Annotated in this window: 108 protein-coding genes and 1 riboswitch (1 of these 109 cut by a window edge); of the genes, 74 read left to right on the top strand and 34 right to left on the bottom strand. The window is 35.7% G+C overall.

Annotated elements, in window-relative coordinates; all coding sequences use genetic code 11:
* The first annotated feature begins 172 nt into the window (after nt 1-172).
* The 28 genes from AC58NB_RS03160 to AC58NB_RS03025 all read left to right on the top strand — a co-directional run bounded on the left by AC58NB_RS03160 (nt 173) and on the right by AC58NB_RS03025 (nt 32,185).
* On the top strand, nt 173-1,252 hold the full coding sequence (locus AC58NB_RS03160) for a BMP family lipoprotein (RefSeq protein ID WP_497425367.1): 1,080 nt from the start codon (nt 173-175) through the stop codon (nt 1,250-1,252).
* Nucleotides 1,253-1,722: 470 nt separating this feature from the next.
* Nucleotides 1,723-2,448, top strand: a complete 726-nt coding sequence (locus tag AC58NB_RS03155) for a GntR family transcriptional regulator (protein WP_497425366.1) — start codon at nt 1,723-1,725, stop codon at nt 2,446-2,448.
* A 52-nt stretch (nt 2,449-2,500) separates the two neighbouring features.
* Nucleotides 2,501-3,589, top strand: coding sequence for a BMP family lipoprotein (locus tag AC58NB_RS03150; protein ID WP_497425365.1), 1,089 nt, complete (start codon nt 2,501-2,503; stop codon nt 3,587-3,589).
* Between the two features lie 180 nt (nt 3,590-3,769).
* Nucleotides 3,770-5,305: an ABC transporter ATP-binding protein gene (locus tag AC58NB_RS03145; protein ID WP_497425364.1), complete on the top strand. Its 1,536-nt coding sequence runs from the start codon at nt 3,770-3,772 to the stop codon at nt 5,303-5,305.
* Nucleotides 5,298-6,350: an ABC transporter permease gene (locus AC58NB_RS03140; RefSeq protein ID WP_497425363.1), complete on the top strand. Its 1,053-nt coding sequence runs from the start codon at nt 5,298-5,300 to the stop codon at nt 6,348-6,350. The genes AC58NB_RS03145 and AC58NB_RS03140 overlap by 8 nt, the downstream gene beginning before the upstream one ends.
* Nucleotides 6,351-7,310: an ABC transporter permease gene (locus tag AC58NB_RS03135; RefSeq protein WP_497425362.1), complete on the top strand. Its 960-nt coding sequence runs from the start codon at nt 6,351-6,353 to the stop codon at nt 7,308-7,310. It abuts the gene before it with no gap.
* Between the two features lie 266 nt (nt 7,311-7,576).
* Complete coding sequence (yfmF, locus tag AC58NB_RS03130) at nt 7,577-8,854, top strand: EF-P 5-aminopentanol modification-associated protein YfmF (protein ID WP_497425361.1); 1,278 nt, start codon at nt 7,577-7,579, stop codon at nt 8,852-8,854.
* Nucleotides 8,854-10,140: an EF-P 5-aminopentanol modification-associated protein YfmH gene (yfmH, locus tag AC58NB_RS03125; protein WP_497425360.1), complete on the top strand. Its 1,287-nt coding sequence runs from the start codon at nt 8,854-8,856 to the stop codon at nt 10,138-10,140. Before yfmF ends, yfmH begins: the two co-directional genes overlap by 1 nt.
* A 257-nt stretch (nt 10,141-10,397) precedes the next feature.
* Complete coding sequence (gene ymfI, locus AC58NB_RS03120) at nt 10,398-11,123, top strand: elongation factor P 5-aminopentanone reductase (protein ID WP_497425359.1); 726 nt, start codon at nt 10,398-10,400, stop codon at nt 11,121-11,123.
* 115 nt (nt 11,124-11,238) lie between these two features.
* Nucleotides 11,239-12,033, top strand: coding sequence for a DUF3388 domain-containing protein (locus AC58NB_RS03115; RefSeq protein ID WP_497425358.1), 795 nt, complete (start codon nt 11,239-11,241; stop codon nt 12,031-12,033).
* Between the two features lie 18 nt (nt 12,034-12,051).
* Nucleotides 12,052-12,936 (top strand): helix-turn-helix domain-containing protein, encoded by an 885-nt coding sequence (locus tag AC58NB_RS03110; RefSeq protein ID WP_497425357.1) that lies wholly within the window; start codon nt 12,052-12,054, stop codon nt 12,934-12,936.
* 81 nt (nt 12,937-13,017) lie between these two features.
* Nucleotides 13,018-13,596: a CDP-diacylglycerol--glycerol-3-phosphate 3-phosphatidyltransferase gene (pgsA, locus tag AC58NB_RS03105; RefSeq protein WP_497425356.1), complete on the top strand. Its 579-nt coding sequence runs from the start codon at nt 13,018-13,020 to the stop codon at nt 13,594-13,596.
* A 43-nt stretch (nt 13,597-13,639) separates the two neighbouring features.
* Nucleotides 13,640-14,887, top strand: a complete 1,248-nt coding sequence (locus tag AC58NB_RS03100; RefSeq protein WP_497425355.1) for a competence/damage-inducible protein A — start codon at nt 13,640-13,642, stop codon at nt 14,885-14,887.
* Between the two features lie 264 nt (nt 14,888-15,151).
* Nucleotides 15,152-16,195, top strand: a complete 1,044-nt coding sequence (gene recA, locus AC58NB_RS03095) for a recombinase RecA (RefSeq protein ID WP_497425354.1) — start codon at nt 15,152-15,154, stop codon at nt 16,193-16,195.
* Nucleotides 16,196-16,512: 317 nt separating this feature from the next.
* Nucleotides 16,513-18,072: a ribonuclease Y gene (rny, locus tag AC58NB_RS03090; RefSeq protein WP_497425353.1), complete on the top strand. Its 1,560-nt coding sequence runs from the start codon at nt 16,513-16,515 to the stop codon at nt 18,070-18,072.
* 118 nt (nt 18,073-18,190) lie between these two features.
* Nucleotides 18,191-18,988 carry a 2',3'-cyclic-nucleotide 2'-phosphodiesterase gene (ymdB, locus tag AC58NB_RS03085; protein ID WP_497425352.1) on the top strand — a complete coding sequence of 266 codons (798 nt, stop codon included), beginning with the start codon at nt 18,191-18,193 and terminating at the stop codon, nt 18,986-18,988.
* A 135-nt stretch (nt 18,989-19,123) separates the two neighbouring features.
* Nucleotides 19,124-19,384 carry a stage V sporulation protein SpoVS gene (spoVS, locus tag AC58NB_RS03080; protein ID WP_029281188.1) on the top strand — a complete coding sequence of 87 codons (261 nt, stop codon included), beginning with the start codon at nt 19,124-19,126 and terminating at the stop codon, nt 19,382-19,384.
* A gap of 900 nt (nt 19,385-20,284) precedes the next feature.
* The gene (locus tag AC58NB_RS03075) at nt 20,285-22,021 is read left to right on the top strand and encodes a 2-oxoacid:acceptor oxidoreductase subunit alpha (protein ID WP_497425351.1); all 1,737 of its coding nucleotides are present in this window, start codon (nt 20,285-20,287) and stop codon (nt 22,019-22,021) included.
* Nucleotides 22,022-22,888: a 2-oxoacid:ferredoxin oxidoreductase subunit beta gene (locus AC58NB_RS03070; RefSeq protein ID WP_497425350.1), complete on the top strand. Its 867-nt coding sequence runs from the start codon at nt 22,022-22,024 to the stop codon at nt 22,886-22,888. It abuts the gene before it with no gap.
* A 127-nt stretch (nt 22,889-23,015) separates the two neighbouring features.
* Nucleotides 23,016-23,303: a hypothetical protein gene (locus AC58NB_RS03065; protein ID WP_497425349.1), complete on the top strand. Its 288-nt coding sequence runs from the start codon at nt 23,016-23,018 to the stop codon at nt 23,301-23,303.
* A 5-nt stretch (nt 23,304-23,308) separates the two neighbouring features.
* Complete coding sequence (locus AC58NB_RS03060) at nt 23,309-23,881, top strand: sortase domain-containing protein (protein WP_497425348.1); 573 nt, start codon at nt 23,309-23,311, stop codon at nt 23,879-23,881.
* A gap of 263 nt (nt 23,882-24,144) precedes the next feature.
* On the top strand, nt 24,145-25,185 hold the full coding sequence (tdh, locus tag AC58NB_RS03055) for an L-threonine 3-dehydrogenase (RefSeq protein WP_497425347.1): 1,041 nt from the start codon (nt 24,145-24,147) through the stop codon (nt 25,183-25,185).
* Nucleotides 25,186-25,297: 112 nt separating this feature from the next.
* Nucleotides 25,298-26,476: a glycine C-acetyltransferase gene (locus tag AC58NB_RS03050; protein ID WP_497425346.1), complete on the top strand. Its 1,179-nt coding sequence runs from the start codon at nt 25,298-25,300 to the stop codon at nt 26,474-26,476.
* A 231-nt stretch (nt 26,477-26,707) separates the two neighbouring features.
* Nucleotides 26,708-27,262 carry a signal peptidase I gene (gene lepB / locus AC58NB_RS03045; RefSeq protein ID WP_497425345.1) on the top strand — a complete coding sequence of 185 codons (555 nt, stop codon included), beginning with the start codon at nt 26,708-26,710 and terminating at the stop codon, nt 27,260-27,262.
* A 443-nt stretch (nt 27,263-27,705) separates the two neighbouring features.
* Nucleotides 27,706-29,244: a tRNA (N6-isopentenyl adenosine(37)-C2)-methylthiotransferase MiaB gene (miaB, locus tag AC58NB_RS03040; RefSeq protein ID WP_497425344.1), complete on the top strand. Its 1,539-nt coding sequence runs from the start codon at nt 27,706-27,708 to the stop codon at nt 29,242-29,244.
* A gap of 2 nt (nt 29,245-29,246) precedes the next feature.
* Nucleotides 29,247-29,678 (top strand): YlbF/YmcA family competence regulator, encoded by a 432-nt coding sequence (locus AC58NB_RS03035; protein ID WP_497425343.1) that lies wholly within the window; start codon nt 29,247-29,249, stop codon nt 29,676-29,678.
* A 231-nt stretch (nt 29,679-29,909) separates the two neighbouring features.
* Nucleotides 29,910-31,121, top strand: coding sequence for a phospholipase D-like domain-containing protein (locus tag AC58NB_RS03030; protein WP_497425342.1), 1,212 nt, complete (start codon nt 29,910-29,912; stop codon nt 31,119-31,121).
* Nucleotides 31,122-31,195: 74 nt separating this feature from the next.
* Entirely contained in the window at nt 31,196-32,185 is a 990-nt protein-coding gene (locus AC58NB_RS03025; protein ID WP_497425341.1) for a Gfo/Idh/MocA family protein, read from the top strand.
* Between the two features lie 42 nt (nt 32,186-32,227).
* Here the strand turns inward: AC58NB_RS03025 and AC58NB_RS03020 are convergent, their stop codons facing one another.
* The gene (locus AC58NB_RS03020; RefSeq protein WP_497425340.1) at nt 32,228-32,992 is read right to left on the bottom strand and encodes a TPM domain-containing protein; all 765 of its coding nucleotides are present in this window, start codon (nt 32,990-32,992) and stop codon (nt 32,228-32,230) included.
* Nucleotides 32,989-33,564, bottom strand: coding sequence for a LemA family protein (locus AC58NB_RS03015; protein WP_497425339.1), 576 nt, complete (start codon nt 33,562-33,564; stop codon nt 32,989-32,991). Before AC58NB_RS03015 ends, AC58NB_RS03020 begins: the two co-directional genes overlap by 4 nt.
* Nucleotides 33,565-34,251: 687 nt before the next feature.
* Between AC58NB_RS03015 and AC58NB_RS03010 the strand changes: the two genes are divergently transcribed.
* Entirely contained in the window at nt 34,252-34,638 is a 387-nt protein-coding gene (locus AC58NB_RS03010; RefSeq protein WP_497425338.1) for a hypothetical protein, read from the top strand.
* A 240-nt stretch (nt 34,639-34,878) separates the two neighbouring features.
* Here the strand turns inward: AC58NB_RS03010 and AC58NB_RS03005 are convergent, their stop codons facing one another.
* Complete coding sequence (locus tag AC58NB_RS03005; RefSeq protein WP_497425337.1) at nt 34,879-35,592, bottom strand: DsbA family oxidoreductase; 714 nt, start codon at nt 35,590-35,592, stop codon at nt 34,879-34,881.
* Between the two features lie 140 nt (nt 35,593-35,732).
* On the opposite strand from AC58NB_RS03005, the gene AC58NB_RS03000 reads away from it, so the two are divergent.
* From AC58NB_RS03000 to AC58NB_RS02970, 7 genes are all read left to right on the top strand, one after another.
* The gene (locus AC58NB_RS03000) at nt 35,733-35,876 is read left to right on the top strand and encodes a VanZ family protein (protein WP_497425336.1); all 144 of its coding nucleotides are present in this window, start codon (nt 35,733-35,735) and stop codon (nt 35,874-35,876) included.
* Nucleotides 35,877-36,282: 406 nt separating this feature from the next.
* On the top strand, nt 36,283-39,033 hold the full coding sequence (gene ppc / locus AC58NB_RS02995) for a phosphoenolpyruvate carboxylase (protein ID WP_497425335.1): 2,751 nt from the start codon (nt 36,283-36,285) through the stop codon (nt 39,031-39,033).
* Nucleotides 39,034-39,536: 503 nt separating this feature from the next.
* Nucleotides 39,537-40,010: a competence protein ComK gene (locus AC58NB_RS02990; RefSeq protein ID WP_497425334.1), complete on the top strand. Its 474-nt coding sequence runs from the start codon at nt 39,537-39,539 to the stop codon at nt 40,008-40,010.
* A 372-nt stretch (nt 40,011-40,382) separates the two neighbouring features.
* A complete protein-coding gene (locus AC58NB_RS02985) occupies nt 40,383-40,628 on the top strand; it encodes a DUF2187 family protein (protein ID WP_497425333.1) in 246 nt (81 codons plus the stop codon).
* A 650-nt stretch (nt 40,629-41,278) separates the two neighbouring features.
* Nucleotides 41,279-42,043: a 3-oxoacyl-ACP reductase FabG gene (fabG, locus tag AC58NB_RS02980; RefSeq protein WP_497425332.1), complete on the top strand. Its 765-nt coding sequence runs from the start codon at nt 41,279-41,281 to the stop codon at nt 42,041-42,043.
* 14 nt (nt 42,044-42,057) lie between these two features.
* A complete protein-coding gene (locus AC58NB_RS02975) occupies nt 42,058-42,507 on the top strand; it encodes an FAS1-like dehydratase domain-containing protein (protein ID WP_497425331.1) in 450 nt (149 codons plus the stop codon).
* A complete protein-coding gene (locus tag AC58NB_RS02970) occupies nt 42,504-42,905 on the top strand; it encodes a MaoC/PaaZ C-terminal domain-containing protein (RefSeq protein WP_497425330.1) in 402 nt (133 codons plus the stop codon). The genes AC58NB_RS02975 and AC58NB_RS02970 overlap by 4 nt, the downstream gene beginning before the upstream one ends.
* Before the next feature lie 49 nt (nt 42,906-42,954).
* Here AC58NB_RS02970 and AC58NB_RS02965 read toward each other — a convergent pair whose 3' ends face one another.
* The gene (locus AC58NB_RS02965; protein ID WP_497425329.1) at nt 42,955-43,311 is read right to left on the bottom strand and encodes a helix-turn-helix domain-containing protein; all 357 of its coding nucleotides are present in this window, start codon (nt 43,309-43,311) and stop codon (nt 42,955-42,957) included.
* Between the two features lie 198 nt (nt 43,312-43,509).
* Nucleotides 43,510-44,007 (bottom strand): hypothetical protein, encoded by a 498-nt coding sequence (locus AC58NB_RS02960; protein WP_497425328.1) that lies wholly within the window; start codon nt 44,005-44,007, stop codon nt 43,510-43,512.
* Between the two features lie 282 nt (nt 44,008-44,289).
* Here AC58NB_RS02960 and AC58NB_RS02955 point away from each other — a divergent pair, with 282 nt between their 5' ends.
* Nucleotides 44,290-44,814, top strand: coding sequence for a type 1 glutamine amidotransferase domain-containing protein (locus AC58NB_RS02955; protein WP_497425327.1), 525 nt, complete (start codon nt 44,290-44,292; stop codon nt 44,812-44,814).
* 73 nt (nt 44,815-44,887) lie between these two features.
* Here the strand turns inward: AC58NB_RS02955 and AC58NB_RS02950 are convergent, their stop codons facing one another.
* From AC58NB_RS02950 to AC58NB_RS02935, 4 genes are all read right to left on the bottom strand, one after another.
* Entirely contained in the window at nt 44,888-45,190 is a 303-nt protein-coding gene (locus AC58NB_RS02950; protein WP_497425326.1) for a hypothetical protein, read from the bottom strand.
* 699 nt (nt 45,191-45,889) lie between these two features.
* Entirely contained in the window at nt 45,890-46,396 is a 507-nt protein-coding gene (locus tag AC58NB_RS02945; protein ID WP_497425325.1) for a DUF2628 domain-containing protein, read from the bottom strand.
* A gap of 86 nt (nt 46,397-46,482) precedes the next feature.
* Entirely contained in the window at nt 46,483-46,677 is a 195-nt protein-coding gene (locus tag AC58NB_RS02940) for a hypothetical protein (RefSeq protein WP_497425324.1), read from the bottom strand.
* A 1,616-nt stretch (nt 46,678-48,293) separates the two neighbouring features.
* A complete protein-coding gene (locus tag AC58NB_RS02935; RefSeq protein WP_497425323.1) occupies nt 48,294-49,097 on the bottom strand; it encodes a 3D domain-containing protein in 804 nt (267 codons plus the stop codon).
* Between the two features lie 952 nt (nt 49,098-50,049).
* On the opposite strand from AC58NB_RS02935, the gene AC58NB_RS02930 reads away from it, so the two are divergent.
* The 3 genes from AC58NB_RS02930 (at nt 50,050) to AC58NB_RS02920 (ending at nt 52,336) form a co-directional block, all read left to right on the top strand.
* A complete protein-coding gene (locus AC58NB_RS02930; protein WP_497425322.1) occupies nt 50,050-50,343 on the top strand; it encodes a hypothetical protein in 294 nt (97 codons plus the stop codon).
* 253 nt (nt 50,344-50,596) lie between these two features.
* The gene (locus AC58NB_RS02925) at nt 50,597-51,076 is read left to right on the top strand and encodes a DinB family protein (protein WP_497425321.1); all 480 of its coding nucleotides are present in this window, start codon (nt 50,597-50,599) and stop codon (nt 51,074-51,076) included.
* A 699-nt stretch (nt 51,077-51,775) separates the two neighbouring features.
* Nucleotides 51,776-52,336, top strand: a complete 561-nt coding sequence (locus AC58NB_RS02920; protein ID WP_497425320.1) for a transglycosylase SLT domain-containing protein — start codon at nt 51,776-51,778, stop codon at nt 52,334-52,336.
* 299 nt (nt 52,337-52,635) lie between these two features.
* Here the strand turns inward: AC58NB_RS02920 and yfkAB are convergent, their stop codons facing one another.
* A complete protein-coding gene (gene yfkAB, locus AC58NB_RS02915) occupies nt 52,636-53,763 on the bottom strand; it encodes a radical SAM/CxCxxxxC motif protein YfkAB (protein ID WP_497425319.1) in 1,128 nt (375 codons plus the stop codon).
* A gap of 299 nt (nt 53,764-54,062) precedes the next feature.
* Between yfkAB and AC58NB_RS02910 the strand changes: the two genes are divergently transcribed.
* Complete coding sequence (locus AC58NB_RS02910; RefSeq protein ID WP_497425318.1) at nt 54,063-54,263, top strand: hypothetical protein; 201 nt, start codon at nt 54,063-54,065, stop codon at nt 54,261-54,263.
* 48 nt (nt 54,264-54,311) lie between these two features.
* On the opposite strand, the gene AC58NB_RS02905 is transcribed toward AC58NB_RS02910, so the two are convergent.
* Complete coding sequence (locus AC58NB_RS02905) at nt 54,312-54,497, bottom strand: hypothetical protein (protein ID WP_497425317.1); 186 nt, start codon at nt 54,495-54,497, stop codon at nt 54,312-54,314.
* Nucleotides 54,498-54,673: 176 nt separating this feature from the next.
* On the opposite strand from AC58NB_RS02905, the gene AC58NB_RS02900 reads away from it, so the two are divergent.
* Nucleotides 54,674-54,988, top strand: coding sequence for a thioredoxin family protein (locus tag AC58NB_RS02900; protein ID WP_497425316.1), 315 nt, complete (start codon nt 54,674-54,676; stop codon nt 54,986-54,988).
* 53 nt (nt 54,989-55,041) lie between these two features.
* On the opposite strand, the gene AC58NB_RS02895 is transcribed toward AC58NB_RS02900, so the two are convergent.
* On the bottom strand, nt 55,042-56,835 hold the full coding sequence (locus AC58NB_RS02895; protein ID WP_497425315.1) for a M3 family metallopeptidase: 1,794 nt from the start codon (nt 56,833-56,835) through the stop codon (nt 55,042-55,044).
* A 257-nt stretch (nt 56,836-57,092) separates the two neighbouring features.
* Here AC58NB_RS02895 and AC58NB_RS02890 point away from each other — a divergent pair, with 257 nt between their 5' ends.
* Nucleotides 57,093-57,848 carry a threonine/serine exporter family protein gene (locus tag AC58NB_RS02890; RefSeq protein ID WP_497425314.1) on the top strand — a complete coding sequence of 252 codons (756 nt, stop codon included), beginning with the start codon at nt 57,093-57,095 and terminating at the stop codon, nt 57,846-57,848.
* A gap of 12 nt (nt 57,849-57,860) precedes the next feature.
* Nucleotides 57,861-58,316: a threonine/serine exporter family protein gene (locus AC58NB_RS02885; RefSeq protein ID WP_497425313.1), complete on the top strand. Its 456-nt coding sequence runs from the start codon at nt 57,861-57,863 to the stop codon at nt 58,314-58,316.
* A 377-nt stretch (nt 58,317-58,693) separates the two neighbouring features.
* Here the strand turns inward: AC58NB_RS02885 and hemH are convergent, their stop codons facing one another.
* Complete coding sequence (hemH, locus tag AC58NB_RS02880; RefSeq protein WP_497425312.1) at nt 58,694-59,656, bottom strand: ferrochelatase; 963 nt, start codon at nt 59,654-59,656, stop codon at nt 58,694-58,696.
* Between the two features lie 185 nt (nt 59,657-59,841).
* On the opposite strand from hemH, the gene AC58NB_RS02875 reads away from it, so the two are divergent.
* The 3 genes from AC58NB_RS02875 (at nt 59,842) to AC58NB_RS02865 (ending at nt 62,208) form a co-directional block, all read left to right on the top strand.
* The gene (locus AC58NB_RS02875) at nt 59,842-60,693 is read left to right on the top strand and encodes an alpha/beta hydrolase (RefSeq protein ID WP_497425311.1); all 852 of its coding nucleotides are present in this window, start codon (nt 59,842-59,844) and stop codon (nt 60,691-60,693) included.
* Between the two features lie 508 nt (nt 60,694-61,201).
* Nucleotides 61,202-61,480 (top strand): GNAT family N-acetyltransferase, encoded by a 279-nt coding sequence (locus AC58NB_RS02870; protein WP_497425310.1) that lies wholly within the window; start codon nt 61,202-61,204, stop codon nt 61,478-61,480.
* A 197-nt stretch (nt 61,481-61,677) separates the two neighbouring features.
* The gene (locus AC58NB_RS02865; RefSeq protein ID WP_497425309.1) at nt 61,678-62,208 is read left to right on the top strand and encodes an NADPH-dependent FMN reductase; all 531 of its coding nucleotides are present in this window, start codon (nt 61,678-61,680) and stop codon (nt 62,206-62,208) included.
* A 1,026-nt stretch (nt 62,209-63,234) separates the two neighbouring features.
* On the opposite strand, the gene AC58NB_RS02860 is transcribed toward AC58NB_RS02865, so the two are convergent.
* Complete coding sequence (locus AC58NB_RS02860) at nt 63,235-63,429, bottom strand: hypothetical protein (RefSeq protein WP_497425308.1); 195 nt, start codon at nt 63,427-63,429, stop codon at nt 63,235-63,237.
* A gap of 644 nt (nt 63,430-64,073) precedes the next feature.
* On the opposite strand from AC58NB_RS02860, the gene AC58NB_RS02855 reads away from it, so the two are divergent.
* On the top strand, nt 64,074-64,664 hold the full coding sequence (locus tag AC58NB_RS02855; protein WP_497425307.1) for a DUF2441 domain-containing protein: 591 nt from the start codon (nt 64,074-64,076) through the stop codon (nt 64,662-64,664).
* A 91-nt stretch (nt 64,665-64,755) separates the two neighbouring features.
* On the opposite strand, the gene AC58NB_RS02850 is transcribed toward AC58NB_RS02855, so the two are convergent.
* Genes AC58NB_RS02850 through AC58NB_RS02840 form a run of 3 tightly spaced genes read right to left on the bottom strand, consistent with a single transcriptional unit; the run spans nt 64,756 to nt 68,799 of the window.
* Nucleotides 64,756-66,609 (bottom strand): ABC transporter ATP-binding protein, encoded by a 1,854-nt coding sequence (locus AC58NB_RS02850; RefSeq protein WP_497425306.1) that lies wholly within the window; start codon nt 66,607-66,609, stop codon nt 64,756-64,758.
* Nucleotides 66,606-68,336, bottom strand: a complete 1,731-nt coding sequence (locus AC58NB_RS02845) for an ABC transporter ATP-binding protein (protein ID WP_497425305.1) — start codon at nt 68,334-68,336, stop codon at nt 66,606-66,608. Before AC58NB_RS02845 ends, AC58NB_RS02850 begins: the two co-directional genes overlap by 4 nt.
* Nucleotides 68,337-68,352: 16 nt before the next feature.
* Nucleotides 68,353-68,799 (bottom strand): MarR family winged helix-turn-helix transcriptional regulator, encoded by a 447-nt coding sequence (locus AC58NB_RS02840; protein WP_497425304.1) that lies wholly within the window; start codon nt 68,797-68,799, stop codon nt 68,353-68,355.
* 317 nt (nt 68,800-69,116) lie between these two features.
* Here AC58NB_RS02840 and AC58NB_RS02835 point away from each other — a divergent pair, with 317 nt between their 5' ends.
* Nucleotides 69,117-70,877 (top strand): ABC transporter ATP-binding protein, encoded by a 1,761-nt coding sequence (locus AC58NB_RS02835; protein WP_497425303.1) that lies wholly within the window; start codon nt 69,117-69,119, stop codon nt 70,875-70,877.
* 154 nt (nt 70,878-71,031) lie between these two features.
* Here the strand turns inward: AC58NB_RS02835 and AC58NB_RS02830 are convergent, their stop codons facing one another.
* Complete coding sequence (locus AC58NB_RS02830) at nt 71,032-72,258, bottom strand: aminopeptidase (RefSeq protein ID WP_497425302.1); 1,227 nt, start codon at nt 72,256-72,258, stop codon at nt 71,032-71,034.
* Between the two features lie 130 nt (nt 72,259-72,388).
* Nucleotides 72,389-73,690: an NCS2 family permease gene (locus tag AC58NB_RS02825; RefSeq protein ID WP_497425301.1), complete on the bottom strand. Its 1,302-nt coding sequence runs from the start codon at nt 73,688-73,690 to the stop codon at nt 72,389-72,391.
* 355 nt (nt 73,691-74,045) lie between these two features.
* Nucleotides 74,046-74,172, top strand: a riboswitch (cyclic di-AMP (ydaO/yuaA leader).
* Nucleotides 74,173-74,308: 136 nt separating this feature from the next.
* Between AC58NB_RS02825 and AC58NB_RS02820 the strand changes: the two genes are divergently transcribed.
* The 3 genes from AC58NB_RS02820 (at nt 74,309) to AC58NB_RS02810 (ending at nt 78,492) form a co-directional block, all read left to right on the top strand.
* A complete protein-coding gene (locus AC58NB_RS02820; protein WP_497425300.1) occupies nt 74,309-76,135 on the top strand; it encodes an APC family permease in 1,827 nt (608 codons plus the stop codon).
* Between the two features lie 232 nt (nt 76,136-76,367).
* A complete protein-coding gene (locus AC58NB_RS02815) occupies nt 76,368-77,024 on the top strand; it encodes a response regulator transcription factor (protein ID WP_497425299.1) in 657 nt (218 codons plus the stop codon).
* Nucleotides 77,017-78,492, top strand: a complete 1,476-nt coding sequence (locus AC58NB_RS02810) for a sensor histidine kinase (RefSeq protein WP_497425298.1) — start codon at nt 77,017-77,019, stop codon at nt 78,490-78,492. The genes AC58NB_RS02815 and AC58NB_RS02810 overlap by 8 nt, the downstream gene beginning before the upstream one ends.
* A 349-nt stretch (nt 78,493-78,841) precedes the next feature.
* On the opposite strand, the gene AC58NB_RS02805 is transcribed toward AC58NB_RS02810, so the two are convergent.
* Entirely contained in the window at nt 78,842-80,071 is a 1,230-nt protein-coding gene (locus AC58NB_RS02805) for an MFS transporter (protein ID WP_497425297.1), read from the bottom strand.
* Nucleotides 80,072-80,081: 10 nt separating this feature from the next.
* Nucleotides 80,082-80,501 carry a MarR family winged helix-turn-helix transcriptional regulator gene (locus AC58NB_RS02800; RefSeq protein WP_497425296.1) on the bottom strand — a complete coding sequence of 140 codons (420 nt, stop codon included), beginning with the start codon at nt 80,499-80,501 and terminating at the stop codon, nt 80,082-80,084.
* Nucleotides 80,502-80,673: 172 nt separating this feature from the next.
* Between AC58NB_RS02800 and AC58NB_RS02795 the strand changes: the two genes are divergently transcribed.
* Nucleotides 80,674-81,294, top strand: coding sequence for an FMN-dependent NADH-azoreductase (locus AC58NB_RS02795; protein WP_497425295.1), 621 nt, complete (start codon nt 80,674-80,676; stop codon nt 81,292-81,294).
* Between the two features lie 198 nt (nt 81,295-81,492).
* Here the strand turns inward: AC58NB_RS02795 and AC58NB_RS02790 are convergent, their stop codons facing one another.
* The gene (locus AC58NB_RS02790; protein WP_497425294.1) at nt 81,493-82,353 is read right to left on the bottom strand and encodes an EamA family transporter; all 861 of its coding nucleotides are present in this window, start codon (nt 82,351-82,353) and stop codon (nt 81,493-81,495) included.
* 353 nt (nt 82,354-82,706) lie between these two features.
* A complete protein-coding gene (locus AC58NB_RS02785; RefSeq protein WP_497425293.1) occupies nt 82,707-84,239 on the bottom strand; it encodes an FAD-dependent oxidoreductase in 1,533 nt (510 codons plus the stop codon).
* Between the two features lie 143 nt (nt 84,240-84,382).
* On the opposite strand from AC58NB_RS02785, the gene AC58NB_RS02780 reads away from it, so the two are divergent.
* From AC58NB_RS02780 to AC58NB_RS02760, 5 genes are all read left to right on the top strand, one after another.
* Nucleotides 84,383-84,856 carry a DUF2243 domain-containing protein gene (locus tag AC58NB_RS02780; RefSeq protein ID WP_497425292.1) on the top strand — a complete coding sequence of 158 codons (474 nt, stop codon included), beginning with the start codon at nt 84,383-84,385 and terminating at the stop codon, nt 84,854-84,856.
* Entirely contained in the window at nt 84,849-85,304 is a 456-nt protein-coding gene (locus AC58NB_RS02775) for a hypothetical protein (protein ID WP_497425291.1), read from the top strand. The genes AC58NB_RS02780 and AC58NB_RS02775 overlap by 8 nt, the downstream gene beginning before the upstream one ends.
* 98 nt (nt 85,305-85,402) lie before the next feature.
* On the top strand, nt 85,403-86,200 hold the full coding sequence (locus AC58NB_RS02770) for a type II toxin-antitoxin system SpoIISA family toxin (RefSeq protein ID WP_497425290.1): 798 nt from the start codon (nt 85,403-85,405) through the stop codon (nt 86,198-86,200).
* A 49-nt stretch (nt 86,201-86,249) separates the two neighbouring features.
* Nucleotides 86,250-86,429, top strand: a complete 180-nt coding sequence (locus tag AC58NB_RS02765) for a hypothetical protein (protein WP_497425289.1) — start codon at nt 86,250-86,252, stop codon at nt 86,427-86,429.
* Between the two features lie 90 nt (nt 86,430-86,519).
* Nucleotides 86,520-86,657, top strand: coding sequence for a hypothetical protein (locus tag AC58NB_RS02760; RefSeq protein ID WP_497425288.1), 138 nt, complete (start codon nt 86,520-86,522; stop codon nt 86,655-86,657).
* A gap of 865 nt (nt 86,658-87,522) precedes the next feature.
* Here the strand turns inward: AC58NB_RS02760 and trhA are convergent.
* Entirely contained in the window at nt 87,523-88,176 is a 654-nt protein-coding gene (gene trhA / locus AC58NB_RS02755) for a PAQR family membrane homeostasis protein TrhA (RefSeq protein ID WP_497425287.1), read from the bottom strand.
* Nucleotides 88,177-88,504: 328 nt separating this feature from the next.
* Between trhA and AC58NB_RS02750 the strand changes: the two genes are divergently transcribed.
* The 3 genes from AC58NB_RS02750 (at nt 88,505) to AC58NB_RS02740 (ending at nt 90,994) form a co-directional block, all read left to right on the top strand.
* Nucleotides 88,505-89,062: a histidine phosphatase family protein gene (locus AC58NB_RS02750; RefSeq protein WP_497425286.1), complete on the top strand. Its 558-nt coding sequence runs from the start codon at nt 88,505-88,507 to the stop codon at nt 89,060-89,062.
* A 311-nt stretch (nt 89,063-89,373) separates the two neighbouring features.
* Nucleotides 89,374-90,246 (top strand): Cof-type HAD-IIB family hydrolase, encoded by an 873-nt coding sequence (locus tag AC58NB_RS02745; RefSeq protein WP_497425285.1) that lies wholly within the window; start codon nt 89,374-89,376, stop codon nt 90,244-90,246.
* A gap of 310 nt (nt 90,247-90,556) precedes the next feature.
* On the top strand, nt 90,557-90,994 hold the full coding sequence (locus tag AC58NB_RS02740; RefSeq protein WP_497425284.1) for a GNAT family N-acetyltransferase: 438 nt from the start codon (nt 90,557-90,559) through the stop codon (nt 90,992-90,994).
* Between the two features lie 315 nt (nt 90,995-91,309).
* Here AC58NB_RS02740 and AC58NB_RS02735 read toward each other — a convergent pair whose 3' ends face one another.
* On the bottom strand, nt 91,310-91,684 hold the full coding sequence (locus AC58NB_RS02735) for a YuzC family spore coat inner layer protein (RefSeq protein ID WP_497425283.1): 375 nt from the start codon (nt 91,682-91,684) through the stop codon (nt 91,310-91,312).
* A gap of 550 nt (nt 91,685-92,234) precedes the next feature.
* Here AC58NB_RS02735 and AC58NB_RS02730 point away from each other — a divergent pair.
* The 3 genes from AC58NB_RS02730 (at nt 92,235) to AC58NB_RS02720 (ending at nt 96,397) form a co-directional block, all read left to right on the top strand.
* Nucleotides 92,235-93,617, top strand: a complete 1,383-nt coding sequence (locus tag AC58NB_RS02730; protein ID WP_497425542.1) for a DHA2 family efflux MFS transporter permease subunit — start codon at nt 92,235-92,237, stop codon at nt 93,615-93,617.
* Between the two features lie 294 nt (nt 93,618-93,911).
* Complete coding sequence (locus AC58NB_RS02725) at nt 93,912-95,360, top strand: UDP-N-acetylmuramoyl-L-alanyl-D-glutamate--2,6-diaminopimelate ligase (RefSeq protein WP_497425282.1); 1,449 nt, start codon at nt 93,912-93,914, stop codon at nt 95,358-95,360.
* Nucleotides 95,361-95,542: 182 nt separating this feature from the next.
* Nucleotides 95,543-96,397: a DegV family protein gene (locus tag AC58NB_RS02720; protein ID WP_497425281.1), complete on the top strand. Its 855-nt coding sequence runs from the start codon at nt 95,543-95,545 to the stop codon at nt 96,395-96,397.
* Nucleotides 96,398-96,792: 395 nt separating this feature from the next.
* Here AC58NB_RS02720 and AC58NB_RS02715 read toward each other — a convergent pair whose 3' ends face one another.
* The 4 genes from AC58NB_RS02715 to AC58NB_RS02700 form a co-directional block, all read right to left on the bottom strand.
* Nucleotides 96,793-97,680, bottom strand: a complete 888-nt coding sequence (locus AC58NB_RS02715) for a DUF6612 family protein (protein ID WP_497425280.1) — start codon at nt 97,678-97,680, stop codon at nt 96,793-96,795.
* A gap of 425 nt (nt 97,681-98,105) precedes the next feature.
* Entirely contained in the window at nt 98,106-99,176 is a 1,071-nt protein-coding gene (locus AC58NB_RS02710) for a DUF3900 domain-containing protein (RefSeq protein ID WP_497425279.1), read from the bottom strand.
* Nucleotides 99,177-99,364: 188 nt separating this feature from the next.
* On the bottom strand, nt 99,365-99,826 hold the full coding sequence (locus tag AC58NB_RS02705; protein ID WP_497425278.1) for a hypothetical protein: 462 nt from the start codon (nt 99,824-99,826) through the stop codon (nt 99,365-99,367).
* Nucleotides 99,827-100,019: 193 nt separating this feature from the next.
* Nucleotides 100,020-100,463 (bottom strand): hypothetical protein, encoded by a 444-nt coding sequence (locus tag AC58NB_RS02700; protein WP_497425277.1) that lies wholly within the window; start codon nt 100,461-100,463, stop codon nt 100,020-100,022.
* 313 nt (nt 100,464-100,776) lie between these two features.
* Here AC58NB_RS02700 and AC58NB_RS02695 point away from each other — a divergent pair, with 313 nt between their 5' ends.
* A complete protein-coding gene (locus AC58NB_RS02695; protein WP_497425276.1) occupies nt 100,777-100,941 on the top strand; it encodes a hypothetical protein in 165 nt (54 codons plus the stop codon).
* A gap of 758 nt (nt 100,942-101,699) precedes the next feature.
* Entirely contained in the window at nt 101,700-103,172 is a 1,473-nt protein-coding gene (gene dacB / locus AC58NB_RS02690) for a D-alanyl-D-alanine carboxypeptidase/D-alanyl-D-alanine endopeptidase (RefSeq protein ID WP_497425275.1), read from the top strand.
* Between the two features lie 123 nt (nt 103,173-103,295).
* Here dacB and AC58NB_RS02685 read toward each other — a convergent pair whose 3' ends face one another.
* Nucleotides 103,296-103,523, bottom strand: a complete 228-nt coding sequence (locus tag AC58NB_RS02685; protein ID WP_497425274.1) for a hypothetical protein — start codon at nt 103,521-103,523, stop codon at nt 103,296-103,298.
* Nucleotides 103,524-103,789: 266 nt separating this feature from the next.
* On the opposite strand from AC58NB_RS02685, the gene AC58NB_RS02680 reads away from it, so the two are divergent.
* Nucleotides 103,790-104,149, top strand: coding sequence for a hypothetical protein (locus AC58NB_RS02680; RefSeq protein ID WP_497425273.1), 360 nt, complete (start codon nt 103,790-103,792; stop codon nt 104,147-104,149).
* A gap of 190 nt (nt 104,150-104,339) precedes the next feature.
* Here the strand turns inward: AC58NB_RS02680 and AC58NB_RS02675 are convergent, their stop codons facing one another.
* Nucleotides 104,340-105,380: an endonuclease I family protein gene (locus AC58NB_RS02675; RefSeq protein ID WP_497425272.1), complete on the bottom strand. Its 1,041-nt coding sequence runs from the start codon at nt 105,378-105,380 to the stop codon at nt 104,340-104,342.
* Between the two features lie 396 nt (nt 105,381-105,776).
* Between AC58NB_RS02675 and AC58NB_RS02670 the strand changes: the two genes are divergently transcribed.
* The 4 genes from AC58NB_RS02670 to AC58NB_RS02655 all read left to right on the top strand — a co-directional run bounded on the left by AC58NB_RS02670 (nt 105,777) and on the right by AC58NB_RS02655 (nt 109,646).
* On the top strand, nt 105,777-106,172 hold the full coding sequence (locus tag AC58NB_RS02670; RefSeq protein ID WP_497425271.1) for a hypothetical protein: 396 nt from the start codon (nt 105,777-105,779) through the stop codon (nt 106,170-106,172).
* A gap of 447 nt (nt 106,173-106,619) precedes the next feature.
* Nucleotides 106,620-107,387, top strand: coding sequence for an alpha/beta fold hydrolase (locus AC58NB_RS02665; protein WP_497425270.1), 768 nt, complete (start codon nt 106,620-106,622; stop codon nt 107,385-107,387).
* Nucleotides 107,388-107,683: 296 nt separating this feature from the next.
* Nucleotides 107,684-109,105, top strand: a complete 1,422-nt coding sequence (locus tag AC58NB_RS02660; RefSeq protein ID WP_497425269.1) for a hypothetical protein — start codon at nt 107,684-107,686, stop codon at nt 109,103-109,105.
* 64 nt (nt 109,106-109,169) lie between these two features.
* Nucleotides 109,170-109,646 carry a BsuPI-related putative proteinase inhibitor gene (locus AC58NB_RS02655; RefSeq protein WP_497425268.1) on the top strand — a complete coding sequence of 159 codons (477 nt, stop codon included), beginning with the start codon at nt 109,170-109,172 and terminating at the stop codon, nt 109,644-109,646.
* A gap of 52 nt (nt 109,647-109,698) precedes the next feature.
* Here the strand turns inward: AC58NB_RS02655 and pepT are convergent, their stop codons facing one another.
* Nucleotides 109,699-110,931 (bottom strand): peptidase T, encoded by a 1,233-nt coding sequence (gene pepT, locus AC58NB_RS02650; protein ID WP_497425267.1) that lies wholly within the window; start codon nt 110,929-110,931, stop codon nt 109,699-109,701.
* A 162-nt stretch (nt 110,932-111,093) separates the two neighbouring features.
* On the opposite strand from pepT, the gene AC58NB_RS02645 reads away from it, so the two are divergent.
* The gene (locus AC58NB_RS02645) at nt 111,094-112,017 is read left to right on the top strand and encodes an aromatic acid exporter family protein (RefSeq protein ID WP_497425266.1); all 924 of its coding nucleotides are present in this window, start codon (nt 111,094-111,096) and stop codon (nt 112,015-112,017) included.
* Between the two features lie 48 nt (nt 112,018-112,065).
* Here the strand turns inward: AC58NB_RS02645 and AC58NB_RS02640 are convergent, their stop codons facing one another.
* Nucleotides 112,066-112,479: a hypothetical protein gene (locus AC58NB_RS02640; protein ID WP_497425265.1), complete on the bottom strand. Its 414-nt coding sequence runs from the start codon at nt 112,477-112,479 to the stop codon at nt 112,066-112,068.
* Nucleotides 112,480-112,928: 449 nt separating this feature from the next.
* Between AC58NB_RS02640 and AC58NB_RS02635 the strand changes: the two genes are divergently transcribed.
* The gene (locus tag AC58NB_RS02635; protein ID WP_497425264.1) at nt 112,929-113,084 is read left to right on the top strand and encodes a hypothetical protein; all 156 of its coding nucleotides are present in this window, start codon (nt 112,929-112,931) and stop codon (nt 113,082-113,084) included.
* A 123-nt stretch (nt 113,085-113,207) separates the two neighbouring features.
* Here the strand turns inward: AC58NB_RS02635 and AC58NB_RS02630 are convergent, their stop codons facing one another.
* Nucleotides 113,208-113,972 carry an alpha/beta fold hydrolase gene (locus AC58NB_RS02630; RefSeq protein WP_497425263.1) on the bottom strand — a complete coding sequence of 255 codons (765 nt, stop codon included), beginning with the start codon at nt 113,970-113,972 and terminating at the stop codon, nt 113,208-113,210.
* 648 nt (nt 113,973-114,620) lie between these two features.
* Here AC58NB_RS02630 and AC58NB_RS02625 point away from each other — a divergent pair.
* Nucleotides 114,621-115,343 carry the 5' portion of an aldehyde dehydrogenase family protein gene (locus AC58NB_RS02625; RefSeq protein ID WP_497425262.1) on the top strand. 765 nt of this gene lie beyond the right edge of the window, so 723 of the gene's 1,488 nt are visible here — the first part of the coding sequence; its start codon is at nt 114,621-114,623; its stop codon lies off the right edge, out of view.

Here is a 115,343-nt window from a genome sequence, read left to right as displayed (position 1 = left end):
ACATATACAACAGCTGAAGGTTTTACAATCCGCTTTTTCTAATGCATACCTTGATGAAGATAGCTTGATAGCTCCATGTGATCTTATTCAGACAGATATTTCTGCGTAAAAGGAAGTAAAGAAGCTCATACTATATGGAGCACTGACTAAATACTTTTTGGGGGTTTTTATGTTGAAAAAAGGTAAATTTGGACTGGCGTTGTCTCTTCTTTTAGCTGCAGGAACTATACTTGGTGCCTGTGGAAATAAAGAAGAAACAAATGATGGTGGTTCGAACAAAAATAATTTCACCGTAGCTATGGTTAGTGACACGGGTGGGATTGATGACAAATCATTCAACCAATCTGCATGGGAAGGTATACAGGAATTTGGGAAAGAGAATGGTTTGGAGAAAGGTAAAGATGGCTATAACTACTTGCAATCTGAATCTGACGCAGATTACACAACAAACTTGAACCAATTAGTACGCCAAAACTTTAATTTAATATATGGTATTGGTTTTACAATGGAAGAAGCAATTAAAGAGGCGGCCGAGCAAAATCCTGATTCACAATTTGCTATCGTTGACGCAGTAGTAGAGGCTGATAACGTAGCCAGCATCACATTTAAGGAGCATGAAGGATCATTTTTGGTAGGTGTGATTGCTGGGTTGCAAACAAAATCTAATAAAATTGGTTTTGTTGGTGGAGTTGAGAATCCGCTAATTCAAAAATTTGAAAAAGGTTTTATTGCCGGAGTAAAAACAGTTAACCCAAATGCTGAGGTACAAGTAAAGTACACAGGAAGTTTCAGTGATGCATCTCTAGGTAAAGCAACGGCGTCAGCTATGTATAAATCTGGTATTGATGTCATTTACCATGCAGCAGGAAATGGCGGCAAGGGGATTTTCACAGAGGCAAAAAATATAAAGAAAAATAATCCTGAAAAAGAAGTATGGGTAATTGGTGTTGACAAAGACCAAGCATCTGAAGGCGAAATTGGTGGAACAGATATGAATGTTACGCTAACTTCCATGGTTAAACGTGTTGACTTGGCTGTTCAGGAAATCTCTAAACGAGCAATGGACGGTGACTTCCCTGGAGGAGAAAACGTTGAGTTTGGCCTTGAAGATAATGGTGTTGATATCGCACCGACAACAGATAACTTATCTGAAGAAATGATTAAGACAGTCAACGATTACAAAGAAAAAATCAAGAATGGTGACATTAAAGTACCATCTACTCAAAAAGAACTTGATGCATTCGTAAAATAAGGCAAAGGGATAAGGACTTTAGTCCTTATCCCTTTGTATCTACAGACATGATTAAGAAGTCGATTTCTCCTATGTAGGAACTTGATGATAGAGGAAGGGCAAGTACTTGAACGGAGAAAGCTATAAAAAATCATGGGACGAAAATAGCAGAGATCAATCAAAAAGTTTTGAAGAAAAAGTAGATTTGGCTATATGCACATACTAGTGAATTTTGCTAGGAAATTCTTTTTAACAGAATATTGATAATATATAAACATTTCGTGTAGGAAAAAAGACATATATGTTGAAATAACCAGATATAGCACGGTTTTTAAACGATAATATTGGTAAAAAACGGATAAGGCAACGCTTACAAAAAATGATAATTTTGTGAATACCTATTTATTTCTTTGGAAATACATGATAAATTATGAGTGGTTAGTAGATTACATCAATAGAATGAGAAATGGAGTTTCTTGGGGGAAAAGAGTATGCCGATCAGACAAGACAACCGACAATTATATCTGCAAGTAATCGACAAGATTAGACAGGACATAAGAACCGGTGTCTATAAAGAGCATGAAAAATTGCCATCTGAGTCTGTATGGGCCAAATTACTCGGTGTGAGCAGAGCGACATTAAGGGAAGCACTCAGAATTTTGGAAGAAGATAATTTAATTACACGCAGGCATGGGGTAGGTACTTTTGTGAATTCCACTCCTGTATTCTCTTCGGGAATTGAACAATTAAAGAGTGTGACAGATATGATCCGCGAAGCCAACATGAAACCAGGTACGATTTTTTTAAACTCATTCATAGAGCGTGCAACGGAAGAAGATATGCGAAGGTTTGACTGTCAAATTGAGGATCAGTTTTTAGTAATCGAGCGAGTCAGAACCGCTAATGGAGAACCTGTCGTTTATTGTTTGGACAAGATACCCGTACGTGTGTTACCAGATCCGTCTCTTTACCAAGAGGAATCATTACTTCATGTCTTGGAAAAAAATGCGGGTATACAAATTACATACGCTGTGGCTGATATTGAACCACATGGTTATCACGAGAAGATTTCTCCTATTTTAAATTGCAAATCGGACACTGCTCTGCTTTTACTTAAACAAACTCACTATGATAGTAAGGACAAACCATATCTTTACTCGGCCAACTTCTTTAAAGCGGATACATTTCGCTTTCATATTTTGCGCAAAAGAATATAATTCATGCGCAAAAAAGAGACCTACTGCCAAAAAACTATAGGGGGTTAAGACCTTGAAGAAGCGCAAATTAGGTTTGGCATTGTCACTTGTTCTGGCTGCGGGCACAATCATGGGGGCTTGCGGAAATAAAGAAGAGACGAAAAGCGGCGGTGAAAGTAACAGCAAGGATAATTTCACAATTGCTATGGTAACGGATACAGGCGGAGTTGATGATAAATCTTTTAACCAATCTGCTTGGGTAGGTATACAACAATTCGGGAAAGATAACAATCTTGAAAAAGGCAAAAATGGTTACGATTACCTTCAGTCCAAATCTGATGCTGATTACACTACTAACTTGAATCAGCTAGTTCGCCAAAAATTTGACCTTATTTATGGGGTAGGTTTCTTACTATCTGACTCTATTACAGAAGTTGCCGAGCAAAATCCTAAGAGCCAATTCGCGTTAATTGACGCTGTTGTAGAAGGTGATAACGTGGCAAGTATCACATTCAAAGAGCATGAAGGCTCCTTCTTGGTGGGTGTAGTTGCCGCGATGCAAACAAAAACCAATAAAATAGGTTTTATTGGTGGAGTCGAAAGTGAACTTATAAAAAAATTCGAAACCGGATTTATTGCCGGTGTTAAATCAGTAAAACCTGATGCAGATGTCCAGGTTAAATATGCTGGTGATTTTAATAAAGCGGATATTGGCAAAGCAACTGCACAAGCAATGTATAAATCCGGTACTGATATTATCTATCATGCTGCCGGCGGTACAGGTAAAGGTGTATTTACAGAAGCAGTTAACATTACGAAAAATGATCCAAGCAAAGAAATCTGGGTTATAGGGGTTGACTCTGATCAAGCTGCCTTAGGTGATGTTCCAGGTACAGATAAAAACATTACATTAACATCCATGATTAAACGAGTTGATTTAGCTGTTCAGGAAGTATCCACTCTTGCAAAAGACGGAAAATTCCCTGGTGGAGAAAATGTTGAATTTGGTCTGGAAAATGACGCAGTAGATATTGCACCTTCACAAGAAAACTTGTCAGAAGAAATTCTAACAAAAGTTGCTGAATATAAAGAAAAAATCAAGAGTGGAGAGATTAAAGTACCATCCACTCGTGAAGATTTAAAAACATTCTTGAAAAAATAAGCCATTCTTAAGTAAGGGATGAGGATTACATTTCTTATCCCTTACAATTTACCCGGGCCTATGTCAGTCTGACATCAGACCTCTGAGCAATATGGTAAAGGAAAGGTTGCACAATAAGATTGGCAACTTTTCTTTTGTCATCTTACTTATGAATTTTCTCTGGAAAAGGAGTGAAAAACTGTGGACTATGTTATTGAGATGTTGCACATCCGTAAAGAGTTCCCAGGCATCGTAGCAAATGATGATATTACCTTACAATTAAAAAAAGGTGAGATTCATGCGTTGTTGGGGGAAAATGGTGCAGGGAAATCCACGTTAATGAATGTTTTGTTCGGTCTTTACCAGCCAGAACAAGGAGAAATCCGTGTAAATGGTAAGGAAGTAAAAATTACAAGCCCAAATATTGCAAATGACTTGGGCATAGGAATGGTGCATCAGCATTTCATGCTTGTTGATACGTTCACAGTAACCGAAAATATTATTCTTGGTAAGGAGCCTACCAAAGGTGGATCAATTGATTTAAAAGAGGCTGCGCAAGAAGTTAGACAGCTATCTGAGCGATATGGTTTGAAAATTGACCCCGATGCCAAGATATCTGATATTTCAGTAGGTATGCAGCAGAGGGTTGAAATACTTAAAACGCTGTACCGTGGAGCCGATATTCTTATTTTTGATGAACCTACAGCCGTATTAACACCACAGGAAATCAAGGAGTTAATACAAATTATGCAAAATCTGATAGCTGAAGGTAAATCAATTATCCTGATTACCCACAAACTGAAAGAGATTATGGAAGTTTGTGACCGTTGTACTGTTATACGCAAAGGTAAAGGAATTGGCACCGTAAATGTCAGCGAAACAAACCCAAATGAATTGGCTAGTTTAATGGTAGGCCGTGAAGTCGTTTTTACAACTGAAAAACAGGATGCAAACCCAGGTAAAGATGTATTAAATATACATGATCTGGTTGTAAAGGATTCCCGTGGAGTTGAAGCTATTCGTAAGCTTAATCTGTCTGTTCGTGCAGGTGAAATCTTAGGGATTGCAGGTGTAGATGGAAACGGGCAAACGGAGTTAATTGAAGCAATCACAGGCCTAAAAAAATCGGAATCCGGTACAATCTTGATAAATGGGGCTGAAATACAAAGAAAAAAACCAAGGAAAATCACGGAAACCGGAATTGGGCATATCCCTCAGGATCGACATAAATACGGTCTTGTACTTGATTATTCAATTGGTGAAAATATGGTTTTGCAAACCTATTATCAGCAACCGTTTTCAAAATGGGGAGTCTTAAATAATAAAAATATCTTTAATAAGGCTCGTAAGCTAATTGAAGAGTTTGATGTACGTACTCCAAGTGAGTATACTCCTGCCAGAGCTTTATCTGGAGGAAACCAGCAGAAAGCTATAATTGCCCGTGAAATAGATCGTAATCCCGATCTACTAATTGCGGCCCAGCCAACAAGGGGCCTTGATGTAGGGGCTATTGAGTTCATTCACAGACGTTTGATTGAGCAACGTGATCAAGGGAAAGCTGTATTGCTTATATCATTTGAGCTTGATGAAATTTTAAATGTAAGTGACCGTATTGCTGTTATATATGAAGGTTCTATTGTTGCAATTGTTGATCCTAAGAAAACGACTGAACAGGAACTGGGATTATTAATGGCAGGAAGTAAGGTTAAGGAAGCGGGGAATGAGGCTAATGTATAAAAAATTATCGAATTTATTAATCCCTGTTATAGCTGTCTTGCTTGGTTTAATCGCGGGTGCTATCGTGATGTGGGCCAGTGGCTATGATCCGATAGCCGGTTATGGAGCCTTATGGAATGGAATTTTTATGGATTCCTATGCAATAGGTGAGACGATTCGTCAGGTCAGCCCTTATATATTGGCAGGTTTAGCGGTTGCCTTTGCGTTCAGGACAGGACTTTTTAATATTGGTGTTGAAGGCCAGTTTTTAATGGGATGGTTAGGTGCTGTATGGATTGGTACACTTTTCACTGACTTACCTAAAATCATCCATTTACCGCTTGCTGTAATTGTTGCTGCAATAGCCGGTGCTTTATGGGCATTCATTCCTGGTCTATTAAAAGCTAAATTCCGAGTCCATGAAGTTATTACAACGATAATGATGAACTATATTTCACTACATGTTGTTAATTATATTATCTCTTATGGTCTAACAGATAACATGGATAAAACAGAAAAGATTGCACCATCAGCATCTTTCCGTTCAGACTTTTTAGCAGAGATGACGATGAACTCGAGATTGCACTGGGGGATCGCGGTTGCCATTGCCGGAGCAATCATCATGTGGTTTTTATTAGAGAAAACAACAAGAGGCTACGAATTAAAAGCTGTTGGGTTCAATCAGCATGCTTCTAAATATGCAGGTATCAGTGTTGATCGAAATATTGTATATGCCATGCTGATTTCCGGTGCTTTTGCTGGTCTTGCTGGAGCTATGGAAGGCTTGGGGACATTTGAATATATTGGTGTAAAAGGAGCACATACTGGAGTTGGTTTTGATGGAATCGCAGTAGCGCTGCTTGGTGCTAATACAGCGATTGGTGTTGTGCTTGCTGCTTTCTTATTTGGTGGATTGAAATATGGTTCATTGAATATGCCAATGGAAACTGGAATACCAACTGAAATTATTGATGTAGTTATCGCTTTAATTATTTTCTTTGTTGCATCCAGCTATATTATTCGTCTCGTACTGAGAAAGTTTAGCAAGAAAAAGGGGGTGGAATAAGTGAGTTTTATAGAGATACTAGCGATACTTGTTCCATCTACACTTGTATACGCCTCACCACTAATTTTAACTGCCCTCGGTGGAGTGTTTTCTGAGCGTTCTGGTGTAGTAAATATTGGGTTGGAAGGTTTAATGGTAGTTGGTGCTTTTACGAGTATTATATTCAACTTATCATTCGCGGATACATTTGGTGGATGGACTCCTTGGATTTCATTAGTTGTTGCCATGGTAGTAGGCGGAATCTTTTCACTATTGCATGCAGTAGCATCCATATCCTTCCGGGCTGACCAAACAGTCAGTGGTGTAGCCATTAACATGTTGGCACTCGGAGCTTGTATGTTCCTTGTAAAATTAGTATACGGTAAAGGACAAACAGAAAAAATTTCCGAACCATTTTACAGCGTTGAAATACCGGTACTGAGTGATATCCCTGTATTGGGTAAAATTCTATTCTCAGATTTGCACTATACCTCAATCCTAGCTATCATCGTTGCGGTGATTTGCTGGTACGTAATCTATAAAACACCATTTGGTCTGCGTCTTCGTTCAGTTGGTGAGCATCCAATGGCCGCTGACACAATGGGGATTAACGTCAATAGAATGCGCTATATTGGAGTAATTTTAAGTGGGATTTTAGGAGCATTGGGTGGAGCGATCTATGCTTCAACGATTGCTTTAGATTTTACACATGCGACAATCTCCGGACAAGGGTTCATGGCGATAGCCGCTATGATCTTTGGAAAATGGCATCCAATCGGAGCCATGGGGGCAGCATTATTCTTTGGATTTGCACAATGTTTAAGTATTGTAAGCTCAATGCTTCCATTCTTTAGTGACATTCCAAATGTTTATATGTTGATCTTGCCGTATGTATTAACAATATTGGCTTTAACAGGATTTATTGGACGTGCCGATGCACCAAAAGCATCCGGAACACCATATATCAAAGGAAAACGATAAAAAAATAAATTTATCAGGTTTTTCATAAGAGACAAGTGCTGGTTCACGCAGCACTTGTCTTTTTTTATCAAATAGAATACCGCACAAGTGAATCTGCATCTATCTCTGCATTACAATTTGAAAAGATCAGAATAGGGACAGGGTCAGTTCCTTGATTTACCTTCCATTTAACCTGTATATTCAAACTAAAGGTTTAAAAAAAATCCTTGAGACGAACAATATGGATAAGAACCCGCATAATATTGAGTAAAGGGAGGTCTACTTTTATGGCAGTTATTGATGAGATTAAAATAAAACAAGCAGGCGTTACCGTTCATTTTGTACCAACAAAGAAATTTAAAACTACAACACTTGTTTGGAAGATGAAAGCACCTTTAAAGGAAGAAACCGTTACATATAGGGCATTGTTACCCAATGTTCTGCAAAGTAATACAGCTGCTTATCCAACATCCACAGCGTTTCGGGCCCATCTTGATCAATTATATGGAGCAAGTCTTTTTACGGATGTTAGTAAAAAAGGCGAATATCATATTATGAGTTTTCAAATGGAAATGGTAAATGAACGCTTTTTATCTAAGCCGGAGCCCCTATTGGAACAAGCATTTAAGCTCTTACATGATGTTTTGATTAATCCGAACATACAGGGGGATGCTTTTGATGCGGACACAGTTACAAAGGAAAAGCGTGCATTGAAACAAAGGCTTCAGGCTGTATATGACGATAAGATGCGTTATTCTTCTTTACGGTTAACTCAGGAAATGTGCCTGGAAGAAAATTATCGCCTGGAAGCGAACGGGATATTAAATGTAGTGGATGAAATCAGCCCTGAAAGCTTGTACCAATATTACAAAAAAGCATTCGAGGAAGATGAACTTGACCTTTATGTGATTGGTGATTTGGATGAAGATCGTGTTGCCCAACTATCTGCGCATTATTTTCAGTTTGCAGAGAGAAGGCCAGAACGTGTTGTGCATAGTAAATATGAAATCCATGAAGTGAAAGAACTAAAAGAAATACAGGACATCAAACAGGGCAAGCTGAATATTGGTTATCGAACAAATATTACGTATGGTGACCCCGATTATTTTGCTCTGCAAATGTTTAATGGGATTTTTGGTGCTTTTTCACACTCCAAGCTTTTCATAAACGTTCGTGAAAAAGCAAGCTTGGCCTATTATGCAGCATCGCGTCTTGAAAGCCATAAGGGTCTTTTGATGGTTATGTCAGGCATAGATAATAAAAACTATGACCAGGCGGTAACGATTATAAAAGAACAAATGGAAGCTATGAAAAAAGGCGATTTTACGGATCAGGAAATGGAGCAAACAAAAGCTATCATTAAAAATCAATTGCTTGAAACAATTGATACGTCCCGTGGTTTAACAGAAGTTTTATATCATAATGTGGTTGCCGATTTCCAAAAATCTTTGGATGATTGGTTGTCAGCGATTGATGAGGTAACAAAAGAAGAAATCATAGCTTGTGGAGAAAAAATTCAGATGGATACAATCTATTTCTTAAGCGGAGAAGAGGTGGCAGAGTAATGGAGAAGCAACTATTTGATCAACTTCAGGAAGAGCTATATTTTGAAAAAATGGATAATGGTTTATCTGTATATATTCTTCCGAAAAAAGGCTTCAATAAGACGTATGCCACATTTACAACGAAATATGGATCAATTGATAATCATTTTAAAGAACCTGGAGCAGAAGACTATTCGAGAGTACCAGATGGCATTGCCCATTTCCTTGAACATAAACTGTTTGAAAAAGAAGATGGCGATGTATTTCAACAGTTCAGCAAGCAAGGAGCGGCAGCTAATGCCTTTACATCTTTTACACGCACAGCGTATCTTTTTTCCAGCACAACTGATGTACAGAAAAATTTAGAGACACTGATTGATTTTGTTCAGGAACCATATTTCTCGGATAAGAGTGTAGAGAAGGAAAAAGGAATCATTGGCCAAGAAATTACCATGTACGATGATAATGCTGATTGGAGATTGTATTTCGGGATTATAGAAAATTTATATCACAATCACCCTGTGAAAATTGATATTGCAGGTACAGTGGAGTCGATCGCAGGGATTACAAAAGAATTACTTTACCAATGCTATAATGCATTTTATCACCCAAGCAATATGCTTTTATTTATTACAGGACCTGAGGATCCAGAAGTCATTATGAAACAGGTACGTGATAACCAGGCTAAAAAAGACTTCGGTAATCGTGGAGACATCAGCCGGAAATTTGAGGAAGAACCTGTTGGGGTAGCAACAAAAAAACGTACAATAAATATGCATGTCCAATCACCTAAGTGTGTGGTTGGATTAAAAGCTAATAATCCAACTCTCCAAGGTATTGATTTATTAAAACAAGAGTTATCTATCAACCTTTTCCTTGATATGACTTTTGGGAAAAGCTCCGAATATTACGAGAAACTTTATACTGAGGGTTTCATTGACCATTCATTCTTCTATGATTATACGCAGGAATTTGGGTTTGGATTTGGAATGGTTGGCAGTGATACTGATAAACCCGATCAATTAGAGAGTGAATTAAAAAATATACTCATTAAAGCTCGTAATGGAGAGATTCTAACTGAGGAAAAGCTGAATTCTGTTCGTAAGAAAAAGATTGGTGCATTTCTGAGATCTTTAAATTCACCAGAATCAATCGCCAATCAATTTACTCGCTATGCATTTAATGATATGAAGTTATTTGATGTCGTAACTGTTTTGGAATCTCTAACATTTGATGAAGTGAATAAGGCGGTACAAGAGTTAATAGATGAAGATCGAATGTCAGTGTTTCAAATTTTGCCATCTTGAATGAATAGAGCCGGACCGTAATGGTTTTGGCTCTTTTTCTTTGCTTTCTAAATGTTTACTGAATCGGGAAAGCATAAACAGATGAAATGGGGTAATGTGTCGATCTTTAAAGAGTAAGTTGTTAAGCAGCGATTTTTATAATGAAAAAAGCTTCCTTAGAAACAATTGACTATTTTCATTTGATGGTTTTCCTTTTGAAGAACAACCTTTATAATGAAAAGTATTGTAGGTGTTAATTTGAGCAAGGGGTTTTTATCATGAATGGAAAATATGCACTAATTACGGGAGCAAGTGGAGGAATCGGCCGTGCTATTGCATTACGGATGGCATCAGAGGGTTGGAACTTATATCTTCATTATCACCGTAATGTTAAGGGAATTACGTCATTACTGGAAGAATTAAAGCTATTTCCCATCCAGACAAAAGTAATTCAGGCTGATTTAAGTAAAGACAGCGGCCATCAAGATATTTTAGACGAAATTGACGAAATTGATACGATCATTTTAAACAGCGGAGACAGTCATTTTGGCTTAATTACAGATATAAGTGATGAACGTGCCAAACAAATGGTAGCATTACATATTACATCTCCCTTTTTATTAACAAAGGGTCTAATTCAGAAGCTTATAAACAAAAAAGAAGGCAATATCATTGCCATAACATCTATTTGGGGAGAAGTAGGAGCTTCATGCGAAGTTTTGTATTCAATGGTAAAGGGTGGACAAAATTCCTTCGTCAAGGCTCTTGCTAAAGAACTTGCGCCATCGGGAATTCGAGTGAATGCCGTATCACCAGGGGCAATAGCCACACCCATGCTTGAAAGGTTTGAATCTGAAGAGCTAAGAGAATTGGAAGAAGAAATTCCAATGGGACGCTTGGGATTGCCGAGTGAAATCTCAGGAGTGGTCTCCTTTATTCTCTCAGAAGACTCCAGTTATATAACAGGACAGATTATCAGCGTGAATGGCGGTTGGAATACCTAAGTATTTACTAATACATTATGTATTTTGCTTTTCACTCGTATGGAAATCATATATGATAAGACATAGGGAAAATATTGAAGGAATTTGTCAAATGTTTTTCTTGGGAGGGTAAGGAATGGACAAGAAGGAATGGTATTTTGAATATGAAATTAAAAGTAACCGTCCCGGTTTATTGGGTGATATTTCTTCTTTGTTAGGAATGCTCTCCATCAATATCGTAACCATAAATGGTGTAGATGAAGGAAGAAGAGGCCTGCTTCTTTTGGCAAAGGATAATCGCCAAATTGAACGTCTCGAATCAATTCTTCAAACAATGGATACGATAAAAGTAACAAAACTTAGAGAGCCAAAATTAAGAGATCGGTTAGCAGTCAGACATGGGCGTTATATACAAAGAGACGCAGATGATCGAAAGACCTTTCGATTTGTAAGGGAAGATCTTGGGCTTCTCGTTGATTTTATGGCTGAGCTCTTTAAGCAGGAAGGTCATAAATTAATAGGAATCAGGGGCATGCCCAGGGTAGGTAAAACGGAATCGATCGTAGCAGCAAGTGTATGTGCGAATAAGCGTTGGTTATTTGTTTCCTCGACTCTTTTAAAACAGACTGTTCGAAACCAACTAATTGAAGACGAATACAATGAAAACAATTTGTTTATTCTCGATGGAATTGTATCAACACGAAGAGCCAGCGAAAAACACTGGCAGTTGGTCCGGGAGATTATGAGGCTTGATTCCATTAAGGTGGTAGAGCATCCCGATGTGTTTGTGGAAAACTCAGAGTATACAATGGACGACTTTGATTATATTATTGAACTACGAAATGACCCGAACGAAGAGATCACATATGAAGCAGTAGACCAGCAATCCTCTTTATTTGGAGGATCCGAATTTGGATCGTTTGATTTTTAGTGATTAGAAGGTGTTTAAATGACGGAATTAGGAAAAGTACTAAAGGAAGCCAGAGAGTCCAAAGGATTAACACTGGATGACCTTCAACAATTAACAAAAATACAAAAACGTTATCTTGTGGGTATAGAAGAGGGCAATTATGAAATGATGCCTGGTAAATTCTATGTCAGAGCATTCATTAAACAATATGCTGAAGCGGTTGGACTGGATGCAGAAGAGCTTTTTGCACAGCACCAGCCTGATATCCCTACAGTTGTACAGCAGGATGAGATGCCCCAAAATTTATCCAGGGTGCAAACCAAAAAAACATTGCCTGTGCAGAATTCCAAGTGGTTGGATTTACTTCCTAAAATTTTGATTGGTGTATTTCTTGTCGCGGTTGCCGCTATTATCTATTATTATGTAGCAAAAGCAATAGGTAATAATGATGATCCGGGTACTGCTAATCAAGGTAGCGACCCTGTACAATTAGAACAGGGCGAACCTACAACTCCAAAAGAAGAGGAAGCCACTCAAGAGAAAGAAGATACAGAGCCAGAAAAAGAAAGTGCAGCTGACAAATCTGAGGAAGAAACAGAAGAAAAAGCTTCTGCTGGTTTGGAAGTTACCTCTGCTAATGGAAAAAACACTACATTCCAATTGAATAATGCAGATGAATTCAAGGTTTCTGTAAAATCGACGGGCGAAACTTGGATCTCCGTTAAAAATTCCAAAGGAGAAAATCTCTTTAATGGAATGCTTAAAGAAGGGGAAAGCCAAGACTTTGACCTAACTAATGATAATCAAATCGTACTGAATATCGGCAGAACAACAGACACAGAAGTGATTGTTAATGATGAAAAACTGGAATATGAAAGTGATTCCATTGTCCAAAACATAACGATTGATTACACGAAGGAGTAAGGGTGGAAGGTCATCAGTGGATGGCCTTCTCTCCTATTTCTTTCTACATAATAAAATTTATAGTAAAGTGAGGAACATCTTGTGAATTTACCGAATAAAATAACAATTTCCAGAATATGCATGATACCTTTATTTGTGATTATCATGCTGCCATCCATTGATTGGGGAACATGGGTAATAAATGGTGAGGAACTGCCAATTTCTCATTTTGTTGGAGCCATTCTATTTATCATTGCATCCACGACGGATTGGATTGATGGTTATTATGCAAGAAAGCATAATTTGGTTACAACCTTAGGGAAATTTCTTGATCCGCTGGCAGATAAATTGCTTGTTTCTGCGGCATTAATTGTTCTTGTAGAATTAAATCTTGCTTCTGCCTGGATCGTTATTTTAATAATCAGCCGTGAATTTGCGGTAACAGGTCTGCGTCTTGTTTTGGCCGGTGAGGGTGAAGTTGTAGCCGCAAACCAATTGGGGAAAATTAAAACCTGGACTCAGATTATTGCTATATCCGCGTTATTATTACATAACCTGCCATTCGCATGGATTAATTTCCCGTTTGCTGATCTAGCATTATATGTAGCGCTATTCTTTACTCTTTGGTCTGGTTGGGATTACTTTGTTAAAAATAAACACGCGTTTTTAAACTCGAAATAAGGGTATCATTCGTATATAACTTTTTAAATTGGCGGGTGACAGAATGAATGCGGAACTAATAGCAGTTGGCTCTGAATTATTGCTTGGGCAGATTGCCAATACAAATGCTCAATTTATTTCGAAAAGCTTGGCAGAGATAGGTGTTAACGTATATTACCATACTGTGGTAGGTGATAATCCTTCCCGATTGGAAAAAGCAATTGAAATTGCAGAATCCCGGGCAGATCTTATTATTTATACCGGTGGTTTGGGACCAACGAAGGATGATATAACAAAAGAAGTTGTGGCCTCTCATATCGGTAAAACGTTAATAACAGATCAAAAAGCAATGGAAAACATTGAAGATTATTTTAAAAAAATAAATCGGGTTATGACAGAAAACAATCGAAAGCAGGCACTGGTTATTGAAGGATCAGAAGTTTTCCATAATCATAATGGGATGGCTCCTGGAATGGCTGTGTCTCATGGAGATATTCTTCATATTCTTTTGCCTGGGCCCCCGAGTGAGATGAAGCCAATGCATCAAGATTATACCATTCCCTATCTATTACGATTAATGGACCGGGTTGAACGCATTGATTCAAGAGTACTACGTTTCTTTGGTATAGGAGAATCACAGCTCGAAACAGAGATTGAGGATTTGCTGGATCAACAAAGTAATCCGACTATAGCACCGCTGGCATCAGATGGAGAAGTGACTCTTCGAATTACTGCTAAGCATGAATCAACTGCTGAGGCTGACAAACTATTAAAAGAGGCGGAAGAGAAAATTCTCTCACGTGTGGGCGAATATTTTTATGGATATGATGATACAACCATCATGAATGAACTTATTAATCTTTTAAAAGAAAATGAACTTACAATCTCGGCAGCTGAAAGCTTAACTGGTGGAATGTTTCAAGAAAAAATGACGGATATTCAGGGAGCAGGGTTAATTCTTAAAGGCGGTATTGTTGTTTATACGAATGAAGCTAAGAAAAAGCTGCTAAAAGTAGAACAATCGACCATAGATCAATATGGAGTTGTCAGTGAGCAATGTGCTATTGAGATGGCTGACAATATTAAAGCCCAACTGCAATCTGATATCGGGATAAGCTTTACCGGTGTAGCTGGACCAGACGAATTAGAAGGTCATCCGGTAGGGACTGTTTATATTGGTATAGCTATAGCTGGTCAGAAAACATACGCTAAGAGATTAGATTTAGGCGGAATGCGTGAAGTGAATCGAGTTAGAAGTATGAAGTATGGCTGCCATTTTCTTATACACAAGCTGAGAGATTTGTATGCATAACAAATTCCCTCCCCAACTAGAAAAATAGTTGGGGTGTTTTATTGTTTATAAAATAGCAATAATTTCAGTTTTATACGATTTATTGTTTGAAGTAATCGGTTTACTTAAGGTATTCATTTAAATTGACGAATAAATGATAAAAAAACAAGGCGAATAAATGTTCGCTTTTTTGCTTGGCAAATCCGACTGAATGAGGTATAGTATAGATAAGTTCTTAATTGTACAAGTTATGTTTTTTATATAGATATGGGGAGGAAATAAACTGTGAGTGAACGTCAGGCTGCGCTGGATATGGCGCTAAAACAAATTGAAAAACAATTTGGTAAAGGTTCAGTAATGAAGCTCGGTGAAAGAGCAGACAGAAAGGTTTCCACAATTCCAAGTGGTTCTCTTATGCTAGATTCAGCCCTAGGTGTAGGTGGATATCCAAGAGGAAGAATAATTGAGATTTATGGACCGGAGAGTTCCGGTAAAACGACAGTCGCTTTACATGCGATTGCAGAAGTACAAGCAAAGGGTGGACAAGCAGCCTTTATTGATGCAGAACATGCTTTAGATCCGGCATATGCACAAAAGCTTGGCGTAAATATAGATGAATTACTACTTTCCCAGCCCGATACTGGTGAACAGGGATTAGAGATTGCTGAAGCGCTTGTACGAAGCGGTGCAGTTGATATTATTGTTGTCGATTCAGTGGCGGCATTAGTGCCAAAAGCTGAGATTGAAGGTGAAATGGGAGATTCTCATATGGGCTTACAGGCTCGTTTAATGTCCCAGGCTCTTCGTAAACTTTCTGGATCCATTAATAAATCTAACACAATTGCAATCTTTATTAACCAAATCCGTGAGAAGATTGGTGTTATGTTTGGTAATCCAGAAACAACTCCAGGTGGTCGTGCGCTTAAGTTCTATTCTACCATTCGTCTTGAAGTAAGACGCGCGGAACAATTGAAACAAGGAAATGATATTGTAGGTAATAGAACTAAAATAAAAGTTGTTAAAAATAAAGTGGCTCCGCCATTCAAAGTGGCTGAAGTGGATATTATGTACGGTGAAGGTATTTCTAAAGAAGGTGAAATCATCGACATTGGTTCTGAATTAGACGTGATCGAAAAGAGTGGTTCCTGGTATTCTTATAATGGAGAGCGCTTGGGCCAAGGCCGAGAGAATGCCAAACTGTTCTTAAGAGAAAATCCGGATGTCCGTGATGAGATTTCTATGAAAATTCGTTCGGCATATGGATTAAATGGGGAAGTTCAAGCTGTAAATCCAGTAGAAGACATGGATGAATTGGATTTACCTGAATAAGTATAATTCTACCGGGCAAACCTGCATTTATAGGTTTGCTTTTTTTCTTAAATCACGTTGAACTGCTCAGGAATCTTTTCATTATTTTTTATGATACGTATATATTTGTCTGTATTTTTGAAAACGAGGAAAAGAGCGTCAGGACTAGCTCTTGACAACAAATTTTCATAACTTTACAATAGATATGTATTAATATCTTTTTTTATGACATGCCCAAAAGCGATTGTGCTGTATATTTTTAGATGATGTACATGCCAGAATTGAAAACAATGTAGTAAAAGAGATTAAAAAATTTAATAGCAAGAGGAGGTGTAATGATGGATCCAATCACTATCATCTCCATTTTGCTTGGCCTAATTGTTGGTGCAGTTGTTGGCTATTTGTTAAGAAGATCTATAGCGGAATCTAAGATATCCGGCGCAACGAATGCGGCTGAAAAAATCATTGAAGACGCAAAGCGGGAAGCGGACGCCTTGAAAAAGGAATCCCTTTTAGAAGCAAAGGATGAGATTCATAAGCTTCGGACTGATGCTGAAAAGGAGGTTCGTGATCGACGAACTGAATTGCAGAGACAGGAAAATCGAATTTTACAAAAAGAAGAGAATCTTGACCGTAAAGCAGACTCACAGGATAAACGTGAGACTTTATTGGAAAAGAAAGAAGATTCTCTAAACCAAAGACAACAGCATATTGAACAGATGGAAAGCAAAGTGGACGAGATAATTCAAGCTCAAAGTTCTGAACTTGAACGTATTTCTAGCCTAACTAGAGAAGAGGCAAAAGCCATTATCCTTGATCGTGTTGAGAACGAGCTTTCACATGATATTGCAATCATGATGAAAGAGAGCGATAACCGAGCGAAGGAAGAAGCGGACAAAAAGGCACGTGAAATCTTGTCACTTGCGATTCAACGTTGTGCAGCAGATCATGTGGCCGAAACGACTGTTTCTGTCGTCAATCTTCCTAATGATGAGATGAAAGGTCGAATTATCGGTCGTGAAGGACGTAATATTCGAACACTTGAGACGTTGACAGGAATTGATCTAATCATCGATGATACTCCGGAAGCCGTCATTTTATCTGGATTTGATCCAATTAGACGTGAAACTGCGAGACTTGCCCTGGAAAAACTTGTACAAGATGGACGTATTCATCCAGCTCGTATTGAAGAAATGGTTGACAAGGCAAGAAGGGAAGTTGATGAGCATATCCGGGAAATCGGTGAGCAAACAACATTTGAAGTTGGGGTTCATGGCTTACACCCAGATTTGATAAAAATCCTTGGTCGCTTAAGATACAGAACAAGCTATGGACAAAATGTGCTTAAGCATTCTATGGAGGTAGCCTATTTATCAGGATTGATGGCAGCAGAGCTTGGCCAAGATATTACGTTGGCGAAGCGAGCTGGACTATTGCATGATATCGGTAAAGCTATCGATCATGAAGTTGAAGGAAGCCATGTGGAAATAGGGGTGGAACTTGCTACTAAGTACAAGGAACATCCAGTTGTTATTAATAGTATTGCTTCCCATCATGGAGACACTGAGCCAAAATCCATAATTGCCATTCTGGTAGCTGCGGCAGATGCTCTTTCAGCGGCTCGACCTGGTGCCAGAAGTGAAACGCTTGAAAACTATATACGTCGCCTAGAAAAACTTGAAGATATTTCTGAATCCTATGAGGGTGTTGAAAAATCCTTTGCAATCCAGGCTGGACGCGAAGTCCGTATCATTGTTAAGCCTGAAAGTATTGATGATTTAGAGGCACACCGACTGGCTAGAGATATCAGAAAACGTATTGAAGATGAACTGGATTATCCGGGACATATTAAAGTAACGGTTATTCGTGAGACCAGAGCAGTTGAATATGCAAAATAAAGCGGTGTTTCTTCACCGCTTTATTTTTTTTTAGAACTCCCATTTTCATATTCATATGATAAATGGGTAAAATGGACAAAATTAATCTTGGATTGTTTGTATAGAAAGGAACACGAAAATGAGATTATTATTTATCGGGGATATTGTAGGTTCACCCGGAAGAGCTATGGTGAAAGAATATTTAGGCAAACTAAAAGAAAAATATAGACCACAGTTTGTCATCATTAATGGAGAAAATGCAGCAGCTGGGAGAGGGATTACTCAAAAAATTTATAAAGAATTACTTGAGTATGGAGCTAATATTATTACGCTTGGTAATCATTCCTGGGACAATCGTGATATTTTTGAATTTATAGAGGATGCTAAATACTTAGTGCGTCCTGGAAATTTCCCAGACAGTACACCAGGTAAGGGTCTTTCATTTGTTAAGATGAATCAATTTGAACTGGCTGTCATTAACTTACAGGGCAGAACCTTTATGCCTGCACTTGATGATCCATTTTTATGTGCGGATAAATTGGTAGAAGAGGCAAGCAAGCGAACACCATTCATATTTGTTGATATGCATGCAGAAGCAACTAGTGAAAAACAAGCGATGGGCTGGTATTTAGATGGAAGAGTATCTGCTGTAGTAGGAACTCATACACATGTTCAAACAGCTGATAATCGGATTCTACCTAAAGGAACTGCCTATATGTCCGATGTAGGAATGACAGGGCCATATGATGGTATTCTTGGAATGGAAAGAGATGCAGTTATAAAAAAATTCTTAACGAGCCTGCCTGTACGATTTGAAGTTCCAAAAGAAGGGCGAGCAGTTCTTAGCGGTTTAATCATTGATTTAGATCCTAAAACCGGTAAAGCGTTAAAAACCGAAAGAATATTAATAAATGAGGACCATCCATTTTTCAATTAAATAGGACCAAAAGAGCCAACCTGTTAGGGGTTGGCTTTTTTGTATGGTATATCTTTTCTTCATAATGAATATAGTTAACAGAAAAAGCATACTCACTAGGGGACATGTCTTGGAATAAGATGAGGAGGACCAGAAATGGAAATATTAAAGGTTTCAGCAAAATCTAATCCCAACTCTGTGGCTGGAGCGCTGGCGGGTGTATTAAGAGAAAGAGGAGCTGCAGAAATTCAGGCAATTGGTGCTGGCGCATTAAACCAAGCGGTAAAAGCTGTAGCGATTGCCAGAGGGTTCGTAGCGCCGAGTGGGGTAGATCTTATTTGCATTCCGGCTTTTACAGATATCTTAATTGATGGTGAGGAACGTACCGCCATAAAACTAATTATAGAACCACGGTAGTATGAAATTGGAGCTGACTCTCAGGGAATGATCGGAAGATACTGTCCGATTAGGAGGATGCTCCATTTTGTTCAATTTAAGAGCCAGTTTAGTTTGGGGAATTTAAGGAAACGGAGGTGACAGAACGGGTTTGAATGCAATCAATATATGAGGAGCACAATATCTTCCTTTTTATACTGGCAAGTGTACATCCATTTATCCGCTTTGACGCAGCATATGCCATCGTGGATATTTTTTTATGACCAAATTACATGCCAAAGGTAACCTAATAGACATGCTTGTAAACAAACCTTTAAAGCGAGGGAAACAGAAAAGAGTTTAAATATGGTTCTGTGACGTCATAGACGGCGATTTGCTGAAGTTAAAAATGTAATAGAGATAAAGAGGGATGAAGTGATTAAATAACCTGAGATTGGTGCGGGTTGGATGCTGGCAGTGCTCTCGGCACGGGTTTACTCACTTTCAATTAAACGGATTAAATATAAGAAATACGAATAATAGCTGGTTTGATGTATCTCAATTGATGAGAGGTGCTATCCAGATTATATAAACATATGACCATAGGCTTCCATAGAGGTGAGGGACATAATAGTCGCATCAGACTTAGATGGAATTACATCCGTTATTTAGGATTATCTTTTACAATTCTAATTGCCGTTGAAGGAAGCATTAAGGGAAGTGAAGTTAATGGGTTTCATTTTGCTAGTTTAAGGCTATTTAAAAATTAATTTTTTGAATTTTTACAAAATAACACCAGGATTGGTTGCTTTTTTTTGTTCTTAAGCTTAATATGATAGATATTTAGGGATAATTTAGCAAATATTAACATTATTCTAAGCTGATTTATAACATTAAGGGAAATAAATATTTCATTTGAGGAATCGAAGGGGTGTAAAGGAAATGATTAAACAACTTTCATGGAAAGTTGGAGGGCAGCAAGGTGAAGGCATAGAAAGTACTGGAGAAATTTTCTCCATTGCGTTAAATCGTCTCGGGTATTACTTGTATGGCTATCGTCATTTTTCCTCCAGAATTAAAGGAGGTCATACGAATAATAAAATTCGAGTCAGTACAACGAAGGTTCGATCTATTTCAGACGATTTGGATGTATTAGTGGCCTTTGACCAAGAAACCATTGATGTAAATTATAAAGAATTACATAAAGATGGAATCATTATGGCTGACACCAAGTTTACCCCACAATCTCCTTTAGATTCCGAAGCCAAACTTTATTCCGTACCTTTTACAGAAATAGCCTCTCAACTTGGGACATCACTGATGAAAAATATGGTGGCCATTGGAGCTTCCAGTGCTGTGCTTGGCTTAAATATTCAGGTGTTTTCAGAAGTAGTAGACGAAATATTCGGTAAGAAAGGGACCTCGGTTGTTGAAAAGAATTTGGAGGCCATTCAGGCTGGCTATGATTTTATGATGGAAAAGCTGGACGATAAGCAGGGAGTATTGAGGCTTGTTGAAGCGGATGGAAAAAAACGTTTATTCATGATTGGAAATGATGCGATTGCAATGGGGGCGCTGGCTGGCGGTACACGTTTTATGGCAGCCTATCCAATTACCCCTGCTTCTGAAATTATGGAGTATTTAATTAAGCATCTACCCAAATATGGTGGAACGGTGATTCAAACAGAGGATGAAATCGCTGCTTGTACGATGGCCATTGGTGCAAATTATGCTGGTGTACGAAGCCTGACAGCCTCAGCGGGCCCAGGGTTATCGTTGATGATGGAGGCCATCGGATTATCTGGGATTACCGAAACTCCTCTTGTAATAGTGGATACGCAGCGTGGAGGGCCTTCTACAGGTATGCCTACAAAGCAAGAACAATCAGATTTAATGGCCATGATTTATGGAACACATGGTGAAATACCTAAAATCGTCATGGCTCCAAGTACGGTTGAAGAAGCTTTCTATGATACGGTTGAAGCATTTAATTTAGCTGAAGAATATCAGGTTCCTGTTATTATCCTATCAGATTTACAATTATCTCTTGGTAAACAAACGGTTGAGCCTTTAGATTTTAGTAAGGTTGAGATTCGTAGAGGCAAACTCATAACAGATGAATTACCTGAAATCACGGATAAAAGTTATTTTAAACGCTATATGGTAACCGAGGATGGAATATCTAAAAGAACCATTCCTGGAATGAAAAATGGGATTCATCATGTTACCGGTGTTGAACATGATGAGACAGGTAAACCATCAGAAGTGGCTTCCAATCGTGTAGCTCAAATGGATAAACGAATGCGAAAGATTGATTCTATTGCCTTTAAATCCCCCCTTCATATAAATGCGAAATATGAGAGTCCAGATTTGCTAATGGTTGGGTTTAACTCTACAAGAGGTGTCATCGAAGAGACAATGGATAGACTTGAGAGTGATGGGATTAAAGTAAATCATGTCCATATCAGACTGTTGCATCCATTTCCGGCTCAGGAGATACTGTCTTATGTACAGAAAGCAAAGAAGATAGTGGTCATAGAGAATAACGCAACAGGACAATTGGCTAATATCCTAAAAATGAATATTGGCCATGGTGATAAGATTATGAAGCTTTTAAAATACGACGGTAATCCATTTTTGCCGCACGAAGTCTATTCAAATTGCAGGGAGTTGGTTTAAATGGCTACATTTAAAGATTTCAGGAATAATGTAAAACCAAACTGGTGTCCCGGTTGTGGAGACTTCTCTGTTCAGGCAGCGATCCAAAGGGCAGCAGCTAACGTTGGACTGGAACCGGACCAACTCGCTGTTATTTCTGGTATCGGTTGTTCGGGCCGTATTTCAGGTTATATCCAATCCTATGGGTTTCACAGTATACATGGCCGTTCTTTACCAATAGCACAGGGTGTAAAAATGGCTAATCGTGATTTAACCGTTCTTGCCTCAGGTGGAGACGGGGATGGATTTGCAATAGGTATGGGGCACACTGTACATGCGATTAGGAGAAATATAGATATCACCTATATTGTGATGGACAATCAAATTTATGGTTTAACAAAAGGGCAGACATCTCCGCGTTCTTCTGTTGGTTTTAAGACTAAATCAACACCTGGAGGTTCGATCGAACAGGCAATATCACCAATGGAAATGGCCTTGTCGGTTGGAGCTACATTTGTAGCGCAAAGCTTTTCTACTGATTTAAAAGATTTGACAGCCCTGATTGAGGCAGGCATTCGCCATAAAGGATTCTCCCTAATTAATGTTTTCAGCCCTTGTGTGACCTACAATAAAGTGAATACGTATGATTGGTTCAAGGAAAATCTGACAAAGCTTTCAACAATAGAAGAGTACGATTCATCCAATAAGGAAGCAGCAATGCAGACACTAATGGAGCATCAAGGTTTAGTGACTGGCTTAATCTATCAAAATACTGAACAGCCTTCCTATCAGGAATTAATTCAGGGATATGCTGAAAAACCATTATCGACTGCTAATTTAGATTTGACTCAGGAGCATTTTGATCAATTAACAGCTGAATTTATATGAGTTTATAAACACCGGCCGTATTAATGGCCGGTGTTTACTTTTTATTCCACGCGAGGAAAGTATTTTATAGTTTATAGAGAATAAATACGGATAAATAGTACTTAAACAAGATAAGGGAGAATACCTGATGAAAAGTGTAACAGCTGTACTTGCTTGTTTAATGCTGCTATTTATCTGTTTCAAAGAAACAGATGCCGTAAAATTAAGTAATGCCGAATATATAGGCCGCGATGGTGTCGGCTGCTATGAAGGAGAGTATGCGACTCAGATTCATCAGGATGATTCTCATAGAAATGAAATCAGCTATCAAAGTTTAAATGCGGCTAAAGAAAGCTGGCTCCCATATATTAAGCAGATTACCGGAGCCATTTGTTTATTATTTGCCTGGTATCTGATGGATTCGAATAAGGACTGAATCAAATGTCTCGAAAAAAAATTAGTATCATATTAACCCTAATAGGTTTATATTTATTAATCTCGCCAATCTTTGATTTAGTGAGCGAATTCTCTAAAGCAGAGGTAATCGTAGAACAACCGGGCATAGAGATAAGCAGTAAAGAAATAATGAGCCATACTAAGGAAGAGGAAGTAACGATTGTTCCGCCCCCCTATAGTGAAGGAGATACAATTGGTTATTTAAAAATGAACAATTTAAAAATAGAATGGCCATTGATAGAGGGAATAAACCAAAAATATTTAAACAAAGGAATCGGCCATTTAGAGCAAACTGCATACCCAAATGAGTTAGGGACGGTTGGCCTTGTTGCATTTCAAGATAATAAACCTATACGTGAATTATATTCAGTTGATACGGGCGAATTGATTCATATAACGGATTATGAAAGTACATATGTTTATGAAGTTTATCGAAAAGATACAATTGCTTATAAGGATTGTGTATTTATAAAGAACATTAATAAAGAAGAAATCATGCTCGTTACTGCAACGAAGGATAAAGAAAAACTTTTTGTTATTTATGCAAAACGTATCTAGCCTTTGTATGAAGTCTCTGGGATTCCAGAGACTTTTTTTGTTTTGGGATGGCAGGCTATCAAAGTAACAAATTTTAGAACATTCCATTCTGTATGTAAATATAGTAAAAGAAATTTGGTTTTAACAAAAAAGTAAAACGTTTTCAAAAAAATATCCTGGTAATATTCAACTGTCCGTCACACGTGGAATAGTCTATTTACATGAATATGATAAAATTTTACAATTTTGGTATAAGGGGAGTTTTAGTAAGGAGAGTGTAAACCGTGGATGGGAAAATGAGAGCGATTGTAAAACACAAAAGGGGTTATGGAGCTGAGCTTCAACTCATCGATATTCCTTCAATTAAAGAGAATGAAGTGTTGATTAAGGTGAAGGCGACATCAATATGCGGCACTGATGTCCATATATATACATGGGATGAATGGTCTCAAAACCGTGTTAAACCGCCTTATGCATTTGGGCATGAATTTTCGGGGGAGATTGTTAAAGTAGGAGATAAAGTTCAGAATTACGAGGTAGGCGATTATGTTTCTGCTGAGACTCATTTAGTTTGTGGGAGTTGCCCTCAATGTATGACTGGACATTATCATATATGTAAAAACACAAAAATAATTGGCGTGGATACTCAAGGGTGTTTTGCTGAATATGTAGCTTTGCCGGCATCCAATCTGTGGAAAAATCCTGATGATATGCCTATTGATGTAGCATCCATTCAGGAACCGATGGGAAATGCGGTCCATACCGTATTATCTGGTGATGTTGTAGGAAAAACGGTTGCGGTTATCGGTTGTGGTCCAATTGGAATCATGGCAGTTGGAGTGGCAAAAGCAGCAGGTGCCTCGCAGGTGATTGCGCTCGATATTAATGATTACCGTTTAGGCTTGGCCGATAAGCTCGGAGCAACTGTAACAATCAATTCATCCAAGACTGATCCTGTTCAGGCGGTTTATGATTTAACGAATGGGAATGGGGTTGATATCGTTTGTGAAATGAGCGGTCATCCTGTTGCCATTGATCAGGGGTTTAAAATGATTACAAATGGCGGCAGATTTTCTATTTTAAGTTTGCCGTCTAAGCCGGTATCACTCAATATCACCGATGATATCGTTTTTAAAGGAGTAACCGTGCAAGGAATCACAGGGAGACAAATGTTCAAAACATGGCAGCAGGTCTCCAGGCTACTGGATTCAGGGCAGGTTGACGTTAAACCTTTGATCACCCACCACTTCCCTTTAGAGGAGTTTGAGAAGGGGTTTGAACTTATGATTAAAGGTGAATGTGGAAAAGTGGTATTACTCCCTTAGTAGAGAATTTAATAGGTAGAGGGGAAATTTAATCCACTATTATTGATATAATGAAAGAATATAGGGAATAGAAGTGACATTAGAGAAATTATTGGATAAAGGAGGAAGCAATTTGAAGGGGTTTGAATATTTGCAAGCAGAATTGGATGAAATGAAAGGAGAAGGTACGTTCCGTTCCTTAATTCCTTTGGAATCAGAACAAGGTTCCAAGGTTGTGATCAATGGAAACAAAGTGATTCAATTGTCGTCTAATAATTATCTTGGGTTAACTTCGCATCCACGCTTAAAGGATGCTGCGCTTGATGCGACTGAACAATATGGAGTAGGGACTGGATCGGTTCGTACAATAGCCGGTACCCTGGATATGCATATGGAGCTAGAAGGAAAATTAGCAAAATTTAAACATACGGAAGCAGCATTAGTATTTCAATCCGGATTTACTACAAACCAAGGAGTTCTATCTGCAATCCTTACGCAGGACGATGTGGTCATATCAGATGAATTAAACCATGCTTCCATAATCGATGGAATCCGATTAACAAAAGCTGCTCGTCGCGTATACAAGCATGTCGATATGACGAGCCTTGAAGACGCTCTAAAAGAGACACAATCCTATCGTAAACGCTTGATTGTTACAGATGGTGTCTTTTCAATGGATGGTAATATAGCTCCGTTACCAGAAATTGTGGAGTTAGCAGAGAAATATGATGCACTTATTATGGTGGATGATGCTCATGCCTCAGGAGTCCTTGGTCAAAATGGTCGCGGTACTGTCAATCACTTTGGTCTAGATGGACGTGTTCATATTCAAGTTGGTACGTTAAGCAAGGCTATAGGGGTTCTGGGAGGATATGTAGCAAGCAGTCGTACACTGATCGATTATTTAATCCATAAAGGCAGGCCTTTCTTATTTAGTACGTCACACCCGCCAGCAGTGACAATGGCTAATATAGAAGCGATTAATGTTCTATTAGAGGAGCCTGAGTTAATTGATCGGTTATGGGAGAATACGAAGTTCTTTAAAGAAGGACTGGAATTTATGGGTTTTAACACGGGGAAAAGCAAAACACCGATTACGCCGATTATTGTCGGAGATGAGGTTCTCGCACATCAACTGTCAGACAAATTATTGGAGCATGGTGTATTTGCTCAAGGGATTGCATTCCCAACTGTCGCAAAAGGACTTGCGCGGGTCAGAACCATCGTGACTGCCGAACACTCCAAAGAGGAGCTGGCCCTAGCATTGAACGCATTTGATAAGGCGGGTAAAGAACTGGGGATTATTAAATAGAGAAAGTCATTTATTAAGAGAGTAAAAGTGAGTAGATAATAGTTTAAATGAATATACAAATTTAGAGAAAAAGCATGGATTCAAGTTTAATCTTGAATCCATGCTTTTAGTTAGTTGGTTAACCAATCTTTTTACTTAATCATCCATACGTTTGTATTTTTCTTCCTGAGGGAATAAATAAAGAAGAGTATAGAGCGTGTATACAATGAATTAGGTAAAAGGAGTACGTTCATGAATGATAAAATGAATATTCGAAAAGAAGCACTGTCGGTGTTTAAATCTGTCCTATTAGCGATCATTATTGTAACTTTATTGCGTCAGTTTGTTTTTACACCGACTACAGTGAGGGGAGAATCTATGCTTCCTACTCTTGAGGATGGCAATCGGGTTATATTAAGTAAAATGACGACAATCGATCGTTTTGATGAGGTTGTATTTCATGCAACGGATTCATCTGATAATTATGTAAAGCGTGTCATTGGCCTTCCTGGAGATACGGTTGAAATGAAGAATGATGTTCTTTATATCAACGGAAAAGCCTATGATGAGCCTTATTTAGAGGAATTTAAGATGGATTTGCAGGAAGAGGAAAGATTGACAGAAGATTTTACATTGAAGAATTTGACTAGTGAATATAAAGTGCCAAAAGGACAGATGTTTGTCCTTGGAGATAATCGTTTATACAGCAAGGACAGTAGAATATTCGGATTTGTGCCAATGAATAACATAATTGGAGAAGTGAAACTGCGCATATGGCCGATCAGGGATATTGGATTCGCAAAGTAAATGAATAGAATATGTCATTTAGGGATGGTTTGTCTGCTTTATATCGAGGGTGCCTTTGGTATAACACAGACGAACTTTTTTTATGAATTTTTTAAGATAAAAAGCTAGTGCGAAATAATCACTTTAAAAGTTGTGAAATAATTTCCGCTATCCAAAAATTTGCTAATAAATAGTATTAACTAAAATAGGTCTTCTTTTTCAACTGTTTATTTATCCCTTAATAGGCTATTTTACACTTCATATTGAGAAATTTGCCCAAAACCTTTATACTAAATGAATGTGACAATATTCATTTTGAAAATGATTTACTACATTTTGTGATTGTTATTTTTGATTATAGTTCTTTGATGAGTGTGTTTATGAATGTTTATGAATGTGTTTATTTTATTTAATAAAATAGTCAGATTTAATGAATAAGTGCAGATACATGGAAGGGGATTTATATGAACGAGCAGCAACGATTGGATACAACGACCGCTGTTAAAACTGACAAAAAGCAAGAAAAGGATTATAGTAAGTATTTTGAAACGGTTTATATGCCACCATCCTTAAAAGATGCTAAGAGACGCGGTAAAGAGGCGGTTAATTATCATAAGGATTTTAATATTAATGAACAATTCCGTGGTATGGGTGAAGGACGTAAGTTTTATATCCGTACATACGGTTGCCAAATGAATGAGCATGATACAGAAGTTATGTCTGGTATCTTTTTAGCTCTTGGCTATGAACCAACTGACAGTGTAGACGATGCCAATGTCATTTTATTAAATACATGCGCGATCCGTGAAAATGCGGAAAATAAAGTATTCGGAGAGCTTGGCCATTTAAAAGCATTGAGAAAAAATAGACCTGATTTATTATTGGGTGTATGCGGGTGTATGTCTCAGGAAGAATCCGTAGTTAATAAAATTTTGCAAAAGCATGCATTTGTAGATATGATCTTTGGTACACATAATATTCACCGTTTGCCGGAAATTTTGATGGAAGCTTATATGTCCAAAGAAATGGTCATAGAAGTTTGGTCCAAGGAAGGGGATATTATTGAGAACCTTCCAAAAGTAAGAAAAGGAAACATCAAGGCTTGGGTTAATATTATGTATGGTTGTGATAAGTTCTGTACGTACTGTATTGTTCCATTTACACGTGGAAAAGAACGCAGCCGCAGACCGGAAGATATTATTCAGGAAGTCCGCCAGCTTGCGGCGCAAGGGTATCAGGAAATTACATTGCTTGGGCAAAACGTAAATGCATATGGTAAGGACTTTGACGATATGAACTATCGCCTCGGTGATTTAATGGATGAAATCCGTAAAATTGATATTCCGCGTGTGCGCTTTACGACAAGTCATCCTCGTGATTTTGACGATCAATTGATTGAAGTTCTGGCTAAGGGTGGTAACTTGATGGATCATATCCATTTGCCTGTTCAATCCGGTAATAATGATGTCTTGAAAATCATGGCTCGTAAATATACACGTGAGCAATACCTGGAATTGGTTCGAAAAATCAAGGAAGCGATTCCTAATGTGACACTTACAACTGATATTATAGTTGGTTATCCGAATGAAACGGACGAACAGTTTGAAGAAACGATGTCCCTTTATAAAGAAGTAGGATACGACTTAGCTTATACATTTATTTATTCTCCGCGTGAAGGTACACCAGCAGCAAAAATGAAAGATAATGTTCCAATGGAAGTGAAAAAGGAACGTCTTCAACGTCTGAATGCGCTGGTTAATGAAACAGCCAATAAAAAGAATCAAATTTACAAAGGTCAGATACTCGATGTATTGGTTGAAGGGGAAAGTAAGAATAATCCTGAGGTACTGGCAGGATATACAACTAAAAATAAGTTGGTTAACTTTAGAGCTCCAAAATCTGTTATCGGTAAAATTGTAAAAGTAAAAATTACAAATGCTAAAACATGGTCACTTGATGGTGAATATGTGGAAGAAACAAAAGAGGTAGAGGTGGGAGTTTAAAAATGGGGAACTACACGAAAGAACAAATTATTGACAAAGCAAAAGACTTGGCTAAAATGATCTCAACCACAAATGAAGTTGATTTCTTTAAACGTGCGGAAGCACAAATTAACGAAAATGAAAAAATTGCTGAGTTAATGTCAGTAATCAAGGGGTTACAAAAACAGGCGGTCAACTTCCAACATTATGGAAAAGCAGAAGCATTGAGGAAAACTGAGGACAAATTAGCTAAAGTTGAACGTGAACTGGATGAAATTCCAATCGTTCAGGAATTTAAACAGTCACAATTAGAAGTGAATGATCTTCTGCAAATGGTAGCTACAGTCATATCCAATACAGTAACAGATGAAATCATTAAAGCAACTGAAGGTGATTTGTTGCGTGGGGAAACTGGTTCCAAAGTAAAAAATAATTCTCACAGCCATAGCTGCTAATCTAATAAAGCCTCCTATTAGCTCTTTAAAGGGCAATAGGAGGCTCTTCTTTTTTCAAAGAGTCATTCGAAATGGAGATAATCATGATTTTAGTCCATAACCTATTTAACCGGATGATTATCAGGATATCCAAACGAATTCTTTCTACCTACTAAAATAATCTGGAGGCTTTTGATACATACTAAGCAAAAAGGGGATAGAAACTGATCTCCTAATCAAAGGATAGTCAGTATGTTAAAAAAGATAATTGTATACATAGTAAATGGTCTGTTGCTTTTTATCACCTTTATAGGGTTGCTTTTGGTGTGGGTTCATTTTGATATTAAAGCTGGTAGAAAACAAGTAGAGGCAGAAAGCCAACCGTATACCTATCCAAACCGAAATAGTAACTTTGGACTTTACACAGATTGGGATACCTTTTATCCGCAGTTTTCCAAAGATATTGAAGAAGCTAAGGAATATGTATACATTCACTATTTTTCAATTGGTAACGGTGAAGCGAGTAAAAAGTTCTTTGATTTATTGAAGAAAAAGGCGGATGCAGGTGTAGATGTTTATTATTCTGTTGATCGTGCCGGATCGCTAAAGGGAAAAAATGAGTGGTTTGACGAGCTAAAGAAAGCAGGAGTTCACCTAACCTATAGTAATGATCCGCATTTCCCCCATATTTGGTATAGCATCCAGCATCGAAACCATCGTCGTATAGCTGTGATAGATGGGAAAATAGGGTACACAGGCGGACTAAACGTTGCACAAAAATATACAAAAGATACATGGCATGATTATCAGATTCGTATGACAGGTGAGGGAGTTCAGGATTTTGAACAACAATTTTGTAAGGATTGGCAGGTAAATACTGGTGACTTACCACCCGTTCATAAGGTTACCTTGGAAAAAGGAGATACAAATCATTATTTAAAGGTTTATTCAAGTGGATATGGATTGGTTGAAGATTTTATCAAAGAATTTGATAGTGCCAAGCAGCAAATCATAATTGCAACACCTTATTTTATCCCGGATAATCGAGATTTTATGGATGCGTTGAAACGGGCGAGAAAAAGGGGGGTAAAGGTGACCATTATGTGGCCGAAACATTCAGATGGTTTAATGTTAACCCAGGCTGCTTATCCTTTTGTGAGGGAAGCACTTGAAAACGGAATGAGAGTATACCAATATGAAAAAGGAATCTTCCATGGGAAAGTCGTTTTGATTGATCAAACAAGATTAATGATCGGTACAGTGAATATTGATTCACGTTCTTTTAGATTAAATGATGAAATGACCCTATTTATGAAATCGTCCCCATTTAGTCAAACGGTTCAAAAACAATTAGATGTAGATTTGGGGGATTCAAAAGAAATTAAATTGGATTATTTTGATAACCTGAAAATAAAAGATAAACTGTTGATGAGAATTGCCAAATATGTCCATTATTATCTATAATAGAAGTACTTCTAAGAAACGGATCATCCTGAATGATCCGTTTTTTTTTAGGACTTTGGAAAGGAGAAATTAAAATGCCAAAAATAAAATGGGGTATTTTAAGTACGGCAGATATTGGACAAACTCAAGTCATTCCCGCTATTAAACGTTCTTCCTATGGAGAGGTTACAGCCATTGCCAGCCAAAGTCAAAGGGCTAAAGATGTGGCTGCAAGCTTGGAGATTCCAAAGGCCTATGATTCATACGAAGAATTATTAGCTGATCCTGAAATAGACGCCGTATATATTCCATTACCAAACCATTTACATGCAAAATGGACAATGGAAGCAGCAAAAGCTGGTAAACATGTGTTGGTTGAGAAGCCAGCTGCTTTGACAGAGGCGGAAACAATCGAAATGATGAATGCATGTGAGCGTTACGATGTGAAAATGATGGAAGCGTTTATGTATCAATTTCATGCCCAGCATAAACGTGTTAAAGATATTATTAAAACCGGCGAAATTGGCGAAGTAAAGTATATGTATGCCAGTCATTCGTTTTTATTGAGAGATGATGAGGGAAATATTCGTTTATCTTCCGAAAAAGGGGGAGGGGCTTTATATGATGTTGGGTGTTATAATATCCATGCCATTAGACATATTCTTGGAGCGGAACCTGTAGAAATAATGGGTTTTGCAGATCTGAATAATCCATATGGTGTTGATTTAACCACAACAGCAAATATGAAGATGGATAATGGGGTGAACGCAATGTTTGATTGTAGTTTTGAAATGACCAATCGCAATGAATACCGTGTAGTTGGCACTTTAGGAGAGATTATAAGCAGAAACGCTTATCGACCAGATCTTGTTGGACATCAAGGAGAATTATTGGTTAAAAGTGGAGGAGAGACCCGCAAAGAAGTGATTATGTGTGATCAATATATGATGCAAGTAGATCATTTTGCAGAAAGTATACTTAACAATCAAACGCCAGCCTATACGCCATTAAATACCGTGCAAAACATGAAAGTAATTGAAGCTTGTTACCAATCGATCGAAACGCAGAGTATAATCAAACTATAATGATAACTAGAGCCATATGGACATATGGCTCTAGTTTATGGACTACCAACCTCTCGATGCTCCTCCGCCGCCAGATGAACCACCACCACCACCGCGGTTTCCACCTCCACGTCCTCCGCCATTCCTTGAAAATGCAGAGAGAATGTGAAGAAGCATATAAGTGAACGTGCCACCAAAGAAAGTCATATCAATAATGATGAAAACAATAATTGCCGCTCCAATTAATAGTTTTTTCCAGGTCGCCATGCCGCCTTCATTATTTTCTTCAGAGACAAAGGCTTTTGAATCGGTTGATTCATTTAATTGATATTCCTGAGAGACGACGTTAAATAATTCCTTATATGTATTAACGACAGCTTGGTCAGGTTGGTTAGATTTCATATAAGGAATGGTATAGGTATCCAATATTCTGCCAACCTTCCCATCAGGCAATGCTCCTTCAAGGCCATATCCAACTTCAATGCGTGCTTTACGATCTTCGGTGGATATTAGTAAAAGAACCCCATTATTAAGCTCTTGATCACCAAGCCCATATGTGCGGAAGGCTTCTAACGCGTATTCTTCAGGTGTTTGATTTTCCAAAGAAGGTACGGTTAATACGGCAATTTGAGCTTTTGTTTGGTCCTCTAGCGTTCGGCCTAAGCGGATTAATTCTTGTTTCTCTTGTTCATCCAAGAGATTGGCAAAATCCTGAACGTAAATATCTCCCTGGGGAGTGGGAACAGCTGCAGAAACTGGGCCTCCAATCAGGCTGACTACCAAGCATATAAATATCGCCACTGAAAGGAGAATCTTTTTATACATCATTCTGTACCATTAAAATCTACTGTAGGCGCCTGTTCTGCACCATCAGCAGCTTTAAAATATTCCTTGCTATCAAAATTAAACATGCCTGCAATCAAGGCTCCAGGGAATTGCTTTACCTTTTTATTGTAAGCTGAAACCTCTGTATTATAGTCCTGTCTTGCTACGGCAATCCGATTCTCTGTACCGGCAAGCTCATCCATTAATTGCTGGAAATTTTGATTGGCTTTCAGATCCGGATAGTTTTCGACAACTACCAAGAGACGATTCAGGGCACCTGTCAATTCATCGTTCGCTGTTGCTTGTTCCTGTGGTGTATCAGCACCGGCAAGTTTGGAGCGGGCAGTTGAGACATCATTGATAACAGATTCTTCATGCTCGGCATACCCCTTAACGGTATTAACTAAATTAGGTATTAAGTCCATTCTTCTTTGTAATTGATTATCGATCTGCGAATAAGCTTGATCAACATTTTCCTCTGCGTTAACAAACCCATTATAGCTCGAAGCAAACATAGCGATAATGATGCCAACGAACGCAACTCCTGCTATTAATATAATTGTTCCTTTTTTCAAAATCCTCGACTCCTTTCTTAAATTGTATAACGTATGATGGATGAAAAAAGTTTCATTAAACATCATACCCGTAAAAATAAAAATGCAATCTCCCAGAGATGGAGACTGGCAAATATCAGCATAGAGCGAACAAAATTATGGTAGTGAGTCAGAATTAGAAATCAAAATGGAGTGAAAATCAAGCCATATTGTCAGGGTATGAATAGGAAGACCTAAATATTCAAGGATTGTACAGATATTAGTTAGCGGCTAATTAAAAGAAAGATGATGACCAAATGGCAGTCGATTCATTCAGTAGATTGATTGAATGAGTAAAATAGGAAAAGAGATCTCATTTTTATCAAAAATCAGGGAGAGTCAGAAGGGGTGCCTACCCAGCATTCAGATTGGCTGCAATTATCTTTATAGCTGTCTGTATCCCAGCAAACAAGAAGAAACAACACTATTAGAAGATCTCAAAAATGATGGTAAAAGCCAACTTAAGTTGGCTTTTTTTATGTTATGTGATAGGTGAAGATTCATATAATATGGAATCGGACGTATGAGTAAAAGGACTTATAAGTTAATGATATGAACATAACATGACTTTAGACATCTTTTCAGATATAGAGGTGACAATTTATACTAAAAATACAAACTAATCAGAATATTTATGTAGGTAGGAAATAGAACTCTAAAACAGAGAGGATGAAAAATTTGTTGATTCATTCACATGAAAAGAGTTTTCGAAACAACCAAAGTGGGGTAAACATGCAGATACACTATGCGGATAATTTAGATGATAAGCTTGATTTTTTACTGAATGTAGCTGGTAATGTTCTATTCGTTCAAAATTTAATAGCAGAATTTAAGAAAATGATTCAATTTTCACAAGAGGCTAAAAAGATCAAAAAACAGTACATAAGAATTATGAATTATATAAATGCTGAGTTACACATAGATTACCGAAAGTATTATTCACAGCAGGCTCAAACTATGTATGCTGAGTATATGAGATCTTCAGAAAACGGAAACTTTGGAGGGATTCATATTTTACATAGATACATACCGCAACGTAAACCAATACATTATTAAAATCATATACAAGTGCTTTGAATAGCGTTTAAAACCTCTTTCTTTTTATTTCGAATGGAACGTAAGGTTTAAGCGGTTTTATGATATGGTGGATTTATGGTTATAAATTGTCCGTTGATTAAGCAAGTACTTCCTTCTACCTCTTATATATGCAATAAGAGGGTATTTAGCAGAGGAATAGTATACTATAAAATAAGAAGCGAGAAGGCTATTATAGTCTCCTCGCTTCTTTAGATTGGATTATGCGGTGTAGCACTCATCATCCGTGCAATATTCACTTATGTTTTGTTTTTTCGAGAAAGTAATTGAAGTTGGATCCTGTTCTTCTTCCCATACATCTCGCAGTATTTCTTTAAGCGTGGTTATGCTTTGCGCTCCTGAGATTGCATATTTATTATTAAATACGAAAAAAGGGACTCCCTGAATTCCAATTTCTACTCCAGTTTGGATATCCGTATTCATTTGCTCCGTAAAATATCCTTTTTCAAGTACGTCCAAAGCCTCTTTTTCGGGAAGTCCTATTTCCTTTGCCACTTTCAGCAAGGTAGAGTGGTCTCCAATGTGCAGAGAATCTGAAAAATAAGCTTTAAATAAACGTTCAGTCATCTCAGCACCTTTTCCATTGCTTTCAGCATAATGGGTAAGACGATGAGCATCAGCTGTATTTGTGGGAATCATTGTGTCAAAGCGGAAGATAAGTCCAGCTTCACGAGCCTGTTCAGTTATATGTTCATTCATTTTTTTTGCGTAATCGACTGTAGTACCGTATTTAGCGGCGATATGTTCATGAATAGTTGAATTCCGCTCCCTAGGTGCATCAGGTTCAAGCTGATAGCTGTGATAATGTACTTCAATTTGATCTGTATGCGTAAATTCAGCTATGGCCGCTTCTAATCGTCGCTTTCCTTTATAACAGAAAGGACAAGCATAATCAAACCATATATCAACTTTCATAATCAAGCCTCCTGGTTATTCTGGTTGTATGCTCAAAGTATACATATCCATTTCCTGCTTTACAATATACCTGCTTACAAGCAGATTTTGCTATTCATATATTCTGATGGTGTTCTGCTCTTAAGCATCTTTCAATAGCTTTGAGACAGTTTGGCGGTACTATTTTGTTATTTGTTCCACTGGGTTTTGGTATATCTATTTTGTTTTCAAAATGGAAATCTCAAACTATTATAGTACTTGGATTTTTAGTTAGTTTAAGTATTGAGATAGTACAGGCTATATGAGGGTTTTTCATAGGATTTAACTATCGCGCGTTCGATGTTAATGATCTTATTCTGAACACTTTAGATACTTATTATAGGCTTAATCCTATTCAAAACACTCTTTAGGTTTTTAATTTTTAGAAAGAGAGAGATAAACTGAGGTGTAAATGTTATACCACCGGAAAAAATAGACCTAAAATCAAATTGATGATATTTTAGGTCTATTTTTATTCTACTATTTTAGATGTAGTCTATCAGATGAGAATCTTGTCGAAAATGGAATTGAAAATATCACTTTATCCACCTTTTCCTAGATTTGAATAAAATTGAGTGAAATTATGTCATTTATTTAGATAGTTATATATAATTAATAGAAATACTCAAAATATTTTAAGTATTTACTAGGAAGAGAGTGGGAGGGATTTAAATGGTCACAAAACAGGATACGAACCAGCCATTACGCAAGGAAGTAAAAATGCTGGGCAATATACTTGGGGAGATTCTTATTTATCAAGGCGGTCAAGAGCTTTTTGATACGGTTGAAAAGATTCGTACAATGTGTAAATCTCTTCGTTTACATGTGGAAGATGAGACATACTATACATTAAAAAAGGAAATAGAACTGCTTAATCCAGAGATGAGGATGCAAGTAATCAAGGCATTTTCTGTTTATTTCCATTTAATTAATGCTGCCGAACAAAATCATCGGATTCGAAGAAAACGGGATTATCAATTAAACACGACTGATGAACAGCCCGGTTCGATAGAAAAAGCTATCCAATCAATGAAAGAAAATAATATTAGTGGAGAAATTATTCAGGATGTCTTGGGGCGCATTTCTCTTGAATTAATCATCACAGCCCATCCAACTGAAGCGGCTAAACGATCCATTTTGGAGATTCAAAAGAGACTATTAATTCTTCTGAAAAAACTAAATAATCCAACGTTAACAAATAATGAATATAAGGAAATTGAAGAAGACCTTTATAATGAAATCACCATCTTGTGGCATTCTGATGAATTAAGGGACAGAAAACCAACAGTTATTGATGAGGTTAGAAATGGTTTGTATTATTTTGATAAAATTTTCTTTGATGTTTTACCAGACATACATCAAGAAGTTGAAGATAAATTGACTGAACATTATAACAATGAAACTTGGGAAGTACCTAATTTTCTACGATTCGGTTCATGGATTGGAGGAGATCGAGATGGGAATCCATTCGTGACGCCTGCCGTTACGTGGGAAACGCTTACCCGACATAGAGCACTGGTTCTAAGAAAATATGAAAAAGCTCTAATAGATTTAATGAAACAGTTATCTCATTCAACGGCCCGAATTAAAGTCAGTGATGAAATAATGGAAACAATAGAACTTGGAGAATCAGAATATATTACAGATGATCAAAAATGGCAGGTTAAAAATGAAGCCTACCGCCGGGTATTGGCCATTATGATAGAGCGTGTACGCATGGTGGCCAATGATCCGCGAGGATACCAATCATCAGAAGAATTGCTGGAGGATTTACTGATGATTAAGAGAAGTATAGATACACATCATCCGGAAGGACACCAGTTTAAACTTTTATCAAAGTTAATCAGGCAGGTACAGCTGTTTGGATTCCATCTTGGAACATTAGATATTCGAAATCATAGTGATGAACATGCTGGGGCTATTAACGAGATTCTAAAGAAAATAAAGATAACGGACTGTTATACAGATTTGCTTGAGTCAGAAAAAGTAAGGCTACTAGAGAAGCTGCTGATGGATCCTAGACCTTTGTTGCTTGAGAATGAGGAGTATACAAAGGAAACACAGGAAATCATTAAAGTATTTAGATTAATTAAACAAGCTCATATGGAATTTGGAAAAGCATCCATCCGCGTCTATATAGTCAGTATGACACGATCGCCGAGTGATTTACTGGAAGTTTTACTGTTGGCTAAAGAAGCTGGATTATATAAACTTCATGTAGATGGTACAGTTGAAAGTGATTTAAATGTAGCTCCATTACTTGAAACAATTGAAGATTTATCAAATGGTCCTGATATTTTAAAATCTTTATTTGATTTACCGGTTTATCGAGAACATCTCAGAAAACTAAATAATCAGCAAGAAATTATGCTAGGCTATTCAGATGGTAGTAAGGACGGCGGAACTCTGACAGCCAATTGGAAACTGTATAAAGCGCAAATTGAACTTCATGAGCTTGCAAAAGAATATAATATTTCCACAAAATTCTTTCACGGACGTGGTGGTTCTCTTGGTCGCGGCGGAGGGCCTTTAAGCAGAAGTCTTCTCTCTCAACCACTTGAAACACTTGGCGATGGAGTAAAAATAACAGAGCAAGGTGAAGTATTATCGTCGCGTTATTTAATTGAGGACATTGCTTACCGCTCATTGGAGCAAGCAACCTCTACTCTACTCGAGACAGCTGCAGATGTGTCAAAATTGTCAGAGCAGGGTCATTTACGAGATGAAAGATGGGTTAACGCCATGGAAGAAATCTCAGATATTTCGTATGATAAATATCAATCTTTGGTATTTAGGGATGAAGGGTTTTTAACGTATTTTAATCAAGCCACCCCATTAACCGAAATTGGGAAGCTAAATATCGGATCGAGACCAATGGCTCGAAAAAATAGTGATAAATTTGAAAATTTACGGGCTATTCCCTGGGTATTTGCTTGGACGCAAAGCAGGCAGCTATTTCCTGCGTGGTATGCATCTGGAACAGCCCTTCTTGCATTTTCAACTAAAGAAGAGGGCAATATAGAGCTGTTGAGAGATATGTATCAGGATTGGCCGTTTTTTAGGTCTACAGTCGATAATTTGCAAATGGCACTTATGAAAGCAGACCTTAAAACAGCGAAAGAATATGCTGATTTGGTAGATAATCCATTAATAGGGGAAAGAATATTTGAGAACATCGTCGAAGAATATAACAAAACCAAAGACATTTTATTGGAGATAACCGGTGACGAAGAATTATTGGAACAAACCCCCAATATTAAAGATTCTGTTCGTTTAAGAAATCCTTATGTTGATCCGTTGAACTTTATTCAAGTCCATTTAATAAAAGAGCTGAGAACATTGAAGGAACCAGATAGTCAGTTGATTATTCAGGTATTGCATACGATAAATGGGATTTCAGCCGGCTTACGTAATACAGGTTGATAGATAAAAAAAGGAGGGTGGCAGTTTATTATGTCATCCTCCTCTTTTATCGATATTGGGCTGTACAAAAATAATTGTTTGAATTTATTGTGAATAATGTAAAATTTAATTTTACAGGCTGAATTTAGTTGAATTCAACAATTTAACCAAGTGAAACTTGATATAAATGCAATAAAAATAAGCGTTTTCATATAATTGTCGTTTCGAAATATATTATTATAATATAAATCCAAAAAGATGTAAATAAACGGAAAATTTAGGTGTGAGAAAGTTAAGGAAATTGATAAAGGAAAGATTTGGAGATGGATGTTCGTTATCATATAATTATTTAAGGATAGGAAATATCCCATCCCTATCCCGGAAAGGAGATTACCAGGATATCAGATAATGGGCCGACAGTCTGGGGGGACCGGGCCCATTAGTCTGCTGCTGGGTATACCAACATATTAGTAGTATACCCATTATTGAATAGAAAGCAAATATATTTAAAAAGGGTGGATTACATGATAGTGAAAAACAGACCATTTATAGGGATGGATACAAAAATGCTATACCCATTTTTTAGTGGTGGATATTTGTATACTAAAATATACTATCAAAACACGTGTTATATAGTGGAGAAATCACCATTGAATATTCTAAAAGACAGTATTATTGGCTATGGTGCTGATTATCAGGGAGCAAAAAAAAGCTCTAAATCCTATTTAGGCGGTAGTTATACTTTACCCTTGCAGATTAGTGGCCAGCATAGCATATATATGTTTCCAACCCATTCCTATCGTGACCATGAATGTGCCTGGATCGCACTTGACCATTACAAGGGGTGTGATCCTCTTGATCATAACCAATGTCAAGTCTATCTTTCCAATCAACCAACTATTATTATCAATTGCAGAGCAACTTTATTAATGAAACGTTATAATAACGCATTAAAATTAAAAGATAAAATAGAAAAATTCAGTTTGAATAATCAATAAGCAATTATGTCTAACAAGAATTAATGGACCATTTTGAATAAGTGGTTTAACGATTACACTCATCTGAATTTAGTGCAAGAGATATCCATTATAAATCTGAAAAATGAGTTCGGTGAAGCGCCGAACTCATTTTTTATTATTTTCATCCATGTTTCAAGAACTAAATGTTTATTAAGATAGGAATTGTTGGATTGCTAAATATTGAGTTCTAAAAGAATAATATAATTCATTTGTCACTTTTTTTTGAAAACTCAATTGATTCTTAATACTATTTGTGTTAAATTCTATGTAAATGGTCACAAATTACACCGAATTATCGAAATACATACTAATTTACTATTACATCTATAAGTCTCTTAAGGAGGAAAAGAAATGAATACTATACTACCAAATGAAGTTACTATAGAGGAAAAGGGAAAAGTAGGAGATATCGTTAAATTCGAACGACGCGGCCTTTCTATTTTAGGTAAAGTGTCAATTGTGCGAGAATTATCATGTATTGTAGATATTGACGAAGAAGTGGCAGAACAATTTTGTTACGAAACACCTAGAACAGTTGTCCGTCATGAAAATTATGAAGTAGTTCAATCGTCCCCCAATACTTTAGCATCCAATTAATCCAATTAAGACATATTTTTCTATATTACTTTAGAAAATTACTTATGAATAAACCGATAAGCACTCAGCTTCAAATTGTAGACAAAAGGAATTCAGAAAGGCTCGAAAGGGGGCTGATTTCTGAATTCCTTCTTTATTTTTGGCTTATTCAAGAGAGATAGACCGATTCTTATCTATAGACTTTCTCAACCCCAAATGGCTTGCCATCATATGTTAAAACACAAGATTGTAGCCAATGATTGTATATGGTTTTTAGAAATATTATTCTTTCAGGTAGGAATTTAAAGGGTATGTAAAGAACATATTTAAAGAGTCTGTAAGAAAGTAATTAGAATGTAGTTATAGAATTGTGAAACTACCATCTTTTCGTCCTTCTAAGAGGAGAATCTTATCCACCAAAAAATGAAAACGCATTCAAATTAAGAAATACAGGAAAATAAATACCAAAACAGTCTGCTGAAATGTAAAAACATAAACTTGTTTTTACAGAGATTCAATCCTTTCATACAGAAAGTAGATTCTAGTAGAGATTAAAGCGGTAAGATAGCTCGCATAAACGATCCATATATATTTGATGAAGGAGAAGATAACAGTCACGTTTCTTATGGTTGTGCGAATTATTGGAAATATCAAAGGGTGGAGGAGTTAAGATGACTGGAAGATTAGAAAATAGAGTGGCTATTATTACTGGAGGAAGCAGGGGGATTGGGAAAGAGATAGCCAAAAACTTTGCTTCTGAGGGAGCAAAGGTAGCGATCTTAGATGTGAATAAAGAGGTCTTGCAAACAACTAAGGATGAATTTAAACAAAAGGAATATGATGTTTTGACTTGCATTACAGATGTAACTTCACCAGGAGAGGTGGAACGGGCAGTCAATGAGGTGTTTAACCATTACGGTACAATTGATATTTTAGTCAATAATGCAGGAGTCATTAGAGATAACCTGATTTTTAAGATGACAGACTTAGACTGGCAAATGGTGATGGATGTCCACCTAAAAGGCTCCTTTAATATGACAAGAGCTGTACAAAAGTATATGGTTCAAAAAAAGTATGGACGTATCATCAATATCTCATCTACTTCGGCTCTTGGAAATCGAGGGCAAGCTAATTACGCAGCGGCAAAGGCTGGTTTGCAGGGTTTCACTAAAACTTTGGCTATTGAGCTGGGCCGCTATGGAATTACAGCTAATTCAGTTGCCCCTGGGTTCATAGAAACGGATATGACAAGGGAAACAGCAGCAAGGATTGGAATCTCATTTGAACAATTAATTGAAGCGAACGTCTCTATGATACCTGTGGGCCGAAGTGGAAAGCCTGAAGATATAGCTAATGCTGTAGCATTTTTTGCAGAAGAAAAGTCCTCGTTTATAAACGGTCAGGTTTTATATGTAGCTGGAGGGCCAAAAAATTAAGTGAGATGAAAGTTATGTTCACACAAGCGATTGGAAAAACCTCTAATCGAGTTTTAAATCGTATTGACCGAGAACATGTTATACAGTTTGCTAATGCAATTGGCGATAATCACCCTATTTATGTAGATCGTGAAACAGGTAAGAAATCCAGGTATGGAGAGAATATAGCACCACCGACATTTCCAAGAGTTTTCGATTATGGAAAAGTAGAAGGGTTGGAACTACCGTCGAGAGGATTAATTCATGGGGAACAAACCTATCATTATGAGCGACCTTTATTAATTGATGAGGAAGTTTATTGTTATGCAAAAGTAAAAAACTACAAGGAAAAAATAGGTAGTAAGGGTCAACTGGGTATCTTGTGTATAGAAAATAATGGTGAGGACATTAAAGGTAACACGATATTTTCGTCTACAATGATCATCATTATGAACGAAGCTGTAAAAAAGGAGTTGAAGGGATGACCTGTTTGCTTGATTTCCAGGTTGGTGATGAATTGAATGAAGTAAGATTGGAAGCAGTATCAGAGGAAATGCTGCTTGCTTATGCAAATGCTTCTGGTGATCATAACCCTATTCATCTGGATGAGGAGCAGGCAAAAAAACTTGGGTTTCCTGGTATTATAGCGCATGGAATGTGGACCATGGGGAATTTATCCAAACTATTTACACCCTTTTATGAAGAAGGGTATTTAAAAAACTTTACGATTCGTTTTCATGGCATGGTATTCTTAGGAGATTTAATAAGGTTAACGGCAAAGTTAGATGCTAAGATAGAGAATGAACTATGTTTTGACGTGAACGCTAGTAATCAACATAATCAGGAGGTACTAATGGGAAAAGTTGTGTATTCTTTATATTAAACTATTTAAATACAGGCAGCTTATTCAGCTGCCTGTATTTGAAATAAGACTAACGATAGAAGAGTCCTAATGAGATATCGAGTAGACGTTGTTTTTCATCCTCAGTTAAGGTTCTACCGTATAAGATGATCTCATTTTCATGCATAAATTGATGCAAGTCATAGGATCCATTTAAATGTGTTAATTCAGCTATTTTTCGTTCATCAGAATTACCCAATAAATAATCGACAGAAACATCAAAATAATGGGCAAGTTCCAATATTCCGTCAATGCTTGGTTCACGTGTTTCACGTTCATATGATCCCAAAGTTGATTGTGCTACCCCTATAATAGCTCCTAGTTCTTCCTGTGATAAACGCTTCTCTTTACGCAACTCTTTTAACCTGCTTCCAAAAGAAGATTTCATGGTTGCTCCCACCTTTACGAAACGTATTGTATATATATATTATAGGACAAAAGTTACAAACGAGCGAGCGATAAGGTGTAAAATAACTCTTTATAACACATTTTATATTAAATGTACTTGCTTATAATTTTAATAAAAAATCAGCCATAATCCCTTTATTTTATAGTGACTTTTAGTTATGAATATTAACACAAGAATTTATTGATTTATTTCATATACCTTACCTGTTTTTACATTAACTCCATACCATCCCCAGGTTGCAGAATGCTGGCTTTCTCCCTCATCAACGACTACTTCATATACCTGTAAAGATAAATCCTCGCTACCTGATACAGTACCAATAACATCGAAGTGAACGTTTGCTTCATTGGAATAACCAATATAGCTTTTTACAAGATTAATAGCCTGATCATGAGAGCTTTTGGTAGAGGAAGCATCTTGTTGTTTTTTATTTTCTTCATTAGACGATAGCTGGGTTGGATCATTATCAGTGGTCTCCATTGTATCAGAAGTACTTGATTTTTCCGCCGATACCGAAGATTCTTTATCTTCTTCATATTGGGCAATTTCTTTATGTAAATTTACAATTTCTCTTTCCAACTGTTTATTATCCTCTTTGGCCAATTTAATTTCATTAGTTAACTGTTCAAGCTCTCCAGTAACTTTGGAATCAATGGATATATATTGATAAAACATCCCTAAGTAAAACATACATAGTAAAATAAAGACATACCTTATTTTCTTTTTATTTACTTTCCGCATACTATCACCCTTCATTAATATTTTAATATAATTTTATAAATAAATGGGTAGTAAGTATAGAGAAAATGATGAATTGTGAATTTAGTTAGGCAATTATTTTAGAATGCGTCGGAAAAGATATATAATAAAAAGATTCGAGTAAAAGAGTTTTAGTTTAAAGAATAGTTTTAATAGAATAGGGAATAAGTAAATGAGAAGAAGAGAAGGAGTGACATAATGAGATTAAAAAATAAGAAGATACTTAGTTTTGTACATCATGAATTTGAGGACCTCGAATTGTGGTACCCTATTCATCGGCTGCGTGAAGAAGGTGCAGTTGTTCATCTAGCAGGTGAACAGGCAGGAGTCAGCTATAAAGGAAAATATGGAGTACCCGCAGAAAGTGATTTTAGTTTTGAAGAAGTTAGCGCGGAGGATTATGATGCTGTTTTAGTACCTGGTGGTTGGGCTCCAGATAAACTTCGTCGATTTCCGGAGGTCTTAGCGTTTATTCAAAAGATGGATGAACAGCAAAAACCAATTGGACAAATCTGCCATGCAGGCTGGGTATTAATATCAGCCAATATCTTAAAGGGCCGTAAGGTAACAAGCACACCAGGAATACGAGATGATATGGTAAACGCAGGGGCCACCTGGTATGATGAACCGGCCATCGTTGATGGACATATCATTTCAAGTCGTCGCCCACCTGATTTACCGGATTACATGCGTGAATTTATTAAGGTGCTTGAGAACAAATAAAGAAGCCGGCGTTTCGGCTTCTTTATTTTATGTAATTGACTGACATGTAAGATTTGAATCAGCAAATGATCGATTAAGACGGTACAGATACCTTCAACTGCCTAATCACGTTATTAATATATTTTCTATTTTTATAGATAAATAATTTCAGTTGTTCATCCGAAAACGATAACTCATCTATATCGCTATAAAATTCGCCTTTCCCATGAGCAGTCCATCTTTTCTCATTATCATAAAACATTAAGGTCCAGTGGCCACCTCTAGTATGATCTTCAAAGATAAAGTAATATTTATTACCAACTTCATCATAAGAAGAGATAGATTTAAAATCAGCCAGGAATTGATCGATATCTTTTTTATACACAATGACCTTCAAACTAGTTCCCTCCTAATTTATTCTTCTACTCTTAGCATGAGCTTTTTAAGAAACATTTTGTTAACGTCCCCTATAAGATTTAATTATATAATTTTATCTAAATTTTCACCATAGGCAGGTTTGTTTATTATATCAAGTTATTTGACTTTGCAGTAGGATTGCTCTGTAAAGGCATTCATGAAAATGTAGGAAATATGGTATTATTCTAATAAAGGTTTTAATGATAGCTAGCAAAAGTATAGAAGGAGAATATATGAAAGTTATTAAATTTATCAGTTCTTCGTTTGTGATCGTTTTTGCCTATTTTATTGTTATAAAAGACAGTGTTTGGTTATATCCATATTTACATATCTCTATCGGAGCCATGTTTTTAATTACATGTATAAATCAAGCGCTGGTAAAAAATAAGAGTATGGCTATATTAAACGCCCTTATATCAGTGATTTTTTTTCTTATGGCTTCTTCAAGGTTCTTCCTTAATTAAAAAATATGGATTCTCTTTAATCCAGTTTCATGAAACTCTTCTTATAGACAGCATAATAAGAAGGTAACAGTTGGGGAAAGAAATTTTTATTGTAGTAAGTATGCCCTAAATTTTGAAATGAAAGAGTGAATCAATTGGTATTTAAATCTTCATGCTAGCCTTTGTCAACATGAAAGAGGATAGAAATAGAGGATATCAGATAAGGATCCATAGGCTTATCTGATAACCTTTTCTTTGTTTAAAATGTATTCAAAGATAAAGTTTAGATCATCGATAAAAATATAGGTATGAATAAGTGCAAAATAGATGAGTAATGGGATGATGAACTTCCAACTGGTTCTACCTTTTCTGATTAGTAGGTGTTCAAACTCCTTTTCATCCAAATATAAAAATTTTAGTCGTATTTGTTTAATATGTTTTTTCGTACCTGCTATGTATAAAAGATTGCCGCTTCTGCCTATAAACAGATGCATGAATATAGCAAATACCAGCCAATAAAACAAATGATTGCGAAATAGGATGGACACAAAAATATCGATAACAATAAAAATACTGACAAGGAGATATCTCTTACGATAGGCCAGCCAAAACATCCCAAAGATTAAACCGGAAAAATTCCATGGTTTAATTCTATGATCTTTAGTTATAAATGATTGATTATTCTTACCGATATATAGTTTTAGACCATGATTGTCTTGGTGAAAATCCTTTGAATTACCCATAAATTACCTCGTTTTTTATTAGAAGAATAAGAAGAGATTCTTTATCTACTCATTATTTACTAGAATAGTAATCTAACGTATCGTGCTTATACTTCTCCAGTACCATTGCAATCAGGACAGCTTTTTATAGCTGGATATAATCTAATTGCCCGCTTAAAGGCATCCCTATAGGAAAAATGGCTTACTTCAATAAGACGAACCAATTCTCGGTCTAAATGTTCATATTGCTCATGTTCTTCATCCATTATCTTTCCATTAAAACATTCTGTACATATTGCCACTTAGATCTCTCCCTCGACTTGATTTGTATATTGAAAATTTTAACCAATTTCTGTCGATAAGGCAAAGAATTGGATGATATTGCTTAGTACCTATTAACCTTTATTGAAGTCACATCACTATATGTTTAAACAAGAAGTAATAGAATGTATGTTTATTACTTCCTTAGAACGGTGTGTAAAAAAAATAGAAACTGGGTAAGGACAGGATTTAATGAATATACAAATAATGGTCTTGGCAAAATAAAGTAAATACAAAAATAAAATTAGTTATAATGGAATCCGGCATGATGGCAGCAATCAGAGCAGGTTTTGAGATCCTTTAAAAAGAAAGGTGAGTTTAGCTTTAATATGAACAGAGCAGAGAGCGAGAGTAGGAAACAATTGATGGTAAGCTTCTGGTTAATAGAATTAATAACGAAACAAGCCTTGCTAAATAGACAAGATTGGATACAAGTGTGGGAGTTATAGAATAGTCTTTAGAGAAGGAATATAGGCTTTAAGAAGCGGTGCTGCTTTTGCAAGCCGCTACATCTATTATGGCTGTCGCTAGTAATGTATTAATATATAAACTATTTAATAGTAAAGTTGTGGGTCAGTACAAATAAATGAATTTGGCGGTCATAGAGTTGGTGATTTTAGAAAACCATTACGTATGGTCATGTCTAAATTCAGACTTGTCTTTTTTATGGTAATCAGTACAGAAGTACTTCGTGTAATAAATGAGAAATGTGACTTAAGTTGGCTGTCGTTGGAGATCTAAAATATAGTTTAAAACTATCTAACAATAGTTACTGATTGGCTTGAGGAAGAGATAGTAAAAGCCATGTTGGGTTCACTAAAACCAAAAAAACTAGCTGGATGAATATATAGTTTTATAGGAATATCGATAGTCTATCTGTTTTTCTTCGAGGCATTTTAGCCGATATGTAGTAGGAGTAGAGGGTGAGTTTGACCTACGTTTAATTGAATTTTTCTAATCCATTAGTCATCATGTGTTTTTTTAAAAGAATTTTACTGATTAGATTTCACTAGGACCTGCTTTATCGTACCAGTTAAATTAAACCGCCTTTAACGAATATTCATAAGGAAGAGCAGTTAATTTACAGAATTGGAAGCAGATGAGGAGGTATAATTACCTAAAAAAATATCCGCTAGAAGCATCTATTTGCCTATTCAGTAGACCTAATTATACAGGCTTCAAAGCTCTTATCTATGATTTATGGAAAGGAAAAATAAAGATATTCAAAATAGTAGGATAGATGATTAGATAGTCACATTTTCTGAGCTTTACAACTATAAAGATTTTAGGTCATTAGAAAGAATCAGCTGTTTATAAAAAACTATATCAAATGACAAACTAGTTCAATCAAAAAGATATCATCTATATAAAAATCCCCAAAAATCTAACAGTTCAAATATAAGGAGATTATATCCTATTTAAAGTAAAGGTTTTAAAAATTTTCGTATACATCATCGGGTATCAACATGATTGGATAAGAATGATTAACTGGATGGTTTTCATAATGTAGGAGAATTGTGGTTTGCTAAACTAATATATAAAAAACACCTTCGAGAACTGGATGTAAACTCGAAGGTGTCGTTTAAGTAAAATGTTGTTAGTTTAAGATTTGAACGTTAACTTGTTTACGTCCCCAATTAAGAGCAGCATCTTGAGAAGGGATGAAAACATCGATTTTGTTTCCTTTTATAGCACCGCCTGTATCAGAAGCAGTAGCATATCCATAACCTTCAACATAAACTTTTGAACCTAATGGAATAACACTTGGATCAACAGCGATTACTTTAGCATTTGGATTCGCATTTAAATCGACACCAGTTGCTGTTACGCCGGAACAACCATTACAATCAGCTGTATAAGCTGTAGCTGAAACTGAAATTGTTTTTCCTGCTTCTTGTCCAGAGGACTCTGAAGTATTCGTGTTTGTTTCAGTTTGAGTTTTAGTTTTAGTTGTCGTAGTAGTTGTAGTTGACTCAGTTGTTGTTTTTGTATTCTGTTGAACAACTTTATTGTTATTTCGTGCAGGTTGTCCTTCGCCAGACAATTTAAGAACTTGACCTGGTTGGATAACGGAAGAAGTTATGTTGTTCCAACTTTTCAACTGATTAATAGAAATTTTATTCGTAACAGCTATCTTCCAGAGACTGTCACCTTGTTTAACCGTATATGTTCTTGTAACAGGTGCTTCCTTCTTCACAGTTAATCTAGTATTCTCAATAATGACATCTGATTTTAATTTATTAAGTTCTTTAATATGATTAACAGTAGTGTCGTATTTATTTGAGATTCCCCATAATGTATCACCTTTTTGAACCGTGATTTCTTGGGCAGAAGTTTTGGCTCCGCCTATAGCAACGGTGATGGAAGCTACCGCTACGAATGATAACAAAGTTTTCTTCATGTAGTTTGGACCTCCTAAAATTGTTTGTTTTGAGCTAACAGTGACAATCTTATCAGGTTTACGAGAAAGAAGTAATAACGAGGAGATGATAAATTCATTACTGATATATCGTAATTATGTCAAAAACATGTCTAATTAATAGAAAATTCTGAAAATTTATGACAAAAAAACGGAACAAACCATGGTATGAATATACTTTTCTACTAAATTAAAAAAGTAGATTTTGTCATAATTGTCACATAAAAATCCATATATTTGAAAATAAGGGAAATAATGAAAGTGAAGTTTCTTTGAAAAAAGAATAGATTTTATAGATAAGGTGCTTAAATGTGGAAAAAATGGGTAATAAACTGGTTGTAATTGTTAAAAAAGAATAATGAACATACAATGTATGTATAGGATCAAAGATAAAAAGAAAGAATGGACTTTCTTTTTGATAGAAAAGATGTCATAGGTATAATTCGTGCATTTACCTGTTAGTATTCTATGACATTGAATGGGATTAGTGTTCTGTTTTTATGTAGGGTGGTTTTGTTTAGTACCCGTTGTTATTTACTGTGTCGTTTATTTTTATTATAAACTAAAATATGACATAGTTCTAAGGTTTTTTTAAAAATTACTATGTTATTGAACTTAATTCGACGTTTTGAGTGAATACATATTATATAGAAGAAACACGTTTTTTTTCTGGTTTAGATTAAAATAATGCGATAAGTATGACTCCTTTGTTAAAAAGGGAAGTGATAAGAAAGAGAATTATGAAGCTATACTTGCAGATTGGATGATAAATAAGGTATGCCTTTACATAAATGAGACAAGAGTACCTGGATTTTATATGGGTTAAATAATATAGCTATTTGTTTCGTCTATTAGGAATATGTGGTAAAGGCTGTAGAATATTCGGGGTTTTTGTTTTAAAATATAGTTAATATATGGAAATAAGGTGATTTACGTGATATACATATTAGCTATATTTTGCGTTGGTCTAGGTTTTCTCTTTTTTGCGAAATTAGACAAGGATAAAAATCCACCAATCATCCTAAGGATGAACGGAAAGTATCCAAATGTAAACGAATATATGGTTGCCATTAAATATGAGTTAGAGAAACAGGGGAAAGAGGTAATCTATTCTGGCAATGGACATTTTGTTATTGATGGAATGCATTATAGAATAGTGGAAAGAAAGAAACTGACAAATGAAAAATCTCTGCAGCTTACGATACTTAAGTCTCTAAAATCAGCCTAATAAAGAATCAAACGTCCAATCCCTATTTGGATGTTTTTTTATTTAAACGGTTTTCCTCCATTAACAGAGAATGAACTACCTATTTATATGGGTGAGTATATTTATATTATTAGTGAAGATCGGAAAGGTGTTTTGAAGAAAGTGGTTACTCAGCCCAAATAAAAGTGATTATTGCAATTGGTTACAAAGTAGGAAGGGGAATTTCATACATTACCCGAAATAAATAATTAGACCATATTAAGGAGGGAGCAGGATGTTAAAAAGACATGAAGTTCTTTTCAATCAATTAGCTGATTTTAGACATGAATTGTTAGTGACGGTAGAAACTACTAATGAAGACGAAGCAAATATTATACCTGAAGGATTTAAGAACAATATACGGTGGAATCTTGGTCATGTGTATCTGAATCAGTATTTATGGATCCAGCAATTAACGAAAGAGTCAATTATGATCCCCGATCATTTCAATGAATGGTTTGGATATGGTACAAGCCCCGATGAATGGGGAGAAGGAATCCCAACATTAGACTATTTAAAGCGACTGCTTGCGATACAGCCTTTTATGATTCGAAATTTATATGGTGAAAGACTGGAAGAAGAATTTGCTGTTAATGAATCAGGAATGTATACAATCGAACAAATTCTTATACGAACTATTTTTTATGAAGGCATCCATCTTGGAAATATAATCACATTAAAAAAGCTCGTTAAAATGCAAGAGATATTAAGTTAGACAATTAATCTTAAGGAAGACAAGTAAAAGAAAGATGAATGATATCCCTATTTTACATGCATAAAAGATCTGAAAAACATTCTTCTGTATTTATTTGTTTTCCTCAATAAAAATTCGCCTCTATTCTACTACTTTTTAATTCTGTTTACTCTTTTGTTTGTCAGATGGCTATCTTTTAATATCGTTGCATGTAGGGGATTGTGACATTAGTATTCATTTATTGCTAAATCTGAACTATTAGGTGATATTTTAATCTTTCGCCTAATAGTTCGGATTTTATTTGTTTTTAATCGATTTTGATTACTCTACATACTATTATTACTAACTAGTTCTTCCACCTTCACTCATTAATAAGTAAACACAGTCCATTAAGATTAACTAAACTATACTTCATCTTTCAGGATCTTCAATAAGTTATGGGTGATTTCTTTTGTGTCCAATTTATTTAGACTTTTAAACCATGTAAAAGGAATCAATACAATTTGTGTTGCCTATTAATTTAGTAAATTTTTTAGAGAGTGTTTTCAAATAGTAGGTTTTTATATTTAAATTAGCGTACTTTTATTACATTATAGTTACATTGAATACGCTAGCTTTACAATAGCGTTATAATCTGATGAATTCAATAATTTATAGATACTAGTTTTGGTATAGTACAAGAGTACCAGAACAAAAAGATGCTTATGAAAAGGAGTTTATATGATTAAATTACAACCTAAACTATTTGTAAAAATTGCTATCAGTATTATATTCATTTTTACTTTAATCGCTAGTACGACAATACCGGGTCATAAGACTGAAGCAGCAAGTAGCAGTTTAGCTGGATTTAAGTATTCAAAAAAAGTTCCTTTACCAAGAGCTCAACAGGAATACCTGTATAAAATGACTAAAAACAGAGGATTAAATTATAAAGAAACATTAGCAGTGATGCTGCATGAAAGTAATATGAAAGCTAAAGCAAAGGGCGGAAGTAACTACGGATATTTCCAAATTAATAAAGTCAATCACAAAAATTTAGCTAAAATCACTAAAACAAAAAATAGCGCCTATGATCCATATGTAAATATTAATTGGGGTACATATATGCTATCTGATTTACAAAAAAAATATAAGAAAAAAGGGTATAAAGGGACAGCTTTGAAAGAAGCGACTTTGAGTGCGTATAACAAGGGTGAAGGTGGATTTAAAAAATACGGTAAAGCTAAAGCGTATATTAAAAAGCATAACCAATGCCTTGCTAAAGTGAATAAATGGTTCTAATTATTAACAGCGTTCGTTAAGCGAACGCTGTTTTTTGTTGTTCTTTTAAAAAGGATGTCTGATCAGGAGAGTATTTAATATGTCTCTACGAATTATGAGGGGCGTGTATTACAGGGGAATATGATTCCAAGAGAACAAAATGCATGATGTTGTACGATTCAGAGGTATAAAGAGTAATCATCACAGCACAGAAAGAGTATACAGACTGTTTCTGTAAAATTTAACCATTTACCCATAAAAAAAAGAGGCGGTTGGTAATCCTTTTTAGGATTTACGTAACAGCCTCTAATCCATTTATCTTATAAATTGGTTCTATTCTCTTTAAAATTCATCGTAGGATAATAAGCATTTTTAACCAATACATTTGGCCCTAGACATTTTACTGATGGGCAATGACAATTTAATGAATCAGCCAGACTTGAATCCATCCAGGCGTTATACGCTTCTGGTAAGGATTGTTGTTTAATATTCCCTAGTGGTGGAGCATTATCAAAATCTGTCACGATAACATCACCGCTGAATATATTTACGTTCAGACGAGATCGAACATCAGGATCGTTTCGGACAGTCACTTTTTTGGTGGAATATAATCTCTGTAGCAATTCAAGGTCCTCTTTATTTTGACTGCATGGATAAAATGGCAGTGTACCAAAGAGCATCCATATGTTCTCATTCCGAATATCAAGTAGATGGTGGATTGCTTTTCTCATATCATCTAATGAAAGTGTTTCTAAAGCGGAAGCGAACGAGCTTGGATACATGGGATGTATTTCGTGTCTTTGACACCCCATTTCCTCCACAATTTGTTTATGTATATGTTCTAAATGAGGCAGGGTTCGTTTATTTAACATGGTTTCTGCAGAGACAAGTACGCCTGCTTTTGTTAATGCTTGTGAATTCGTTATGATTCTATTAAATAATACTTGGCGCTGCTCGCGAGTGGGTTTTCTTTCCATCATTGCAAATCCGCCATCAATAAAATCATCGATTGTTCCCCAATTATGTGAAATGTGCAATACATCCAAATACGGAATAATTAATTCATATCTCTCAAGTGGGAGCGTTAAGTTTGAATTAATTTGTGTTCGTACCCCACGTGAGTGTGCATATTTTAATAATGGTACAACATAATTTTCAACACTCTTTTTGGAAAGCATAGGTTCACCACCGGTTATGCTGATGGAACGTAAATGTGGGATTTCGTCCAAGCGGCGAATTAATAGTTCCAATGGCAGTGCCACAGGATCCTTCGGTTGAAGGGTGTAGCCAACGGCACAATGTTCGCAACGCATATTGCATAGGGTTGTGGTTGTGAATTCGATGTTAGAAAGGGTTAGCTTTCCATGCTGCTCAACATCCATATATGTTTCCCATGGGTCATAATCCGGGCTTAAGGCTGTGAATTTTTGTGTATTTAACGTGATCATCCTATTACTCCTCATAAAAATTTCATATCCCATATTATGGTCATTAATTTAGAAGTATGTCAACATTCTTACTTTTTGGGATTCTATGAAAAGTTAAAAATCTAATTTTGGAAGCTAAGATAACTAACATTATATGATGAAAGGTTCACTGGTTATCTAAAGAGTGGGGCGAAGAAATGAGAAAGTTTGGAAAAGCAGCAATTGGTTTACTAACTGTTTCTTCATTAACGTATGCTAAAAGAGTATCAATAAGTGCCAGCCGAAGTGAATAGCAAGCCAGTGAATTACTGGAACGTACGGTGGAATACAAGGGAACACCGATCCAAATATACTACGGTAACCCTGATGAGGAGGGGAGTATTGAATTAACAAAATGGTCAAATGGGTTGTCGGATGAAATGGTTACAAAAGTCCTTACAGAAATGGAAAGAACAACAGGATTGCCGTTGGCGGAGACTGGACAGATGAATGAAGCTACGGAGATGAGCTTTGTTGGGTAACAGGGTTCATCTATTTTTTTGAAAAAGAAAGGGAAAAGCTGTTCCTTTTCAATCTAGATTTTTTGACTCCATCAGTATTCGATAATGATTGATATACAAGGTAAGTTGGTTATTCAATTCAATCGTCCGATTATGGTATAATCCATCATTCTCGATTGATACTTGCAATTTATATCTTAAAAGTTCAATAGCCTCTTCTGTTTCTTCTACAGACATTAAATGCAACAGCAACATAAAACCCCTCCAATTGTAAGAATATTTCATATTTATAAGTCTATTGTACCAATTTATATGAAAAAAGGTATAGGTTGATGAAAATATCTTTGTTAATAACATAATAAGCATTTAAAATGTATAAAACGTAAAAATTGTTTATTATATGAATAGAGAGAGTGGAAGGAGATAAGAGTATGCAACAAGTTACATCTGTGCAAGAATTTAATGAACAAATAAAGAGTGATAAGCTAACAGTAGAAATATTTACAACAACTTGGTGTCCAGATTGTAAACGGCTTGATATATTTATTGGTGAAATAATCTCGGAGAATCCAGATAAACAATGGTACACAATTGATAAAGATGAATTCCCGGAATTAGCAGAAAAAGAAAATGTTATGGGGATTCCTTCGTTGTTAGTTTATAAAAACGGACAAAAAATAGCTCATTTACATAGCGCAAATGCTAAAACACCCGATCAAGTCAGAGAGTTTTTAAACACTCTATAATTGTAATGATAAACCCCGTCCGCTGATTCTAATACGGACGGGGTTTATTTATACTAGACCAAATGATCAGTCAGCTGTAAATATAATTCAATGGACTCTTTGACCGGCAATATAGCTTGATACCAAAATTCCTCCTGTTGTAAATCCTGCTTCAGATACGTGATTCCTAATTCTTCAACAGACATTTTTCCTGAATTTCTTAATAATTCGTCGTACTTCTCAGAGAAGTCAGAGCCGGAATTTTTAGAAAGAGCATAAATCCCATTACTAAACAAATAACCAATCGTGTATGGAATGCTGTAAAAGGCTTTTTCTGTACTATAAAAATGACTTTGTGCAACCCAAGTGTAAGGATTTATATCCTTAACTATGTTTTTGTATAAATCCCGTTTAAGATTATGAAAGAGGGATGTCATTTCTTCGTCACTTGCCTTTTTCCTGGACCGTTTCTGATACATTTGCTGTTCAAATTCAAACATGATCGGTATTTCTCCAATATAATTGAATGCACGTCCGATTTTCATTTCTAAAATCGCTAGTTTCTGTGTAAGGTCTGAAGAATGTTGAATAGCCGAATCAACTACCAGATTTTCAGTAAATGTAGAAGCAGTTTCAGCCACACTTGTGCCGTAAGTTTGAGCAAATGCGGGTTCTTGATGGATGATGAAATTATGATACCCATGGCCCAATTCATGTGCAATAGTTACAATATCGAGATAGGAGCCCATGTAGGTAAGGAATATACGGCTTTCTTTAGCAAGAGGGAAACTGGCACAAAATGCTCCACCTCTTTTATCCGAGCGGTTTTCTGCTTCAATCCATCCTTTATTAAAAGCATTTTCAGCATAAGAACCGAGTTTTTCACTGAATTGGCTGAATTGAGAAATTACTAGTTTGGCAGCTTGATCATAAGGAATCGAGTCATATGAGGTGAAAGTAGAATGATATAAATCGTACCAATCTAAATATTCTAGATTGGACAATTTGGCTTTTCTCTCAAAAAAACGATGGAAGATTGGACGTTGCTTCTTAATTACCTCCATCATTGTCTCAAGTGTTTCATGATGAATACGGTTTTGTTCAAGCATTTCCTTTAACTGATTGTCCCAACCGCGAAGCTTAAATACATCAAGGCGAAATCCTGAAAGATGATTAAATATAGCTGCAGCAGAAGGAGCTAATTCTATTAATTTATTTTTTAATAGTTGTGCATACATTTTTCTCTGTTCTCGATTCTCGGATAGTATGGCCAATTGGTTTAATTGATGAAGCGATAAGGTTTGGTTTTTTCCTTCCGTATCGACTTCAAATGATACTTGATCTATTAAGTGTTCATGATATTCTTCCCAGGCAATAAAACCATTAACTGATAATGTATTGATCATTTTTTCCTCTCGTAGAGGTAAGCGACTTTTAACTATGTTTCTTTTTTCCTCCAAATAAAATGTATGAGGTTTAATCGATTTATGCTGGAGGAGTCGTACCCAATCAGGGTGGGGGATTTCTGCTAATCTTTGTCCGAATAAAGTTAGTAAACTATCTACACTCATCTTTATGACGGAACTTTCTGATAATAATTGCGATAAATAAGTATCTGTGCCGTGCTCCGATTCTAAACAAATCAAAAAGTCGTCGATTTCTAATGAGGCCTTCATGATGTACTGGATTTCTTCCATAAAAGCAATCAAAATCTCTGCATCGGTGAAAGAGTATGAATCACTAATTTGAAATGTTAAGATTTCCAGTTGTTGAGTCACTTTTTTCATAAACATACTTAAGTCATTCGTGTCTCTGCCGCCCCTATATAAAGTACTAACATCCCAGTTAATCGGGAACAATTGATTCATTAGAGCAACCTCCTAAAAACAGTATAATTTCAGTATAATCCGGTAATCCATAAAATGGAATATAAATAAAATTAGTCTATTTAGATCTATAACCTCGCTAAAATAGCCAATTCATACTTGAAAAAGTCTAGTTCTAGTTAACTCTTCTAAAATTTCTTAATTTGCACTTCTTTTACCTCTTTCTTTTCGAAATAATTATTGTACAATATAAAAGCATTGATCGATATTGAGGGTGGAGTGAGTAAAGCACAGTGGCAATGGATAAACATAAGCTGATTATTGACGCAAGTCTGCTGGCGGGCCGAATCATGCTAGAAAATGGAGCGGAAACGAGCCGTGTAGAAGAAACGATGGAAAGGATGATTAGTACCTCACTTGGAATAAAGTTTGGTACAGCATCATTTACATATGTAACGGTTAATGGGATCTTTGTGAATATCGGCTTGGACAATACGAATTTTGTCAGAATCGATAATCGTGATCATAATCTCGAGAAAGTTACGAAGGTCAATCAAATTTCAAGGAAGTATTCTGAGGGATCTTTAACAATTGAAGAAGTGCTTACCGAACTCAAAGCTGTTGATCAGGATCCTTTGGATTTTCCCTTATGGATTAAACTTATTTGTACAGTTGTACTGAGCGGTAGTGTTATGTTGATTATGAATGGGGAATTTATTGATTTACCGGCAAGTGTGATTGGTGGTCTTGTATGCTATAGTACGTATTTGTTTTGTTTTAAATTAATGAAAACACCTTTTATTGTAGAATATCTTGCCGCATTAACAGGTGGGCTTGTGGCCTATTATATTAATAGTATAATGGGGAGCCATTTAAATTCTGTCATGATTGGGGCTGTTGCGCCATTAGTCCCTGGAATTGCGATGACTAATGCCATTCGCGATATGATGGCAAAACATTATCTCTCCGGTACGATCCGGTTAGTGGAGGCTGTATTCATTGCTGGTGCAATTGGTACAGGTGTTGCCACCGTCTATTATTTATTTATCAATTAGGAGTAGGGTAAATTGAATCAAATCCTTTTTCATATGGTTTTTAGCTTTTTATCATCGATTTCTTTCGCAGTCATATGCAATGTTCCACGTAAATCTATTCCAATTGGCGGTCTGGTAGGAATGTGCGGTTGGATGGGATATTGGATTTTAAGTACAGGAGGATATGGAATTTTTCTTTCCAGTGTGGTGTGCTCATTATTATTGGCTCTTGCCGGCCAAATTTCTGCCCGAATCTTTAAAATGCCGCTGACTGTCTTTTATGTTCCCGGCTTGGTACCTATTGTTCCAGGAATTACAGCTTTCCAGGCATTTCGCCTGTTGATCTTACAGGACTATAATGGTGCATTAATCGGATTTTTAAATGTTGGCTATAGTGCTGTCGGCATTGCAATCGGCCTTGTTATATCAGATATCATATTCAAGAGTAGTTTATATATTATTAAAAGTATAAAAATAGTATCCAAATAACTATAGTAGGACAGTACGATTATATTCGTGCTGTTTTTTTATTGGTTAGGTCACTAGTATGAGAGCGATGGCGATTTGTTTTGCAATGAGCTGGGGGGACTTGAAAGTAGTGTAGTACACCTTTGTGTAGGATTTTTTGTGATTTAATAAATTGGAGAATACAGCAAGGGACTCTGACCAGACTGACTGCAAGGGTCTACTTAGATAAATGAAGTAAATGAAAGCTCTCATTTAAAATAATTTTACTATAAACGAACCACCCGCGTTAAGATGGTTCGTTTTTTAGCAATATTCTGCTTTAACTCTTTTATGTGGGTTATGATATGATATAATTGGTACTTTTTTCAAAGGGTCATGGTTGTTTGATTCTCTTTTATTTATTGATGAAGATAAGGCTTAATGATATCCAATAGACATTCAATAAACAATGGATCATCATTTGCTGCTTCTATGTAATTATATTTTTCACCACCATTTTCCACGAAAATGGTCTTATTTTCCACTTGAAGTTCTTCCAATGTTTCAAGACAATCAACTGTGAAACTTGGAGCGAGGATTTGGATGTGCTTAGAACCACTTTTAGCAAGATGACGCAATGTATCACTGGTTGATGGTTCTAACCAAGGTTCCTTGCCAAATTTGGATTGATAGCTCATGATAAAGTTATAATTTGGTAGTTCGGTTTTTAATGCATGAGTTGTTTTTAAACACTGATAGGGATAATCGTCGCCTTCAGTGACATACCTTTTAGGTATTCCATGGTAGGAAAGGACAACTGCATCAGGGTGTCCATGCTCTTTAGTGCAAAGTTCAATTCGTCTTTTTAATAATTTGATCCATACTGGATGATTTGGAAAGTCACGTAAGAAAATAACTTCTGGGATATCTTTCCAAGTGGATAATGTTTTGTTTAAATGATCCCAAATAGAAGCTGTGGTAGTCGAAGAGTATTGCGGAAATAAAGGCAATACGATTAATCGGCGAATACCCCATTTATGTAGCTTTTCTAATTCATCGTCAATAGATGGTTGCCCATAATTCATAGCGAGTGATACTCTAATATTAGAATGAGAAAAATGTTTTTCCAATTCTTTTTTTTGTTTAATAGAGATCGCTAGTAAAGGTGAACCTTCTTCTGTCCATATGGATTGATAGAGTGCAGCCGTTTTTGGTGGACGTTTTCTAAGGATAATTCCGTGCAGGACGGGCATCCATTTCCACTTTGGTAAATCAATTACCCTTCTGTCGCTTAGAAATTCTTTTAAATAGGAGCGTACAGATATCGTTGTTGGTTGATCTGGTGTGCCTAAGTTAACTAAAAGAATTGCCGTCTTATCCATATCTATTCTCCTGTCCTAATATGTTATTGTCATAATTATTTTAATATAAATGCAATTTATTTTACAAAAACTTTTTGTCTATTCACAAACTGTTTAACTTTTAAATCATTAGTTTGCAGGCTTTGAATAAAGGGGTGTATACATTGCTTGTTTTTAATCAAAAAATTCTCGTAAAAACCATACGTATGATGGAACGTAAAATGATACAGGCCTCCTCCTTGAAACCTAGTATAATACCTGAAGTTGAAAGAGAAGAGAGATTAATTGAAACTAGTTTTGGCCATACTCGCATTCTTACGTATCGACCAAAAAATAAAGGGGTGGAGCCCTTACCAGTCTATGTGAATATGCATGGCGGTGGCTTTGTAATGGGAAGCGCTGAACTAGATGATGCTTGGTGTCCTGTGATAGCAGATCGAGCTAGATGTATAGTCGTAAATATCGATTATCATCTGGCACCGGAACACAAATTTCCAACTGCTTTATATGAATGCTATGATATTGTAAAATGGCTTTATGAAAATTCATGTGTCCTTCAGATAGACAATCAGCGAATAGCAGTTGGTGGACATAGTGCAGGAGGCAATTTGGCCGCTGCTCTTTGTTTATTGAATAAAGATAGGGAGCAGATACCTTTGGTTAAGCAAATTCTTGATTATCCGCCGCTTGACCTTGCCACTGATCCAGATTTGAAACTAAAGCATGAAAAGGCTATATCACCAAGACTGGCCAAATTATTTAATGAATCTTATTTAAAATCAATGAAGGATGCCGAGAATCCGTTAGTCTCTCCTGTATATGCAGAGGATTTGGAAGATTTGCCTCCCGCCTTAATCATTACGGCTGAATTCGATTCATTAGCAGATGAAGCAGATTATTATGCAAGTCAGCTAGAAGAAGCGGGCGTTCCAGTTATCAAAAGGAAATTTTTAGGGGCAGCTCATGCCTTTACCCATTCAGGTGAATTGAATCAAGCTGAAGAGGCGTGGAATCTAATAAGTGATGAACTGAAAAAGGTTTTTTATCCTCCATGTTAAATGTGATGTACTCTGTGAATCATCTAATAAATTCAAAACTGATATCGTATAAGTAAGGCAGTCCAAATCACATAGAATTGGACTGCTTTTTTGGGTTAACATTTGCCTTGCAGGTAACTGGCAAGAATAGCAGGGGTTGAGGAAGGGATAAAAGAGATTGTGAGTTAAAGTCATTGAAATTGTACAAATAAGAGTATGTATTACTCTGTTAAAGGAAGGAGTAAATATAAAGTGATTATCTGATCATAATAAACTTTTTATAACTAAATGATTGGGACTGTTCATATACTAATAGTGAATGAGAGAGATGAAATCAATTTGATTGCCTTGTTGCTTAGATATAGGATATACAAGAAATTTTCGACAATATTTAAAAGCTTTCTGAAATCCGTTACTGAATTTTTATAAACCATACATGAGTTGTTTATGAATATACTATTTATAAAGTTCTATATATTGTTTTCTTCCAAATAGCAGCAATTACGATAGAGGGGCGGGTGATCATATTATGACGATCCGTAAAGATGACTTTTATATTGCGGTTGACGGTAAAATTGTTGCTCAAATTGAATTTGTGGCCAAGAGAAAAGAGGAAACAGCCCAAGATTTCATTATCATTTACCATACATTAGTTGCAGATTGCTGTCGGGGAAAAGGATTGGGTAAGGCATTAGTAAATCGGGTTGTATGGCTTGCGAGGAAAGAAAATAAATATATAAGGCCTATATGCCCCTTTGCTAAAATGATTCTTGAAAAGGAGGAAGAATATCAGGATATTTTAATATAGTTTCAGCATTCCAGGATGCTCTTTTGACTCCTTATTTGAACGGATAAGGTTTTTTTTTCAGTTTATTAACAACAACCCTAATGTAAGTACCCTATAGAAAAAGATTAAATAGTAGATATCCAAATCACTAAAAAGTATGATAAAGATATCAAATAAACATATTTTGGTATACAAATAGATAGGAGTGTGACAAGAGTATGAAAATAATTGGATTATCTGGTTCCCTAATTGGTGAAAAAACACCTAAATCTGTGGAAGAGGTTCTAGCGGCCATTAACGATATTGACAAACAATTGGATACAGAATTAATAGATTTAAGAAATTACAATGTAGAGTTCGTAAGAGGAGTTCCTTTTACATCATATAATCAGGATACTCAAACTGTAGTGAATAAATTAAATGAGGCAGATATTATTATTATTGGTACACCTATTTATCAATCATCCATACCAGGAGTATTAAAAAATCTATTTGATCATTTAGCTCCTGACTGTTTTAAAGGGAAAGTGGTGGGTGTAGTGACAAATGGAGGATCGGAAAAACACTTTTTGGTTACTGAATACCAATTAAAACCGATTTTATCCTATTTCAAAGCGATCTTACCATTTAATAATGTATTTTTACATACGAGTTGCTTTGGTACCGGCAATAAAATTGTAAATGAAGAGGAGCTTAATAGAATTCAGGCTTTGGCTCAGGAAGTTATTGATTTGAAAAAAATTCATTAATTAGTAAGCTAAATGATTGGTTTTCGTTTTACTGTCTTTATTCCACATAATCAAATAATAAATAGGAGTCAGTCTCCTGCTATTTGACCGAGACCGTACTGGAGAGTCATGATTCTATAAACTAAAAGAAAAATGATGACTTAAGGTATAAATGAAGAAAAAATAAGAGATTGATAGAATAACCAACTGTTCAATCTCTTATTAGGTCGGTTTAGTGAGGGTTTAATCTTAATTTTCATAATCATATGGGTGTGTCGATATTTCATTTATTGAGGGTTTTTCTTTATTAATATCCAAAGTACGAAGTTTCATAATTAAATTTACTCGGCGTCTATAAAAATCTTTGTGTGATATGGTCTTGTTATCATAGTACATTTGATAATTTCTTCTCAACTCATTTAATAAGTCATTATATTTTTCCTGAGCACACACTACAGCACCTTCTTTACTCTTGATGTTATATTTATATAATATCAAAAAAATTCTGTTAATTCATTCTTTAAATATTTCCATGTTCAAAATAGTGTGCCAATTCAAAAATATACAGTGCAGCTAGTTTTTGATAGTGATACCGCTTAAACGAGGAATTTAAGAATATAGGAGGGTTGGCAAATCATAAGTAGAAGGGCAGCATGAAGTCGATTTATTGACTTCATGCTGCCCTTTTACTCGTGGCATGGTCGTACTTATTTATGATTTTGGTCTTCCAGAATAGTAACTACTTCAGTGCCTAAAAATTGAGCTAATACTTCTCTGTTTTGCGTTATATCTGCCAGTGTGTAGCCGTCCAATACTTGTAAAAAAGCATATAGTGCTTTATTTAGAACCACTCTCAATTTACAAATAGGAGAGAGGGGACATGTAGATTATAAAGGTATACGGTATCATCGGAACTTTGTTAGCAGCAATTTAGTTATACTTAAAGAAATATAATAGGTATGTAGGGAGGAATTTACATAGAGAGGTAGATGTGGGTTAAGATGGTGATAGAATGATAGGAATCCCTCAATGGAAATAGCCTCTTTTCTATTCATAACGATCTATAATATGGTGTCTTGTATAATAGGTTCCATAGCGAAACATAATTTTCAATTGTAATTGGCACTCATTAAAACAGAAATGAAAAACGGTATTAGTCGAATACGAATCTTTTTTATAAGTAATGGACAAAGAATCTGCGATATTTTCAATATAAGGCTCAATTTCCATCCGTTTGATCATGATTTGATTTGTTAAGAATTTCTGTTCCTTGAACGAATCAATTCTATCCAGTAGTTCATTTTTTATTTGTATGTATTTATTTATATCTATAAGTATCCAGCCCCTTTTTTGATATCTTAAATAAAAAAGCCAGAAAAGGGCTAATCGAATAATCCCTTTCTGACTTATGTATGGTACCATGCCCATTCATTGCTATCAGATTCAGTTTATTTAGATGTTAGTGCCACTTTATCGCAGATGGGGTTAATTGTCAATCAATTTCGAAAGATGAAAACAATATAGCTGGTATCTTTCTGGAAGTTACAAAAGGTGAATCTTCGATAAATTTGGCGTTTAAATTCTCATGTTTTTATACGGGCCACGTCCGAAAGTTTCTCTAAGGGTTCGTCCTATATAACTGTTAATTACTTTCTCAGCTATCGTTTTCTCCATACCATACACCTTAGACTTTGCGAATTTCATTAATTTCTTATATTTATCTTTTAGATGTACTTTTATAAAACATCATAAAAATATGGCATGTATGAGAAAACAGGCTTTTAATTAAACCGGACACTCACTTCTCAAAGATTATGTTTTTTCAAACTCTTGGTAAAAGTAAAATTAGTATAATTTATATAAAGACAAAGGCATGGGGGAGGATTATGGCTAAAAATGAGTTTTTTGCTTATCATCTTGTGACTAGAACTAAAATGAACACAGGACAGATCATCCATTTTGATTCTCAGCAAAATAATACATTGTATCATTTTTTCTTTGAAGGGGAACAAGTAAATTCAAAAGGCGAGGACTTTATACGAATTTTGTATGGAAACTATACAAATGAAGGGGTGAACTTAGATAAAGAAAATGCAGATATAGCTATAAAATATATGAACCAAACTGTCAGAGCGATTAGAGAAGTAATCGTTGAAATGGTCAGGCTCCAAGAGTATTCTAAAAATCCTTCTAGATTATCTTGTCTCTATGCTGCTAAAAGTTATAAGGATGTTCTAAAATGGAAAGAAATATTTGACTCCTATAACAGAAAGGTTTTACAGATTGTTAAACTTTGGGTAATAGGGAATTATTTTGAGGGTGATGCCAACCTTTTGCCGAAAGAAGATGGATCTCCATTCTCTAGAAAAATGGAACAGGCAAGAGAATATTGGCAAGGAAATCCTAAGAATGAACTTCCAGAACTTTTGATTAATGGGGTAATAGAAGTAACAGAAATAATCGATGATTTTACATAATTGCTAAAAATTAAGTCAGTGAATAATCTTTCCCTGTTTATAAGTAAAAATGTGCCGGGAAGATTAAATTTTTCTTCCCGGCATCATCTGTTTATCCAGCTTCTTCAGAAAACTGGCTGTTATAAAGGTCTGCATAGAATCCATTTTGGTTCAGTAACTCGTCATGAGTACCTTGTTCAATAACGGTTCCTTTATTCATAACCAAGATTAAATCTGCATCTTTAATCGTGGAAAGGCGATGAGCAATTACGAAGCTCGTACGGTTTTCCATCAAGCGATTCATCGCTTTCTGAATAAAGATTTCGGTACGAGTATCGACACTGCTTGTAGCTTCATCCAATATTAAAATAGAAGGGTTTGCTAAAATGGCACGGGCAATTGTAAGTAATTGTTTTTGACCCTGTGAAATATTAGAAGCCTCTTCGTTTAACTCGGTTTCATACCCTTCTGGCAATGTTCGGATAAAATGATCAGCATGTGCAGCAATGGCCGCCTCGATAATGTCCTCACGGCTCGCACCTTCACGTCCATAGCCGATATTGTCAGCTATCGTACCATTAAAGAGCCATGTATCCTGAAGTACCATACCGAATAATCCATGGAGATCTCCGCGTTTCAAATCCTTTATATCAACACCATCAATTCGGATGCTTCCGCCATTTATTTCATAAAAACGCATTAACAGGTTAATTAAAGTCGTTTTGCCAGCACCAGTCGGGCCGACAATCGCGACTTTTTGCCCTGGTTTAACATCAAGGTTCATATCTTTGATCAATAGCTGATCCTGCTTATATCCAAATGCAACATGATCGAAAACGACATGACCTTTTGGAGAGGAAATCACTTTTGGATTCTCAATTTCTGCTACTTCTTCTTCTTCATCGAGCAATTCAAAAACACGTTCCGCAGAAGCAATCGTGGATTGAATGATGTTAGCAATATTAGCTGTTTGTGTAATCGGTTGAGTAAATTGGCGGGCATATTGGATAAATGCCTGTATATCACCTACTGTTATTCTGCCATTAGTAACAAAAATACCGCCAACTACACAAATAAGAACGTACCCAATATTACCGACAAACTGCATAAGAGGCATAATAACACCTGAAATGAATTGAGCTTTCCAGGAAGACTCGTACAGCTTTTCGTTTATTGCTTCGAATTCCTCTTTAGCCTTTTCCTCTTGGCCAAAGGCTTTTACCACTTCATGACCGGTATATATTTCTTCTACATGTCCACTTAAATGTCCAAGCGATTTTTGTTGGCCGGCAAAGTAGGTTTGCGATTTTTTAGCTACAAATACAGCGATAAATCCACTTAAAGGTAATGTTAATAAGAGAATGCCTGTCATAAGGGGACTGATGGACAGCATCATAATGATAACCCCAATGATTGTCACTACGCTTGTAATAATCTGTGTTAAGCTTTGTTGCAAGGTAGTACTGATGTTGTCAATGTCATTCACAATCCGGCTTAATGTTTCACCAGTCGTGGTTCCATCGAAGTATTTTAAAGGAAGACGTGATACCTTTGCTTCCGCTTCTTCTCTTAATGTAAATACCGTATTTTGAGCAACACTTGCCATAATGAATTGCTGAATAAAGGAGAAGAGTGAGCTAAACAAATATAAGGCACCGAGTAGGAAAAGAATTCGAATGATATACTCAAAATCAATGCCTGCGCCAGGAATACCTGACATTTTTTCCATTATGCCTTCAAATATTTTAGTTGTTGCCTTACCTAAAACTTTTGGACCGACAATGGTGAAGACTGTACTGAGGATAGCAGCCAGCAATACAGTTAAAAGTCGAAATTTATACGGTGTTAAATAACGAATTAATCGTCTTAAGGTACCCTTAAAATCTTTTGCTTTTTGTATCGGTGCTCCTGGACCGCCTGGAGGACCAAATCCCGGATTTGATTGTCTTCTTGTCATTTTGCTCATGCAATCTCCTCCTCAGAAAGCTGTGACTTCACAATTTCTTGATAAGTCTCACATGATTTTAATAATTCTTCATGTGTACCAATTCCCATAACCTGTCCTTCATCCAACACAATGATACGATCGGCATCTATAACTGTAGAGACACGCTGGGCAACCAATAAAACCGTTCCTTCTGTGGTTTCGCTTTTTAAAGCTTTACGCAGCTTTGCGTCCGTTTTGAAGTCCAGTGCAGAAAAGCTGTCATCAAACATATAGATTTCCGGTTTACGAACTAAGGCTCTCGCAATGGACAGACGTTGCTTTTGCCCTCCAGAAATATTTGTACCGCCTTGAGAGATAGGGGAGTCAAAGCCTTCCTTCATATTAGAAACAAAATCATAGGCTTGTGCGACTTTTGCAGCATGGAAGACCTCTTCATCACTAGCCTTCTCATTTCCGTAAAGAATATTTTCTTTGACTGTACCAGTGAATAGAACAGCTTTCTGAGGAACAAGGCCAATTCGGTTACGCAAATCCACTAAATCCAATTCTTTGACATTGATTCCATCTACATAGATACTGCCTTCTGTTGGTTCATAAAAACGCGGAATCAACTTTAATAATGTGGATTTTCCGGAACCTGTCCCGCCGATAATGGCTGTAACCTCACCAGGACCTGCGCTGAAAGAAAGGTCTTTTAAGGCAGGTTCTTCTGCACCTGGATAGCTGAATGTAACATCTTTAAATTCCAGATAGCCAGTTTTAGTTGGTTTCGCTTCCTTTTTAGTTAGCTCATCTTTAATGGTGGGCTTAATCGCCAATACTTCATTAATACGAGCTGCGGAAGCAGAAGCACGAGGAATCATGACAAACATCATGGAAAGCATAACCATGGAGAACATAATTTGCATGGCATATTGCATAAAGGCCATTAAATTACCGACCTGCATATCCCCATGATCAATCCTGATTGCACCAAACCAAACGACTGCAATGGTTGTATAGTTCATAATCAGCATCATGAGCGGCATAAGTGTCGCCATTATTTTATTTACCTTAATCGTAGTGTCTCTTAAGTCAGAGTTTGCCTTCTTAAAACGTTCCTTTTCAAAATGAATCCGATTAAAGGAACGAATAACACGGACACCAGTCAAATTTTCGCGAATGACACGGTTGACAGCATCTAGGCGACGTTGAACCAGTTTAAACAGGGGGACGCCTTGCCAGATGACAAAAAGAATAACTCCCACTAGGACCGGAATTGCCAGAATGATAACCCAGGATAGTTCGGGATCTTTTGAAAAGGCCATAATAATACCACCGATAGCCATTAAGGGTGCCATTATCATCATTCTAAGGATCATGTTAAGGACTAATTGTACCTGTGTTATATCATTAGTTGTTCTTGTAATTAATGAAGCAGTACCGACTTGTCCAAATTCATGTAATGAAAAATTCTCTACATGAGAGAAGACTTTGGAACGGAGGTTTTTGCCAAAAGACATGGATACTTTTGCACTAAAGTAACTTGCTGCAACAGAGCAAAGAGTACCAATCGCAGCAACCAATAGCATTAAACCGCCAATTTCCCATATGTACGGTATGTTCTGATTGATGACACCTTTGTCGATGATGTCAGACATCAAGGTTGGTAAAAATAATTCTGATAATGACTGTATAAATACTAATGCGAATATAAAAATAATCGGTATTTTATACGGTGCTAAATAGCGAAGTAATTTCCTCAAAGATTCATACAACTCCTTATTCCTGATTTTCATGGAAAAACTCATACACTTTTGTTAGCAATCGAGTGAGTTCTTTGCTATCATCCAATCCGATATATTCCTCAAGCTGAGTAAAGGTTTGATTTAGATGGGTAAGTGCTGAATTCGCTATTGATCTCCCCTCATTTGTTAAGGTGATTAGTATGACGCGACGGTCATTCTCATCGATTCTTCGGGTAATAAGGGCATGCTGTTCCAGTTTGTTTAAGATGGGGGTAACGGATGGTGTAGTCACATTTAATTGTTTGCTAATTTCAGATACCTTTATCTCGGACATATATTGAGTATTTTGCTTTATGCACGTCAAGACTCTTATTTCGCTTGGTTTGTATCCTTCGATTGTTTTCCTATCCCAATCCAATTTATCAAACCGTGTAAAGACATTTATTAATTCTTGAACCGATTGATCTTTGTTTACTGTCATACCTCCACCTCTAAAACGAAAGTTTACCTAATAATTAGGTAACCAAATTAAAAGCAAATAAAATTATATTTATATAATATATGGAAGTCAATATAGCTATGCAGTTTCGAAATGTGTAAAATATGACAAATATACTTAGGTAGTTTTTTAGGCCAGTTAGAAAAAATTCAAAGAAATGGATTTCAAAGAATGTATAATAGTTTAAACAAATAAAATTAACCTACATAATTCCAAAAGTTTACATAATTAAGATTGTTTTTATGCCAATTCTTCGGTAACGTAAAGCATAGGAGCAAATTTCAGGAGGAAGAAAATTTATGAAAGAAAGAAAACAGAAGGGGAGTTATAAACGCTTTTTTAAATTATTGCATGCAACGAACCCTTCATATGGAAGGCTTGGTTTTGCGCTTGGTCTTAGTATAATTACTACTCTTATTGGGTTGCTCATTCCTTTGTTAACAAAAGAATTGGTGGACGGTTTCAGTATGTCTTCATTATCCAAGAGTCAAATATTATTTATTGTATTGGTTTTTATTGCTCAAGCTGGTTTAAGTGCTTACGCGACCTATGCACTTGGTTATAATGGTCAGAAAATCATTGCAGGCCTGCGAGATTTATTATGGAAAAAGCTAATCAAGCTGCCTGTATCGTATTCTGACAAATATGGTTCAGGTGAAATGATTAGCAGATTAACAAATGACACTATGGTTGTAAAAGAATTAATTACTACCCATTTAGTTGGAGCGATTACTGGAATGATTTCGGTTATTGGATCAATAACGATATTATTTATCATGAACTGGAAATTAACCCTGTTAATATTTATTGTGTTCCCTATAGCTGCCATGATTTTAATACCAATTGGCCGAATTATGCTTAATATCTCAAAGGAGACACAAGCTGAAACAGGTAGATTTACAGGAATATTAAATCAGGTTTTACCTGAAATTCGCTTAGTAAAGGCATCCAATGCAGAAGAAATAGAATATAATCGGGGATTATCAGGTGTAAAGCGGTTATTCACGCTTGGTTTAAAAGAAGCGAAGACCCAATCTCTTGTTTCTCCGATTATTACATTAGTGCTAATGGCTGCTCTAGTAGGGATTATTGGCTATGGTGGGATGCAGGTAGCGAGCGGAATGATAACAGCAGGTTCACTTGTAGCTTTTATTCTTTACATTTTTCAGATTATCATGCCTATGGGACAGATCACGACATTTTTCACTCAATTGCAGCGTTCCATGGGAGCGACCATGAGGATTATTGAAATTCTGAGTGAAAAAGAAGAGGATTTACTTAAAGGGAAAGAGTTAGTAAAAGCAAATGTCGACATCGTTCTGGATGAATTATCATTTGGATATGCAGAGGAGTCTTTGATCCTCCGTCATTTAAATGCAACGATAGAAGCAGGGAAAGTAACCGCGATTGTTGGACCAAGCGGTGGTGGGAAAACGACTCTTTTTAAATTGCTTGAACGCTTTTACGAACCAAGCGAGGGGTCAATCAAGATAGGGGGAATCCCTATCGGTGAATACAATTTGCAAACGTGGCGACAGCATATAGGGTATGTTTCACAAGAAAGTCCGCTATTGGCAGGTACTATCCAGGATAACATTTGCTATGGTTTAGATAGGGAAGTCACTGCCGCTGCACTGGAGCAAGCAGCTGAAATGGCTCATGCACTTGATTTCATTCAGCAGCTGCCAGAAGGATTCCAAACGGATGTAGGAGAGAGGGGATTGAAGCTGTCTGGAGGACAGCGTCAACGAATTGCGATTGCAAGAGCGTTATTAAGAAATCCAAGTATTCTAATGCTAGATGAGGCTACATCCAGTTTAGACAGCCAGTCTGAACAAATCGTGCAGGCTGCTTTAAATAAACTGATGGTTGGAAGAACGACAATCGTCATTGCTCACCGACTATCCACGGTCGTAGATGCAGATCAACTGTTATTTATTGAACAAGGTGAAATTACAGGCAGGGGAACACATGACGAATTAATGCAAACTCACAAGCTCTATCAAGAATTCGCAACCCAGCAATTAAGAATAAATGAGGATTTAAAAGAGAAGGCATAGTTATAGTAGATGGTTAGATTGATTTTACAGAAGAAAACATCCACTATAATAACAATATGGTAACAAAAAACGCTTAGAAATGATTTTTTCTAAGCGTTTGATTTGTTTATATGCATATAAAATGGACCGATCAGAGAAATTCTTTACAATAAAATTAAAACGCCCAATTCCCATTACGGAATATTGGTTCGCGGGTTCCGTCGGGCAATTCTCCGTCAATATCCATTTCAGCCGAACCAATCATGAAGTCTTCATGCACTTGGCTGATATTCACTCCATTTTCTTGCAATTGATTGACATCCATTTGTTCTCCGTCTACCAGGCAAAATGGATATCCTGCGCCAATAGCGAGATGGTTTGAAGCATTTTCATCAAATAAGGTATTATAGAATAAAATATTGGACTCTGATATAGGTGAATGGTGAGGAACCAATGCAATCTCACCAAGGTATCTGGCACCTTCATCAACATTGATAAGATGATTCAAAAATTCTTCTCCTTTTTTCGCCTCCGCATGCACGATTTTTCCGTTTTCAAATGTTAAGGTAAATTCGTCAATGACATTGCCGCCATAAGCTAATGGTTTTGTGCTCGACACAGTGCCGTTCACTCCCATTTTTAAGGGGATTGTAAATACTTCTTCAGTTGGCATATTCGCAATAAATTCCTTGCCGGTAGAGTCTTTTGCTCCTGCTGCACACCATTTATGTTTCTCGGAAAGTTCAATTCTTAAATCTGTACCAGGTGCTTTATAGTGTATGTATTTATATTTTTTGTTATTTAAATAGGAAGCTTTGCTTTCCAATGTTTCAAGGTGTTCATTCCATGCTTGGAGAGGGTTTTCCAAATTTACTCTAACGGAAGTAAAGATAGCCTCCCATAATAGAGCTACGCTATTATCCTGTCCGGGAAAAATTTTATCTGCCCATCCTTTGCCCGCAGCAGCGACAACGGTCCAACTAATTTTATTGGATTGCATGGCTTCACGTAAATTATTCATTGCTTTGCCGGTTACCCTTTGGAAATTAGCGATTCTTTTTGAGTCAATTCCACTCAGTAAATCGGGATTTTGAGAGGTGATTGTTATAAAAGTTGCACCTTTCTCAATCATTTCATCTCTGCAAGCAGCTATCCAGGATGGAAATTCCGTAAATGCCTCGTCAGGTGCCATTAAATATTTCGTTCGATTAACTTCTTCATCGCTCCACTCAACATAAACATGTTTAGCACCTGCTTCGTAAGCTTTTTTGACAAGCTTGCGTGTATATGGGGCAACTTCAATAGCAGATATAATGAACACTATTTGATCTTTTTGTACATTGGCGGCTCTCTTAACAGTCAAGTCAGCATAACGATCTAATTTTTCTTCAAAGGTATTCATGAATAGACCTCCAATAAATAATATTTACCTTTAAAAGTATATCACTTAAATATCAGAAAATATAAAAAATAGTTTAGGGTAAAAATATAGAGCTGGATTTATATGAAAATCCAGCTCTATATGGTCTTTATTAATGTCCACCGAGGAAGACTAATTGAATAAGGAATAGTACTCCAAAGATGTAAACGAGCGGTGGAACTTCTTTCGCTTTGCCGCCAACTAGCTTTAAGATTGGATAGATAATAAATCCAAATGCAATTCCAGTAGAAATACTAGAAGTTAAAGGCATCGCAAGAATAATAGCGAATGCTGTGAATGCTTCATCAAATTCAGCCCATCTAATCTTTGATATACCTTCCATCATAAAGCACCCAACAATGATTAAAACAGGAGCTGTAATGGAAGCTAAGCTTGAGATAGCTGAAATAAATGGTGAGAAGAACAACGCTAAGCTGAACAATATTGCAACAACAACCGCTGTTAAACCTGTACGGCCACCAGCAGCAACACCCGTACTTGATTCTACATAAGCCGTTGAAGGACTTGTACCAAAAGCAGCACCAACAGTTGTGGCGATGGAATCACCAAGAAATGCTTGCTTTGCTCTAGGGAACTTGCCGTCCTTTAAAAGGCCTGCTTGTTCGGATACAGCCACCATTGTACCTGTCGTATCAAAAATAGTTACAAGTAGGAATGAAAATACTACTGCGTATAAGCCGTTAGTGAATACGCCAGCAAGGTCTAAATCAAAAAATGCGATTCCTTCCGGAAGTGAAGGGAGTAATTGCTTGGCTGTAAGATCCAGCATTCCTGTAAAATATCCAATAATTGCTGTAATAATCATTCCAATAAATAAAGCACCAGGTACTCTTCTTACCATAAGTATTAGGGTGATGAATAGTCCTGCAATCGTTAATAACGGAATAGGTGCTGTTAAATCGCCCAAACCAACAAGATTGCTTTCGTTGGCAACAAAGATTTGTGCTTGTTTAAATCCAAGAAAAGCAATGAATAAACCGATACCGGATGTAATACCGTATTTGATAGAAAGAGGGATAGAATTAATAATCTTTTCCCTTAAATTACTAAAACTTAATAACATAAATAGGAGACCTGCAATAAATACAGCGCCCAGGACAGCTTGATAGCTAAGTCCTTGTGTTGTGACAACAGTTGTAAAATAAGCATTGATCCCCATACCCGGTGCAACAGCGATTGGGTATTTCGCATACAAGCCCATAATCAACGTACCAATAACTGCCGAGATAATGGTAGCAATAAATACCTGATTAAATGGGATTCCAGATGCAGATAGAATAGCCGGGTTTACAATTACGATATAGACCATCGTAAAGAAAGTTGTAATACCAGCTAAAACTTCTGTTTTAACAGTAGAGCCACTCTGGCTAATTGAGAAAAATTTGTCTAACAAAATAATACCTCCATCTATTCGTCGAAAAAAGACGAACGTTTTTAGCGACATTTATTATATTATTCGTTTCCTGGGATTTTTTCAACTATAAAATAATATTTATATTAATTATTTGCTATTACTCCCCATAATATGAGGATTATTAGATTTACGGTGTTTGGATAGATGGAGAAAGGAATGGGAATAGCTTTTTGCTATTTGTACACTGGAGCATCGATTGATAAAAAATCAACACAAATCTTAGAAGAAAAATCAATTTATCACAGGAGAGTGACAAAATTGAGAATATCTCGATTTTTGGAAATAAATTGATTTACTTTTCCCTTTTTCAGGAGTACTATTATCACAGTTTCAAATTTCTAAATCGCTTAAACTTTTTAAAGTGCGGGGGACCCATCGTATGGGGTGAATCCATTTATGGTAGGGCTACTCAGAAGGCCCGAATCCGACAGCTAACCTCGTCAGCGTTTTTATGAGAAGGAAGGTGGAACTTGTGAGACGAAACTACTATAACGTCTGCAGGTCTATTTATTGATGACTTGCAGACGTTTTTTTGTTGATCAAGACTATTAAGCTATAAAGTTGTTTTCTAAATCTTATCAGAGCAGGTGAGCAAAAGTGGTTTCATCCTTAAAACGTTTACTAATTGGTCGTCCTTTAAAAACAGCGGAAGCGGGGGACCAAAAACTGCATAAAAGAAAAGCTTTGGCAATATTGTCGTCGGATGCTTTGTCTTCAGTTGCATACGGTCCAGAACAAATTCTAATTGTTTTAGTTTCTGTGGGAGCAGCAGCATTTTGGTATTCCATTCCCATTGCTATTGGCGTATTAATTCTTTTAACCATCTTGATCTCTTCCTATAAGCAAATTATTTTTGCTTATCCCAATGGAGGGGGAGCTTATCTTGTTTCTAAAAATAATCTTGGGGTGAATTTTGGATTAGTAGCCGGAGGATCCTTACTTGTAGACTATATTTTAACCGTAGCGGTAAGTGTCTCAGCAGGTTCAGATGCGATTACATCTGCTATCCCTGTTTTACATGCTTATAAAGTAGAAATAGCCGTGATATTTGTTGTATTTATAACGATTTTAAATTTACGGGGAATTACTGAATCCGCTAGTATTTTAGCCTATCCAGTTTATCTTTTTGTATTTGCACTATTTCTTTTAATCGGAACTGGAATTTTTAAAATTATGACTGGACAAGTACCTGCTGATCTACATACATCCATTGGAACACCAGTCGCTGGGATTAGCGTGTTTCTTTTACTAAAAGCATTCACATCCGGAAGTTCGGCGTTGACAGGGGTGGAAGCTATATCAAATGCAATACCGAATTTTAAAGAACCGGCACCACTAAACGCTTCAAAAACTTTAGTTATTATGGGCTGCTTGTTGGGCATATTATTTTCTGGCATCGTATTCCTTGCCTTCTATTATGGAATATCACCATTGAGTGAAGTGACTGTCGTTTCTCAAATTGGAGAAGCTGTGTTTGGAAGAAACCTTTTCTATTATTTCTTACAGGGTACAACAGCGCTTATTTTGGTTTTGGCTGCTAACACTGGTTATACAGCTTTTCCTTTATTGGCAGTTAATCTAGCTAAAGATAAATATATTCCAAGAATGTTTACAGTACGTGGGGACCGTTTAGGCTATTCAAATGGGATTATCATATTAGGCTTTTTATCAATCGTTCTAATTCTTGTATTTAAAGGAGAAACAGAGCAACTGATTCCCTTGTATGCAGTAGGAGTCTTTATCCCATTTACGCTCTCGCAAACAGGAATGACGCTTAAATGGTTTCGTGAAAAGCCCTTAGGATGGGTGAAAAAACTGGCTATTAATGCAAGTGGGGCTATTATAAGTTTCACTGTAACCTTGATATTCTTTTTTACAAAATTTACTCAGATATGGTCTATATTAATATTTTTACCTGTTATCATTATTGTATTTCATAAAATTCATAAACATTATGAAGGCGTAGGAGAACAATTGCGTATTTCTTCAGAAGTTAAGAGTCTTCCTATAGAAGGAAATGTGATTATTGTTCCTGTAGCAGGTGTAACAAAAGTAGTTGAAAATACACTTAATTACGCAAAAACCCTATCGGCACAACAAATCATAGCAGTTTATGTATCTTTTGATCGGGATGAAGAAAAGAAATTTGTCCAAAAGTGGATAGAGTGGCAGCCGGATATTCGATTGGTTAGTTTGCATTCTCAATATCGAAGCCTCATCCAGCCGCTCACCAAATTTGTGGATATCGTAGAGCATAAAGCCAGTGAATCAAATTATCAGGTTACTGTAATGATTCCGCAATTTATACCGAAAAAAGGATGGCATAACATCCTCCATAATCAATCTAGTTTATTGATTCGTTCTTTTTTACTTTATAAACGAAATGTAGTCATTACAACCGTTCCTTATCATCTCATTAAGTAGTAGGAATAAGAAAAATCGGTAGCTGGAGAAAATATAAGTGGTAAAATAATCCGTTTCTTGATTAGGTATTTTTATATAGATATAATGCAAAGAGTGATTTTAATGAATATTTAAAATCACTCTTTGTCTTTATATATAAATAGATTAAAACATAAAACAAGTAAGTATTTATTTATAATTATTATAATGATATAATTTATATACAGTTTTTAAGAGGGTGATTTCTATTAGAATGTTAATTTTAGAAGATGAGCCTGTAGCAAGAAATGTATTAAAGAAGAGATTGGAATTACAGGGATATATGGTTGATGATTTTGATGACCCTGAAGAGGCAATTCAGGCTTGCGACAAGACGAAATATGATTTATTAATATTTGATATAACAATTCATGGTGCCATCATTGATGGTTTAGAAGCAGCTTCTATTATAAGGAAAAAGCATAATATCCCATTTGTTTTAGTAACCGGAGCAGATTCATCCGATGCAAGATTACGCGGGCTCCAGGAAGGGGCGCTATTGTATTTTACAAAGCCCTTTAGCTATAAAGAACTAGTGCTTAACATTAAAAATATAATGGAAAATGCCGTTGTAAAAAATAATTCGTTCTATATTCATAGAGGCTTAAAAGTTGAACCACTTCGGGGAACCATTACAAAAGAAGATGGAAGTGTGGAAACGCTATCGAAGATTCCTATGCAGGTATATACTTATTTATTGGAACATAAAAATCAAGTAGTCAGCAAACAGGAATTATGGGAAAAAATATGGACTGAGCATGGGGAAATGAGCGATGACATTATTAATACGACGATTAATCGGATTAGAAGAAAGATAGGTAAGAATAGTATTAATACGATTAAAAATGTGGGATACGAGATTAATGACTAATAATTGGCTAACCATTAAGCGCTTTACTATTTTATCTAATATTCTGTTATTCATAATATTTACAAGCATAGTGATACTGCAAAATATTAATCAGGTTTCGGATTCTGCCAAGCAGCGCATTAATGAACTATTGCCGAATTTTTACCTAACAGAGAGTTATTTAGCTGAATATGGTATGCAAGAGGATTTTCTAAATGATCAATTTGGTAAGCTGCCTGAGCCTTATGAGTATCTAATTATCATGGATAAGGACTCAAGCTATCAAAATATTGCTTATAACAAATCAACTAAGAATATCCATTATGATGGAGAAGATAAACACTATATTCCGGTAATTTCTTGGTTTTTGAAACAAAATCATGAAGATATTTTTGTGAAAGATGGTTTGAGTAAAGAAGAAATAAAAGTAAGTTTTTATCAGATTAATAGTTGCGTAATGGCTGAATTTGGCCAGGCTATACATACGGAAGCGTTCAATGGTCATTTATATTCAAAAATAAATCTCTCGGCCGTTCTTATTGAGGATTTTAAAGAAATCCTCGTCCGAAATAGTTATTTATATGCAATTATATTTGTCTTCTTCCTACTATTTCAAGTGGTATTATATGAATTTATATTTAAACCTTTATCGAAAATGACCAATCATTACAAGCTGAAAAATAAGTTTAATATAACACCTCATATTATGAATGATTTTATGTTAAGAGAGATGGAAGAGTTAAACAAGGTTACGAATAACAGTGTAGAAAAAATGCTGGCAGTCACAGACGAAACACATGCTTTTTTAGAGGAAATTGTCCATGAGGTTCGAAATCCTGCGCATAATATTAAAAATACCATTGAATATTTGGAAGATTTGATAGAACCGGATATCCACCCAGAAATGAAAGAAGGCTTATTCCATATTAAAAATGAATCCAGTAATATAGATTCACTATTAAAGGGTATTAAATTATCCCATGAATTGTATTATTTAGGAGGAAATCCTCCTGATAGCTGGATAGAACCAAAAGGGTTTATTGAACCAATAATGGCTGCCTATATGAGGAATTATCCTGGCTATAGATTTATCTTAAATGATAATGTTAGCCAATCGATTAAAATCTGGATTGATGAGTATTCATTTGAATTAGTGATGCAAAATCTAATGAACAATGCAGTGAAATATTCTACAAGTGGTTCGACGGTTTTTGTGGGTATTAGAGAGAATCGGCTTGATAATACCCTAAATATTGATGTAACCAATACAGGATCAAATATACATTATGCTAATATTAATAAGATTTTTGATAAGTATGTGCGATTAAGTGAAGCGAAACAGATCACATCGGGATCCGGAATTGGGTTATGGATTGTTAAAAGGGTCTCTGATATTTATGATATGAGTATTGATGTAAATAGTACGGATCAGTCAGCAACCTTTTCGCTAAAGTTCAAGCATATAAAAAAACAGGATTTAGAAGAATAAATAGGAAGAGTGAGGCATCTATGAGCCTCACTTTTTTATGTTTGTGAAAAATAGTTAAATGAAAACAGGAACAAGGAAGGGAATGGACGTTTTGGAAAAATAGATCTCTATTGCTTTGGGTATCATACTTATGTCTTTGGGATGTACTATTTCGTTGCTTTTTTATGGATGAATATGGCTCATTATTAGTTGCTTTAACTACAATGGGGTCTGTAATTATTATATATCTAGCTGATCGATAACAGGTTAAAAGATACATGAAATAGTTATTATGCAGAGAAAGACTTCCAATACGTAGAAAAAGCGGAATATCCTTATTGGATTATCCGCTTTTGTCGTATTAATGTAATTAACTTATTTTTGTTTCCTTTAGTTTCATTAATCTTTGCGCTTTCTCTAAAGAATCTTTTTTTCCATGCATATAATAATAGAGTACGATTAATGCCAATACGAGTATCGACATGATTAGATAGAGATTTCGATAGCCTGTGAAAGGGATAATCATACCAAGTACATATGGACCAATTCCAAAGCCTACATCTAAAAAGATAAAAAAGGTTGCTGTAGCTAAACCAATGCGGTGAGGGGGAGTCACTTTCACGGCAATAGCCTGTGTTGTAGATTGAATATTCCCGAAGCCGAGCCCAATAATTGCGCCAGCTAATAGTAAAGTAAATCCGTTATCAGCAAAGCTTAATAGAAGAAGTCCAAGTGCAAAAATAAGTAAGCAGGGATACATAATAATATTAGATCCTTTTAGATCTAACAAGCGGCCAGTAAAAGGTCTTGACACTAAAATCACTGCTGCATAAACGACAAAAAAGAAACTTGATGCTTCAACTAACTGAATCTCTTCTGAATAGAAAGTAATAAAGGATAAGACACTCGAATAGCATAAGGCTCCTAGCATCATAACAATAGCTATGGGAATAGCATTTGGTTCAATAAAACTGGAAAGCTTAGCTTTATTGTTTTTTGATTCAACAGGAGTGTTAGTGTGAGATTGTTTATTTTGTATTTTTAATAGAAAGGCTGTTAAAAAGCTAACAATCCCCAATACGATACAAAAGCTGAAAATTACTTCAAATGTCGTATGCTGTTTTAAATAAATACCTAAAAAAGGACCGATCGCAGTAGCAAGAGTAGCACTAAGGCTAAAATAACCAACCCCTTCACCACGCCGTTGTGCTGGTATAATTTGCGCTACAATGGTACCGGTAGCAGTACTTGCAATCCCTAATCCGATTCCATGTAATAAGCGATTAACCATCAAAAATAATAAGCTATTAATTCCGAAATATAAAATAGTTGTTAAAGTAAAAACGATAAGTCCGAATAATAATATTCTTTTCCTACCGTATTTATCGATAATTGTACCTGTTAGCAGACGGCCAATAAGTGCTCCTATAATAAAAATCCCGGTAACCAGTCCTGCTTCACTCGTTGAAGCACTAAATTGTTCAACGGCATAGACCGAAATTGACACCATTAATAAATAAAAAACAAGTGTTAACAAAAAATTAATTGTGGATACAATGATAAAGTCTTTTGTCCATAATTTTGCTCGTTCCGTTTGCATAGATATCTCCTTACTCATTAAAATTCTGCTTGATCCTTTCTATAATATTTAAGAAAAGTTCTTGTTCATCTTCCGTAATACCTATTAATTTTCCAAGCTGTAATTCATCAATCTCACTTCGTACAGCTTTATATTGTTTCTCTCCTTTAGCAGTCAGTTGAATATTTTTCTTCCTTTTATCTGAGCTTGAAAATGACTTAATATACCCTTGATGCTCGAGGCTGTTGACTGTGCGGGTTATCGCTGGCTTTTCGATACTTTGATATTTAGATATCTCAACAAGGGTATGGGGCCCATAATTAAAAAGAATATACATAATTGTCCATTGTGGTCTGTTCAAAGCATATCTACCTAGAATTTCATTTAACTGGTTAATATAAGGCTTATGAACCATAGACAATTCGTGAAATAACTGTTGATGTCTTTCCATTTTACCTCCTTATAGATTAGTTACTTCAGTTAACTAATCCGATTTCTTATTATGGCAGACAAGGGGGGGAGATGTCCAGTTTTTTTACAATGATAATGATAGGCATATTATTTTCCTTTGAATTCAAACTATATTAAGATAAGGATACTATAAACTATATGGAGGTTTACATATGTCTAAAATATTATTTGTTAAAGTGAATGATCGTCCGGCTGAACAAGCTACATCAGTGCAAATGTATCATGCTTTTTTAAATGCTTATAAGGAAGCAAATCCGACTGATGAAATCACAGAATTGGATTTATTCCAAGCAGAACTACCTTACTATGGAAATGCTGCAATTACGGCTATTTATAAAAACAACCAAGGAATGGAATTAACAGAAGAAGAAACTAAATATGTTAATTTGGCGAAACAATATATCGATCAATTCCTGTCTATGGATAAAATCGTAATGGCTTTCCCTCTTTGGAATTCAACCGTGCCAGCACCATTAATCACGTATATTTCCTATTTGGCTCAAGCTGGTAAAATGTTCAAGTACACAGCTGAGGGCCCAATCGGCTATGCAGCTGATAAAAAAGTGGCGCTTCTTTCTGCGAGAGGATCTGATTACTCAGCAATACCAGGCGCTGAAATGGCAGTCAACTTAGTTAAATCAGCTATCAGCCTATGGGGAATTACAAATCCGGAAGTTGTGGTTATAGAAGGACATAATCAATATCCAGATCGCACAACTGAAATTGTAGCAACTGGTCTTGAAAAAACGGCAGAACTTGCTCGCCGCTTTTAAATATTGTAAAAACTCCAATACCGAATGGTTTGGAGTTTTTTTGTATACCTGTAATATTATTGTTCTCCTGGAATCGAGGAGGTTTAAATGAAATAGACGTTTACTTAAGCAGTATAGTTGTTTTAGTAAAAATCCATAGGTAGTAAAAGATTAGGTTGTATTCTGACTAATCCAAATAGAGCAGTGCATTTAAACGATCTAAAGTATCAAAATAATTGTACCAATCGTAATAGCAATACCACCAATAATGGTATTTTTATCAGGTTTTTCTTTTAAAATGATAAAGCTTAATACCATGGTGATGACTACGCTGAACTTATCTATAGGAGCAACGATGGATACCTGTCCCATTTGAATGGCGGCAAAGTAACATAGCCAGGAAAGACCTGTTGCAATACCCGATAAGATTAAAAAGAGATAGGACTTATTAGAAATTGTTTTAAGTTCTTTATGTGTCTTTTGGACAAAGACGATACTCCATGCAAAGATTAAGATAACTACAGTACGAATAAAGGTCGCAACATTTGAATCAACATCCTCGATTCCGATTTTCGCCAAGATGCTGGTTAGTGCTGCAAAAACAGCTGATAGAATAGCTAGGAAAATATATGATTGAAAATAACTTCCTTGTCTTTTTTTCTCCCGTTTACCTATGAGTATAAAGGTACCAATCGTAATAATGGTTCCGCCTGTAATCACTAATGGAGTCATCGGCTCTTGGAGTATGATAAATGACAAAAGAATTGTCATCACTACACTTGATTTATCAATAGGAACTACTTTGGAAACATCACCGATTTGGATGGCTTTAAAAAAGCATAGCCAGGAAAGGCCAGTTGTTATTCCTGATAAGATAATAAAAATCCATGCCTTTATGGGAATGGTATACAATACATCCCATTGCCCCGTAATTCTGACTACGGTAAAGGCCATAATTAGGACAACAAATGTTCGAACTGCAGTGGCTAAATTGGAATTCACATTATGAATCCCAATCTTAGCCAATATTGATGTTAATGCCGCAAATAAAGCGGCAAGTAAAGCTAACAATATGCTCATCATAATCCTCGCTTTATTATATATCTAGATTTGGTTGCTTACTCCAATATTATCCATATACAAATATACCTCATTCTTATTTTAAAAGTCATGCTTATCCAATTTCTATTTAGATAAAAAATAAAAGATGGCTTAAAGATGGTTTGGTACAAAAGGGCAGGCATACATAATCCTCGCAGTTACAATCAAACATTCTATATTCTTGTCAGTTTGCACTTTCCAAAACAGTAAAAATACACTCTTTATATGATAGATTATCTCTATACAGCATAAAAAGTGTATTTTCATTTAATCAGATCCAAGAGAGTACTAAGCAATTAATGGGTGGATGGAGGATTTCTTTTTGATATTTATTAGTTCAAGCGTTCTAAAGGTTTGACTGCCGGGCCTTCTAAAACTTCTCCGTCTGGTGCAAAGCGGGATCCATGGCACGGGCAATCCCAGGAACGTTCGCTATTATTCCATTTCACTTCACAGCCCATATGTGTACAAGTAGTATCAACTACACAAACAGTCCCTGAAGGATCTCGATAGGCCCCGGCTCTTTTTCCATTATAGGTCACAATACTGCCTTCATCCGGTTTAAGTTCATCCGGACTGGTGTCTTTATCCGCAAGTTTTCCTTTAATTAACTCTTTTGTCACATTTACATTTTCTTTAATAAATTTTCCTGCTGTTTGAATTTTTGTCTCTGAACGAGTGGGTGTAAATAAGTCAAAATAGGGATTTTCTTTTCCTTGTACTAAATCACCCAAGATTAAAGCGGCTACAGCTCCATTAGTCATTCCCCATTTCGCAAAACCAGTTGCTACAAATGTATGGTCTTTCCTTGAAGAATAGGGTCCAATATAGGGTACATAATCCAATGTTTCTAAATCCTGCGCCGACCATCGATAAGGCAGATCATTCACGGTGTAATACTTTTCAGCAAAATCTTTCAATGCTTCATAATGTTTGAGCGGGTCTTCGCTCTGACCAGTTTTATGACTTTCACCGCCAAATAACATAAGCGTTTTATCACCATCTTTTGTATGGCGAATGGAGCGAGTTGGCTGTTCAGCGCTAATATACATACCATTTGGTGCTTCTTCTTTGATTTCAGCAGCCACAATATATGAGCGCTTCGGACTTAAACGGGAAAAGTATAGACCCCCCATGTCATAAAATGGATAGTGGGAAGCAATGACTACATTATTACAATGGATGGTATGTCCATTTTTTAATTTAACTTGAACAGTTTCTTGATCGCCTTCTTGAATGGTTTCTACGGGAGTATGTTCAAATACTTGACCGCCTTTTTTTATAAATAAATTTAAAATATGACTTAAAAATTTCACAGGATGGAATTGTGCTTGATCAGGCATAATAATCGCTTTTTTAATTGGAAAAGGTAAATCCAGTTTATCTACAAGCTTTCCTGAGATGCCTAGTTTTTGATAAGCTTCGAACTCTGATAGGATCTTCTTTTCATAGCTTTCAGTTTCTGTGTACAGAATGGCATCCTGCTCTTCATAATCACAATCAATCTCTTCTTCTTTATAAAGAGAATGGATATAATCGAGGCCATCCATATTTGCCTGATAGTATAATTTCGCTTTTTCTTCGCCTACCGTAGAAATCAGTTTGTCATAGATAAGGCCATGTTGGGCAGTTATTTTAGCAGTTGTATGGCCTGTTGTCCCATTCATTACTTCACTTGCTTCAACTAATGCAACATTAACACCTTTACTAGCCAAACGATAAGCCGTCAAAATACCAACAATTCCTGCTCCGATAATGACAGTATCCGTATTCAAATCATTTTTCAGTTCGTTAAATTCCAGTTCTTCATGATTCTTCCTAAATTGTGTCCAATAAGAATTCGATTGATTAGGTAATTGACTCATTTTTAACGCCTCCGTTTTACCAATATAGTATATAGATACCCATGTTTTGTTAAAAAAATCAGGTAAATAGGATAATCTTATAGTTTACTGAAATGAGCTAATGGATATTAAGTAAAAAAATGGGATAAAGGAGGGGTTTGGAATTGAGAGGTCAGACGAAAAAGAAGTTATTTGTTTCAGGTAGTTTTTTATTGGGGTTTGGATTCATGGGCGCAATGGATGGGATTATTTTTCATCAACTTTTGCAATGGCATAGTGTAGTGATGGAAACCACTCGCTCGGGCCAAATTTTAAGTGATGGGATCTTCCATTTTGCTGTGACTATTGCTTTGGTGGCAGGGGGATTTATTCTATGGCTTGCAGGTAATCCATTAAATCAAAAACAGGGTATAAAACAGGTGATCAGTTGGTTTTTAATAGGTTCAGGTTTATTTAATCTGATTGAAGGGATCATTAACCACCATATTCTACAGATACACCGGGTAAAACCAGGAGACCCAAATGCTTTATTTTATGATATAGCCTTTTTAGTACTTGGAGCTATTTTATTTTTGATGGGCTTATTTATGAAAAAAAGGGCGGATAGGCATTCAAAAGGAGAGAGTATAGATGTATAGAATACTAAGCTTTGTTGTCATTGCGAGTTTTGTATCTATCATGCTTTATTTTCACCAACAAAGCAGCCATTTTGGTGAGGCTCAAGCAGGGCATATGGACCATCATGAGGGTTTAGAAATCAGTAATGTGAAGGATGCTAAAATTCCGGAGATTGATGGGTGGGTTAAACAGGATCAAACAGGGAGTTGGATGCTGAAGATTACGACTAAAAATTTCAAATTCCAACCTGAGAAGCTGGGTTCAAAGGAACAAAAAATCAATGAAGGACACGCCCATCTATACATAAATGGTGATAAAAAAAATAGACTCTATGGCCATTATTATGACTTGGGCACACTAAAACCCGGCAAACATGAAGTGAAGGTTACGCTAACTACACATAATCATAAGGTTTTAATGTACCAGGGTAAAGAAATAGCCTACCGCTATAAATTCAGGGTGAAATGATTCTCTAAACGAATATTTAACAGGTAATTAAGTAATGGTTAGATTGGGATTAAATGGTATAATGGGATATATGGATAGAAAAATAGACGGAGGACTCAATGTTCGGGAAAATTTATATAGCTATTTTAGTATGTTTTTCTATTTTTTCTTGTATCATGGCTATCGCAAAACCCGCCATATTCGATCTTCATTTAAAAAATTTCCGCAGAAGTCTTTATACGCTGTTTATGATGGCACTCGGAATCGGAATTATTGCAGGTAGCATTAAAATGGCTGATTGGACATATATATTAAGTTTAACGGCAGTTGCCGTATTTATTGATTTATCGGTTCTTTTAACACCCAGCATTTTAAAAATATGGCAGGCTGAGTTTTTAACAGGCTCAGAGTTCTTGGAAGATACCATAAAGGAAAATGAAAAAATCCAAAGAGCAATGATCACAAAGGTGCAATATATGTCCGTCTTAGTTCAGGATGCCATTTATTATTTTGAACAAAATCCTGTACCCGAGAGCGGTGAAGAATATATATGGGAATTAAAACGATATCTTGCTCTCTATTGTGACGAATTTGGATTGTCGGTGGATATCAATGAGTACGAAGCAGTTGATTCAATTGATTTAGAGATATCTATAAAAGAAACGATAAAACAAAAGCTTATCAGAATAGACCATATACATAATTTTGGTTTAAATCAGCGACTTATACATGTGTTTACCGATTCAATATATAATTCTGAGGTCATTACACTTGAAGATTATGATGCATTGTTAATTCCTGTCCATTTACAAATGTATAACTTTATTATTGTTATAAAGAAAGATAAAGGAATTCCGATTGAAGTGGATGGAGTTCATGTTGCCAATTTAGTTCATATTTATGATTCGTTTATGTGAATGTTTGGTATAATAAGGATATAAAGAGTAAGGAAGAGGGGGGATTATGATGGCAATACGGAGAAGGAGAAACAGTATTCAGTCCGGTGAATCCAGTGATACTATGGGAAAAAGCTTTCATGCAGGACCAAAAATCACCCATCTCTCTGATAAATCAGTCAGTAAGCAAACTAAGAAAGTAAATGAAATGAACAAAAAAGCACTAGCTTATATACATTCGGTAAGATAACAAAGTCCATTGCACTTTGTTATTTTTTTTGTATTGGTTTTGCAGTTTGTTACATAATCTATAACAAATTGCATGATAGGAGTTTAAAAAATGACCTCTAAGAAGGAAACACAGCCATTAGGAGTAAAACCAAAGTTCACAGTCTTGGGTAATAACGAATCTAAGATAAGTAAAAGGAATAAGGAAGCCATCCGTATTTTAAAAAGAATTCGGGGCAAATTGGGATAAGTGTGAAAGAATAGTTATCGATAATTGATAAATATGTTGTGATTACTCCCAAAAAGTTTCACCGATAAATCAATAAGGACATTTAGACACGCTTTTTTATGAAAGCTAATGAAGAAGGATCTTATCATCTGTATGACAGTATGATGTATATTTAGCTGCCACTGCGTTATATCATATCAATACATCCTTTATTCAAACCTATATAGTAATACGAATCGTTAATCCTCGCTCTGTCGGAAGTTTATCCAAAGTTGTAATTCCTTATTTAAAAATCCTCCTTTAGTGACCTTTTTTCTTTTCTCATTCCCGTCAAATATATTGGATAATAAACGCTTAATTCTTCGTTGTTTCTGGTAGTTCTTCACGCAGGGAAAGGGTAATTATTGATATTTTCTAAATATTTAGTACAATAATGGAAGTTAGACCAATATGAGGGTTATGAAGTAGGGGTTAGGATACATACCTAAAATTCATAAACTAAATACTAGTATTAACTTTGCTTCTCCCCCCTTTTTACTCTCATTCTTGCAAACGCAGTGGCCTATTTTGTGTAGAATGGGAGAGAAAATAAGCTTACCTTAGAACCCCCAGCGCATGGCGCGAGGAGGCTTGATGCTTGGCTCCGGAAAGCAAGCTCATTCTGTAAAAAATAGCGATATCCCTTGAGAAGACTGAAAATAAAAAAACTGCAAACAAGAGCCTCTAAGATAAGGACTTGTCTACAGTTTGAGACAGCTTCAGATACGAAGCTGTCTCGAATGGCCTAGCTTACATTTATTACGTATTAGTATTTAATTTTTGTTGGGAAATAAAGCCTGGCATATCAGTTTTTCATTTCTCTAAAATAGGACTTGGAAAGGTACTATTATTTATCCCACGGCAATAAGTAGAAAAGAATACAAAAGAAATGCGTAATGCTTCCTGCCATTACAAAGAGATGCCAAATCGCATGGTGAAATTTAAATCCTCTCCATACATAAAAGATAGCTCCGACCGTATAGAGTACCCCTCCCACAACAAGAAGAATCATACCGTTTGGTTCCAAAAAATTCACCAGGGGCTTCCAAGCAATTACAATCATCCATCCCATTACAATGTACAGCAGGGTAGAAACAGTCATATATTTTTTGACAAAGAATGATTTGAAGATCGTCCCTCCAATTGCTAGAACCCAGACAATACCGAATAAAGTCCAGCGCATTGAACCGTCTAATACAATAAAGCAAAATGGGGTGTATGAACCTGCTATGAAAAAATAAATCGCTGAATGATCAAAGATTTCAAATATATTCTTAGCTTTTCCAGGAGGAAGACTATGTAAAAGTGTAGAACAGAAATACATAAGAAGCATGGTTATACCAAAAATAGTAAAACTAACGATATGCCATGTGGTCCCATACATAGATGAAGAGACCAATAATAGAACAAGAGCTGCTATACTTAGCAAAACACCCAGGCCATGGGTAATTGCGTTTGCTATTTCTTCCTCTTTACCATAAACATGAACGTGATCTTTCATTGTTTCTCCTTCTTTCTGAAATGCCATTTTATCCAGTAACGGCTGAATCGATAATTTTATTGTACTGTAAAATCATCTAGTTGTAAATATAATAACTGTATGATGTTGTATTTATATATTGTTATATAGTATTTAAAACTATATATAAAACTTAGTTATTTTAATTGATTAATTTGAGGTAAATTTTAGTTGTTGGTTAGTGTTTAGTGGATTAATAAACAATAAGCAGGTTTATATAATCACTAAAACATGAAAAGATTTTTATTTCTTTATGATCAAAGGTGCCGATGATTAAGAAGTGAAAAAGTAGAAATGGGGGAGAGGTATATTGAGTAAAACGACTATTTATTTTGTTCGCCATGCCCATTCAACTTATTCACTGGATGAAGAAAGCAGGCCATTATCTGAAAAGGGGATAAAAGATACTGAATGTGTTACCTCTGTTTTAAAAGGTTCTTACATTGATATAGTCTTATCAAGTCCATATAAAAGAGCGATCCAAACAGTGGAAGGGGTTGCTGACCACTTTCAACTCAAAATTAAAACGATGGATGACTTAAAAGAGAGAAAATTGTCAGATCATCCGGTACCTCACTTTCGAAAGGCTATGGAGAAGGTTTGGAGTAATCCAGAATTAGCTTTAGAAGGCGGAGAATCCAATATGGCTGCTCAAAACAGGGGAGTGAGGGCGATTAAATATATTTTAGAGAAATATAGAGAACAGAATATTGTGATTGGGACACATGGTAACATCATGGTGTTAATCATGAATTTTTTCGATTCACGTTATGGCTTTCATTTTTGGCAGGCATTAACTATGCCGGATATTTATCAGCTCACTTTTCAGGATGATCGTTTAATCCATGTTAAAAGGGTGGATCACTGACTAATATTTTTCTGAAGTGTTTTATTGCAGTTGAAAAAATTCAATTACTTTATCAAGGGTGTTTTTTTCTTTTACGTATTAAATTTGGTTCACTCGGTTTAATAGAATTTAAATGTAACAGGGGTGCAGATGAATGGTTGCTTTGACCTCTTAAAGGTAGAAGAATGAAGGAGCAATGTGCTGACTTTTTTAGAATCGTACATACTTTTCCCTATTTTTAACTAGTATATCATCTACCAAAATTAATGAATTTAATAGTATACTAGTATATACAGAAACAATGCAAGTTATAGTAAAAGGAATGATAGATAGTGAAATTGATTGCTACAGATATGGACGGTACTTTATTAAATGACAAAGGCCGTATTAGTATGGAAAACACAACGGCTATTAAACGTGCCCAAGCTGATGGAATTCAGGTGGTTATCGTTACAGGCAGACCATATAGCTATGCTTTAATGCCATTAGAAGAGGCAGGATTAGGTTGTCCGATTATTGCGCTTAATGGAGCTGAAATAAGAGACGAACAGGGAACAATTTTAAATAAACTCCCACTCCAAAAAGATTGGTGTCGTTCTATTCAATCCGTATTAGAAAAGGAAAATGTATATATAGAATTCTTTACAAACATTGGTGTTTTTTCAAAAAGTATGGAACAGTATATAGATATCAGAATGCAATTAAAGATGGAACGATACCCAAATGTAGACAAAGCATTTATGTTAGAGGATGTTCGGAAAAGAGCAGAGGAACGATTTAAATTCGAACACTGCCATTTTGTAGATGACTTTGAAGAAGTATATCTGGATGAACAATTAATTATCTATAAAATATTAGTATTGTCAGCTGATTTGGATAAGTTGGCACGAATAGAAAGTCAGTTAGCTGACCGATCTGAGTTTACCATCACTTCTTCTGAACGCGGAAATATAGAATTTAATCATCCGGAAGCTAAGAAAGGAACGTCACTAAAAATGATGGCTGATCAATTCAATATAGAGATGAAGGATGTAATGGCACTTGGGGATCACTTAAATGATCTATCCATGCTGCAGATGGCGGGGCGTGGTGTAGCAATGGGCAATGCATCAAATGAGGTAAAAGCACTCTGTCGTTATAGTACGAAAACGAATCTCGAGCATGGTGTTGCGTTTGCTATCGAGATCCTCGCTGTAAAGCAATAATTAAATCTACGAAGGTCACCCCTGTATCAAAAAGGATACAGGTTTTTTTTGGAAATAATAAAGTATAACTCATGGATTCTCACACACTGAGGTTGTATAGATGACTATATTATTTCGATATGTTCTTTCAAAATTCCCCAATCTTCTTTAAAACCATAATCATTTGCTAATTACTTAATATGCTTTTCATTAAAATTGTATAAAAATAATAGCGAAATAGAATGGTTGGTGTATAATGGTAACGGAGCTGACTTCTACAAATTTTGTAATGGTTATGATGGGGTTCATTCATAACCTTAGGAGGATAAACATGACGATAATTACAGAAAATATTATGGAATTGATTACGGTGGATCAGTGGGATGATGCCTATTCCATTATGAAGCAATTACGTACTGATTTGGATAAGCATACGTATTTAGAGTTAATGGATCAAATGCGAAAAGAAGGATACAGACTTTTTGCGATGTTTTCAGGTGAGGAAATAGTAGCTGTAATCGGAGTTAGCTCTCGTATAAACTTCTATAATAAACGTCATATAATCGTTCATGATTTGGTAACGACTGAAGATAAACGTTCGATGGGATACGGTGAGAAGCTGCTTGTGTTTATTCATGAATGGGCAAAGCGAAATGGTGCTCAATATGTTGCTTTGGAATCTGCTCTTAAGCGGACAGATGCTCATCGGTTTTATGAAGAAAAGTTAGATTATGATAAATGGTGTTACTCGTTTCGTAAAAAGTTGTAAAAATTCAAGATATTTTGCGAAACGCTCTTCTTTCAGCGTAAACAGTGCAAGCTCTACATACATTAATTTTTTTGCCTTTATCATTTCGGTATTTTCGTAAATCTCGTTCTTTCTTTTTGCAAAAAGAACACTTTTTAAAAAAAATAACCATAAGTAGCGTTCTCCTTTTTTATACGTATAAACTGATTCTATCATATATGTTAAATAGTGGGGATGAACTGGCTGCGAAAAAACAGGCTTAAACATAGAGAAATGCTGCTCAAAACAGTGTTTCTCTATGTTTTTTTTATTATTTGTTTGAATGCCCGTGTCTACCTAAAATGCGTGATGCCAAAGCATGGTGATTGTTAAGGCGCTGCTGCTGTCATTCGGATTGATTGGAAATAATTTAATTAACAGTGCCCCTGGAGTAAATACTACCTCGGGCCGATGCTTTAATTGTAAACTGTTCAGCATCCTCAAAACCTCATTTTTTTGCCCATGCTGAGCATGTGTCATTAATTGTCTTGAAAACTGAGGATTATTTTCTATATGGTTGGTTATAGTGTAGGCATCATTGATTAATTCTTTAGCAACGCCAGCTGAATTAATAAATATTAATGGTTCCACTGGAGGTAGCTGACGTTCGTAATTTTGGTAGTTATTTGGATAGCCAGGGGGGATATTATTCATGTCATATGGATTATTCATATTCCTGTCTCCTTTTATCAACTGGATTATAAATGAATAGTGGGTGGTCTATAGTATTCATACCTATGAAGAGGACTGGCGATAGGTGATTAAATAGTAGCTTATGTGGATTTGTATATTATGGTATTGAAAGTCATTTTCTAATGATTGCTACGTGTTTGATCTAGAACCGAACGGAATATATATGGCGGGTTTAGCTTTAACTCTTGGGAAATCATAAGAAGTTATATATGGAGAAAATCAAGATAAATACTACCCATTATAGATAACCGGCACCGAGGCTGGTTGTCTTTTTTTTTGCAAAGTTAAGTGATCCGCATCTGAAAGCTAAAGAAATATATACCATTCATATGTTGGGACAAGACGTCCAAATTATAAGAATAAAGAGTAAGGTATGTATGGAAATAGTATAGAAAGAATTACGGATTAACTCGGTGAAATTTATTTTGGTAGTGACCATTTTACATACAGTTTATCGCTGACAGGAGAGATTTAGTTGGAAGACAGTAAAGTAAAGCTACATGAGAACAAAGGGTTTAAAGCTGTCCCGATGATGGCTGTTCTGGCAGTAGCGGCATTCATTGGTTTATTTAGTGAAACAGCTTTAAATTTAGCTCTAATCAATATTATGAATGATTTTCATATAGAGGCTTCAACCGCACAATGGCTGACAACGGGATATTTATTAACATTGGGTATTCTCGTGCCCGTCTCGGCCATTTTAATTCAAACGTTTTCGACCAGGCAACTCTTTTTCACATCCATGGCCTTTGGGATTATCGGTACATTAATAGGCGCCCTAGCTCTATCTTTTCCAGTTTTAGTGGCAGCACGAGTCATTCAGGCAATCGGGACAGCCATTTTATTACCTTTGATGACAAATTGTACACTCGTAATTTTCCCTCCGCATAAACGTGGACTGGTAATGGGATTAATGGGTCTTGTCATTATGTCTGCTCCGGCATTTGGTCCAACTTTTTCAGGAATCATTGTGGATCAACTAAGTTGGCATTGGATTTTTTGGATTTGTTTACCGATCTTATTAGTTTCATTAATTGCAGGTATATTTTTTATTAAAAATGTCACCAAGATTACAAAGCCAAAGATTGATATCATTTCAGTGATTCTCTCTACTATTGGATTCGGAGGAATAGTTGTTGGATTTAGCGCCGCAGGAGAGGGCGGCGGTGGCTGGGGAGAGGCCCATGTATGGCTGCCAATTGGAATCGGGATATTGTTTCTGACGTTGTTTACATTCCGTCAAATTTATACGGAAAATCCGATCATTAATCTAAGAGTTTTTACTTATCCTATGTTTTCCCTTGGTGTTTTGATGGTTTTTTTGGCTATGTTAATGATTTTATCAAACGCGATTTTATTACCGATGTATTTAAAAGGAGGACTTCTATTATCTGCGTTTACTGCAGGCTTGACGCTTTTGCCCGGTGGGGTCATGAACGGGGTGATGTCTCCGATTAACGGGAAGTTAATGGATAAATACGGGGCTAGGTGGTTGGTTGTTATTGGTTTTACATTAACGACTCTTGCAAGTCTCTTATTTATAAGGATTGGTTCTGATACTACTTTATCGACTATTATCATTATGCATATTTGCTTATCTGTTGGGATTTCTTTCATTATGATGCCATCACAAACAAACGGATTGAATCAATTACCCAAGAAGTTCTATCCTGACGGAACGGCTGTAATGAGTACGCTTCAACAAATTGCCGGAGCAATTGGAACCGCCTTAGCGATTACTTTGATGACGATGGGGCAATCATCTTTTTTAAATGGAGCGGGAAGAAATCCAAATTCCGATATCATCATCTCTGCTTTAATTTATGGGGTGAAACAAGGATACATCCTACTCCTGGTAGCTTCAGTCATTGGATTAATCGCATCTATATTTTTCAAACGGGTTAAAGTGTAAAGAAAGAAAAACTCCTTTCATTTAGCAAGGAGTTTTTTGTAGGTAAAAGAACCTGTTTTTTATGTAAAATTTGTATAAATTAAAGAAAATATAATCAAAAAGTGTAAATACGGTTTATAAGTTTGGAAATAGAGGAAAATAGGTATAACTAAGATTCTGTCTGTATATTATCAAAGTCAATACAAATCATATAAATGTGTACCAATTATGTCATGCCATAGATGGTTTCACTGAAAAATAGTGAGAGATTTAAGGTGTAAAAAGAAAGAGAAGATCAAAAGGGGTTGCTAGAACGTGAAGCTGAAACAATTACTGCATGATATTATCACTAATGTATCTAATCAGGATAAAGAAATAAATATAACTGGAATTGCCAATAATTCAATGGAAGTTAAAGATGGGTTCCTGTTCGTAGCTATAACAGGATTTCAAACAGATGGACATGCTTATATTAAACAGGCCATTAAGGCTGGTGCAAAAGCAATAATCGGGGAACAAGAAATCCATGATATTTCAGTCCCATATTTTAAAGTGGAAAACAGCAGGGCTGTTCTGGCTGATCTAGCTAAGCGTTTTTATCCTGCCGATGGTCATAAAACCTTTATAGGAGTGACTGGCACAAACGGAAAAACCACAACTTCCTTTATGTTAAAACATATTTTGGAGGTCTATGGAAAATCCTGTTCTTTGTTTGGATCGGTTTATAATTATATAAATGGTGAAAAATCTACACCTTCTGTCAATACAACCATGGATGCTTTGCAATTACAAAAAGAATTATCAAGAAGTCAAGATGAAATTGTCATAATGGAAGTGTCTTCACACGCATTGTCACAATATCGGGTGAAGGGGATTAGCTACGATTATGCCCTATTTACAAATTTAGACCATGATCATTTAGATTATCATAAGGATATGGATGATTATTTTTCCGTAAAAGCACAGTTGTTCAATCAATTAAAACCCGATGGAGCAGCCGTTATTAATACAAATAATCCATGGGGCAATAAACTTAAAAACCAGTTATCTGAAACAGAGGACCGCGTTTCTTGTGTAGGGAATAAGGAATCGGACTTATATGTTCAAGAAAGTAAAACAGGTAATATCCATTTTATCTATAAGAACAGGGAGATTTATTCGATAAGGCTTTCTATAAAGGGTAAACATAATATCCAAAATGCGGCTCTTGCCTTTCTGACAGCAAGAGATATGGGTGTACCAGGTGAAGTGATCATGGAGGCACTACATACATTCCCTGGCGTGCCAGGAAGATTTGAAGTAGTGAATCATCCCACTGGTGCACAGGTAATTGTAGATTATGCTCACACTTGTGATGCTTTTGCTCAGTGTCTTAAAACAGGAAGAGAAATGGGAGCAAAGCGCATCATTCATATTTTTGGATTTAGAGGAAATCGTGATGTTACAAAGAGACGCAGTATGGTCGAAACATCTGAAAAGCATAGTGACGAATGTATTTTAACGTTGGATGATTTAGGTACGGAATCTTTTGAAGCAATGATTGAAACGCTTGAAGATTTAAAACCTTCATCAAAAGGGAAAGTCATACCAGATCGTACATCGGCAATTGAATATGCGTGGAAGATAGCAAGAGAGGGCGACTGGATTTTTATTACCGGCAAAGGGGATGAAGGGTATAAAGATACGTATCTTTTACCGACCAATTCCGACAAAGAAACATTAACTTATCTTTTAAAAGAAGAAGAAACAGCTAAAGTAATTTGAAGAATGAAGGTGTAAAATGTCAAATGTTGAAGAATAACCGTTTAAATTTTGAGAAAACATTTGACTAGAGCAAGTAGGTAAATTATATTAAGTATGTAGTAATGATTACTACATACTGATTTTATATAAAATTGGTCAGGCCAGTTTGAATAATTATTTTTCATGTAAAAGGGGAAGAGGAAATGAAACAAAAACCACCAAGAATAGCTTGGATTACAGACACAACATGTACTTTAAGTGAGGATTTTATTGAAAAAAATCAATTAAATATCATTCCGTTACAAGTTGTAATTGATGGAGTTTCATACAAAGAAGGAATCGATATTACAGACAAACAATTTTATGAAAGAATGGCAACTGAATCTGCTGCCTTCCAATCATCTCAGCCTTCAATAGGTGAGTTCATTGAATTATACGAAAAGTTAAAAGAAAAGTATGATTGTGGAATTGCTTTTCATTGTTCCGGTAAATTATCCGGTACTTACTCTACATCTGTAATGGCTGCAGAACAAGTTGGTTTTAAATTGTATGCAATTGATTCACGTACTGGATCTTATCCCCATGCTTACTTGTTAAATAAAGGATTGGAGTTATTCAATCAGGGCCATGATGTTGAAGATATTGTTAAACAAATTGAAGAAATGAAATCGAATTCAAGAATTTTTCTTGTCCCCTCTAATCTTAATCAGCTTCATAAAAGCGGCCGGGTTTCAGGAAGTCAAAGGCTTATTGCTAACCTGTTAAATATAAAGCCTATTCTTTCCGTAGAAACAGAAGGTGCCAAAATTAGAGAAAAGGTTAGAACAGAAAAGAGAGCTATTCATTATATATTAGATTTATTAAGAGAAGATATAAAAGTATCCAAAGTTAGTAAAATAGTAGTTATCCATGCTAACGATGAAGATAATGCCCGTAAACTTGAAAATACGATTAATGAACAATTTAAATCAATCCCAATAGAACGCATGATGTTAGTTCCTGTTGCTGGGGTCCATACTGGTGTTGGAACAATAGGGATCTCATGGGTTTGTGAATAATAAAGAAATGAACGAATAACCATAAAAGCTCCTTAAATTGGAGCTTTCAGACTGTAGACAAATCCCTTATTTTTTTAGGGACCTTGTCTACAGTTTTTTTTGTTTTCGCTATTCTTTCCTATTCGGTTGCTATTTTCTACAGGATAGGCTCGCTTTTCCGCGGGCAAGCATCAAGCCTCCTCGCGCTCTGCGCTGCGGGGTCTAGGGTACGCTTGTTCTTCCCGCAGGAGTCTCTCCCATTCTGCAGAAAATAGGTTATGGCGATATATGGCAGTTTCCTTGGTATAAGAAAGGAATTTTCTGTGTATTTTTGTATAAATATAGGTAACTATTACCAAGGTGTGATGAGAATGTTAACTCCAATTATAAAACAACAAAAGCTCCGTATACTTTGATTATAAACTTGATGGTTCTATATTTATTTCTTCTGGATTATCGTATGCTTCTTTAGGTAGGATAATTTTGTCAATTTTATTATAGTCATAGTAACTAGAATCAATACTCTGTTCCAAGAGGATAGTATTTCCGTTGGTAATAATATCAATATTCATATCAACATTCATGACTGACGGTAAAAAAGTCTTTTTATCCACAATAATCTCGTATTTAACATTATTAATGGTCATGGATTTCATTGCTTGTTCTATTTCAGGTAGATTAGTAGGCAAGGATTTTTTTACATATTCGTTCAATTTACCGTCATTTTCAGACAAAGTTAAAATATAATGATCCGCTTCCTCTTTAAGGACAAAATCATTGGCAAAAGAGTCTAACTCTTTCAGAGAATCCAACTGATTGGTACCCTGTTGTAAATTAAGTTGTTTTAAAACCTCTGTATAATCAGCGTTATACTTCCCCCATCTATCTGCCATCGTGTCATACATAAAGAACCCTTCGTTTGTTAAATATTGTTCAACTTTAGTATGTTGGTCTCCGACGGCTTCATTATTCCATTTCAATTCGAGCTGTTGGTATAAGGAAAGGGGATCCTGTATAATCCTTGAGTCAGATTTTGAATCTGTTGTGACTATAACTCCTTCTGCTTCAGTGGATATTTCCTGTTTTATATCTAATTTAACACCAAGACTTTTGATTTCCGACGAAGCTTCAACCATTTTTTTATAGACTTCCTTGGCTGTAAGCTCAGAATTTTCTTTTTTCGTTTCATCAGCCTTTGCTACCTCATTGGCCTGTTCGGATACAGGAACAGCTTTCTCATTACATGCAGTTAAAAATAAAATGAATAAGATACTTCCCAAAATAGAAATGGACTTCTTCAACATATGTACCTCCTTGATTTGGATTGACTGAAAATAAAGCACATTCTCAGCATATTAAGCAAAGCAATTGTCCTATGTATAAATTAATTGCAAGTTTGCAAGTGCTTACTGAACAATACTAGACTAAAAAGAAAGTGAAAGGAGGGGGTATGTAAGTAAAGGAGAATCTAGAAGGCAGTCGAATAATTTTATGTAAGATATCTCTTCAATAATAAAAAGTACCATAAATTTGATAAAATCATACATATTTTTGTAAAAGTATAAATTTTATTAGGATAGAGTAATGAAGTATACATTTTTAGAGATAACAGCAGTTATAGATTAAGTTGGAAGAAATAATTTTAGTGATGACAGACAGTCATTAAAGTTATATTTGAAATAGATGTAAAACAATAAAACCACCGTTAATTGGTGGTTTTGTGTGGTATTTAATAAGTGTTATTTTCATAGGTTTTCTTGCTGATTTTATCGATTACCTGATGCAGGTCATCCGGCTTGTGAAACTCGATAGGGGAGAAGCCTTTTTCAAATAAAATTTGGTCTGCCTCTATCACTAAAACATAGCGATTATTAATTTTGGCTAAATGAACAGTCTCACCGAAATCCGCAAGTAAACCTTTAATACTGGTGTTATCAAGCTTCATTTTTAATTCTACATCGGGTTCCTGTTCAACAATTTGAGCGGCAGCTTCTACGACTTGTTCTGTTGTCAGGCGTTCCTGGAGCCCTCGTTTGGGACTGTCAGCCCATATTTCAATAGCTTCTTCAAACTGGCGGCGTTCCTCACTTTCAGGCTCATACACTTCACCAATATGCTCCTGTACCATGTCTATGACATGATTTTTCATCAGTTCCTGTTTAGACTCGCCATACTCAACAAATTTTAAAAAGTCTTCAAAATAGCGGGCATGGGAGGATTGATGGATTTTTAATTCACTTTCTTCAATCATGCCTTCTTCAGGCATATGAGGGTACTGAATGGATTTCATATTTTTGGTGGTGATAGCCATTTCAACATTGCGAATCAATGTTTTTTCATCAGAAATGGAAGCAACCTTTGGTTCAAAATCACATTTCATTAAAAATAAAAATCGATGCTCGAAAAATTTACGCGGTACGGCAGATGCTAACAAAAATACACCGCCGCGGACAGCGCTCGTATCAAGGTAAGCATGAACGAATTCTTCACTGAAGGCTTTAAAATCTTCTTTATTATCAGCAAATCGAGTACGATTAAATGCATTGTAGTTTGGATTTGAATCTAATTCATGACCAGGCTCAATAATAAAATGGCCCAGTTTGGTAGGGACTTGTTCAGAATTAGGATGGCGTTCCACTTTACGTTTTACAATTTTTTTGAACTCTCCATCCAAAAAATCTTTTAGGGCGCTTTCTTCATATTCATCAGTATCAAGTGTTTGATAATGCTTAGCTGTAGGAAGTTCCTTGTCTTCAGTTTCCACAACAAAGAAAGATAAAAACTTAATTTCAAATTCCATGTTATACACCTTTTTCTTTAGAGTCAGCCATCTCAGTATCCCAAAAGCCATGTCTTTCGTCAATGGAGATGTAGTTGAAGGAAATAAATAAGTGGAGTTGAGCAAACCATTTGGTGTGTTTAATGTTTTTTTACAAATAAAAAAAGCGAATGAAAGGATTGCTTCATTCGCCTTGAACGCCAGGAAACTTAAGAGGCTTCTATGCTGTTTTTACTACCTCTGTTAAGGATGATTAATCTTCTTTTTAATTCATTAGCGTACTGTATGTCATTGTGTTTCATTGCTATATTTAATAGATCCAGTAAATCATCAAGGGTCAAATGGGAAGTAGATTGTTCATCTTCAGCAGGCATTTTCATTACATTAGATTCTTCAGTTAGCTGTGTGGAATAGAAATCGGTAAACAGTTCAACCAGAGAAGCATCTGTAATCTTTTTGTCTGTTGTTTCGGGTAGCTGATTATGAAACTCAAGTTCCTCAACCACCAAATCGAAACCTTTATCTGATAAGGAGAATTCACCGTCTTTACCAAATAACTGATTAAAAATGGTAAGCAGGGTCGGCGTTGTTAATGATATCAATAACTTTTCGTATACAGTTTTTGTCTGTCTGATTTCAGAAATGATGACTTCTTTTGTTTTTGATTTCATTAGTATCCTCCTCGGATAGAATAATCACATTGTTCGCTCTTTTCAGTACAATAATAACATGGCAATAATAAGATTGATACTAAGAGGGCCTGAAAAGCCACAATTCTCATCATATAGGGAGTATGCATCCTGAAATAGATGGAATTTCCCTATTTTATGACTTTTGCTCTTTAGGTGTTCCTGTTATTCAGTGTTAGCGCATGACAGAGCATATTTGTGAAAGACGACGCTTTATGTGCTCAGCGTAATATTCATCCTGATCTTCTTTTGCAAAATTAAGCAAATCTAGTAAATCATCGACTGTTAAATAATTTGTTTCTTCTATAAGATTGTTTGTGTCGTCTTCTAAAGATGTTTCAGACGCTATATGACGACCAATCCTGTCGTAAAATAAATGAACAAGTGTGGAGCTGGCATATGGTACCGGTGTGTCTGGCAGCTCATCCTCTATACTTTTCAATTCTTTTAGAAATTTATGATAAGTATTGTCAGATAGCTGGTGTGTTCCAGAGGGGCCAAACAAATTATAAAACATTTTGATAACAATAGGTGCTGATAATGAATGCAATAATTTTTGGGAAACTTGGCCTGTTTGATTAAGTTCAAAAATAATGGCATGGTATGTATTTTTTTTCATATGTGCCCTAACTTTCCTTTTTTTATTAACTTATGATAGAGCAATTGGCGCTAAAAACAAAATATTTTGATTTCAATAAATACTCATTGTGAATCATATATTGGACGTTGAATCATAAAAAGGTTAATAAGGGTTTTGGATTTTGCATGATATTAAATTGAAATACAGAATATAAATCACCATACTAGTTGTTTCTAGGGTTTTGATGGAAAATAGAAAATATTATTTCAAAATATCGAAAATCAAGTGTTAACATTTGGTAATGTGTTGCGGTATAGTAAAAGTAGGAGACTTCCGGAAAGGCTGAGAATAGATGGTTAATATTGTATTATTTAATAAAAATTTAATAAATCGTATTATTTCTTCTTTAAAAACAGTGTGTTCTGCGATATTAGTTGGTTTTATTGCTACCTCGGGTGTAGCATTGGTAATCTATACCTTTATGATGTTGGAAGAACTGATTGCCTGGATCTTTTAAATTTTCACCAGAATGACCAGACGAATTAGAACAGGATAAATCTTATGTTCATATGTATAGAAAAGAAAATGACGTTGATTTCGATTATTCCATAAATAACAGGCATTTCTTCGTAAAACGCTACATTTTTAGTTCGAGCTATTAAATTATTCTGCAAGACTTTAATGGTAAGATAAGGGATGTCGTGAATCCATTGATACCGTATATGAACATGCACATTTATACATAAAAGTGAAAAGGGTACATTCTGTTCTAATTACACAAAATTTATTTCGACTTTTAGTATGTGATTTAATGTACCTCCTCCTAGTGATTTACTAAAATGACCTCACTTTGTTATCCCTCATGTATGATTGTTTAGCGATTCCTAAATTGCAGTTGGTTTCTCCAATCCTTTGGAGTCAGGTCCACCAATTATCTTTACCCAATACAACTTCTTATCAGACATCTGTATCAACGTTTCTTACACTTCGAATATTTTCAAACCTCTTGTTGGTTTATCAAACATTTGTACCAACCTTACTCATATTTACTTTCCCAAACTTAGCGTACTTTTTATATTCTTCTCTTGATTCATTCATGCCCTTAGGCAGTACTAATAATCAAATTCAGGGATAAGATAATTAATAAGAGAAGAATAATTTACTTTTGAGGTACTTTATATATAAATACTGGTCGTATATGTATATGAAAATGACGGGAAGTCTACTGAATTACTTCTATAATAAAGATTGATAAAAATCTGGGGGGAGAAGTCGTTGTACAAGCAGGTGAAGTGGCTATGGCTATTCCTAATTATTATGTCTATTAGTATCAGTCCTTTGAAAAAGGAAGAGCAAGCTGATGCCACGGGAGGCAGCCAATTAGGCTCAGCAATTTCAAAAATATTAAGTCATCCTGAATTAAAAGGTGCCAGTATTGGAATCAGTGTGAGAGATGCCTCTAATGGTAAATTGATTTACGAGCATAATGGAGATACCCGTTTAAGGCCTGCTTCCAGTATGAAGTTAGTTACGAGTGCAGCCGCTCTTCAATTACTCGGAGAAAACTATCAATTTTCCACAGAAATCTATTCAGACGGTAAACATAAAGGAGGCACATTAAAGGGAAATGTGTATATAAGAGGGAAAGGTGACCCCACCCTGGGAGAGAGGGATCTTAACATGATTGCAGCAGCTTTAAAAAAGAAAGGAATTAAAAAGATTAAAGGGAATCTTGTGGCTGATGATTCGTGGTATGATCATATCCGTTTATCATTGGACATGCCGTGGAGTGACGAGCAAGAATATTATGGTGCCCAGATTTCGGGATTAACAGTGTCTCCTAATGCGGAATATGATGCAGGGACATTGATCGTTCAAGTTAAAGCTGGCAAAAAAATAGGTAGAGCAGCCTCTATCCTGCTGACCCCTGAGACTGGTTATGTGAAATTAACTAACAAAACGAAAGTTGGCAAAGAAAACACTAAAAACACGCTAAAGATAACTAGGAACCATGGCGATAACATGATTACGGCTACAGGAAGTGTTCCTGCAAATTATGGTCCTGTAAAAACTTGGATTTCTGTTTGGGAACCTACTCTTTTTACCCTCGATTTGTTCAAAAAATCTTTGGAAAAGCAGGGGATTAAAGTTACTGGGGAATATTTATATGGAAAAACACCTGCTAACCGAACCGAACTTTACATTGACCGTTCACCTAAACTGGGTACTATTTTAGTACCATATATGAAACTTAGCAATAATACAATATCTGAAGTTCTTGTTAAAGAAATAGGAAGAGTCAAAGGAAAAGAGGGCAGTTGGGATAAGGGGTTATCTGTTATAGAAAGCCAATTAACCGATTTGGGGATTAGACATGATGATATTCTGATGAGGGATGGCTCTGGTTTATCACATGTTAATATGATTTCAGCTAATGCGTTAACGAATTTACTTTATAAAGCTCAATCTAAATCATGGTATAAGACCTACAAGAATGCTTTGCCCGTAGCCGGAATAGGTAATCAAAATATTGGAGGTACACTGAGGGACAGAATGAAAGGTACAAAAGCACAAGGAAAAGTGATAGCCAAAACAGGTACTATTTCAATGGTCAGTAGTTTGACAGGTTATGTAGAAGGTGAAAAAGGGAATAAATACGTTTTTTCTATTATTATAAATAATGTAAAGGAAGAAAAGGTCTTGAAGAAAATAGAAGATCAATTGGCTGTAATCCTGGCAAGCAATTAGGGATAGAATGAAATAATCACCTGCACACCGAATTCAAGAGAGAATGGAGTTTTACGAATGGGGTGCAGGAAAAACATTAAGAAGTGGCTTGGTTCACTTTTTTAATGTTAATAAGTAGATAAGCTAGGAATATAAAGTCATGAATATCTTTAATAAGATCACCATCGGTAATAATATAACGAATTTGGTAACAGAGTATTTGGATAAACCTTCAATAACTAAAATAGCAAATAGTGCATATAAGGTGATAAGTAATCCAAAAATCCAATCATTAAAACCAAAGTTCAATTGTAATAAGGCTAGGCATATAATCGCTAAGAAATGGAGACCGTCATACTTATCTCTGTTCAAAAAAACCCGCTCCTTTCCCTTATATTCTATTCACATTTTAGGAAGGGGAACACTTCCAATGCATTATTTCTAATAAAAATGTACTGCCGTGTTCATATTATGCTTCTATCAAGTTGAGAGATTTTTAGATCCAGTATGCTATAGAAGATAATAAGCTTACCGAAATAAGTTCTTTATACATAAGAAGAGACTCTATACTAACTTATACTATAGGGTTTAAGGCAAAGGTATTCCTTAAATTAAATTTATCTTTAAGGGGGAATAACATGTTAATCGCTTCGATGATGCTGGTAGTAATGGGTATCTTAATTATAATGAGTGGATATTCGGTTCAGAAAAAAGGAAATACTTCTTTTTTAGCTGGAAATAATGATGTATTTATCCCGAGGAATGAATCGAAATTGGCTGAGAGGATAAGTTGGATTGTTATCTTCTTCGGTATTGAAACAATCGCTTTCCCTCTGTTTTTCTATTTTATAAAGATTATAGAAGGATATCACTACGCCATATTAGCAGTCATTCATCTACTGGCGATTTTTGTTGTGATGCTTATAGATCAAATAGGGGATGGAATTCATAAAGTTTCAGAGCTTAAGAGATTATTTCAGGTGAGTAAGGTTGGTTAAGGTGAGAGGAAGTTAGGGCTTTGTATTTTTCTATTTAGAAAGTTCGTTGTGAACTTATCCTTTTAATGATTTTATTAATGATAAAGTTCACATAAAACAGAGGGGGGAGTGGGGAAATCCACTCCAAAATATGTCGCGATAAAAGATGGTTCTAGTAGAATAATCCATACTGAGGATGGGGTATTTTGAATTATCCAATATCTAAGTCAGGAAAATCAATATAGGGATTGCGATTTCCCTGGAGTTTATAAATCGTCCAATTTCGATGTTTTTCATGCAGGGTGACAGGATGTTCGTGATGCCATTTTTTTAATAGGTTGATATCAACTAAGCTCTCTTTTTCTTGTTTCATTTCATCCGGGTACCTCATTAAGAAATACAAAGAAGCTCGAGCTATTTCGCCTTTGCCGTTTTCAGGCTCAAACCTCTCATTGCCATCTCTTTTCCCGCAAGAGGTTTTAATGACTTCTTTATAAGCCCCTGGCCTGTAGTCTTCAAAATCATAATAGGGAATATTACTTCTGAATGAATTACAGTTTGTCTCGCATGTAAATAAATGGTGAAGATCACCGACCATGGGGTGCCTTTTCTCGAACCAGGATTGTGGGATCACATGCTCGATATTAAATTGAACGGACCGCAGCATCAATTCAATCAATATATCTTTATGCTCATCAAGTATTCCGGACACTTGATTTAATATCGGTGTCATTTGTTGAATTGCCTCGTTTTCTAACCGATTATCCTCTTCCAATACATCATTTAAATTTAGACTTTGGCCTGAATAGATACTTTGTATTTGGCCATTTTCGCGTACATCAATCCATGAGTGGAGTGCTTTTCGGCTGCTCGAATAAGAAAGCTGATTAGTATGTGTGCGTGTCAGTAAATCGGCTAGTCTCACAGCTAAGTCATGAGGTGGTAATTGATTGATAGGTAGGTTTTCATAATACAAATCGATGAGTTTCTGATCCTCTATCTCATCATAATAAACTTCATCTATCGTTGTTTTTGTTTTTTGGAAATCGACATTTTCTACAGGTTGATTCAATAGTTGCAGGCTATCTGTCAAGGGGGATTTATGAATAAAAGAATCATAGCATAAATCAAGAGTATCTTTTATTAGTAATGGAGAAGGATTCTTATAAAATAAACCTAACAGTAATGGGACGGTATCTTGCAAGATTGTTTTGTAGGTAGGTGTTATATTTGGATATGTTCTATCTTTCATTAGGATCACCTCTCATATTTTATAATTAGATGATATCAAGGGTGGAAACAAATGTAAATCAGTGAAAAGTACGTATACGAAAGGTGGAGTATAGGTACTATTTTAATAGAATGAATGCCGGCTGATAAACTATGCGTATTTATAACTGAAAAAACCATCAGATAGTGAAGGAATATGACAATAATGTTGTTAGATAGGATAAATGAATTTCTTACACTTTTAAATTTTTTATACGTTAGTAATAAGGAATATAATGTAATAATTATTGTGATATGGTAACAATTTTTAATGGAAAATTCTAAATATATTTACTTTTTATCTATCTCTATAAATTGGAAGACAACTTTTGGTAAACGGTTTATACTTTTAAGTACTTAGCAGAAGGAGTTGGTATCGATGGTTACAAGCACTAGAATAGAAGTGGAAGAAGAGATTAAGGCTATACAAGCTGAACATGAACAGTTAGAGGACACGCCTGTGGATTTCTTTGAAAAAGCTCCATATTTGTACAAAAATAATTACGGTGTACAGTTTGCTGCGATCATTGAAGAAGACTCTGTATTATTTACGAAGGATGATCAGGAGTGGGGAAATAAGCTTTTGAGATTCTCGAAAGGGCAAGCTGAGGAAGCTATTATCCAATTAAAAAAGGAACAGACTGGCCAGCTGGATCATGATTCTATTAATATGAATAATCCATTGAATCGAATCTTAATCAGTATCGGAGAAACGTTGTTTTTAGCTTCTGTATTACAGACTGCATTGGAAAAATGGCGTAGCCCTAAAAAATGAATAGTGGATTGTAAAAATAATAATGAAATTATACCTATTTTAACCCCATAGATTTGACTATGGGGTTTTTATTATATGTTTTATTGGTAAGGACGTAAAAAAAGGAACAGTATAAAATCTATTACCAATTAATCAATGTGAGTCCTATTTAGAATGTTTTATTAATGCCTTTTACTATGGTCACAATTACCATTTGATAAATATTACATGAAAAAATATGATATCCAGCAGGAAGCAAGATTAAAAGCAATAAATACTTGAATAGCAACCGTATTTGAAGAATGGATAGAAGAAAAATTGATGTATTTAGGATACATGAATACGAAAAAATGTTTCACGGATATCATAGTAGGGCATTCAAATGATGTGATATACGTTTATGTTGAAACCATACGTGTTGCTTTTCGTTATAATAGTATATGTTAAATAACTAAAGGATGAATACATTTGTTACATTATAAAATTTACAGTCAACAACATAAAGAATGGGTTGTTTTAGTACATGGTGCTGGTGGTAGCTCAACCATTTGGTACAAACAAATCCGAGTGTACCGCAAGCATTTTAATGTGTTGGTTGTCGATCTTCGAGGCCATGGTAATTGTGGGATAGAAAATAGTCCAACCAAATATACACTTGATTTGGTCAGTAAAGACATTTTAGATGTGCTAAATGAGGTGAAGATTGAAAAGGCATATTTTGTAGGGATTTCACTGGGAACGATGCTAATTCGTCAACTAGCTGAAACACACCCGGAACGTTTCCATAAGATGGTGTTAGCTGGAGCTGTTATACGTATTACACCAAGGCTGCACTTTTTACTTGGCTTAGCTAATATGTTAAAAAAAATAATTCCATTTATGTGGTTATATAAAATATTCGCGTGGATTTTAATGCCGAGAAAAAACCATGAAACTTCACGTTATTTATTTATTCAAGAGGCAAAAAAAATCAAGCATAGAGAATTTTTGCGTTGGTTAACCTTAACGGGTGGTATAGCAAAATATCTAGTTAAATTTAATGAAAGAGATACAAAAATTCCGACATTATATATTATGGGAGATGAAGATTATGTGTTTTTAGAACCAGTGAGGCGATTAGTAAAAAAGCAATCATCAAATCAGCTGGTCATATTAAAAGACAGCGGTCATGTATGTAATGTAGATCAATCTGCTCAATTTAATGAAGAGTCGTTACAATTTTTATTAACACACTGAAATAACAAACGGTAATAGTTACCGACTTAAAGCCGGTTGCTTTATTTTATTTTATGTGCGTATAAATTTTGATAAGCAGCATACGTATCGCTAAGTATTCATTTACTAACCTAATCTTCCTTCTCCTTCATCCTTTCAAATAGTTCTTTATTGATTATATAGGTAGTTGTCGACTGGGTTTAACTGAATATCAATATCAACAGAATGATTTAACACTGACTTGTATAGAGTGATACGTTTTTTATCTATAAATAAGGGAATTAAAGAGGGAGATAGAGAAATTGGGGGCTGGAACTATGTCGAATTTAAATATACCGCAACTTCAAGTGAATCAATCGTACCTTCAATTCATTTTTCCCTTCCAGATAGAGACCTCACGAAGCGAAGAATTAATCAAACAATTAACGAAAGAACAATGGGAATTCTTTGACTTAAAAGATCGACAGCAAGAATCTAAGTTTTATGGTGATATACGAATATCTCATGAGCGTATGGAGAAATTTTTTCTGCCGAATATGGAACCTATCTTATTTCCTCGAAAAACAACGAATAAAAATACTTTTCGCCGTTTTAGCAAGATCGTTAATCAAAAGGCCCATTTGCAATCCCGATATTTGGATACAGATTTTCTTCTCGTCTCCTTTGATATTTTTGTATGTCCATATAATATTGGCATGATGAATTTGAGAGTAAACCTGCCTGAACACATGAGTTATAACGATGTCCTTCATTTTATAGACTTGTTCAGAAGATTAGACAAACCAGATGAACTAGAAATTATGTTAAGTGAAAAAAAATATTCCGAAACAAAAGATCTTATTTTCAATAAATATTGTCCTTGGCTCGAGGATTTTCTGTCTAAAAAAGAGCATACAACCTATTTTGGCAGTTTACCATTTTTTATAGAAGAACGAATGCAGGTTTATTACTATTTGTCTTTTGAAGAGAATACGATTTTGGATGAAATTTCTTTATATAGAGCGGCTTCAATAAAAGGATATGATGATGAGGGAGTACCCTGTGCAGGCGCCAAATCAGAGGCATATATCCAGCGTTTCTGTGAGCAGCATGTATATGACCGTTGGGGGGATGACTCCTATTATATCATCAGTAATTATGCCTTTGTCTGTTTATCTAATGAAACTAAAGAGAAAAGTAGATTTATTGCTGAACGTATGTATGGAGAAAATTTCTATACGAATATTTTATTCTTCTTTAATAGGCTCCTATTATTACAATTATCTTATGAGAATTCTCAGCTTAGAGTGGATGACAAAAAAGGCTCCATTGAGAAACTAATCATTCGAATAACGAACTTCTCTGCACAATTCTATCAACCAGAAATACATAGCAGGATATTTGGAAAAGAAATCTATTCAAAAATGAAAGAAATTTTTCATATGGATGATCTATACAACCATGTTAATCGAACGCTTGGTAATCTTTATAAAAATCATGAAAAGCTAACGGGAAAACGGCATGAATATTTACTTACATTTTTAACTATATATACAGTTATATCCGGAATTTATGGCATGAATCTGGTTATCGAACAGGATTGGAAAGCGAGTATTAACTGGTCACAGGCGGCTTCGTATTCTATCTTTGAATATATCGCATTATTTGTGGCGTTATCCGGAATTACGTTAGGTGGAGTTTTGGGAATCATTACTGTCTATAAATGGATAAAAGAAAAAGTGAAATCAAAGGAAGATTAAGCAGGGGAATAGCAAGAGAGTGTAGAACCTAACAAACAAAGAAAATAAAAAAGGAGGTGAGCTGGTGAAAAAATATCTATGCTTCCTATTATGTGTTCTCCTTTTGGCAGCATGCGGTCAAAATTCTACTGAAAATAAAGGAAGTGAAGACAAACCAGTGAATATAGATAAGAGTACAAAGCGTATCAACGATGCAAAATTAACCTCAAACTTGGTTCAAAAAAATAAAGAAGGCAATGAGTACTTGTTTGTATATACGGTTGAAAACAAAACAAACCAACCGATCAAACTAACATTCAATACAGGACAAACCTTTGATTATATCTTAAAGGATCAGTCGGGAAAAACGGTAATCCAATATTCAAAAGGAAAATCCTTTATACAGGTTATTACTGAAAAAGAATTGGTAAAAGATGCTCAATTAACACATGATATTCATTTAAAAGATCTTAAACCTGGGACATATATTTTAGAAGCATGGTTAACCGCCCAAGGGATGGAGAATGATTATAGGGAAAAATTTCAGTTCAAAGTAGAATAATGATAAAAGGGTACCAAATTGAATTGGCACCCTTTTTTTTGTGTGAATAGGACTAAGCTCTTTTTTCAAATAATTGAACGAGTTCTATGATGACTTCGGTAGCTTTTTCCATGCTTTCTACTGCAATATACTCGAATTTGCCGTGGAAATTTTCTCCTCCGGCAAAGATGTTTGGAGTCGGTAAGCCCATATAAGAAAGCTGTGAGCCATCTGTACCGCCGCGGATTGGCTTTACAATTGGTTGAATTCCCAAGTTTTCCATAGCTTGATGTGCTATATCAACAATTTCTTTTACAGGCTCGATTTTTTCTCCCATATTATAATATTGATCATTCATATCTAATATAATATTTTCTTCACCATATTGAGCCTGGTATTTTACAACAAGTTCTTTCATGGTAGCTTTTTTGGCTTCAAATTTTTCTCGGTCATGATCACGGATAATATAAGCAGCGTGAGTACGTTCTACATCGCCGGTTAAAGATAAAAGATGATAGAAGCCTTCATAACCCTCCGTATATTCCGGTGCTTCTTCTTTTGGAAGTTCTGAGTTGAAATTCATGGCAATCTTTAAGGAGTTAACCATTTTATTTTTAGCAGATCCTGGGTGTACGTTGGTACCTTTGAATGTTACTTTCGCCCCAGCCGCATTAAAGCTCTCAAATTCAAGTTCACCAAGGGGACCGCCATCCAGTGTATAAGCGAAATCAGCATTGAAACGCTCTACATCAAATTTATGAGGACCTCTGCCAATCTCTTCATCTGGAGTAAAGGCAACGCGGATTTTGCCGTGTTTAATTTCCGGATGTTTAATTAAGTAATCCATCGCGGTTACGATTTCCGCAACACCTGCTTTGTCATCAGCACCAAGAAGCGTAGTTCCATCCGTAGTGATCAGCGTTTTACCTATATATCCTTTAAGCTCAGGGAAATCTTTCGGTGATAGAACAATATTTTGATTTTTATTAAGCGTAATCTCATCGCCGTTATAATTCTCGACGATTTGAGGATTTACATTCTTCCCGGTAAAATCAGTAGCTGTATCCACATGAGCAAGGAAACCGATCGTTGGTACGTCTTTATCTGTATTGGCCGGTAGCGTGGCGAATAAATAGCCATTTTCATCAAGTGTTACTTCTGCCATCCCGATTTTCTGCAATTCATCTTTTAAAAGATTTAAGAGGTCAAACTGCTTTTCGGTAGAGGGGCAGGTTGGACTGTTCTCATCGGATTGGGTATCAATTTTTACATATGTAAGAAATCGTTCAACTAATTCTTTATTCATCAATTTCATCTCCTTCTGTATCCTTATTATAGCGAAAGTTTAATTAATCAACAAAAAGTTGTTCAAAATTTCTCTCGATTTATTTTCCATCTTGGAGTGGATTTATTTATTTTGCGCATTCTTATATAATGGGATGGAAGGAAAGAAAGGACGAAATCAACTATGTTTACGATTGGAAGTCGCACAGTTAAGACGGCTATAGGTGCTATGATTGCCTTGGTGATTGCTCAAGTTTTATCTTTGGAAAATACGGCAACCGCCGCAGTTATCACCTTATTAAGCGTTCAAAGTACAAAACGCAGAAGCATACAAATTGCCTGGCAGAGATTTGCTGCGTGTATCCTAGGAATATTATTAGCCGTCCTGATATTTGAAGGGTGTGCTTATACAGCTGTCGGGGTAGGGGTATTGTTGTTTATTTACATACCAGTCATGGCTAAGCTAGGTCTACAGGATGGTATTGTTCCTGGGTTTGTCATCGTTATGCAATTATACATATCACAGAATATTACGTTAGAGCTAATCTTAAACCAAATTTGTATCGTTTCGATTGGGATTCTGGTAGCCCTTTTGTTCAATTTATATATGCCTAGTGTGGAAGGTGAAATCAAGAGAATTTTAAAGGAGCTAGAAGGGAATTTTAAAGTGATTTTCCTGCAGCTAGGAAGGTTTATTCGAAAAACAGAACGTGTATGGAATGATGAGTATATCATTAAAACAAAGAAATTAATCGAAGAAGGTATGAGTTTAGCCAAAAGAAGTGAAGAAAATTCCTTTTTTAAAAGAGACTCCTATTATTTGCACTATTTCACAAAAGCTCATCAACAATTCCAAATCGTTGAGCGAATGGTCCCCTTAATCATTCAATTGCCGACAACCTTTGAACAAAATGAAATGGTTGCTGAATTTGTAGATGATATAGGGAAAAATATGGAAGATCGTGATCGTTTGTTAGTAAAATTACAGGAACTAAGAGATAAGTTCGAACAAATGGATTTACCGAAAACAAGGGAAGAATTTGAAACACGTGCTGCTTTATTAATTTTAATGAATAAAATCGAGCAATTTATCGAAATCGAGTCATAATGAAGAGAACGAGCTGTTTATACGTAAACAGTTCGTTTTTGTTGAATTTTACAAAATGGCCGCCTCTGGTTGTAAACTTTCGCAGTACTCATGCAGCAATTTCCATCCATCCTCATATTTTTTAAAGCGTTGCACAAATAGCTTAACAACATCTTGCTTTTCTCCATCCATTTCAAATGTAACCCAAAACATAATAATAACTTCATCTTTGGAAGCGGGTGTGATATGCATGGTTGTGAAATTCCATTTTGGATTATGTCCGCAATAGTGATCGAAAGCTTCCGCCCATCCCAAGCAAGCTTCTTTATATCCCCAATCCGATACGATACCTTCAGTATTTGACCATCGAACAGCGAGATCAGGTGATAACTTAGATATCATCAATTCAGTGTTACAGCTATTCCAAATGGATTGAAATTCACGAAAAAATAAGTTGAAATCCTCCATTAATGACTGATTCAATTTGGTTCCTCCTTGATTCAAGTATGTATGCAACCCTGATAAAGTTATTCTACACATTGGATATATTTCCCTTTTTATTGATAAAAGAAACTATTACCCTAATAAGTTGTTTATAGAACAAAAGGAACTATTCTTACTAGTAAATAGCCCTCAAACTTTAGACAATCTCCTTATTTTAGGGGGACTCTGCCGTATCTTTGTTTCGCTGTCTCTCTTATTTGGTTTAAAAAAGCTATTTTCTGCAGAATAGGCTCGTTTTCCGCGGGCAAGTATCAAGCCTCCTCGCGCTCTGCGCTGTGGGATCTAGGGTACCTTGTTCTTCCCTCAGGATTCTTTCCCATTCTACAGAAAATAGGATACTGTGTTATATGGAGTTTCTTGTTATAAGATATAAATTTCTGTAGTTTTTGTATAATACGTAGTTATTATTTACTAAGGTGATAATTAGGATGTTAACCCAACATTTACAAAAGAATCGAGAACAGATAGAAATGATTACCTTAGAACAACTAGTACCGAAAACCACTTGGTTCGTAAAGTGGAAGCATAAATTTGAAGAAGATGGTCATTTGGACTTGGGAAAGGCCAAACATGATTTTAAATAATAGAGGATAATCGGTCAATTCTCCATGAAAAATACAAAAGGAATTCAGATGATGACTTGTATAAAGCCAATCTGAATTCCTTTTGTATACAATGTACTAACTATTCTTTATATTGCTTTTTAATCAGCTTAAAAAATCTACCGCTATTTGATTGAATTTTGCATATTGATCCACATTACAAACGTGGCCGCTGCTCTCAATTATCTTTAAATCGGAAAAATGTTCATTTTTAATGTCGTTTTTAACGGTGTCTAGAAACATATAATCTTCTTTACCCATTACATATAGTGTTGGAATATCGACAGGCTCTTTTATTAACTCACCATGTATTTCTTCTATTTGATCCACTAAATCAAACCATCTGAGAAATTCCTTTTGATTCATTTTTTTAGCTTCTCGGATAAACATAATCCTGGAGAATTTGTGATTTTTATTTGGCATGAGCACCCAAGCGAAAAAAGAATATAACCACATATATGGAACAAAATTTTTAATGAGCAGGCCAATTCTTAACCAGAACTTTATTCGTTTATTGTATGTTGTTATAGCTCCAGCTAAAATGGATTTCTCTATTCTTTCCGGTGCTATTTTATACATTTTCTTAATTAATAAGGTTCCCATTGATACGCCTATAAACTTTGCTTTTTTTATATTTTTATAGTCAAGAACCTTGATAATATCATTGCAAAGTAATTCAAAGTTATATTTCTCTTCTGTTTGCTCTATTCTTGTTTTTCCATGTCCTCTTAAGTCAATTAACAGCAAATTAAAGTGTTTTTTTAATACCTTAATCTGATTCGCAAATATAGTAGAACTTCCACCTATGCCATGAATACAGACGACCCATTTATTGGAGGATTCATTTTTATACTCTCTATAGAATAACATCGCCACACTCCCCATTCCTTTAAAGCGTATCCCCTCCGAAAGGAATAAACTTATCAAAAAATATACGAGTATATGAATGATTGAAGGAAAATTAATTGCTACTAACGACTACCTGCATTTATGGACCAGTGCATTTCCTTGTCCATACAAATAGTAACTAATATCCAAATAAAAGGAAACTGGGAATCGATGGGATGGAATCCTTCATATAGCAAGCGGTAAGAAATACAGCTTACTAAAGAAAAAGGGAGAGGAACGGTAAAAATAGACGATAGTAAAATAATATTTAAACAATAATAAAATTTTAATTAACTAAGGCTTTTCTTTTAATAGAACAATCCTGAATAAACTACTACCTTTAATAGTCTTCAACATTCTCTTGTCTATTCTGGTAAATTTATTAACTCTTACAGTAATGTGATTGTAATTAGATTAAAAATATTTATCACTTATAGACAAAGAATTGGAAGGAACAGCATTTTGGGACAAGCTTTGCTTTTATTCAACAAATAGTTGGTTTGTAAATTAAAATCATGTCAAAAAGGAACGAACGATTCATACGATTTTTAGCTGGTAATAATTTGAAAACAAGAAATAGATGGAATATACTGAAATCGTTCACACGATAAAATAGATGGAGGGAATTAAATGACCACTACCTTAAGTCCCAATGTTAGTCCGAAATTAGCAGAGTTTCTAAAAGGCACAAAACAGTTATATGTAAATGGTCGTTTCGTAGACTCAGTTTCAGGTAAAACGTTTGAAACAATGAATCCAGCTACAGATGAAGTTTTGGCTGTGATTTCAGAAGCTCAATCTGAAGATATCGATTTAGCTGTTAAAGCAGCGCGTAATGCATTTGATCAAGGTCCTTGGAGAACGATGAATGCTGCAGAGCGCAGTCGTTTAATATACAAGTTGGCAGATTTAATGGAAGAGAACAAGCTGGAATTGGCTCAGTTGGAAACATTGGATAACGGGAAGCCATTCCGTGAGACATCCAATGCTGATATTCCGTTAGCTATTGAACATTTTCGCTACTTTGCGGGCTGGTCAACCAAAATTATGGGACAAACCATCCCAGTAGCGGGTAACTTCTTCAACTATACAAGGCATGAACCGGTAGGAGTGGTAGGCCAGATTATCCCTTGGAATTTCCCATTATTAATGGCTGCCTGGAAACTAGGTGCAGCGCTTGCAACCGGGTGTACGATTGTATTAAAACCAGCAGAAAACACACCGCTTTCTGTCTTATATTTGGCAGAACTCATTAATGAAGCGGGCTTCCCAGATGGAGTGGTCAATATTGTGCCTGGGTTTGGTCAAACTGCTGGCCAACCATTAGTTGATCACCCACTGGTCGATAAAATT

This window comes from Pradoshia sp. TA40_28 (genome assembly GCF_059694525.1).
Note: the sequence above shows the minus strand (reverse complement) of the source record. Positions and strands in the feature narration are given on the sequence as shown.

Coding starts and splice junctions, on each gene's coding strand:
- AC58NB_RS03065 (WP_497425349.1), top strand. CDS start 23,016: ATGAAAAGTGTAACAGCTGTACTTGCTTGTTTAATGCTGCTATTTATC.
- AC58NB_RS02990 (WP_497425334.1), top strand. CDS start 39,537: ATGATAGTGAAAAACAGACCATTTATAGGGATGGATACAAAAATGCTA.
- AC58NB_RS02695 (WP_497425276.1), top strand. CDS start 100,777: ATGGTTAATATTGTATTATTTAATAAAAATTTAATAAATCGTATTATT.
- AC58NB_RS03005 (WP_497425337.1), bottom strand. CDS start 35,592: ATGAAAGTTGATATATGGTTTGATTATGCTTGTCCTTTCTGTTATAAA.
- AC58NB_RS02960 (WP_497425328.1), bottom strand. CDS start 44,007: ATGTTTTATCAATATATATCCATTGATTCCAAAGTTACTGGAGAGCTT.
- AC58NB_RS02985 (WP_497425333.1), top strand. CDS start 40,383: ATGAATACTATACTACCAAATGAAGTTACTATAGAGGAAAAGGGAAAA.
- AC58NB_RS02645 (WP_497425266.1), top strand. CDS start 111,094: ATGTTTACGATTGGAAGTCGCACAGTTAAGACGGCTATAGGTGCTATG.
- AC58NB_RS02900 (WP_497425316.1), top strand. CDS start 54,674: ATGCAACAAGTTACATCTGTGCAAGAATTTAATGAACAAATAAAGAGT.
- yfmH (WP_497425360.1), top strand. CDS start 8,854: ATGGAGAAGCAACTATTTGATCAACTTCAGGAAGAGCTATATTTTGAA.
- ymfI (WP_497425359.1), top strand. CDS start 10,398: ATGAATGGAAAATATGCACTAATTACGGGAGCAAGTGGAGGAATCGGC.
- AC58NB_RS02765 (WP_497425289.1), top strand. CDS start 86,250: ATGGCAATACGGAGAAGGAGAAACAGTATTCAGTCCGGTGAATCCAGT.
- rny (WP_497425353.1), top strand. CDS start 16,513: ATGGATCCAATCACTATCATCTCCATTTTGCTTGGCCTAATTGTTGGT.
- AC58NB_RS02945 (WP_497425325.1), bottom strand. CDS start 46,396: ATGGGTAATTCAAAGGATTTTCACCAAGACAATCATGGTCTAAAACTA.
- AC58NB_RS02740 (WP_497425284.1), top strand. CDS start 90,557: ATGACGATAATTACAGAAAATATTATGGAATTGATTACGGTGGATCAG.
- AC58NB_RS02890 (WP_497425314.1), top strand. CDS start 57,093: ATGGATAAACATAAGCTGATTATTGACGCAAGTCTGCTGGCGGGCCGA.
- AC58NB_RS02815 (WP_497425299.1), top strand. CDS start 76,368: ATGTTAATTTTAGAAGATGAGCCTGTAGCAAGAAATGTATTAAAGAAG.
- AC58NB_RS02975 (WP_497425331.1), top strand. CDS start 42,058: ATGTTCACACAAGCGATTGGAAAAACCTCTAATCGAGTTTTAAATCGT.
- AC58NB_RS02860 (WP_497425308.1), bottom strand. CDS start 63,429: ATGATCAAACGGATGGAAATTGAGCCTTATATTGAAAATATCGCAGAT.
- AC58NB_RS02835 (WP_497425303.1), top strand. CDS start 69,117: ATGAAAGAAAGAAAACAGAAGGGGAGTTATAAACGCTTTTTTAAATTA.
- spoVS (WP_029281188.1), top strand. CDS start 19,124: ATGGAAATATTAAAGGTTTCAGCAAAATCTAATCCCAACTCTGTGGCT.
- AC58NB_RS02870 (WP_497425310.1), top strand. CDS start 61,202: ATGACGATCCGTAAAGATGACTTTTATATTGCGGTTGACGGTAAAATT.
- AC58NB_RS02895 (WP_497425315.1), bottom strand. CDS start 56,835: ATGAATCAATTGTTCCCGATTAACTGGGATGTTAGTACTTTATATAGG.
- AC58NB_RS02970 (WP_497425330.1), top strand. CDS start 42,504: ATGACCTGTTTGCTTGATTTCCAGGTTGGTGATGAATTGAATGAAGTA.
- AC58NB_RS03025 (WP_497425341.1), top strand. CDS start 31,196: ATGCCAAAAATAAAATGGGGTATTTTAAGTACGGCAGATATTGGACAA.
- AC58NB_RS02840 (WP_497425304.1), bottom strand. CDS start 68,799: ATGACAGTAAACAAAGATCAATCGGTTCAAGAATTAATAAATGTCTTT.
- AC58NB_RS02955 (WP_497425327.1), top strand. CDS start 44,290: ATGAGATTAAAAAATAAGAAGATACTTAGTTTTGTACATCATGAATTT.
- AC58NB_RS02735 (WP_497425283.1), bottom strand. CDS start 91,684: ATGAATAATCCATATGACATGAATAATATCCCCCCTGGCTATCCAAAT.
- AC58NB_RS02965 (WP_497425329.1), bottom strand. CDS start 43,311: ATGAAATCTTCTTTTGGAAGCAGGTTAAAAGAGTTGCGTAAAGAGAAG.
- AC58NB_RS02710 (WP_497425279.1), bottom strand. CDS start 99,176: ATGGAATTTGAAATTAAGTTTTTATCTTTCTTTGTTGTGGAAACTGAA.
- AC58NB_RS02810 (WP_497425298.1), top strand. CDS start 77,017: ATGACTAATAATTGGCTAACCATTAAGCGCTTTACTATTTTATCTAAT.
- AC58NB_RS02905 (WP_497425317.1), bottom strand. CDS start 54,497: ATGTTGCTGTTGCATTTAATGTCTGTAGAAGAAACAGAAGAGGCTATT.
- fabG (WP_497425332.1), top strand. CDS start 41,279: ATGACTGGAAGATTAGAAAATAGAGTGGCTATTATTACTGGAGGAAGC.
- AC58NB_RS02660 (WP_497425269.1), top strand. CDS start 107,684: ATGTCGAATTTAAATATACCGCAACTTCAAGTGAATCAATCGTACCTT.
- AC58NB_RS03010 (WP_497425338.1), top strand. CDS start 34,252: ATGAAAAATTTGTTGATTCATTCACATGAAAAGAGTTTTCGAAACAAC.
- AC58NB_RS02770 (WP_497425290.1), top strand. CDS start 85,403: ATGTTCGGGAAAATTTATATAGCTATTTTAGTATGTTTTTCTATTTTT.
- AC58NB_RS02700 (WP_497425277.1), bottom strand. CDS start 100,463: ATGAAAAAAAATACATACCATGCCATTATTTTTGAACTTAATCAAACA.
- AC58NB_RS03100 (WP_497425355.1), top strand. CDS start 13,640: ATGAATGCGGAACTAATAGCAGTTGGCTCTGAATTATTGCTTGGGCAG.
- AC58NB_RS02670 (WP_497425271.1), top strand. CDS start 105,777: ATGGTTACAAGCACTAGAATAGAAGTGGAAGAAGAGATTAAGGCTATA.
- AC58NB_RS02715 (WP_497425280.1), bottom strand. CDS start 97,680: ATGTTGAAGAAGTCCATTTCTATTTTGGGAAGTATCTTATTCATTTTA.
- AC58NB_RS03035 (WP_497425343.1), top strand. CDS start 29,247: ATGGGGAACTACACGAAAGAACAAATTATTGACAAAGCAAAAGACTTG.
- trhA (WP_497425287.1), bottom strand. CDS start 88,176: ATGAAAGATCACGTTCATGTTTATGGTAAAGAGGAAGAAATAGCAAAC.
- AC58NB_RS02775 (WP_497425291.1), top strand. CDS start 84,849: ATGTATAGAATACTAAGCTTTGTTGTCATTGCGAGTTTTGTATCTATC.
- AC58NB_RS02790 (WP_497425294.1), bottom strand. CDS start 82,353: ATGAGCATATTGTTAGCTTTACTTGCCGCTTTATTTGCGGCATTAACA.
- AC58NB_RS03075 (WP_497425351.1), top strand. CDS start 20,285: ATGATTAAACAACTTTCATGGAAAGTTGGAGGGCAGCAAGGTGAAGGC.
- yfmF (WP_497425361.1), top strand. CDS start 7,577: ATGGCAGTTATTGATGAGATTAAAATAAAACAAGCAGGCGTTACCGTT.
- AC58NB_RS02680 (WP_497425273.1), top strand. CDS start 103,790: ATGTTAATCGCTTCGATGATGCTGGTAGTAATGGGTATCTTAATTATA.
- AC58NB_RS03110 (WP_497425357.1), top strand. CDS start 12,052: ATGACGGAATTAGGAAAAGTACTAAAGGAAGCCAGAGAGTCCAAAGGA.
- AC58NB_RS02635 (WP_497425264.1), top strand. CDS start 112,929: ATGTTAACCCAACATTTACAAAAGAATCGAGAACAGATAGAAATGATT.
- AC58NB_RS02795 (WP_497425295.1), top strand. CDS start 80,674: ATGTCTAAAATATTATTTGTTAAAGTGAATGATCGTCCGGCTGAACAA.
- AC58NB_RS02705 (WP_497425278.1), bottom strand. CDS start 99,826: ATGAAATCAAAAACAAAAGAAGTCATCATTTCTGAAATCAGACAGACA.
- AC58NB_RS02935 (WP_497425323.1), bottom strand. CDS start 49,097: ATGAAGAAAACTTTGTTATCATTCGTAGCGGTAGCTTCCATCACCGTT.
- AC58NB_RS02850 (WP_497425306.1), bottom strand. CDS start 66,609: ATGAGCAAAATGACAAGAAGACAATCAAATCCGGGATTTGGTCCTCCA.
- AC58NB_RS03140 (WP_497425363.1), top strand. CDS start 5,298: ATGTATAAAAAATTATCGAATTTATTAATCCCTGTTATAGCTGTCTTG.
- miaB (WP_497425344.1), top strand. CDS start 27,706: ATGAACGAGCAGCAACGATTGGATACAACGACCGCTGTTAAAACTGAC.
- yfkAB (WP_497425319.1), bottom strand. CDS start 53,763: ATGATCACGTTAAATACACAAAAATTCACAGCCTTAAGCCCGGATTAT.
- pepT (WP_497425267.1), bottom strand. CDS start 110,931: ATGAATAAAGAATTAGTTGAACGATTTCTTACATATGTAAAAATTGAT.
- ymdB (WP_497425352.1), top strand. CDS start 18,191: ATGAGATTATTATTTATCGGGGATATTGTAGGTTCACCCGGAAGAGCT.
- AC58NB_RS03115 (WP_497425358.1), top strand. CDS start 11,239: ATGGACAAGAAGGAATGGTATTTTGAATATGAAATTAAAAGTAACCGT.
- AC58NB_RS03070 (WP_497425350.1), top strand. CDS start 22,022: ATGGCTACATTTAAAGATTTCAGGAATAATGTAAAACCAAACTGGTGT.
- AC58NB_RS03060 (WP_497425348.1), top strand. CDS start 23,309: ATGTCTCGAAAAAAAATTAGTATCATATTAACCCTAATAGGTTTATAT.
- AC58NB_RS02865 (WP_497425309.1), top strand. CDS start 61,678: ATGAAAATAATTGGATTATCTGGTTCCCTAATTGGTGAAAAAACACCT.
- AC58NB_RS02920 (WP_497425320.1), top strand. CDS start 51,776: ATGATTAAATTACAACCTAAACTATTTGTAAAAATTGCTATCAGTATT.
- lepB (WP_497425345.1), top strand. CDS start 26,708: ATGAATGATAAAATGAATATTCGAAAAGAAGCACTGTCGGTGTTTAAA.
- AC58NB_RS02760 (WP_497425288.1), top strand. CDS start 86,520: ATGACCTCTAAGAAGGAAACACAGCCATTAGGAGTAAAACCAAAGTTC.
- AC58NB_RS03020 (WP_497425340.1), bottom strand. CDS start 32,992: ATGATGTATAAAAAGATTCTCCTTTCAGTGGCGATATTTATATGCTTG.
- AC58NB_RS02785 (WP_497425293.1), bottom strand. CDS start 84,239: ATGAGTCAATTACCTAATCAATCGAATTCTTATTGGACACAATTTAGG.
- AC58NB_RS02730 (WP_497425542.1), top strand. CDS start 92,235: ATGATGGCTGTTCTGGCAGTAGCGGCATTCATTGGTTTATTTAGTGAA.
- AC58NB_RS02800 (WP_497425296.1), bottom strand. CDS start 80,501: ATGGAAAGACATCAACAGTTATTTCACGAATTGTCTATGGTTCATAAG.
- AC58NB_RS03030 (WP_497425342.1), top strand. CDS start 29,910: ATGTTAAAAAAGATAATTGTATACATAGTAAATGGTCTGTTGCTTTTT.
- AC58NB_RS02630 (WP_497425263.1), bottom strand. CDS start 113,972: ATGTTATTCTATAGAGAGTATAAAAATGAATCCTCCAATAAATGGGTC.
- ppc (WP_497425335.1), top strand. CDS start 36,283: ATGGTCACAAAACAGGATACGAACCAGCCATTACGCAAGGAAGTAAAA.
- AC58NB_RS02675 (WP_497425272.1), bottom strand. CDS start 105,380: ATGAAAGATAGAACATATCCAAATATAACACCTACCTACAAAACAATC.
- AC58NB_RS02925 (WP_497425321.1), top strand. CDS start 50,597: ATGTTAAAAAGACATGAAGTTCTTTTCAATCAATTAGCTGATTTTAGA.
- hemH (WP_497425312.1), bottom strand. CDS start 59,656: ATGGATAAGACGGCAATTCTTTTAGTTAACTTAGGCACACCAGATCAA.
- AC58NB_RS02875 (WP_497425311.1), top strand. CDS start 59,842: ATGATGGAACGTAAAATGATACAGGCCTCCTCCTTGAAACCTAGTATA.
- AC58NB_RS03155 (WP_497425366.1), top strand. CDS start 1,723: ATGCCGATCAGACAAGACAACCGACAATTATATCTGCAAGTAATCGAC.
- AC58NB_RS02720 (WP_497425281.1), top strand. CDS start 95,543: ATGAAACAAAAACCACCAAGAATAGCTTGGATTACAGACACAACATGT.
- AC58NB_RS02805 (WP_497425297.1), bottom strand. CDS start 80,071: ATGCAAACGGAACGAGCAAAATTATGGACAAAAGACTTTATCATTGTA.
- AC58NB_RS02855 (WP_497425307.1), top strand. CDS start 64,074: ATGGCTAAAAATGAGTTTTTTGCTTATCATCTTGTGACTAGAACTAAA.
- AC58NB_RS02830 (WP_497425302.1), bottom strand. CDS start 72,258: ATGAATACCTTTGAAGAAAAATTAGATCGTTATGCTGACTTGACTGTT.